This is a genomic window from Enterococcus viikkiensis (assembly GCF_005405345.1).
Classification (GTDB): Bacteria; Bacillota; Bacilli; order Lactobacillales; family Enterococcaceae; genus Enterococcus_A; species Enterococcus_A viikkiensis.
This window is the reverse complement of the sequence record NZ_BJDW01000003.1, coordinates 1-115343: the sequence shown is the minus strand read 5'-3', so window position 1 is coordinate 115343 and position 115343 is coordinate 1. Positions and strand designations below refer to the sequence as shown.

The following is a 115343-nucleotide window of genomic DNA, read 5'->3' as shown; positions in this document are numbered from 1 at the left end:
CTTCACGAAGGGAAAGAGATATGTTTTTATGATTTTTCCTTTCTGATTTATAATAGATACAATCAGGAAGTGAGTGAATCAAATGGAAGAGAAAAAAACGCAAGGGTCGATGGCCGTACTGGCTGCGCTGTTAGCGAATATTTTAGTCGCAGTCAGTAAGTTTGTCGGCTATATGCTTAGCGGCAGTGCTGCGATGATGAATGAAAGCATCCACAGTGTGGTGGATTGTAGCAATCAAATTTTACTATTATTCGGTAATCGCCGGGCGAATCGGGGCCAAAGTGAGCTGCATCAGTTTGGTGAAGGCCGGGCAAAATATTTCTTTAGTACCATTGTAGCAACCATGCTGTTTTTTGGTGGGGGTGCTTTAGGGATTTGGGAAGCCGTGGAAAAATTGTTCCATCCCAGCCATGAAGTAGAAAATCCTTTAATCATCTTAGCAATCCTAGTTTTCGGGATTCTAGTTGAAGGCAGCTCGTTGCGAATTGCAATCAAGGAAATTCATGAGCTGAATACGGAAAAATTGTCGTTATTCCGCTTTTTACATGAAAGTCGTCATAGTGAAATTTTGATTATTTTTACGGAAGATTTTTGTGCGGTGATCGGGTTAGTTTTAGCGATTGTCGGAACTATTTTAACGATGCTGACTGGCAATCCGATGTTTGACGCCTTGAGTGGATTGTTGATCGGGATGATGCTTTTGTTTGCCTCGATCTTTTTAGCGCGAGAATTTTACAGCTTGATTATTGGCGAAAGCGTCTCAAAAGCAGACCTGTTGAAAATTCAAACGGCCTTCAACCGCGAAGAAGTCAAAAAAGTCATCGATATCAAAACGGTGCACTTAGGACCAACTGAAGTGATGATCGCCGCCAAGATCGATATCGCGGATTCTTATGAAGGCGTCAGCTACGATGTCGTCAATCAGATCGAACGAGTGATCCGCCAAGCACTACCAGATAAAAAAGCCTATATCTATATCGAAACCGACGAATTTGATCCCAACTACGATCAAAAACGCCAAACACAATCGGACACATAACCCTTCTGTGCCCGATTATTCTTGTCAGTCCAACTTTTCGCAGTTCTTAAGTTTCAATTTCAATACTAGGATTTGAATGAAAATAATAGTATAAGCTGTTTAGTTGGATGATATGCGTACGAGGATCACCTTTCTTTTTCCGATTTTGGAAAAAGAGATACCTTAAAACGAGCTAGCGGTCAGTGGTGCTTTTATCAGTTATCAAAAGTGTTTTACTTTTAATAAGGAGGAATGCAAGGTGTCTTCACTTCGGTTTTTCTTTACCTATTCACGAGAGTTTTTACGTCATTGGGGTAGCTATATTCTTTTGATTGTTGGTACAAATATTGTCTTAGAGATGCTGGTGATTCCCGTGGTGCAATTTTTAGTGGCCTTTATTTTACAGCGAGGCAATATTCCTTATGTTTCTAATACCAATATTTTAACAATCATCACTAAACATCCAGCCGTCTTGATTGCACTGCTCTTATTGCTTGCTCTCGTTTTGACGTTGGTTTTTTTGCAATTTACGTTTCAATTGTTAGGCATAAAAAGTATTCAAACGAAGGAGAATCGGTCGCTGTGGGGTATCTTTAAGCAATCGATCTATCGCATGCGGCATTTACGTCCAGCGACATTCTTTTTCTTTCTATTCTATTTTCTCTTGATTCTGCCTTTTGCCAATGCAATTTTTCGAACCCCTTTATTAAGCAAAGTCACAATTCCGGTTTTTATTTTGGAATATTTGAGTGAAAATGTAGTTTTTGCCCTTTTACTAGTGGTGGGCTCGCTAGTAGTGTCTTATATCGGAATTCGGTTATTATTTGTTTTGCCGTTAATGATTTTTTCTGACGAAAGACCAAAGGCTGCGATTGAAAAAAGTTTGAAACTGACCCATCATCGGTTCTGGCACTACGGTTGGCGTATTTTTATTTTGACGATGTTTTTGACCTTTATCTCTTATGTTGGTTACGGATTCAGCTATCTTTGTCAAACAATCTTTGATTTATTGCCCGCACCTTTTCCAGCAGTGGGAGCGATGCTAACCTTGACGAGTATTCAATTTTTTAGTCAATTAATGCTGGCTTGGGCGACAGTCCTTTACTTCAGTGTCTTAGTACAAAAATTTTATCCGCTAATGATTAGCGGCGAACGACCTGTGCACTTGAAGCGTCTGAGTCTTTGGAGGCGAATCGCAGCCGGAGCATTGTGTCTCTTTTTTGGCGGCTCGATTCTAATCAGCAATGCCCTTTACCTCGCTGGTTTGACTGATGCGATTCCGCTGACCATTTCTCATCGAGGAGTGGATGATGGAAACGGTGTTCAAAATACGATCCCTGCGATGGCTGAAACAATCAAAGAAAAGCCGGATTATATCGAGATGGATATTCAAGAAACCAAGGATCATCAATTCGTTGTAATGCATGATAAAAATCTGAAAAATTTAACTGGGCAAGATAAAACGACTCATGATCTGACTTTGGTAGAATTACAGGATTTATTTGCAACAGAAAATGGTCACGTGGCACCGGTGGCAAGCTTTGATGATTATCTAGCTTACGCCAATCAGCATCAGCAGAAATTGCTGATTGAAATCAAAACAAGCGCTGCGGATTCGAAAGATATGGTGAAAAATTTTGTTGAAAAATATCAAAAAAATATTTTGACCCACCATCATCGCATACATTCGTTAGACTATGATGTAGTGGTGGAGTTGAAAAAGGAAGCGCCAAAGTTGTTTGTCAGCTACATCCTGCCGTATAATTTAGTATTCCCTCAAACAGCGGCGAATGGCTATACGATGGAGGAAACGACGCTGACGAGTGATTTTGTTCAACGGGCCCATCAAGAGCAGAAGAGTGTTTATGCTTGGACAGTAAACAATGCGGATTCAATGGATCGAATGATCTCGTTAAACGTGAATGGCATCATAACAGACGACTTGGGAACATTGAAGAATCAAATCAAAACGTATGAGGAAAAACCTTCTTATGCGAAGCGGATCGAGATGTATATTAATCGGATTCCAGCACTAGATCAACGGATCAGTGAAAATTAGTAAAGAAGAAAAAAATTCATTAAATTTCCCCAGAGTTTTCGTAAAAGAATGACGAATCCAAAGGCGCACTATGTTAAAATAACTATATGTTTCACAAAGAAAGAGCAGCTTATTTTGACGAGAATTTCTTTGGGTTTTCAGGTGATTTGTAAAATCATCTAAGCAATGATCAAAAAAGCATTTTTGTTTTTAAAAAAGGGAGTCCATTATGACAGTAAGAGGGTTTGAAATTACAACAGCATATCAAGCAAAAGGCATCCATTTACCGATACGAGCAACAAAAAATGCCGCTGGCTATGATTTTGAAGCAGCAGAGGATATCGTCATTCCAGCGATTTGGAAGCAAGTGATCCAACATTTCACGAAAGACGCAGAAGCTTCAGAGAAAATCCTTAAGCCGGTTTTGGTCCCGACTGGAATCAAAGCTTATATGGGTGAAGATGAGTATTTGCAGTTAGCTAATCGCTCCAGCAATCCGTTGAAACGGTTCATTACTTTAAGTAACGGAATCGGCGTGATCGATAGCGATTATTACAACAATTCAGACAACGAGGGACACATCATGTTCCAATTTTCGAATTTTGGTTTAACGGATGTAAAAATTAAAAAAGGTGAACGCATCGGCCAAGGGATTTTCTTACCCTTCCTCAAAGCGGATAATGACCGGGCTGAAACGCTTCGGACTGGTGGCTTTGGTTCATCTGATCAACAATAAAATCTATTTTGAGTGAGGCGAAAGTTTTGGCAAAAAAATCCAAGACACAATTTATCTGTCAAGAATGCGGTTATGTTTCGCCTAAATATCTGGGGCGCTGTCCCAACTGTGGAAATTGGAATACAATGGTGGAAGAAATTGAACAAAACCATCCGGAAGATCGCCGCAATCGGGTCAGTTTAACCGGTGAACGAGCACAGCCCACCAAATTGAAAGATGTGGTCTTCAAAAAGGAAACGCGTGTTCAAACAGAGTTAGCCGAATTGAACCGCGTGCTTGGCGGTGGTGTGGTACCGGGTTCGCTCGTCTTAATCGGTGGTGACCCCGGAATCGGAAAGTCGACCCTGCTTTTACAAGTTTCTCATCAATTAGCGGCAACAGGCGGTACTGTTTTGTATGTGTCAGGGGAGGAAAGCGCGCAGCAAATTAAGTTGCGGGCGGAACGTCTAGGGTCTAGCGACACTGATTTCTATTTGTATGCCGAGACAGACATGGGTGAGATCAGCCGCACAATCGAGAATTTGAAGCCAGATTATGTAATTATCGACTCGATTCAAACCATGACCCAACCAGACATTACCAGTGTGGCGGGTTCGGTCAGTCAAGTACGAGAAACGACCGCAGAATTATTGAAGTTAGCGAAGACCAATGGCATTGCGATCTTTATCGTCGGTCACGTAACTAAAGAAGGAAACATCGCCGGTCCGCGAATGTTGGAACATATGGTGGACACCGTGTTGTACTTTGAAGGCGAGAAGCATCACAGCTTCCGTATCTTACGAGCGGTGAAAAACCGGTTTGGATCGACAAATGAGATTGGGATTTTTGAAATGCGGGAAAGTGGTTTAGTCGAAGTGGCCAACCCTTCACAGGTTTTCTTAGAAGAACGCTTGGAAGGAGCCACCGGTTCGGCGATCGTCGTCGCGATGGAAGGTAGCCGGCCGATTTTAGTCGAAGTCCAGGCCTTAGTCACACCAACGGTTTTCGGCAACGCGAAACGTACGACGACGGGACTGGATTTTAATCGTGTTTCATTGATTATGGCGGTGCTAGAAAAACGGGCAGGCCTTCTGCTGCAAAACCAAGATGCCTATTTGAAAGCCGCTGGCGGCGTCAAGCTGAATGAGCCGGCGATTGACTTGGCGGTAGCGGTAGCGATTGCTTCCAGCTACAAAGAAAACGGGACGGAGGCCACCGAGTGTTTTATCGGTGAAATTGGTTTGACCGGAGAGATTCGCCGCGTCAGCAGTATTGAACAACGCGTCAAAGAAGCAAGTAAATTAGGCTTCAAAAAAATCTATTTACCGAAGAACAATCTGGGTGAATGGACACCGCCAAAAGGCATCGAATTGATTCCAGTGGCGACCTTAGGGGAAACCTTGAGAAAAGTATTTCGTTAAAATGTGACTCACGGGTGTGGAGATTTTTCTCCGCACCGTTGAATAATTTTTTAGGAGGGATGGCATGCAAAAACGTGTGTTGACAGTGATCGTTACCATTGTTGGGATGAGTTTAGGGATTACCCTATTGCCCATAGCATGGTTAGCAATCGGTTATGCAAACAACATGTGGTTGAATAATTCATTTACGAATGGCCTAATCGGTGCAATTATTTTTTATCTTATTTCTTTGGCGATCGTAGAACCAATCACAGTTGGTGTAAAGAAAATCGAAAAACAATTAAATGAACTGAGTTTAACCTATATTTTATTTGGAGTGGTCGGTGCAATCTTAGGATTGACGCTAGGATTGATTGGTACGACGCCGTTGTATCAGATCCCAATTCCATTCATTAATAGCGCGTTACCGATCTTGATTATGCTGCTATTAGGTTATTTAGGGTTTCGGATGGGAACGACCCGAATCGATGAATTGAAAAAATTCTTCGGTGGTCGGAATAAAAAAACTGAGACCAACGATGGAGAAGTGCTAGAACGTAAAGCCGATGATCATTTTCATAAGTACAAGATCTTGGATACTAGCGTGATCATTGATGGTCGCATCTACGATATTGCGAAGACTGGTTTTTTAGAAGGGGTCTTAATGATTCCGAATTTTGTCTTATATGAATTGCAATATATCGCAGACTCTGGTGACAGCTTGAAACGTGTTCGCGGGCGTCGCGGGTTAGATATCTTGAATGCTTTGCAAAAAGAAGAAGGCATCGCTGTTGAAATGTACGATGGTGACTTTGAAGATATCAGCGAAGTTGATAGTAAATTGATTAAATTAGCAAAATTGTTAGACGGTGTGATCGTCACCAACGATTACAACTTGAATAAAGTATCTGAATTTCAAAATGTCGCAGTCTTGAACATTAATGCCTTAGCCAATGCAGTGAAGCCGGTTGTGATTCCGGGGGAAAATATGAATGTCTTAGTCGTTAAAGCCGGAACAGAACGGCAACAAGGCGTCGCTTATTTAGACGATGGTACGATGGTGGTTGTGGAAGATGGTCAACATTATATGAATGAGCATATCGAAGTCGTTGTAACTAGCGCGTTGCAAACAGCCGCTGGACGGATGATTTTTGCGAAACCAGCCCATTCGAGCCGCAATATCAAAGACGATTCACCTGAAAAGAAATTAGATTATACCAATGATAAGACAGCAAAGTAACGCTGTGACTTTACTAAACAATGGATTGATTGTACAATTTGAGCTATGGAGCAAATGTTTTATTTGCTAAAAAAGCGGGAAAGAGGAACCAATTATGTCAAAAATTCGTGTACGTTATGCACCAAGTCCAACTGGACACTTACACATCGGAAATGCTCGAACAGCATTATTCAATTATTTATTCGCTCGTCACAATGATGGAGAATTCATCATTCGGATCGAGGATACTGACTTGAAACGCAACATTGAAGATGGTGAAAAAAGTCAGCTAGAAAACTTGGCATGGTTAGGGATCGACTGGGATGAATCACCAGAAAATCCAGGAGAATACGGGCCTTACCGTCAATCTGAACGCAGAGAGATTTATCAACCATTGATCGACCAATTATTGGCTAGTAATTTGGCTTATAAATGTTATTGCACTCCAGAAGAGTTAGAAGCCGAACGTGAAGCGCAACGTGCTCGTGGAGAGATGCCTCATTATGGTGGCAAATGTGCGAACTTAACACCTGAACAACAAGCTGAAAAAGAAGCACAAGGTTTAGAACCAGTGGTTCGTTTCCGTGTTCCCCGTAATACTAGCTTTGCTTTTGACGATATGGTCAAAGGCGAAATCAGTTTTGAATCGGATAATGTTGGTGGCGATTTTGTTATTCAAAAACGTGATGGCATGCCAACCTATAACTTTGCGGTAGCCGTAGATGATCACTTTATGAAGATCACACATGTATTGCGTGGGGACGACCATATCGCCAACACGCCAAAACAATTAATGATTTACGATGCTTTCGGTTGGACACGTCCAACCTTTGGTCACATGACGTTGATCATTAATAGTGAAACCGGTAAAAAATTAAGTAAACGTGACGAAAGTATTCTACAATTCATCGAACAATACCGGGAATTAGGTTATTTGCCAGAAGCAATGTTTAACTTCATTACTTTACTAGGCTGGTCTCCAGTCGGTGAAGACGAAATCTTTTCTCAAGAAGAGTTGGTTAAATTGTTCGATACAAAACGGTTAAGCAAATCACCAGCGGCCTTTGATCCAAAGAAATTAGAATGGGTGAACAACCATTACATCAAAGCAATGGACTTAGACAAATTAACTGAATTGTGTCTGCCATTCTTGATCAAAGCTGGAAAAGTTGAAGAAAATCCAACGCCTGAACGCAAAGATTGGGTAAAACGAGTAATTAGCTTGTATCAACCACAAATGAGCTACACCGCAGAAATTACGGAAGTCTCAAACTTGTTCTTTGAAGAACATCCAGTTTTGGATGACGCTGCCAAAGCAGTGTTGGCGGAAGAAGATGTACCAACGGTATTGAAGGCTTTTAAAGCCCAATTAGAAGCAATGGAAACGGTAGATGCAGCGAATGTTTTGGCTGCAATCAAAGCTGTTCAAAAAGAAACTGGCGTTAAAGGGAAAAAATTATGGATGCCGATTCGTGTCGCCGTCAGCGGTGTGACCCACGGACCTGAATTACCTGAAACGGTTGAATTATTAGGCAAAGAAAAAGCCTTAGCCCATTTAAATCAAGTTATGTAAACACATAGAAGAGAAGAAGTACCAACGATTGATTTTTCAGAGAGGCTGCGGTCGGTGCAAGCAGTCAAATCATCTGTTGTGAAATGCATCTCGGAGTGGCCTTAGCGATATGTAGCTAAGGACGATTCACAGACGTTACCTGTTTCAAGGCAAGCAATTGCAAACAAAAGTGGGACCACGTCTAAGCGTCTTTTGAGGAAACTCAAAAGACGCTTTTTTTGCCAGCTTCACTTCGCGTCTTTCGCGTGATTAGTGAACTGGTATGCGAAGCAAGAATCAGAATTATTTTTCATAGTGTACTTGGTTCAAAAATAAAAAATGAACGGTTGTTACTCAAGGAAAGGCGCGAACGTTGGAAACGTGGCGCCGCTTAGAAAAGGAGTTGAGGTTAATGGGATGGTGGCAAGAGGCGATTGTAGCAGCAAAACGCAATGATCCAGCGGTTCGCTCAGGTGCTGAGGTAGTCCTTACCTATCCGGGTGTCCATGCATTGTTCTTTCACAAATTTTCGCATTTTCTCTATCGACATAAGCGGTTTTTGTTGGCACGGATCCATTCACAATTTTGGCGTTTTTTGACTGGGATTGAGATCCATCCCGGTGCTAAGATTGCTCCCGGTGTTTTTATTGATCACGGAATGGGGGTCGTGATCGGTGAGACTGCGGAAATTGAACGAGATGTGGTATTATTCCATGGCGTAACTCTGGGTGGAACCGGCAAAGACGCCGGCAAGCGGCACCCTACCATTCGGCAAGGGGCGTTTATTTCTGCCAATGCTCAGATTCTAGGACCAATCGAGATTGGCGCAAGGGTCAAAATTGGTGCTGGGGCCGTTGTATTGAAAAGTATTCCAACAGATGCCACAGCTGTTGGTGTCCCCGCAAAAATAGTCAAAATAAATGGAAAGAAGGTTCCTCATGATTAAAATACACAATACACTAACACGAGAGAAAGAACTTTTTAAACCGATTGAAGAAAATAAAGTTCGTATGTATGTCTGCGGACCAACCGTGTATAACTATATCCACATAGGAAATGCTCGCAGTTCGATCGCTTTTGATGTGATTCGTCGTTATTTTGAATACCGCGGTTATGAGGTGAATTATGTCTCGAATTTTACCGATGTGGATGACAAGATTATCAAAGCAGCAAAAGAATTAGCCGTCACAGCACCGGAGTTGGCCGATCGTTTTATCGCAGCTTTTGAAGAGGATACCGCCGCCTTGAATGTCAAACCGGCGACACTGCATCCTCGAGTGATGGATCATATTCCAGATATCTTAAGCTTCATTGAAGCGTTGATCGAAAAAGGCTATGCCTATGAAGTGGCTGGTGATGTTTATTACCGGACACGCAAATTTGAGCATTATGGTGAGCTAAGCGACCAATCGATTGATGAGCTAGAAGTCGGAGCTAGTCAACGGACGGGCGTGGAGCAAGCAATCAAAGAAGATCCCTTGGATTTTGCTTTGTGGAAGAGTGCGAAACCAGATGAAATTTCGTGGGAATCTCCATGGGGTGCGGGTCGTCCAGGCTGGCATATCGAGTGCTCGGTGATGGCGACGAAGCATTTAGGCGAGACCATCGACATTCATGGTGGCGGGCAAGATTTGGAATTTCCCCACCATGAAAACGAGATTGCTCAAAGTGAAGCGAAGACTGGCAAACGGTTTGCCAATTATTGGATGCACAACGGTTATGTGACGATTGGTGAAGATGACGCTAAGATGAGTAAATCCTTGGGGAACTTTGTAACGGTGCATGATCTAGTGAAAGAGATCGATCCACAGGTTTTACGTTTCTTTATGGCGACGACTCAATATCGCCGTCCGATCCGTTATAGCGAAACGACGATGAAGGATGCACAAGCAAATCTGCAAAAATTGCGTACGGCATTTGAAAACGCGACTTTCCGTCAAGCAACGGCAGAAGATGAATTAGCGGATGATCAAGCAAAATTAGTTGAATTGCGTACCTTGAAAGATCGTTTTATTGAAGAGATGGACGATGATTTCAATGCAGCCAACGGAATCACCGTGGTTTATGAAGTGGCGAAATGGTTGAACCATTACAGTGAGCAAGAACGTGTTTCGGCAGTGGTCTTGACCGCGGCGTTGGAAGAATTTACGAAGCTTTTATCTATTTTTGGAATCGAGTTTCAAACGGCTGGTTTATTAGATGAAGAAGTTGACCAATTAATCGAAGAACGGAATCAAGCGCGAAAAGATAAAAATTTTGCCCGCAGCGATGAAATTCGCGATCAATTGAAAGAACAAGGAATTATTTTAGAAGATACCCCACAAGGTGTCCGTTGGAGAAGAGCCTAATGACTGATTACAAACAATTAAATGCCTTAGCGTTAGCCTACGTAGGCGATGCGATCTATGAAACGTATATTCGGGATCATCTCGTTCGTTCTGGCCAAACGCGTCCGAATAAATTGCACCATTTGGCGACCCATTATGTTTCAGCCAAGGCGCAAGCAATGTTGATTCAAAAAATGTTGGAAGATGATATGCTGACAGAAGAAGAAGTAGGTATTTATCGGCGCGGACGAAATGCGAAAAGCTATACTTCCGCTAAGAATACCGCTATCATGACCTACCGGATGTCTACAGGCTTTGAAGCTTTGATGGGTTATTTACATTTATTGGAACAAACAGAGCGTTTAGAAGCATTAATCGCTTGGTGTATCGAGAAAGCAGGTGAAGCAATTGAAGGATAAAAAACCACGTCGAAACAATGATCGTCGGAATCAACAAAAAAATAACCGGCCAAAAGAGCGACGGATCGAACCAATCGAACCAACAGAATCAGAAGAAAATAATTTTGTCTTTGGCCACCATGCCAGTGTGGAAGCCTTGCAGGCTGGCCGCGGCAATAAATTATTCATGCAAGAAGATGCTCATGGCGATAAAATCGATCAGTTAAAAAGCTTGGCTAAAGAGCAAGCTGTACCGGTGAAATGGGTACCGAAGCAAAAATTAGACACCTTAAGTGACGGCGGTGTCCATCAAGGCATCGTCTTAGGTATCACGCCTTATGAGTATTTAACGTTGGATGAACTATTAGGAAAAACGGCTGCCGAAGAAGCACCTTTTCTGTTGATCCTGGATAGCTTGGAGGACCCGCATAATTTTGGGTCGATCTTGCGAACCGCAGATGCTAGTGGTGTCTCTGGGGTGATTATTCCCAAGCATCGTTCTGTCGGCATTACGCCGGTCGTAACGAAAGCTTCAACGGGAGCGGTGGAATATGTACCAATCGCTCGAGTGACGAATCTCGCTCAAAGTATTAAGCAATTGAAAGATGCCGGTTATTGGATTTTTGGTACCGACATGGAAGGAACGGATTATCGTCAGTGGAAAGTGACGGGACCGATCGCGTTGATCATCGGGAATGAAGGCAAAGGCATGAGTGCCGGCTTGAAAAAAGATGTCGATGAAATGCTGACGATTCCAATGACTGGGCATGTCCAAAGTCTAAATGCCGGTGTGGCAGCGGGGCTTTTGATGTATGAGGTGTTCCGAAAGCGAAGTGAGCTCTAATGAAAGAGCAATTACTGATCGTGGATGGCTACAATATGATTGGTGCTTGGCCGGAACTTGTGAGCTTGAAAAATCAAGATCGTTTGGAAGAAGCTCGGGAAGCCTTGCTATTTCGCTTATCGAATTTTGCGAAATACCAAGGTTTGGAAATCATCATTGTTTTTGATGCACAATTTGTTCCCGGTGTGACTCAAAGCTATAAAAAATATTTTTTGACAGTGGTCTTTACAGAAGAAGGCGAAACTGCAGATAGCTATATCGAACGTGTCGCCAGAGAACTAAATGATCGGTTGACGCAAGTGACTGTGGCGACTAGTGATTTGGCTGAACAGTGGACGGTCTTTTCTCAAGGAGCCCTACGAACTTCTGCCCGAGAGTTGTATAAAACAGTGCAGCAAACCGAAGCGTTGATCGCTGGGGACACAGAAGATACGCATTATCAAAATTTTCGCCGGAACTCTCCTTGGAATAATTCCCAATTGCAAAAATTGTCGCAAAAATTGGACGAACTAAGCCGAAAAAAATAATTTTTCCGAATATGCTCCTCTCTTATTTTAGTTACGTGTATGCTTTTACGTGACGAGAGGGGTGTAAAAATGGAAAATGTTGAGTACCTGGAAACCATCGACAGTATTGTCTTTGAAGAAATGTTTCAACAGTATGTGCCGATCATTTATAAAATGGAGTCCCGTTACCTTATTCGGGATTTTGAACATGATGATTGGTTGCAAGAGGGTCGAATTGCTTTGAACAGTGCGTTGAGGAGTTATCGTGAGGATCGCGGAACCACATTTGGTCTCTACTACAAAATGATTCTAGAAAATCGGATTCGATCACTTTTACGACGTCAGCAAGCGAAGAAGCGTTTTGCCCAGCAGCAGGCTGTGTCGATTGAGAAAGTCGGCAGCGAAACCTTCAGCGAATATTTTCACTACCACCAGCAGTTGGAGGAGAGTCTTTCAATCAGTGAACTCCTGTTAAAGGGTGAAATGACCTTGTCTCAGTTAGAAACATATACGCTTTATTATTATATTAGAGGTGAAGAGCCTGTTGAAATCGCTAAGCGGTTGGGAGAAACGGAAAAAGCAATTCGTAATGCCTTGAATCGAACCAAGAATAAAATCAAAAAAGAACTAGCTTTGAAGCTTTCATAAAATGAAAGCGGATTCTTTTGGAGACAAGTGCAAATGAAGGACAAAAGAAAATCCTCATAATTATCTGCTGATGCATGTGATGGGACCAAACGTTGCTGAAGTCATCAGTTCGGTGGTAGCCGCGGCTGTGCTGTCGACCTTTTTTGGTGGGTAACGTCTCCAAGGGGAGAAAGTCGCCTTAGAATCGTTATTTTGTGCGAAAAATAATTTGCAAATGAATTTATCTTATGATACATTGAAAAGTTTTGGATTTGTGCTATAATGTATGTTGAGGTGAACTGTATGCCAACAACTTTAGCGACTATCAAGAAAAACTTGGAAGATCGTATCGGCGCTCCAATTATGCTTGTAGCTCAAACGGGACGTAAGCGTCAAACGCAACGTAAAGGGATTTTAACTGAAACCTATCCTTCCGTTTTTGTTGTCGATTTGGACCCAGAGGAAAATTCTTTTGAACGTGTTTCATACAGCTATTCCGATGTATTGACTCGCACAGTAGAGATTGAATTTTTAAGTGAAGCAATTTAAAAACCATGGAGCGTTTGCTCCATGGTTTTTATTTGTCTTCCGGTTGGTCGAAGGTTTCTTGCGTGGCTTTTTTCTGTTCGACTAAGAGATCGCGGATGTCCGCTAAGTAATCTTCGGCAGTCGGCATTTTAACTTCAGGAACCACTGCCTCTTCCTCTTTAGTACCCTTTTCTTTGGCTTTATTCGCCGCTTTAACGATTAGAAACAGCACAAAGCCGGTAATCACAAATGTAATCAGCGCGCTGACCACATCCCCAAAAGCAAAGGTAACTCCTTTAACGGGCTTCCAGTCTAAAACAGACATCGCTTCGTTTAAATCTTTTCCTTTGGTAAACAATGAGACAATCAGTCCTACCAATGGTGTGATCAAGCCGTTCACCACGTTGGTAACGATCGCTGTAAAAGCAGTCCCAATAACGACACCAACCGCTAGATCAAGGACATTGCCTCGCATCAAAAATTCCTTAAATTCTTTAATCATCGTGTCACTCCTATCTTAAATAATAGTCTCACCTGTTTCAGCCAGTGCTTTTTTTCGAGTCGGTTTTCTCGTAAAGCGTGGTCATCTGGCTCGGTGTCATTTTCTTTATAATTCAGTATAGCGAAAGAAGAAAAAAATTTGAAATAAAAGCGACTATTTGCTGAAGCTGATTTCGGTCCTTAAAGAGTGCCTGTGCTATAATTGTTCTTAACGATGAGACGAAGGAGCTTTGTGATGATCGAACTAAAAAAAGGCGTACGCTTGCACGTTATCGCCACAAAAAAATATAAAACGATTCAACTTTACGGGCGTTTTACGACTCGTTTAACGAAAGAAATTATGACCAAACGGGCACTTTTGGCCAATTTATTAGAAACCAATTCGCTGCATTATCCCGATCAAACTAAATTAAGCGGGCAATTGGCGGAACTTTATGGTGCCAGCTTTGGTTTAAATGTTGGACGCAAAGGGAATCTACATTGGCTAGATGTCGGTCTTGGGGTCGTGAACGGAAAGTATGTTGAAGATCCGCAGTTATTGCCGGAGGCGCTAGATTTTTTGCAAGAGATTTTATTCAACCCCAATATTCGTGAGGGAACATTCGATGAACAGACCTTCCGTTTAGAAAAAGAAAATCTGCAAAGCTCTATCGAGACCTTGCAGGAAGATAAACAGACACTGGCCTCTTTAAAAATCAAAGAGACCTATTTCACTGACGATGCGCAAAAATTGCCAAGCTTTGGAACGGTGGAAGATTTGGCTAATGAAACTAGTGAAGGCTTAGCAACGTATTATCAAGAGATGATCACGCAGGATCAAGTGGATCTGTTTGTGATTGGGGATGTAGAAGAAGCAGAGATGGTAGAACTGTTTAAGCGTTTGCCCTTTACTGAACGCGAAGAAAGCTTTCCATCCATCTATTATCATCAAGTCCATGACAATGTGATTCGCCAACAGCAAATCCAAGAAGCAGTGACGCAAGGAAAACTGAACTTGGCTTATGCGACAGATGTCTATTACGAAGACCTCGATCGTTTCGCACTGTTAGTCTTTAATGGCTTATTCGGTGGCTTCCCTCATTCAAAATTATTTATGAATGTACGAGAAAAAGCGAGTCTGGCATATTACGCTTCCAGCTCCTTTGATACCTTCCGAGGCTACTTGCAAGTCCAAACCGGGATCAACAGCGACAATCGTGAAAAGGTTCTGCACTTGATCGCGGAGCAATTGCTTGAATTGCAGGCGGGAAAATTCACTGAGTTGGCCTTCCAACAAACCAAAGCGATGCTGAAAAATCATTATTTGTTAGGTCTGGATAGTATGCAAAATACCATCGAGACAACTTATTTGGCGCAATGGCTGCCGCAAAGTAAACTGACAGACGAAGAATGGCTGAAACGGTTAGCGGCTGTGACACCAGAAGATGTCCAACGAGTTGCGAAAAAAATTCGTTTGCAGGCAATCTTCTTCTTAGATGGAGGACAGCAACATGGATAAAGTAGCGTATCAAAAAATCAATGAGACCTTGTATAAAGAAATTCTGCCTAATGGGTTGACGGTCTATCTTTTACCGAAAGCCGGTTACCATAAAACGTATGGGCTATTCAGCACGAATTATGGCTCGATCGACAATGAATTCATTCCCCGTGGTGGCAAAGACTATGTCAAAGTACCAGACGGGATCGCCCATTTTTTAGAACATAAAATGTTTGAAAAAGAAGATGGAGATGTCTTTCAAAAATTCGGTGAGCAAGGAGCCTCTGCCAATGCCTTCACCAGCTTTACCCGGACCAGCTATTTGTTTTCAACGACGGATCAATTGGAATTAAACTTAGGAACGTTGTTAGATTTTGTTCAAGCGCCGTATTTTACGGAAGAATCGGTGCAAAAAGAGCAAGGGATTATCGGTCAAGAAATTCAAATGTATCAAGACGATCCAAATTGGCAACAGTTTTTCGCTATTTTGAAAAATATGTATCCGGAGCATCCGTTACATATCGATATCGCTGGTACGATTGAGTCGATTGCGGAAATCACGGCGGAGGATTTATACACCTGTTACAATACCTTTTATCATCCTAGCAACATGACGCTGTTTGTTGTGGGGAACCTAGAACCCGAGGCGTTGATGGACTTTATCCGGGAAAATCAAGCGGCGAAAACGTTTGAGGCACCAGAAGCGATCCAACGACGTTTCCCGCAAGAGACACCAGAAGAGATTATCACGCTTAGTGAAGAAAACATGCCCATTACGATTCCTAAAGCGATTGTCGGTGTCAAAGGTCTGGCGGAACTACCGGCAGATGACAAAGAACGATTGATTTTCAAAGTTTCACTGGATTTATTGTTCCAACTGCTGCTGGGAACGACCTCGCAAAATTATTTGCAGCTGTATAATGAAGGGCTGCTAGATGACAGCTTTGACTATGAATTCTCGCTAGACCGTAGTTTCTATTTTGCGGATTTTGGTGGCGATAGTGAGGAGCCACAAAAATTAGCAGATCGTTTGACGGAGATTTTACTGCATTTTGCGACGGACCCAGAGCTGAATCAAGCAAATTTAGATTTGCTGAAGAAAAAGATGTTAGGTAAATATTTCCAATCCTTGAATTCCTTAGAATACGTAGCAAACCAATTTACGCAATCGTTGTTTGGTGATTGGACGTTGTTTGATATGCCGGAAATTATTCAGGAAATCGAATTAGCGGATGTGTTAGCAGCTGGAAAATTATTTATTAGAGAAGATGCCTTCACCCGTTTTTATATGAAAAAGGAGGCGTAAGATGCCTTACGCATTAGTCATGGGTGCCAGCGGAGATATTGGCCAAGCAATCTGTGAAAAATTGGCAGGAGAAGGCTGGTCCCTTTACTGCCACTACAATCAACAAAAAACAAAAGTCTTAAGTTTCGTTTCAGACTTACAGAAACGTTATCCTCAGCAAGATTTTTTTATGGTATCCTTAGACATGTTGAGGGAAGCGGAAATCCCTCATTTCTTAGATCAGCTTTTTCAAGTGGATGGGATCGTTTTTGCCTCAGGTTTTACTTTTTACGAGTTATTACCAGAGACCAAGGCCGATCAGATGGAAGCATTATGGCAAGTTCATTTAAAGACTCCGTTACTTTTGTTGCAAGCCTTACAGGAAAAATTGGCTAGAAACAATCAGGGGCGAATCGTCTTTATCGGCTCCGTTTATGGTCATCGCGGCAGTAGCATGGAGACGGTTTATAGTGCTGTCAAAGGGGCGCAGGAGGCTTTTGCTAAGGCGTATGCCAAAGAGGTTGCTACCTTAGGCATTACAGTCAATGTGGTGGCGCCTGGAGCGGTTCAGACAAAGATGAACACGAATTGGACGGAACAGGAATTAATGGAGTTAAGTGCGGAGATTCCTTTGGGACGCTTAGCCGATCCGAAAGAAATCGCAGCAGCCTGTCAGTATTTATTTTCAAAAGAGGCCAGTTATACGACCGGGATTGTTTTGCCGGTGGCTGGTGGTTGGATGGAATAAAGACACTTGTTTAGTGAATGTCCGCAGCTTCTGTGGGAAAATGATCGAAGAATGACAGTGAGAGGAATAAGCTGCCAAATTCGTTTTATGAATGGGCAAGCATAATGAAAATAGGATATAGGAGTCGAGAATCAAGTGGCTAGTATTAATATTGGAGAAACGTTACGCAAAGCCCGCATCGATAAAAAACTCAGTTTAGATGAACTGCAGCAGCGCACAAAAATTCAAAAGCGCTATTTATTAGCGATTGAAGAAAATGACTTTCATGAGTTGCCCAGCGATTACTATTTGCGGACATTTATTCGGCAATATGCCGATGAGGTAAACGTAGATGGCAACCATTTGATCGATGTTTTAGACGGGAAGGATCGGCCGTTGCCAACGTATCCGGAACTTCAAACAGTGGCGGAGTTACGAAAGAATAAACACGCAGAGAATCCTACGCAGGCTCGTTTTAGAGCAACGCTGCCGATGGTTGTTTTAGGCTTGGTGGCTTTGGCAATCATTTCGGTGGTTGGGTATATGACTTGGCTAGATCATCAAGAGACCGCTATTATTCCTGAAAATAGTTCTGTTCAAGTCGAGCGCTCAGGAAATACCGCGTCACAGCCGGAAAAAGTTTCGTCGTCACAGCCAAAACCAACGGTGGCCTCTTCTAAGCCGCCGGAAAAACCAAAAATGGCCTTGGCGATGGAAAATAATACCGTCAATGCTGCAACGATGAAGGTCGATCACGCGGAAAAACCATTAAAGCTTACTTTTACAGGGAAAGAACGCGTATGGATCGGTGTTCAAGTTAACGGTGCGTTGATTTATCAATATACCTTGCAGCCGGGTGAGTCACAGACCACCGAATTACCCGCAGACACTGCCCAAACGCTGATCACTATTGGGATGGCGAAGTACGCAGACATCAAGGTCAATGATCAAGGTCTGGATTTTCAACCGGGCGACTCTTTACTGAAAAAAGACATTACCTTAAATATCGCCTACGCTGCTTAAAAGCCGTAGGAAAGTTACATAGGAGGAATCAATGATGAATTTACCAAATAAATTAACGGTCGTCCGAATTTTTATGATCCCATTATTTATGGTTGTTGTCTTAGCACCATGGGATTGGGGCACGTTACACGTTGGCAATACGACTTTAGCGGTTACACAATTAGTCGGTGCAATCATCTTTGCGATCGCTAGCTACACGGACCATTTAGATGGGAAAATCGCTCGTGCTCGCGGGCTGGTGACCAACTTCGGAAAATTTGCTGATCCTTTAGCGGATAAAATGTTAGTGATGACTGCCTTTATTATTTTAGTTCAACAAGGCAAGACCCCTGCGTGGGTCATTGCAATTATCGTCTGTCGAGAATTAGCGGTAACCGGCTTGCGTCTTCTGATCGTTGAGCAAGGTGGCGGGGTAATGGCAGCAGCGATGCCCGGGAAAATCAAAACGACTACACAAATGGTCGGAATCGTTTTGTTATACTTAAATAATGTGCCTTTCAATTATATCGGAATTCCGATGGATCAAATCATGCTATATATCTGTTTATTCTTTACGATTTATTCAGGGTATGATTATTTCGCTAAAAATACTGGGCTGTTTAAAGGCTCTATGTAAAAAATACTTAGAACGCGCCGTGAGGGTGCGTTCTTTTTTATTTTTGAGCCAATTCTCAAAGCCTTTTTGAAATAAAAATGATATAGTTGAGAAAAATGCGTATCTTAATGTTAGAAGGAAGAGGATTACATGAGAGCAGAGATCATTGCTGTAGGAACGGAACTTTTATTAGGACAAGTAGTCAATACGAACGCGACTTTTTTATCAGAAAAATTGGCGGATATGGGGATTGAAGTTTATTTTCATACCGTTGTTGGCGATAACCCCAAACGTTTGGAGGAATTGTTGCAGCTGGCCGATTCACGCAGCGAGCTGATCCTTTTATGCGGCGGCTTGGGGCCAACCGATGATGATTTGACAAAAAATGTTTTGGCTGAGCACGTCGGCGTGTCGCTCGTGCAAAATGAAGCAGGCTTAGCAGCGTTGAACGCCTTTTTCACACAGCGTCAAAGTACGATGACACCGAATAATCTACGGCAAATTGAGACACTGCAAGACGGGATTCCATTACCGAATCGGACAGGCCTAGCCATTGGCTGTTTGTATAAAGGAACCAAGAATAATTATATTTTGTTACCAGGGCCGCCTAACGAATTGCAACCGATGTTTTTGGAACAAGCGCGCCCGCTATTAGAAAAAGAATTTCCGACAACGGAAAAATTAACCTCACGTGTCCTACGTTTCTTTGGTATCGGCGAATCGAAACTAGTGACAGATCTGGCGGAAATGATCGAACAGCAAACCAATCCGACGATTGCTCCCTACGCCAAACCTAATGAAGTTACGTTGCGTATCACAGCTAAGACAGAGGATGAAGATTCGGCGAATGCCTTATTGGATCAAACAGAAACAGAGATCCTAGCGAAGGTGGGTGAATTTTTCTATGGCTATGGCGAGGAAAATAGTTTGGTTGAAGTAGTCGTTGAGCTATTGAAAAAGGAAAAACGGACGATTACGGCGGCAGAAAGTTTGACAGCGGGTGAGTTCCAAGCAACCTTAGGAACGATTTCAGGCGTTTCAGAGGTCTTTCCCGGTGGTTTTGTGACTTATTCCAAGGCAACGAAAATAAACTTCCTAGGGCTTGATTCTGAGCGTCTAGAACAAACAGGTGTTGTTAGTGAAGATTGCGCGAAAGAAATGGCAGAAGCGGCTCTGCGTTTAGCTGAGACGGACTACGCCTTGTCCTTTACGGGTGTTGCCGGTCCTGACGAACTGGAAGGGCAACCAAAGGGAACTGTTTATATTGGCTTGGCGCAAAAAAATGGACCGACCGTAGTAACAGAAAATCACTTCACCAGAGATCGTTCTTATGTTCGTCACAGCTCTGTGATGAAGGGGTTAGACATGTTGCGGCGGGCAATTCTAAACAAAAACTAAAAATGCGAATGTTTGTTCGTTTTTTGCTTGCTTTTTTGATTTTAAACCGATAAACTAAGACTATTGAAAAAGCAATAATGATGTGCGTGCATGACCCGTTTTATTTCTTACTTTGGCAAGATCAGTGGAAGGGTTATGTGTACACGAATTGTATGTGAGAAAAATTTCCCCATTGTTAGTGAGCGAGTGCGATCATCACAAAGCAAGCTCTTTAACAGAAAATATACGTGTTGAACAGCAACTTCATTTTTCGTTTTTTGAAAAATAATTACATTATAGGAAATAGGAGGATCAGCTATTGGCAAATGATCGCAAGGCGGCCTTAGATGCTGCGATGAAGAAGATTGAAAAGAATTATGGAAAAGGCTCGATCATGAAATTAGGTGAAAAGGTTGATCAACAGATTTCAACGATCCCAAGTGGTTCTTTAGCATTAGATGTAGCGTTAGGTGTCGGTGGGTATCCAAGAGGACGAATTATTGAAGTCTATGGACCAGAAAGTTCTGGTAAAACGACGGTTGCTTTACATGCTATTGCAGAAGTGCAAAAACAAGGTGGCACAGCTGCTTTTATCGATGCTGAGCATGCGTTAGACCCGCAATATGCACAACGTCTAGGTGTTAATATTGACGAACTATTGCTTTCACAGCCAGATACTGGTGAGCAAGGGTTGGAAATCGCGGACGCATTAGTTTCTAGTGGTGCTGTTGATATCATTGTTATCGACTCTGTAGCAGCGTTGGTTCCCCGGGCTGAAATCGATGGTGAGATGGGCGACGCTCACGTTGGCTTACAAGCACGTCTGATGTCACAAGCATTGCGTAAATTATCTGGTTCGATCAATAAGACAAAGACGATTGCGGTCTTCATCAACCAAATTCGGGAAAAAGTCGGCGTAATGTTCGGTAACCCAGAAGTTACTCCTGGTGGACGTGCGTTGAAGTTCTATGCGACTGTACGGTTAGAGGTTCGTCGTGCGGAACAATTGAAAAACGGTACAGATATTGTTGGTAACCGTACGAAGATCAAAGTCGTGAAAAACAAAGTGGCCCCTCCCTTTAAGGTGGCTGAAGTGGATCTGATGTATGGTCGAGGAATTTCGCAAGAAGGCGAACTCTTAGACATGGCTGTAGAGCAAGATATCATCGACAAGAGCGGTGCTTGGTATGGCTATAAAGAAGATCGGATCGGTCAAGGTCGTGAAAATGCGAAGAAATATTTAGCAGACCATCCAGAAATGATGGCTGAAGTCGATACACGTGTGCGGGCGGCTTACGGTATCGGTGAAGCAGGCGAAGTGGCTGATTCAGACGACGCAGGACAAGAAGAACTGCCATTAGACGAATAAAAAACAAATCGACACTAATGACAAAGGCTATTTGCTCGGTCATTAGTGTTTTTTTGTAGATTTTTCAAAACAAATCAAAGCGCTTTAGTAGGAAGTCTGTCAAAAGAGAAATAAAGTTGACACACTATCAGACAAACATTAGAATAAAGTTGTGTGACACCACACATATGCAAGTAGGCATATTGATAATTTGACATTCGTTTATCAAAAAACTACAGATAGGTAAATAAGATAGTACGGAGGTGGATTTAATGTTAGTTCCGATTCTCCTCGCTATCATCGGTTTAATTGTCGGTCTTGGTTTGGGTTTCATGGTAGCAAAATCACGCCATGAAAAAGAAATTGATGGGGCACAAAACACAGCTAGAGGGATCATTACGCATGCTAATAAAGAGGCGGAGACCTTAAAGAAAGAAGCTTTGTTGGAAGCCAAGGAAGAAAACCAGCAGTATCGCGCACAAGTTGAAAGTGAGTTGAAAGAAAGCAGACAAGAATTAAAATCGCAAGAAAATCGCTTGCTTCAAAGAGAACAAACCTTAGATCGTAAGGATGATTCTCTTGAAAAGCGTGAGCACTCACTTGAAGAAAAAGAAACAAAAATCAGTGCTAGACAGCAATTAATTGACGAGCGAGAAAAAGATGTAGAACAACTGATCGATGAACAAAAAACAAAACTTGAACAAGTTGCTTCATTAACCAAAGATGAAGCAAAAGAATTGATTATGAAGACGACGGAAGAGGAACTGAACCATGAATTGAACGTCATGGTCAGAGAATCTGAACAACGGGCCAAAGAAGAAGCGGATCGCAAAGCGAAAAATCTTCTAGCAATGGCTATTCAACGTTGTGGTGCGGATGCCGTTTCTGAGACAACTGTTTCAGTGGTAACTTTACCAAATGATGAGATGAAAGGTCGCATCATTGGACGTGAAGGCCGTAATATCCGGACGTTAGAAACATTGACGGGGATTGATTTGATTATTGATGATACCCCAGAAGCAGTTGTTTTATCAGGCTTTGATCCAATCAGACGGGAAATTGCCCGCATGACTTTGGAAAAATTGATTCAAGATGGTCGAATCCATCCAGCACGAATCGAAGAAATGGTCGAAAAATCGCGTAAAGAAATGGATGAACGCATTCGCGAATATGGGGAACAAGCAGCCTTTGAAGTAGGCGCGCATACCTTACATCCAGATTTGATTAAGATTTTAGGACGTTTACATTTCCGTACCAGCTACGGTCAAAATGTTTTGAACCATTCCATCGAAGTTGCCAAGTTGACGGGGGTTCTTGCCGCAGAATTAGGCGAAGATGTTCAGTTAGCACAACGAGCTGGCTTGCTTCATGATATTGGTAAAGCATTGGATCATGAAATCGAAGGGTCACACGTTGAAATTGGGGCAGAACTTGCCGCTAAATATCGTGAAAACTCAGTAGTCATCAATGCCATCGCTTCTCACCATGGCGATACCGAAGCCACTTCAGTGATTTCCGTATTGGTTGCCGCAGCAGATGCCGTATCAGCTGCACGCCCAGGAGCACGAAGCGAATCGTTAGAAAACTATATTCGACGTTTAGAAAACTTGGAAAATATTTCCAACAGTTTTGCCGGAGTAGAATCAAGTTTCGCAGTTCAAGCGGGACGAGAAGTTCGTGTCATGGTTAAACCAGAAGAAATTTCAGATTTGGATTCTGTTCGCTTAGTCCGCGACATCCGTCGTAAGATCGAAGACGAACTAGATTATCCAGGACACATTAAAGTTGTGGTTATCCGTGAAACACGGGCAACCGATTATGCAAAATAGCCAAAAGCCTCAGAAATGAGGCTTTTTGTTTTGCCAGTTTCACTTACCACTTCAATTAGTGGAAAGGGGATGTGCACGAAAAATAGCGTCATTTGTTTGAGCTAGCTGCCAGGAGCCAGTTAACTTGTACGCAGTGGCTACAACAGTTTTTGTGCGTTTGATTTTTAGAAGTAAACAACTAAAAATAGTAGATTAAAAATAACTAATCCTATTTGATTGGAATCATTCATTTAAAAGAATAGCTTCAAAACAAGAATTCATTTAGAATAGAGTAACAAGAAAAGGAAGAATGGGAGAAGAAGGATGACGACGATTAGTCGCTGGTTCAAACGCTATGCCACATTGCTTAAAATTATTTTTTTCGGGGTTGTCTTATTTTTCGTCGCTAATCAGGTGAAAAATATTGCCCACGGAATGAGCTGGCAAACGGTTTGGCAAACAATCAAACAACAGGATCAAATCGCATTACTAAGTATGCTCGGGATTGGCCTTGGTGGCGTCCTCCCCATGCTTTTATACGATCACGTGGCGATCACGACACTAGAAGCAGCGGGACGTCCACGGATGAATCGCAGAGAATGGCTGGTGTCTGCGTGGACGACGAATACGATCAATAATTTAGCCGGCTTTGGTGGTGTGGTTGGCGTGAGTCTGCGTTCAAGTTTTTACGGCAAAGGGATGGAAAGAAAAAAAGTACTGGCAGTGATTTCTAAGATCGCCCTGTTTATGTTGGCAGGTCTTTCGATTATTGCGTTTTTTACAGCATTGGATTTATTTTTTATTCAAACTCAAAGTCCATTTGTTCGTTATCGTTTTTGGCTGTTAGTAGGAGGTGCGTTTGCGCCGATTCTTTTCGTTTTTGTTTATGGTCGGCGAAGGACAATCTTTAAAGAGTTTCAGCTAAAACAAATTTTAGAATTGTATGCCGCCTCGTTGGGTCAATGGCTGGGGGCTCTAACGGTCTTTTTAGCAGTTGGCTACTTAATGGGAGCGAAGGTGAATGTGGCTGAGGTTTATCCGATGTTTGTGATTGCCACTGGCTTAGGAATGCTAACGATGGTTCCAGGGGGCGCTGGGACCTTTGATGTGATGATGATCTTAGGGTTGGGGCATTTAGGTCTTAGTCAAAGTACGGCCGTGGTTTGGATTTTATTCTATCGAATTTTCTATTACCTTGTGCCATTTGTAACTGGTATCGCAATCTTTTTGACGAATACAAGTGTCAAAATGAACCGCTATTTTGATAATCTGCCACGTCTGCTTTCCCAAAAAATTGCTCATGTAATAATGGTCAGTGCCGTTTATTTTGCCGGGATCATGATGATTTTATTGTCAACCTTAACGAATTTATCCAATATCAGCCGCTTGTTTCAAGTGTTGCTGCCGTTCTCCTTTGATTTTTTGGATCAGACGTTGAATTTATTGGTAGGATTCTTGCTACTAGGTTTTGCTCGTGGTATCTCTCAAAAGGTTAAACGGGCGTTTTGGCCAACGATCGTATTATTAATTTTTGGGATCGTTAATACGGTGGCTCGGACCGCTTCGATTCGTTTAATCGTTGTTTACTTGGTGATTTTGTTAATCGTGTGGATGTCTCGCGGAGAATTTTATCGTCAACGGTTTGTCTACTCTTGGGGTGCCTTGCTTTTTGATGGGGTTTTGTTCGGCTTGCTATTCATTTTCTATGCGGTGGCGGGTTATCACAGCGGACAAATTTGGAGTACGGAACGACTGGCAACGAAATATTTTGCTTTTCCCTCGGAAGAGATTTGGTTCTCTGGATTACTGGGCTTAATTTTATCTATTTTGTGTTTAGCGATCTTATACCAATATTTGACGCAAAGTGAGGAGAAAATTGGGACGGTTTGGGATGAGAAGCGGTTCAACTATCTAACCAATCGTTATGGCGGGACTGCGGCCAGTCATTATTTAAGGGTCGCGGGCTATCGGTATTTCTATTATCAAGAAAATGGCAATGACCAAATCGTTTTTGGTTTCCAAACGAAGGCAAATAAATGTTTTATTGTCGGTGATCCAGTGGGAAATCCTGAAAAATGGCAAAAAGCAACATTGGCATTTATGGAGTATGCCGATCAGCGTGGGTATCAGTTAGCCTTTTATAAAATTTCAGAAGAATATGTTTTACTGTTACATGATCTAGGTTTTCATTTTGACAAAATTGGGGAAACAGGCGTTACGGATTTCACACAACACAAACTCGAAGTCTTTTCGGATCGTTTTGAATTTAAACGGTTAGCAAATGAAGGTTATCAATTCATTTATTTTGAACAACTGCCTGAAGAAGTTTTTGAGGAATTGGAAGAAATTTCGGATGAATGGCTGAATGGCGAGAAGGAAAAATACTTCTCTGTGGGGCGTTTTGATCGCGCGTATATTGAAACTAGTAATGTTGGGATCGCTCGTGATCCGCAAAATCAGATTGTCGGCTTTATTACGGAGCAACCAATCAATAAAGAACTGGCCTCTTTTGATTTACTGCGTTTTCGGAACGATGTACCGGATGAATTGCCGACATTTTTAAAATTGCATTTAATGGATGAATTGAAGAAGCAAGGCTATCAGAAGATTTATCAGGGAATGGCACCGTTAGCCAAAGTGGGCGAGACTTCCTTTGCCTTTTTCGGAGAGCGCATTATGAACTTGATTTATAAATATGGTCATTCAATCTATGCCTTTCAACAAGTTACGGAGGAAAAAACGATCTACGTGGATCAATGGCGGCCAAGGTATTTTGCTTATATGAAAGATAGCAGCTTCCTATTCTCTGCCTTACAACTCTTATTATTGATCGGCCGTGGAAAGAATAAGGGTGCGACTATCTCAGAAGAAATGATTGAAGTATAAAAGGAGCCGGGAAAATTTTCCAGCTCCTTTATTTATTGGGTAGCAGTTAATCAATTGAGATTGCTTTGCCTTTTTTTTCTTCATAATCGGTCTTCGGTAGCTTTAAGGTGAGTACGCCATTTTTAAATGTAGCGCTGATCTTCTCTTCGTTAATACTTTTAACAACAAATTGCCGGTGAAAAGCACTGCTAGAACGTTCTCTGCGCACAAAACGGCCATCATCTTTGACTTCATGTTCACTGGTGTGTTCGGCATCAATCGAAAGAAGGTCATTGTTGTACCGAACAGAAATCTCTGATTTTTCAAAACCGGGCAAGTCTGCTTTGACTTCGTAGTGATCATCGAGATCGCGAATATCAACACTCATTTTCCGATCGTCCCAAAAGCTGCTCATGAGGCGTCCCACTAAATCTTCTCCATCCAACCACTCATTTTTCGGTAGTAGATTCATAAAGCATTCCTCCTTGATTCCTATTTTTAACTTAAACAGTAACCGCATTCATCACGGATACCTTCCTCTATTATAAGGGTAAGACCTGAAAGTGAAATTTTCAACTATTTTGTAAGCCCTATGCTAGAATGAAGTATCTATACATTTTTTATAGGCTATGATAGAATCGTCTAGTGAAAAATTTGAACGGGTGAGAAAATGGAAGTTACGGAAAAAGCCCCAGCAAAAATCAATCTAGGTCTTGATATTTTAGGTAAAAGACCAGATGGGCTGCATGAGTTATCAATGGTGATGGCCAGTATTGACTTGGCTGATCGCTTACACCTGGAAGAAATTCCGGAAGATACGATCATTATTGAGACGAATAAAGCTTTTTTGCCCACGGATAAAAAAAATCATGTCTATGAGGCGTTGGATTTAGTTAAGCAGCGCTTTGGCATAAAAAAGGGCCTACGGGTCAAAATTCATAAAGAAATACCAGTAGCAGCAGGACTTGGTGGAGGCTCAACAGATTCTGCCGCAGCATTGCGGGCGGTTAACCGCTTGTGGAATCTCGGTTTATCGATTGAAGAATTGGCTAGTCTAGGTGCTGAAGTTGGTTCGGATGTTCCTTACTGTGTTTATGGTCAGACATCATTAGTCGAGGGGTTCGGTGAAAAGGTAACGCCGCTTGCTCCGATGCCACAATGCTGGGTAGTCGTTGTAAAACCTCGTATGAGTGTCTCCACCCGCACGATTTTTTCAAAAATTGTGATGGATGAGCTTTATCATCCAAATATCTCTGCCTTAGTGGAGGCGATCGAAGCTGGTGACTATCAAAAGTTGACAGAGAACCTGGGAAACTCGATGGAAGTAGTCACGATCAAAAAGCATCCTGTCATTCAACAATTAAAAGATCGAATGTTGAAATACGGAGCAGATGCAGCGATGATGAGCGGCAGCGGACCGACCGTCTACGCCCTCTGTCACAAATATTCGCGCGCGAAGCATGTTTTTAATGCACTGAAGGGCTTTTGTGATGAAGTCTATCTAGTGCGTACGTTAAAGTAGATCCTGGAGGGTCTATTTTTTTTGATTGCCGGGTATCTAAATGCTTGGGGAAAGGTGACTATCCTTAGCTTAAAATAACAAAACAACCATATGAAAGCAGATGCAGGTAGAAGCTTTCATATGAATCGGAAGTCATCTGTTTTACGGTTTAACAAACTTTATTGAACTTAAATCGTAAATTTTACGCTTTGAGTTGACGGATAGAAAAACATCTGCTAAATTAATCCTTGTCTTAAAAAGAGAAGAAGGTGTATTAATAGATGAAAAAACAAAAAGGACTACTAATAGTGGGAACTGTGCTATTATCGATGCTATTGACTGCTTGCGGTACGCAAGAAAAAAAAGAAGCATCCTCTAATGATAAGATTCAGGTGATGACTACTTTTTATCCCATGTATGAATTTACGAAACAAGTGGTAGGAAATAAAGGGCATGTTGACTTATTGATCCCAGCTGGAACTGAGCCTCATGATTTCGAACCTTCCGCCAAAGATTTGGCGAAGATCTCGGATTCGGATGTGTTTGTTTACAACAGTCCTGAGCTGGAAACGTGGACAGATAATTTGACGGATACAATCGACACGAAAAAGACGGAGATTATTCAAGCGTCGAAAAATATTCCTTTAATGGAAGGTGCCGAGCATGCTCATGAAGAAGCCCACGACCACGATGGAGAAGAACATGAAGAACATGGACATGACCATGAGTTAGATCCCCATGTTTGGCTAGATCCTGTCTTAGCTATTAAAGAAGTGGAGACGATTCGTGATCAGTTAAGCAAGAAGTATCCAGAGGACAAAGCGACTTTTGAAAAAAATGCGGAAAGCTATATCGACGAGTTGAAGGCAGTAGATCAAGAGTATCAAACAGCTTTTAAGGATGCGAAAGAGAAAACATTTGTGACCCAGCACGCAGCGTTTGGTTATTTGGCGAAGCAATATGGCTTGACTCAAGAGGCGATCGCCGGAATTTCACCGGACCAAGAGCCTTCACCCAGCCGTTTGAGCGAGTTGAAGCATTATGTGGAAGACCATCAAGTTAAAGTGATTTATTTTGAAGAGAATGCCTCATCGAAAGTCGCAGAAACGTTATCCAAGGAAACAGGCGTAAAATTAGACGTGTTGAATCCCTTAGAAAGTCTGACAGACAAGCAGATCAAGAACGGGGAAAATTATCTTTCAGTGATGCGTGAGAATTTGACGGCGCTAAAAGAAAGTATTCATTAAAGGAGAGACGAAAATGTCGTATATCGAGGTGGAAGGCCTCTCATTTTATTATGACAATGAACCAGTATTAGAAAGCGTGTCTTACCACGTAGATCCAGGAGAGTTCGTCATTTTGACAGGGGAAAATGGTGCCGCAAAATCGACATTGATCAAAGCGACATTAGGCTTATTAAAACCTAGCAGTGGGAAAATCACGATTGCTAAAAAGAATACCCAAGGAAAAAAACTAAGTATCGGCTATATTCCACAACAAGTGGCGTCATTTAATGCTGGATTTCCCAGTACCGTTTTGGAATTGGTAGAATCGGGACGTTACCCTCAAGGGAAATGGTTTAAAAAATTATCTGACCGCGATCACGAACATGCGAAGCGAGCATTGGAATCGGTAGATATGTGGAATATGCGGCATAAAAAAGTTGGAGAATTATCTGGCGGTCAAAAACAACGGATCAGTTTGGCGCGGTTATTTGCCAAAGATCCAGACTTGTTTATTTTAGATGAACCGACAACGGGCATGGATGAAAAATCCCGGAATGACTTTTATGGCTTATTGCAGCATAGCGCCCATGCTCATGGGAAGAGTATCTTGATGATCACGCATGATCATGATGATACAAAAAAATATATTGACCGTCACATTCGATTGGTGCGAAAGGAGAATTCAAAATGGCGTTGCTTTCATATGAGTTCATGAGACGAGCGTTCTTAGCGGCGATCTTCATTGCTGGAATCGCACCTATGCTAGGCGTCTTTCTTGTTATTCGGCGGCAATCGTTGATGGCGGATACTTTGTCTCATGTGTCACTAGCAGGTGTGGCGCTAGGCTTTTTCTTAAACTTAAATCCAACCGCTACAACGTTATTCGTCGTTGTAATTGCAGCGATCATTATGGAGTATTTACAAAATATGTACAGCTCCTATTCAGAAATTTCGATTGCGATTTTGATGGCGGCTGGATTAGCGGTGGCACTAGTCTTGATGAGTTTAGCACCAGGTAGTTCGGCCGTCAGCATCCAATCGTATTTGTTTGGTTCGATCGTAACGATTACTTGGCAACAGGTTGTTTTTCTAGGGGTTTTATTTGTCCTTGTGGGGGTTTTATTCTTATTGTTTAAACGCCCCATGTATGTCCTAACTTTTGATGAAGATATCGCGGCAGTCGATGGGTTGCCTGTTCGGATGATGTCCATGATCTTTAATGTGGTTACTGGTGTCGCTATTGCGATCATGATCCCGATTGCGGGTGCTTTGCTGATCTCAGCGATTATGGTACTGCCGGCGGCGATCGGCATGCGCGCAGGGAAAAGCTTTAATCTCGTGATCTTGATCAGTGTTTTGGTCGGCTTTATCGGTATGATTGGTGGCCTGACAGGGTCTTATTATTTGGATACGCCGCCAGGAGCGACGATCACTTTAGGCTTTATCATTTTATTTTTACTAGTGAATGGTATTCGACAATTAAGGTTTTTAATTCAGCGTAGGCAGCTGCAAAAATAGAGGAAAGCGAAAGCTTTTCCTCTTTTTTTGTGTAATAATTAATAAATTCCGAACTTTTTTACTTTGAAACGAGAAAATACTCGAATTTTATTCGTTAAACCCTTATAATGAGAAACGATAAATCAGAATAGAGTGCTATTTGCTTATCATAAGTTTTGTGAGCACAACGATAAGATTCGTTGAGAATCAAAATTTTTTTAATGAATAAAATAAATACTTAGGAGTGAATTATGTGAAAGTGCGTCGAAGTGAACGTTTAATCGACATGACACAATATTTATTGGATCATCCACATGACTTGATCCCATTGACTTTTTTTGCGGCCCGCTACGGTTCTGCCAAGTCTTCAATCAGTGAAGATTTAGCCATTGTTAAGAAAACCTTCAAAGAGCGAGGAACCGGCTTTTTAGAAACGATTCCTGGAGCTGCGGGAGGCGTCGTCTTTACACCGAGTATTACCGATGAAGACGCGCGGGAATACATTGAATCCTTAGCTGAACGTTTATCAGAGGAAGATCGCTTGCTGCCAGGCGGCTATGTGTATTTATCCGATATGTTAGGACAACCAGATTTATTAAGAAAAGTCGGCCGGATCATCGCTGCACAATATTTAGATAAAAAAGTGGACGCGGTGATGACGGTAGCGACAAAGGGTGTGCCAATTGCCCAAGCGGTATCCTACTATTTGAATGCGCCGTTTGTCATCGTTCGACGGGATTCAAAAATCACGGAAGGTTCAACGGTCAGTGTCAACTATGTTTCTGGCTCGTCTGAACGAATCGAAAAAATGGAGCTTTCGAAGCGAAGTCTAAAACGTGGTTCAAAAGTTTTGATCGTGGATGACTTCATGAAAGGCGGCGGCACTGTCAATGGGATGAAGAGCTTGATCGAAGAATTTGAAGCGGAGCTTGTGGGGATCACGGTCTTTGCGGAATCGAAATTCAAAGGCGAACGAGCGATCGATGACTATAATTCACTGTTGTTTGTGCAAGATGTTGATACCAGCACTAAGACGATTACAGTTGTACCAGGTAATTGCTTCGATAAATAAATTCAAAGCTAGTTTTTTCGGACTCTCTCTACTTTTTTAATAGGGAGTCTAATGAGCTAGCCTTTTTTTCGTTCAGCTAGTAAAATGGTATACGTGTTAAGAATCGAACTTCTTTTTCTCTTAGAAAAAGAAAGACATTAAAACGAAATAGGGTGTCAGTTCTACTTTGGGTTTTAGCCCATTAGTAGAAGGGGATACGTGTTGAGAAATCAAACTTATTTTTCTTTTAGAAAAATAAATCCATTAAATTGAAATAGGATGCCAGTTCTACTTTGGGCTTTAGCCCATTAGGAGAAGGGTATACGGCATGAAAATCAGAGATGATTTTTGAAAAAAATTATTTCACTAATAGGAACATAAGGATTTCAGTTTTACTTCATGCTTTAGCATGATTAGTAAAATGATATACGTGTTGAGAATCAAATTTATTTTTCTCTTAGAAAAATAAATCCATTAAATCGAAATAGGAGTGACTTCTTTTGGAAAATCGTTACGCGATTATTTTAGCTGCGGGTAAAGGAACTCGCATGAAATCAAAATTATACAAGGTCTTGCATCCTGTTGCAGGCAAACCGATGGTGGAGCATATTATTGAACGAGTGGTTGAGACGCAACCTACAGAGATCGTAACGATTGTCGGCCATGGGGCGGAAATGGTTAAAGAACAATTAGGCGAGCGCAGTGACTATGCGCTACAAGCCGAGCAACTAGGAACGGGACATGCTGTCATGCAAGCGGCTGAATTTTTAAAAGGCAAAAAAGGGACCACGCTAGTCATCAGCGGGGATACTCCCCTACTTACAACCCAAACGTTGAACAATTTATTTGATTATCATCAAGGCAAGAAGGCTAGTGCCACGATCTTGACTGCTCATGCAGAAGATCCAACAGGTTATGGCCGGATTTTACGGGATCATGTTGGCATCGTTGAAAAGATTGTGGAACAAAAAGATGCAACACTAGAAGAAGCTCGGACACAAGAAATCAACACAGGTACTTATTGCTTTGACAATGAAGAATTATTCGCAGCGCTTGAAAAAATCGGCACGAATAATGCCCAAGGGGAATATTATTTAACGGATATCGTAGAAATCTTAAAAAATGATGGTCAAACAGTCGCAGCGTATCAAACAGAAGATTTTGAAGAATCGTTAGGTGTGAATGATCGCATCGCTTTAGCGAACGCGAATGCAATCATGCGTCGCCGCATCAATCGGCAGCATATGGTCAATGGGGTTACCTTCATCGATCCAGCGACAACCTACATTGATGCCGGCATTGAGATTGGTTCAGATACGATCATTGAACCCGGTGTACAGTTGCAAGGCAAGACAGTAATTGGCTCTGACTGTGTGATTGGTGCGCATTCAAAGATCGTAGACAGTATCATTGAAGACAACGTTGAGATCAAATCTTCTGTCTTAGAAGAAGCGATCGTTCGCAAAAATGCGGATGTGGGTCCACATGCCCATCTACGGCCACAAGCGGATATCGGTGAACGTGCGCATATCGGTAACTATGTTGAAATCAAAAAAGCGACTATCGGAGAAAATACGAAGGTCGGACATTTAACCTATGTCGGTGACGCTACACTAGGCAAAGATATCAATGTCGGTTGCGGCGTGGTTTTTGTCAATTATGACGGGAAAAATAAACATCATACAACGGTGGGGGATCATGTCTTCATCGGATCAGGAACAAATATTATTGCCCCAGTCACTATCGCAAACAATAGTGTCACAGCGGCAGGTTCAACCATTACAGAAGATATCAAAGAAGGTGACATGGCCATTGCTCGGGCGCGTCAAGTAAACAAAGCTGGATATGCCAGTCACTTGCCTTTTTAAGGGAAATCTCTTGATTTCTTAAATGGAAATGACTAGTATTTTATTTGAAATGGTATATAATCGGTAGCGTATGCTTAAAAAGAAAGTGGAGGTCCCCATGTCGAAACATTATTTTGATCCAAGATTGAAAATTTTTGCTTTGAACTCAAATCGTCCCTTAGCTGAAAAAATTGCTGAAGAAGTTGGTGTAGAGCTAGGAAAAAGTTCGGTCACTCAATTTAGCGATGGCGAAATTCAAGTAAATATTGAAGAAAGTATTCGTGGCTGTCATGTCTATGTCGTTCAGTCAACAAGTAGTCCGGTAAATGATAATTTAATGGAACTTTTGATTATGATCGATGCCTTGAAACGCGCGAGTGCAAAAACAATCAACGTCGTAATGCCTTATTACGGTTATGCACGCCAAGACCGTAAAGCACGCGCACGGGAACCAATTACTGCAAAACTAGTTGCCAACATGATTGAAAAAGCAGGAGCAACACGTTTATTAACGTTAGATTTACATGCTTCACAAATCCAAGGCTTCTTTGATATCCCAGTTGATCATTTGATGGGTGCGCCATTGATTGCAGATTATTTCTTAGAAAAAGAAATTTGCGGCGATGATGTTGTTGTTGTCTCACCAGACCACGGTGGTGTAACACGCGCGCGTAAATTGGCTGAATTCTTAAAAGCCCCAATTGCAATCATCGACAAACGTCGTCCAAAAGCGAATGTTGCCGAAGTGATGAACATCATTGGGAAAGTAGATGGAAAAACTTGTGTGATCATTGATGATATGATCGATACAGCAGGGACTATCACGTTAGCTGCCAATGCATTAAAAGAAGCTGGTGCGAAAAAAGTCTACGCTTCATGTACTCATCCCGTTTTATCTGGTCCAGCAATGCAACGGATTCAAGATTCAGCGATCGAGCATTTAGTCGTGACGGATTCAATCTACTTATCAGATGAACGCAAAATCGACAAAATCGATGAAATCAGCGTTGGTGAATTAATGGGGGATGCCATCAAACGTATCCATGAAAATAAACCCGTTAGCCCATTGTTTGAAACACATAAAAAATAAGCTTATCGTTAGGCACTCCATGCGAGTGCCTAGTTTTTTGTACTGAACAGCTAGGAATTAAAAATAAAGCCGCGAATCGTCATCCAACGATTCGCGGCTTTTAAAAATTAAAGGGATAAAATTTTTAAGAAAAAAGGAGGAACGATCCGTCTACAATGAATGGAAGACACCGTTTATTCACGTTCAGGGGTTCCTTTTCACAAATAAAAAAAGGAGCTCATCGGTGGGTGGCCGATGAGCAAAGGAGTTAAAAAATGAAAAAGTGTTAGGGTTGTTTGTTGGTATGCTTATATAATAGCAACTAGTTGTGAATAAATTGTGAACGAGGATTGAGAATAAATAAGAGAATAAGTTAAGAAAAAGTAACGACACTTTATCTGAATTAGGTTGTTTTAAAATAGTTGCAAACAAAAAAAGAGCTCATCGGTGGGTGGCCGATGAGCAAAGGAGTTAAAAAATGAAAAAGTGTTAGGGTTGTTTGTTGGTATGCCTATATAGTAGCAACTAGTTATGAAAAAAATGTGATGAAAGACTAGCGAATCCGTTAACTTTAAGAAAAATAAAGTCAATAAGTACTATTAGATTAGTTTTTGATTCATAGAGTTAAAGGTATTTTGAAGCACATCCGTTATTTTATTTTAGAAAAAACCGACCAACAAGAGCAAGTAAAAACGCTTGTCGGTCGGTTCATTTTTTTATTCGTAGACGCGATTTTTCTTGTCGTAGATTCTACGTAATTCGATATATAATGGAACCAATCCATTTTTTGTATAAGGAAAATCAAGTTGATACAATGGAATATGTGGTTTTTCCTTTTTCAATAATGAAGAAGAACTAATGATTAAATCATAATCATCCTTCAGTGAAACATCGTACGGCTCCGCATTGATAAAGCGTAGATCTTCTAAAAAGCGATACAGATCGCAAACAAAGATCGCATTATGCTCCAAAGCAATACCGACACTCAAATTTTTCGCATAAGGGAATTGATTGAAGTACGGCAGCAGCAGTCGTTTGAATCCTCTGGTTAGCATCGGATGAACAGAGCTAATGAAGCTGTAAGAAGGATTGTCTTTGGCCATCTGCATAAAGTTTTGGATATTTTGGAACAGGATGTATTCGCCGCGTGTTTGCTTTTCGTTTGGATCCATCACTAACTCAATGATACTTGGGAAAGGCTGACGGAAAATAAAGTAGCCAAATGTGATGTTCAAAAGGTTTGATACAACGAGCGGATCATCCATTATTTCAGGGCGATCAGGAAATAGTGTTTTTTTAGCGAACAATCGAAACTCCATCACAAAATCATTGACCGGATTTGGCCGTGCATCAAAATCATGGATGGCTTGTTTCATACTTGGATCGTCTCGAATCGTGTAAAATGGGGAATAGTGAGCAAGGAAATAAATGAAACTAGATTCCCCTTTGATTTGACGAGTTGTTAAGGGTTCTTCAATCAGATCTCGTAATGAAGTAAAATCATAATAAGGATTGTCCTTCATTAAGAAGTTATAACGAGGATCGTATTTAACGAACTTTTTATTTTTGATGCGGATCAAATTGATACAACTAAATAATTTAATTTCTTGCGTACCAAAATAAGTCCGAGCGAGTGGGTAATAATCTTTATAAGTATTCATGACCTGCTCAAGTTGTTGTTGATCCACAACGAGCGGACATTCAATTCCCCGCGTTCCCAACCATAAAAGATCAAACAACGCGAGACGAATCAAACGTTCATCACCAGACATGCCAGCTTCTGTATATGTAAAACGGATATTGAAACGCTTCAAATGTTTTTTTAATTTATCGATTTTGCGAGAAACAGTCGAGCGGCTAACAAAATATTTTTCACAAAATTTATCGATTGTTGGATTTTCTTCATTCATGAAGTATAAAATGAATTGGAACGGAACGGCTTGCTTCAATAGATGGTAGCGGTAAATGTCTATTGTCGCAGTGAGATTCTCCAAGTTAACCTTACCTGCACGCATCATGATTGTCTCATGATTCGGACTGATCTCCGCCAATTCTTGATCAATTTCGTTTAGCTCAATCACGCTTTGTTGATAATTTAGTTCTAAATCTTCTGATAATTGACTGATCGATAAGATTTGTTTCGTAGATTGGTTTAAATATTTGAAAATAGTAAAACGTAAGAGGAGCGACGAATCCAACATAAGTTCCTCATATAACATCTGTTTTCCTCCTTTTATTAATTTACTTTATTAATATGAATTTTTTTAACCATAATACTTTTTATAATTGTACTTTATTTACATAGAACTGTCAGTTATTAACAGACAAAAAGTGAGTAATTTTATATAGTTAAAAATAATTTCATGCTATTCTAAGAAAGAAGGTGAAAAAATGACAAAATCCCGTTTAGAAGCATTTACAGATGGTGTGGTAGCGATTGTTTTAACCGTCTTGGTGTTGAATATTCAAATACCAGATGCGCCAATACTGGCTTCTTTGAAAGCTATTACGAATATTTTATTTGCGTATGTTGTTAGTTTTATTTTTGTTGCGGTTATTTGGGTGAACCATCATCGAATGATGCAGATGGCAGAAAAAATCAATTATCGAGTGATTTGGGCAAATATTTTTTGGTTATTTTGGCTAACCTTATGTCCGGCTGTGACAAGTTGGGTTGGTCGCAATCCTGGGGAATTTTGGCCTGAAATGTCCTATGTCATTATTTATACGATGTGGAGTTTTTCTTATAGCATATTGTCTGATCAATTAATCAAGGCGAATGATCCGAATAGTCATGTTGCAAAAGTATTGCGAAGAGATCGTCGCAGCAGAGTATCAATGGTTATTAATTTTGCGGTGATGGCGGGCGTCTTTATTTTTCCGCCAATCGGAATATTTGGCCGCTTTTTAGTTTCAGGTATTTGGGTGAGTTCCTATCGTACGGCGAATAAATACTATGAAAAAATCTTTCATCGAAAGAAAGCATAGTAAAAAGGCTCTGACAGAAGCAGTAATTGCTTTTCTGTCAGAGCCTTTTTTAGGTATTTACGGTTCAGGATGTAAGACACGGTGCAGGAATTCTTTGGTTCGAACTTCTTTTGGATGAACAAAGATATCTTCAGGTGTGCCTTGTTCAGCGATCACGCCTTGATCCATGAAAATCACGCGATCGGATACTTCTTTGGCAAAAGCCATCTCATGAGTGACAATCACCATCGTTAAGCCGCTTTCGGCTAATTTTTTCATGATCTGCAACACATCACCGACCATTTCTGGATCGAGGGCGGAGGTGGGTTCGTCAAATAGCATAACTTCGGGATCCATGGATAACGCCCGGGCGATTGCGACCCGTTGTTTTTGTCCGCCGGAAAGCTGTGCCGGTTTCGCATCAACGAAGCGAGCCATTCCAACTTTTTCCAAGTTCTCCAACGCGACTTTTTTCGCTTCCTCTTCTTTACGTCCCAAGACGGTTACTTGGCCGCTCATACAGTTTTGCAAAACATTCATATTGTTGAACAAATTGAAGGATTGAAACACCATTCCTAAGTGGGTACGGTATTTTGGTAAATTATATCCCGGTGTCAAAACATTCTCACCTTGATACAAAATTTTACCATCGGTTGGCGTTTCTAATAAATTGATGCAGCGGAGAAAAGTTGATTTACCAGAACCAGAGGCGCCGATAATGGTCACAACTTCTCCTTTGTTGACATTCATGCTGATATCTTTTAAGACGAGATTGTCGCCGAAACTTTTTTTCAAATGCTCGATTGCAATGATATTACTCATAATGATCCTCCTTATTCGTAGTAAAGAATTAATTTTTCTTCATGCCGTATAGTAACACCGGCATCCTTCACCCATCTCTGGTTTTCAGAGTTCCTGTTTGTGAAGGTACGGTTCATTTTATTTGTCTTCGCCAATGGCTACATCAACGTCATCTAAACGAACATAAGCGGATGGGCCGTCCATTTTTTTCTCAACTAAGCGTAAGATCCGCGTTGCGGTGAAAGTTAAGACAAAGTAAATCACACAAATAATGAAGTAGGTTTGGAAGAACATATAGTTCGTTCCGGCTGCGGATTTCCCTTGGAAGAACAATTCAGAAACAGAAATGATACTTAATACAGAGGTATCTTTGATATTGATGACTAATTCATTCCCAGTCGCTGGCAAAATATTACGCAAGACTTGAGGCAAGACGACCTTGCGCATTGTTTGCCCATGAGTCATTCCAATTGCATGAGCGGCTTCGAATTGACCTTGGTCAACGGCGAAAATCCCACCACGAACGATTTCAGACATATAAGCTCCGGTATTAATCGAAACAATAAAGAGTGCTGCGGCTGTTCGATTCAAATCAATTCCGAAGGCCATCGCGATCCCATAATAGATTACCGCAGATTGAACGATCATTGGCGTACCGCGGAAAATTTCGATGTAGGCATTTAACAACCAGCCAAACACTTTTTGTAGGCCGCGTTTTGCACCATTGTCTGATTCAGGTAAGGTACGGAAGACTCCGACGAGTAAACCAATCAAAGTTCCCACTGTTGTTCCGACGATAGCTAATAACAAGGTTACACCAGTTCCTCGTAAGAACATTGAACCATTTTGTTTTAAGATGCGAATAAATACATTTTCTTTTTTACCTGAGCTGCTAGTGGTTTCGTCTGACGCGGGTTGGTCCTTAATTGCTTTGTCCATAATTTGTACTCGCTCATCTTGCGAGATACCTGCTAAGGTTTGATTGACTTGTGCCATATCAGGATCACCTTTACGCATTCCCACGGAAACTTGCACATCTTCAGGGTTGGTTTGGAACCCATTGGCTTTGTCGAATTCTATCATTTTTAAATCAGGATTGACGCTTTCAGCAGTAACGCCTTCAGGTCGTTCACTGACGTAGCCGTCGATGGTTCCGGATTCTAAAGCGACTCGCATTGCTGGGAAATTATCCATGGCTTCTTGTTTTTTAACACCAGGGATTTGCGGGATCACGTCGTAGTGGAAAGTACTCAATTGGGCGGTGATCTTTGCACCAGAAAAATCTTTAATAGAGGTTGCTTTAGCATATTTCGTGTCTTTACGAGTAACGATAACAAGCTGTGATTCGTAATAAGGATCGGAGAAGTCGACTTCTTTCCGACGTTCAGCTGTGGGGGACATCCCCGCAATGATGGCATCGATTTTACCGGATTGCAAAGCAGGCAACAATCCGTCCCATTCGGTTTTAACAACGACTAATTTGCGGTTCATTTTATCCGCGATTTTTTTGGCCATCTGAACATCATAACCGCCAGCATAGGCTTGGTCTCCTTGGATTTGCACCGCACCATTGCGGTTGTCTTTTTGGGTCCAGTTGAAAGGGGCATAGCCGGCTTCCATGCCGACCCGTAATTCTCCTTCAGGTGTTTTAGCATCCGCGTGAGTGAGTAGCGGTGCTCCAAAAAATGAAATAAATAATGCGATAAAGGCGATAACTGAAAATTTTCTTCTATTCATAACTTTCTCCCTTTCTTGAAATCACGAGATTGGGCAAGGGTGTCTTTGAAAAACTGCAACAAAAAAAGCCGCCGATTTGTATATAAGGCCGCTTGCAGATAATAAGAAGATGGTGTTCCCTCTCACAAAAACATAGCGCAACTTAGCATCACTGCTAAGACAGTCCGCAAGTTATTTGCTTGCGTCCCAACATACAAAACTTAGAGAATTTTGTACATTTCGGCGAAACTTCCTAGTCCTATTTCATCGTGTCTCTACACTCCATAGGGTTAATAAGGTTCGCGACCTCTACCTCATTGTACTGAGGCATCTCGTATTCAGTTATTATGTTTCACAGTCTAAAGGGTAGAAATGAAAAAGTCAATGGAAATCATTTGAAATGAACAAAAAAACGGGTGTATTTTTTAATGATCACCACTTTTTTGTCGGATTGGACAAAAAGAATTGAATAAAACCATTTTTATCAAGTAAATAAATTAGAAGAGTTTTTTTATTTTACCCCGCTTTTATACTATACTTAGTCTTGAGGTGACAGAAATGGAGATCACGATTGATCAAGGGATACAAATGATTCAAGCAGCGCAAAAGATTACATTTTTGACAGGTGCGGGCGTTTCGACGCCGTCTGGAGTGCCGGATTATCGCTCGTTACAAGGTGTTTATCAAGGACTTGAAGCGCCAGAATATTTATTGAGTAACGATTGTTTGGTGAATGAGCCGCAGAAATTTTACGAATTTGTCAAACATCTGTATCATGAAGAGGCGAAACCAAATGTGATCCATCAGATGATGGTGAAATTGGAAGCGGAAAAGGAAGTCTGGATCGTTTCTCAAAATATTGATGGGCTGCACGCAGCAGCTGGAAGCCAGCACTTAGTGAACTTTCATGGTTCGCTGTATGACTGCTATTGCCGCAATTGCCAACAGCCAGTTGCGTGGCAAGAGTATTTGCAAAGTGATCACCATAAAGAGTGTGGTGGACAAATTCGGCCAAATATCGTTTTGTATGGCGAAGGCTTTGAAGAGTCGGTGATCCAACAAGCAATTTATGGGGTGGAAAAAGCTGAACTTGTAGTCATCGTCGGGACAAGCTTTCAAGTCCACCCGTTTTGTGATTTAATTTATGAAAAAAGTAGTGATGCAAACGTATTGGTGATTAATCAAACACCGATCCAATTAGCGGGTTCTTATGATTTTATCCAGACAAATGGGGTCGCGGTGTTTGAAAAATTGTAGCGGTTCACTTAGATAGAAGAGCAACGCTTCATACAAATGAGGAGGAATGTGCGTGGAGTTAACTGAAAAAGAAAAAATGATCGCGGGAAAATTATATTTTGCTGGCGATCCAGAATTATCGGCAGACCGTAGAGATGCCCGCGTAAAATTACGAACAATCAATCAAGAGGCAGATAAAGACAAGCGGGAGGTCTTTGTCAAAGCAGCCTTTGGAGGAACGAAAAAGCATGTCTACATCGAACCTTCGATTTCCTTTGATTATGGCTACAATATTTTTGTAGGGGAAAATTTTTATTGTAACTTCCACAATGTTTTTCTAGATATTTGTCCTATCACAATTGGGGACAACTGTATGTTTGGACCGAACGTCCAATTATATACAGCCAGTCATCCGATCGAACCGGCCAAACGCAATAGTGGCTTAGAGCTAGGCAAGCCGATTACAATCGGGGACAATGTTTGGATCGGTGGCTCAGCAGTGATTGTCCCAGGTGTGACGCTAGGAAATAATGTCGTCGTTGCCGCCGGAGCGGTGGTGACAAAGTCATTTCCTGATAATGTCGTTGTTGGGGGAAATCCGGCGCAGATCATCAAAACGATCGAAGAAGAATCGGAACAAGACGCACTCTTGCAAGCACGAGAAAAAATTGATCAGATCGATCAAAAGCTCGTGGCTTTGTTGGAAAAACGCATGGCAGCAGTTAGTGAAATTTCTGATTATAAAGCACAAACGAATAAAGTGGTTTTAGATCCGAGCCGGGAAGAAATGGTCTTAGCAAAGATAGCAGATGCGGTGAAGGATGAAACGTACCGCGAAGCGATCGTTGAAACGTTTAAAGACATTATGAAACAATCACGAACGTATCAAGAAGGGCGGTTGAAGACGGATGATTGAAGGCGAGCAACGTAAAGCCCAAATTTTAGCCGCCTTGCAGCAAGCAGATAAACCTATCAGCGCTACTAGCTTTGCTAAAAAATTTGGCGTTAGCCGGCAGATCGTCGTTGGGGACGTCGCTTTGCTACGGGCTTCCGGTGAAAATATCATCGCGACGGCACGAGGTTATTTATTAGAAAGAGAAACAGAAAAATTAATCAGTAAGATCGCGGTCCAACATGAGCGCTCACAGGCGGAAACGGAGCTACGCACGATTATTGATCAAGGCGGAGAAGTGATCGATGTGATCGTAGAACATCCCTTGTACGGTGAACTAATCGGTGGGTTGCATTTGACGACTCAAAAGGATGTCGATCGTTTTTTGAATCAGGCACAAAAAAATCAAGCGGCCTTCCTCTCTGAGTTAACGGATGGCATCCACTTGCATACGATTGCATATGATTCTTTGGAAGATTTAGCCAAAATCAAACAAGCTCTCTCAGAAAAAGGGATCTTATATGAAGAAAACCGTCACGCGTAAGCGTGACGGTTTTAAGCTTTCTAGTTAATCAATGACCAAGACGCCATCTTTTAACTTCAATGGATTTTTTTCATCGATGTGATCGTAGAACATGATGCCATTGATATGATCGATCTCATGTTGAACGACGATAGCATTATAATTCTTCAAGCGAATCTTGTGTTTTTCACCTTCTGCGTCGAAATAAGAAACCGTGATTCGAGCTGCTCGCACGACGTAGCCAGGAACTTCGCGATCCACGGATAAACAGCCTTCACCTTCACCTAGACAAGCTTCTTGAACAGAATGGCTCAAAATTTTTGGATTGTACATCACGGTGCTAATGCCGCTCTCTGGTTTTTCCGGATCGATGCTAGGCACATGGACAGCGATGATCCGTTTTGAAATATCTAATTGGGGCGCCGCTAAACCGACACCACCGCGTAAATGTAGTTCTTCTGCTTTCTCGGGATCTTGACTATTTTTAAGAAACTGCAGCATTTCTTTTCCAAGTTCCACGTCTTCAGCAACTGGAGGAATCGGGACTTCTTTGGCGACAGCCCGCAAGGTCGGATGGCCTTCCCGAATAATATCATCCATTGTGATCATTAAAAAAAACTCCTCTCAAGACATGATTTCATCACGTAAGTTTAACACAAAAAGTAAATCAGGTACAAAAACTGTTTTTTTCAAATTCATTCCTTAAAAAAATTGTAATGATTATAAAAGACTCGCTTAAATTGCTATACAGCTTGATTTTTTAGAGCAAATCAAGTAAAGTGTTAGAGTGTGCACAGCACACCACCTATCACTTGGTTGGGCGATTCACCAACGCTTTACTCAGTCATAGGAAAAAATCAGAAAGAGGTGAAAAACATGGCAATCTCAAAAGAACGTAAAAACGAAATCATCAATGATTTTGCACGCCATGAAGGAGATACTGGTTCTCCAGAAGTACAAATCGCTGTATTAACGGAAGACATCAATCAACTGAATGAGCATGCACGTATCCACAAAAAAGACCACCATTCATACCGTGGCCTTATGAAAAAAATTGGACATCGTCGTAACTTGTTAGCTTACTTACGTAATACTGACATCCAACGTTACCGTGAATTAATCCAACGTCTAGGACTACGTCGTTAATTCGTACAACTATGAAAGTGAGGTTCCTAGGAATCTCACTTTTTTTTGACAGTTGTGCTTTTTCCAGCTTGTCTGGTGAAGAAGAAAAGCAAGAAAGTTAGTATCAACTATTGTTTCGGCAGTATCGTGCAATGTTATGCGTGCGAGAATAAACTCATTTTTCGTGATTTTCGAAAAATGATTGCCACAAAACGAGCAAGCTGCGATTCAGTATCTTCGCCGTTTCAAATTATAAGCGGCTTAATTTAAAGAGTCGCGGTGAAAATGTATGAATTATCTGAGCTTGACTCAGACCAAATAAAACACCTTTGATTGGCGTGTTGTTCACTCTACTAACCAAATGGAAGTAGCTAAATATCCCAGTAAAAATGTTCGCTGTTTCCATTTGTTTAGTAGCGTCGCACTGGTCAAAGGGCAAAGGAGAAGTTATGTCAGAAAAACAAGTTTTCAAAACCACTTGGGGCGGACGCCCTCTGCAAGTTGAAATCGGTCAACTTGCCAAACAAGCCAATGGTGCTGTTTTAGTACGTTACGGCGATACTGTTGTATTAAGTGCGGCAGTTGCTTCAAAAGAAGCGAAAGATTTCGACTTTTTCCCATTAACCATCAACTATGAAGAAAAAATGTACGCAGTCGGTAAAATTCCTGGTGGCTTCATTAAACGTGAAGGTCGTCCAAGTACGGATGCAACGTTGACGGCTCGTTTGATCGACCGTCCAATCCGTCCGATGTTCGCAGACGGCTTCCGTAACGAAGTTCAAGTAACCAACGTTGTAATGAGTGTGGAACAAGATTGCTCGCCATCAATGGCAGCGATGTTTGGTTCTTCATTGGCGTTATCAATCTCTGATATCCCATTCGAAGGCCCAATCGCTGGTGTTGATGTTGGTCGCGTGAATGGGGAATATGTCTTGAACCCAACCGTGGAACAACATGCCCAATCAGATATCGACTTGACAGTTGCCGGAACCAAACAAGCCATCAACATGGTGGAATCTGGTGCGAAAGAAGTTTCTGAAGAAGATATGCTAGGCGCTTTGCTATTCGGCTTTGACGCAATCAAAGAATTAGTTGCTTTCCAAGAAGAAATCGTTGCCGCTCTTGGCAAAGAAAAAATGGAAATCAAATTGTTGCAAGTGAATCCTGAGCTTAAAAAAGAAATTTTTGACGGCTACTATCAAACAATGAAAACAGCCGTAATGACCATGGACAAATTGGCTCGTGAAGACGAGATCCAAAAAGTCAAAGAAACGGTCAAAGAAGTTTACGCAGAAAAATTTGCCAACATCGAGACAGAAGATTTAGTTCAAATTACGAAAGAAGTAAAACAAATCGCGGAAGATCTTGAAAAAGATGTGGTCCGTGAATTGATCACGATCGATAAGATTCGTCCGGATGGCCGTAAGTTGGATGAAATTCGTCCATTAGCCGCTGAAACAGGCTTATTGCCACGAGTTCACGGTTCAGGTTTATTTACGCGGGGACAAACGCAAGCTTTGTCTGCTTGTACGTTAGCTCCTTTAGGTGAACATCAAATCATTGATGGCCTTGGAACCGTTGAAAGCAAACGATTCATCCATCATTATAATTTCCCACAATTCTCTGTGGGTTCAACGGGACGCGCAGGTTCTCCTGGTCGTCGTGAAATTGGACACGGAGCATTAGGTGAACGTGCGTTGGCACAAATTATTCCAAGTGAAGAAGACTTCCCTTACACAATTCGTTTAGTAGCCGAAGTTTTAGAATCTAACGGGTCATCTTCGCAAGCAAGTATCTGTGCCGGAACGTTGGCATTGATGGACGCGGGTGTGCCAATTAAAGCACCTGTTGCAGGGATTGCAATGGGACTTGTCTCTGACGGGGAAAACTACACAATCTTAACGGATATTCAAGGTCTTGAAGACCACCTTGGCGATATGGACTTTAAAGTTGCCGGAACAAAAGACGGAATCACTGCGTTGCAAATGGATATTAAAATCCAAGGAATCACAGAACAAATTCTTTCTGAAGCCCTAACACAAGCAAAACAAGCGCGGATGGAAATCCTTGAAGTCTTAACAGATACAATCGCGGCACCTCGTGAAGAATTAAGCCCATATGCTCCGAAGATTGAAATGATCCAAATCGATCCAGATAAGATCAAAACAGTTATCGGTAAAGGCGGCGATACCATCAATGGTATCATCGAAGAAACTGGCGTGAAAATTGACATCGATCAAGACGGCAATGTCAGCATCGCTTCTTCTGATGCAGAGATGATCAAGAAAGCCATCAAGATCATTGAAGAATTGACCAAAGAAGTTAAAGTCGGCGAAGTTTACTTAGGTAAAGTTGTCCGAATCGAAAAATTTGGCGCATTTGTTAACTTGATTAAAGGAAAAGACGCATTGGTTCACATTTCTCAATTAGCAAACGAACGTGTGAATAAAGTGGAAGACGTGGTTAAATTAGGCGATGAAGTACTTGTAAAAGTGACAGAAATCGACCGTCAAGGCCGGGTCAATGCTTCTCGTAAAGCAATGCTAAAAGAAGAAGAAACCAAAAAAGAAGAAAAATAATTCGCTCAATGACGTTTTTCTTTGACAAATAGCTCTCTAAACCGGATAATACGGTTAAGTTTTAGGAGAGTAGCAACATAGAGTCCGCTCTATGCTTTTAGATCAACATCATTTGCTGTGTACTGGTCTACCGGACAATTTGCAAGACCTAAACAATAGTGAAAACTGTTGTTCAGGTCTTGTTTTTGTCAGTTCTGCTTTTCGTAGCATGCTTGGTTACGACGATAAGTTTATTGGCTAGAAATATGAGATAGACAGTTTGGCAGAATGCTATGTCGACGATACTGAGAATACATGTTGTTAAAAATTGATATTCTCGTTATGTTCAGAGTTCCATCGCAGGGCAAGGATAGGTTTGTTTTTGCTGTTTTTGGGGAAATAAACTCCTTGAAATAGAGGTGCTATCACTCCGACTTTTCGCCGACAACGCTACATTGACCAATAGTAATTCTTTAGCTTTAGCAATTATTCAACAAATTTTTTGAATTTTTTTTGATTATCGATCAGCATAGGAGCGTGTGTAATGGAAAAGAAAAAGAGTCATACAAAGAAATTATCAGCGGCAGGCTTGTTGATCGCGATGGGCGTGGTTTATGGCGACATCGGAACGAGTCCTTTGTATGTAATGAAGGCGATCTTGGAAGAAAACGGCGGAATCAGTACGGTTACCAATGATTTCGTTTTAGGAGCAGTATCGTTAGTTTTTTGGACAGTCATGTTGTTGACGACGGTCAAATATGTATTGATCGCTTTACGGGCGGATAATCATGGTGAAGGCGGGATTTTCTCGTTGTATACTTTAGTCAGAAAAGGCGGCAAGTATTTGATTATTCCAGCTATGATCGGCGGCGCGGCATTACTTGCTGACGGTGTATTGACCCCAGCTGTGACAGTAACCACTGCCATTGAAGGTCTGCGCGGCATTCCTGATTTTTATCAAGAGTTTGGCAATAATCAAAACATTATCGTGGTTATCACATTGGTCATCTTGCTCTTGTTATTTTTGATTCAACGTTTTGGGACCGATTTTGTCGGTAAGGCTTTTGGTCCAATCATGTTCTTGTGGTTCACTTTTTTAGGCTTGATGGGACTATTGAATATTCCCTATGACTTCAGTGTGATCAAAGCGATCAATCCTTATTATGCCGTACACTTATTATTCAACCCCGATAATAAAATGGGAATCTTTATTTTAGGCAGTATTTTCCTAGCGACGACCGGTGCTGAGGCTTTGTATTCTGATCTGGGGCATGTCGGCAAAAAAAATATTCATTTCAGCTGGCCGTATGTCTTAATGTGTTTGATGTTAAATTACGCGGGACAAGCTGCGTGGATCTTACATTCAAAAGGCAATCCGTCGATTGAAGGAATCGAAAATCTGAATCCTTTCTTCCAAATTTTACCCGATGGTTGGATGATCTTTGGCGTGTCGTTTGCGACAGTTGCTGCGGTAATTGCATCACAAGCGTTGATTTCTGGTTCTTTTACCTTAGTTTCTGAAGCAATCAAATTGAAATTATTACCAAGAATGCGGATCATGTATCCGGGAAAAAGTATCGGTCAAATGTATATCCCGGCAATCAATCTGATCCTATGGGGCGCATGTTCATTAATCGTCTTGACGTTCCGCACGTCTAGCCATATGGAGGCGGCGTATGGTCTGTCAATTACAGTGACGATGTTAATGACGACGTTCTTGTTGTATCATTATTTATTACAAACAGGGACTCCGAGAGTTTTAGCAACGGTGATGCTAGTCTTTTTCGGTACGTTAGAAGGCTTCTTCTTTGTCTCAAGTATTACCAAATTTTTCCATGGCGGGTTTGTGGCTGTGGCGATGGCGTTGCTAATTCTTGCGGTGATGTATATTTGGCATCGTAGCAATCGTGTGCAAGAAAACGCTAGTCAAGATGTGCGCTTTAAGGACTATTTACCACAGCTACAGGAGCTTCATGAGGATGATAAGATTCCTTATTATCAAACCAATGTCGTCTTTTTAGTTCCACGTTTGGAAGGAGACGAGATTCCGCAGCAATTTATTTATTCGATTTTGGACAAACGCTTGAAACGAGCGAAGGCGTATTGGTTCGTCAATGTGGAGGTAACCGATGAGCCTTACACCGAAGAATACAGCGTGGATATGATGGGAACTGATTTTATCGTGAAGGTAAAATTGTATCTAGGGTTCCGAATCGCACAAGATGTGAATGTTTATTTGCGGCAAATCATTCATGATCTGATGAAAGAAGGTCGGTTGCCAAAACAGCCGCAACATTATTCATTGACACCAGGACGCCAAGTCGGTGATTTCCGTTTCGTAATGATCCAAGAAGAACTTTCAAATACTACGAAATTGGCAAAATGGGATCGGCAAGTGATGCAGGCACGGTTGGCAATTAAACATCATACTGTTTCTCCGGAACGCTGGTTCGGCATTGAATACAGTGAAGTAACTTATGAGACGGTCCCATTAATTGTCGGTGAAACCCGCAAAACCTGGCTAAAAGAACGAAAGCAACCCTCTATTTGATGGGAACGTGACAACCATGTTTAGCTTCAGAATTTTGGTTTGTTTCTGAAAAGGGAGTTTCTTGACGAGTTATTTATAACTAAGGAGGTATGGCAGCAAAGTGCCATACCTCTATTTTTTTAGCAAAAAACGGATCCAAGCATCCGGATTTTAGAGTAGACATTGTTCGTATGGACAGTCATTTTCTATTTAGCTATTATAGATAGATAATATCTATAATAGCTAGGAGAGTAATGATGAAATTTACTAAAGCTGCCAATATGGGTTTACATGTCATGGTCTATTTTGCCCAAAACGATCAACTTGAAAATAATCTTAGCATTCATGACTTGGCGAATAAATTTGAAGTATCGTCTTCTTACTTGTCTAAAATTTTGACTCAACTAGCCAAAGCAAGTTTGGTCTCTTCAGTGTCAGGAGTAAAAGGTGGTTACTGTCTAAAACGAGATCCTATAGAGATTTCATTTTTGGACATCATCCGTGCGGTTGATGGGTTACCTGATGAAGTCAACTGTTTGGTGAATAATCAACAAAGCTGTCCGATTGGTCGAATTATCAACGAAGGCGAAAATGAAATGTGGTCCTATTTTTCCTCAGTGAAACTCAATCAGCTTTCTGATCTATAAGGGAACAACTTTTTTTGTAAGTAAAGGAGATAACTAGCTTCAATACTAGTTGGGATGAATAAACAAATAATTGAAAAGGAATGATTTTTAATGACAAAGCATCCGCATGGCCACCACCATTTAGAAAATGAGGATAATTTTAACCGAATGGTAGCTAATTTGGATAGTGAAGAGCGCGAAAAACAATTACCTGCTGAGACAATTTTAAGTTATTTGCCTGACTTAACAGGAAAGACAATTTTTGATGGTGGAGCAGGAACAGGATTTTTAACAATGCCACTCGCGAAACAAGCTGAGCGAGTCATTGCCTTTGATCAGTCAGAAAAAATGTTAGAGTTGATCGAAAAAAGAGCAGTGGAGCAACACTTGGAAAACATCACACGCATGAGTGGGGATATTAAAAAAATTGAGCTGCCGGATAACTCTGTGGACGTAGCTATCGTTTCTATGATGATCCATGAAGTAGACCCATTTCAGGAGGCTTTGAAGGAATTAACACGGATTATCAAACCAGATGGACAATTGATAATTTTGGAATTTGAAGAAGAAGTTCACGTAAATGGCGGGCATCGTATCCCCTCCCAAGTAATGAAAAAAAGCCTTGAGAAATTGCAGTTGCCGATCCTAAAACAGGCATTTCCAGCGGAAGGTATCTATTTGTTTAATGTAGGGAAAAATAAATAATTCGTTGTTATTTTTGAATAAGTTCTTTTTGTTGTTGCGAGAAATAACGACGCCTTCTGTCACATGTCCTTCTTTGTAGAAAAGCTTCAAAGATAGTAAATTTTGGAAGTAATGGAACGATGGGGTACACTAGATAAAAAGGCAACTATCTGGATTGTTTGCGAAGCGAGAAGTAACGATCAGCAATTGAATGGAGCTTAGACAAAAAGGAGACGACGAGATGGCGCTAATTATTTATGGGACACAATATGGTACGAGTAAGCAATATGCGGAGCAACTGGCGACGATTACTGGTGATTCTGTGATCGATAGCCGACACTTACCAAAGGAGCTGCCCGAAGCACATGTGATTTTTGTTGGTTCGGTGTATGCCGGACGGATGACCGGACTGAAAAAAGTCTTGCAGGTTTTAGCTCCAGAAAGAAATGAGCTGACAGTCGTGACCGTTGGGATGACGGATGCGCGTAGTGAAGAGTTAGTGGCGGGGATTCATCAGCCGATTGCGGCGAAGGTGGCGGAGAAAAAAATTTCCTTGCGAGGCTGCTATCATTTGCAAGGGAAAGTGAATTACGATGGGTTGGCACTGAAACATAAATTGGTCATCAAACCGATGGTCGCGGCTTTTAAGAAAAAGTCGGCCAATGAATTAGATGAGCAAGCGAAAATGCTGCTACGAGCTTTTGATCAAACAAACGCAAATGAGCCAACAATTGATTTTGCTGCTTTGGCAGAAAGAATGACATAGCTATAAAAAAAGACGAAATTCCCATCTATCGGGAGTTTCGTCTTTTTGATTAGTGCTCTAAACCAATTTCTGAAGTTTCGATTATTTGTTGCTGTTGATCTAATTGTTTTAATTGGCGCATCGCTTTGAAGTAAGAAGCTAATAAGACAGCGACTGAACCAATCCAAGCTAGGGGTGAAGCAAAAGCTGCACCGGCAAAACCAAAGGAATGAGTCAAAATAATCGCTGCAAAGGAACGCATAATCAATTCCATCATGCCAGCAATCGTTGGAATCTTTGCTTGACCTAAGCCTTGCAAAGTATAGCGCAAAATGAAAAGACCGGCCAAGACCCAGTAAAGCGAGCCATTGATATTGAAATACGTTTGCGCCAATTCAAAGACATGCGTCTCACTTGGAGCGACGAACAAAGAAACAAAGGCTCGGCCGCAAGTGATCACGAGTACCCCAGCTAGAATGCTAAAGGCACCACTCATTAGTAAGCCTTGCTTCACCCCTTGGATGATTCGGCCATATTTTTTAGCACCCAGGTTTTGTGCGGTAAAAGTGGCCATAGTAATTCCGAAGGACATCATAGGTAGTACCGCAAATTGATCGATCCGACTGGCAGCTGCTTGGGCAGCAACTACATCCGTTCCTAATGTATTAAGGGCAGATTGTAAAACAACGGCACCAATAGCGATGATTGAAGATTGGAAGCCCATAGGTAATGCCGCTTTTAAATGGATTTGGAAATCTTCTTTATCAAAAGAAAAATGTTTGCGGCTGATTTGCAACAACGGAATTTTCCGACGAATGAACCAAACACATAATAAACTAGCAAAAACTTGAGCAATGACAGTAGCGTAACCAGCACCAGCAACCCCCATATGGAAGTGAATGATAAAAACCAAATCCAAAATAACGTTGACAACAACTGCGGATGCTAAGAAAACTAACGGTGTCCGGCTATCACCTAAAGCGCGTACCATATTAGATAAAAGATTGAAGCTCATGGAAGCGAAGATCCCAGCTAATAGAACAGAGATAAACTCTTGGGCGGGCTTCAACAATTCAGGGGGTGTTTGCATCAAAAGCAACAAGGGACGTAAGAAAATCAAGCTTAAGGTCGTCAGAATAACTGTGACACCCAGACCGATCACAATGGACGTAGCAAAACTTTTCCGAACACCCTGCGCATCTTTTGCGCCAAAGCGTTGAGCCGTAATGATGGACAATCCGGAAGTCAGACCTTGGGCGAACCCGATAATCAAGAAGCTAACGCTCCCAGTAGCACCGACAGCAGCCAAAGCATCTTTACCTAATGTCTGACCAACGACAAGCATATCCACCATACTGTAAAATTGCTGAAAAACATTTCCGACAAATAAGGGCAATGTAAACAATAAGATCAATTTTGCTGGATTTCCGTGAGTCAATTCTTTCATTATTTTCCTGCTTTCTAAATAAATTTTCTGCTTGATATTACCACAAAATTTTCTGAAAGCAAGAGTCTGATTCGAAAAAGTAAAAAAAAGAGACAACCCTTAAGAAAAGGTTGCCTTCTGTATTAGCGTTGACGAATTTCACTTGGTAATAAAATGGTTTGGCGACTGCCATCATCATATGCATAGACTTCTTGTGGAAATTCATTAGAAAAACCAAACGGCAAATCAATCCCCATTTCAACATCATTGTCTTCTTGCGAGAAGTGCATCGTGACCCGACCATTATTGTTGATTAAATCAAAACTTAACATGTTGTCTAATGGGATCAAGCCCTTCAAGTCTAAGTCAATGATATACCAGATACTATCTATCAGCTCGCCGGGCAAGCTGGACACCACACCGACAGAGGCATACCGACTTTTTTTTGAATCAAAAGTTTCAAACATAGATTTTTCCTCCTTTAGTTGGAATCACTTACTTATAGTATAACTTAAAGTAAGCTTGTAGTGACTTATTGTAATTCTTTTTACCAAAAAAGACCACTCATAGTACTTGGAATCTGAAAAACTAAAAAACTTTCTTCATATGAAGAGGGCTGTGGAAAATAAAAAGAGGCGTAGCAAATGATTGCCCGCCTCATTCATTCGTTATTCTGCTGCGTCTTCACCAATTACTTCTGGTTCAGCACCTTCAGCTGCAGGTTCTTCTTCAGGAACTTCTTGCGCTTCTTGGATCGATGCGATTTGTTCTTCAGCATCTGTTACGACTGTGTAGTCCGCGTTTTTAGGAAGATCGCCGATTGAAATAGAGTCGCCGATTTCTAAACCAGAGATATCTACGTCGATTCCTTCTGGTAATTTTTCTGGTGTTGCAGAAATCGTTACGGTGTAAAGTGTTTGTGTTAAGATACCGCCTGCTTTTACCCCAGCAGCGTCACCAACTAAGTTAAGTTCTGTTTCAGCTTCTGTTTCTTCAGAAAGGTTAACAGATAATAACTCGATATGTGTTAAATGACGAGTAAAGGTATCTGTTTGGGCATCACGCAATAAGGCGTTGACTTTCTTGCCACCAAGTTCAAAAGCGAATACAGTGTTTGTTCCGTTTTCCCGAAGTAATTTTGAGAATTCACGTTCGTCGACGGCGATCGGTGTACTTTCGACCTTGTAGCCATTTACGACTGCGGGAACCTTTCCTTCGTGACGCAATTTGTTGCGTAGGGAACGGGGACGTGTTGCTCTTTCTTCTACTTTCAATGATACTGCCATAACCAAATTCCTCCTTAAAATGTGACTGTCTGTGGTTGACCAGACAGGTTTTATTCAAGTGATGGGTTATTCTCAGCACGATGGCTTTACGTAAAAATACGCAAAAGGACAGCTGTTTACGCAGCTGCCCCAAAAAAGTCTAAGTTCAACTTTCTCTACCAGGTCATTACGCTGTGTATGAGAAACCTTTGACACGTAACGTGTCGATTCACTTAATTTTTAATGCAAATCTCTGACTTGCATAATTAAATTCTAGGACTTCTGTCATTAAAAAGCAAGCGAGAGGGGTTCGAAAAAAATGTTTGGCTTCTTTTATATGAGTTAGAGAATAGGATTGCGCCTTGTGGTTAGGGGATTTAACTACGTATCTTTTAGTTAAGAAAGTTTTTTTAAAAAATCGATCCAGCCATGCATTTAAAACAATCAGCTCCCGTGTTACTAATTTTGGAAAAATCGTTCCTTTTAGCTGAGATAGCTGGGAAATTTCTGTATAATAAAGCCGATATGTTTGAAGGAGTTTAGCCATGCGTTTAGATAAATTAATTGAAGAACAATTACACACGAGCCGCAAAGAAATGAAACGACTTTTTTTAAGTAGAAAAGTTTTGATTGATGATCAGCTGGAAATGAATCCTCAGCGGAATGTGGATAGTCAACTGCACAAGATTGAAGTCGCTGGCCAGCAACTTCAAACCAAGCATGTCTATTATTTATTGAATAAACCGGCAGGGGTAGTCACTGCCAAAAAGGACGCGCGGTTTCAGACAGTTACTGAATTAGTCGCGGAACATGAACGGCCAGCGGATTTATATCCGGTAGGCCGACTAGATCGCGATACGACTGGTTTATTATTATTAACAGATAATGGCCAGTTAGGCTATGCTCTTTTGCAGCCGGGGTCAAAGGTTCAAAAGACCTATCTCGCCACTGTGAATGAAAAAGTGACGGCTGAGGATGTAGCCGCCTTTGCACAAGGAATTGTTTTTCATGGGGGGATCGTTTGTCAGCCTGCGAACTTGGAGATTTTGTCTGCAGAGGCGAATGAGTCCCGCGTTCGTTTAACCATTCAAGAGGGCAAGTTCCACCAAGTCAAAAAAATGTTCTTAGCCTGTGGTAAAAAAGTGACGGCGCTATCCCGCGTGGCAATGGGTCCTTTACGTTTGCCACCGGAACTTGCGGCAGGAGAGTATCGTGGGTTAACAGAATCAGAATTACAACGATTAAAAAAATATTTTAGATAGAAGGTTTGTTTATGCGATACGAAACAATTTTATTTGATATTGATGATACCTTATTAGATTTTAAAGCAGCGGAAGAACAAGCATTGAGCTGGCTATTCCAAGACATGGGTGTGGAACCTTCGTTGGCTGTCAAAAATGCGTATAAAGAAATGAACCAAGGCTTTTGGCGGGACCATGAGGCGGGGCTCCTTTCGCGGCAGGATTTGTTAGACAATCGTTTTCGATTATTTTTTGAACAATATGAACGAGCGGTCGATGGTCCGAAAACAGAAGCACGCTATCGCCAGTACTTAAATCAAGGCCACCAGCTGATGGAGAATAGTTTGGAAGTCGTTCAGCGATTAAGCCAAACAGAAGCGCTGTATATTGTGACTAACGGCGTCTCGGTCACACAGCATCAACGGTTGGAAAAATCTGGATTGGCCCCTTATTTTAAAAAGTTCTTTATTTCTGAGGAGATGGGTGTGCATAAACCGATGAAGGAATTTTTCGATCAAGTATTTGCTGAGATCCCTCAAATCAATAAAGATAAGACCGTGATCATTGGTGATTCCTTAACATCAGATATAAAGGGTGGACAAGTGGCGGGAATCGATACGATTTGGATGAATCCTGCGCAAAAAACGGCGACGATCATCGAACCAACGTATCAGATTAGAGAATTAACCGACCTTTATCAGATTTTAGAAGATTTTTGATATTTTGATAGTAATTTGACTGTGTTTCGCTATAATAGGACTAATGAAAAACGAAAGAGGTTTTATTTGCATGAAAAACAAGCCGATCATTATTGGTGTAACGGGCGGATCTGGAAGTGGAAAAACAAGTGTCAGCCGTGCGATTTACAATCGGTTTCCTAATCATTCGATTATGATGTTGGAGCACGATTCTTATTATAAAGACCAAAGCGATATCAGCTTTGAAGAACGTCTATCAACAAATTACGATCATCCTTTTGCTTTTGATACGGATTTACTGATTGACCACTTAAAAGAATTAACTAATTATCAATCGGTAGAAGTGCCGATCTACGATTACGTAGCCCACACTCGCAGTAATGAAGTGTATGTTCAAGAACCCAAAGAAGTGATTATTCTAGAAGGAATTTTGATTTTGGAAGATGAACGCTTGCGGGATATGATGGATATTAAAATTTACGTTGATACGGACGATGACATTCGAATCATTCGTCGGATCAAACGGGATATGAACGAACGAGGACGGACATTAGAGTCAGTCATCGAACAATATTTGACCGTTGTCAAACCGATGTACCACCAGTTTATCGAACCAACCAAACGCTATTCAGATATCATCGTGCCAGAAGGCGGCGAAAATCACGTAGCGATTGACTTGATTGCAACTAAAGTCGCTAGTTTTTTAAATCATGAATAAAAGAGAAGGTTTGACAGCTTTTGTCGGACGTTTCTTTTTACGCAAAAAAGGGTGCCTCGAGAATCATTTCCGAGGCACCTTTTTTCTAGCATTTTTAGAATGCGGCCGAGAAGACTCGAACTTCCACGGTATTGCTACCACTAGCGCCTGAAGCTAGCGCGTCTGCCAATTCCGCCACGACCGCAAATCGTAAATAAAGTACATTTCTATTCTAGCACAAAAAAATAGTCACGCCAGCTTTTGAATACGATCAAATAAAAAAACCGACTCATCTCTGAGCCGGAAAAATTTTATAAGTAGTATTTTTTAGCAACAGTTAAGTCATCGTTCAAGTCATAAACTAATGGTTGACCTGTTGGGATTTCTAAGTCCATGATATCATCATCAGAAATGCCTTCGATGTGTTTCGCTAATGCACGTAATGAGTTACCGTGAGCAGCAACTAAAACTGTTTTGCCATCTTTCAAGGCAGGAGCGATTTCGTCTTGCCAGAAAGGCAATGCGCGTTCCAAAGTAACTTTCAAGTTTTCGCCACCAGGAATGTCGCGAGGGTCTAACATTGAATAACGACGGTCTTGAGCTGCTGAACCTTCGTCAGTTGCTTCCATCAATGGAGGCAATACGTCGTATGAACGGCGCCAGATGTGAACTTGTTCGTCACCGTATTTTTCAGCGGTTTCTTTTTTGTTCAATCCTTGTAATTTACCGTAGTGACGTTCGTTTAAGCGCCAAGATTTGATTGTTGGTACCCAAAGTTGGTTAGAGTATTCTAAAATGTAGTCACACGTTTTGATCGCACGAGTTAAAACAGAGGTATAAGCTACATCAAATTCAATTCCTGCTTCTTTGATTTTACGGCCGCCTTCTTTTGCTTCTTCGACACCTTCTGGAGCCAAATCAACGTCTGCCCAGCCAGTAAATTGGTTCAATTTGTTCCATTCACTTAAGCCGTGACGAGAAAAAACTAATTTTGGCATATTATTCTCTCCTTTTGAAATTTCTGAAATTTTCAATTCCTGAATCATTGTACAATTTTTTTTGCGAGATTTCCATTAAATCGCGTGTCTTTTCGATTAATTAGGGAAGATTTACAAATTATCTGACCAAAAATATGAACCTGGTCGTTGTCATAAAAAACGATTTTTCAGATTATCGAGTAGGGACTTCTAGTGTTTTTGGTCCTTCCGGGGTGCCCACGATCACGCGTGAAATCATGTCAATAAATAAACCGTGCTCAACAACACCGACATAGTTGTCCAGTTCGTCGGCTAATGCACGAGGGTCTTCAATCACCTCTAAATGAAAATCGATAATATGATGGCCGCCGTCAGTTAATAAAATTTCTCCGTCATCTGTTTTGCGCCATGTAGGATGGTAACCTTTTGCTTCAAATAGGCGGAAGAGATTATGACTACCGAAAGGCACGACCTCCACTGGTAATGGGAAAGCCCCCAGCTTATTGACCATTTTACTTTCGTCTACGATCCAGATACATTCTTTAGAATAGGTAGCCACTACTTTTTCAAAGAGTAATGCTGCGCCACCACCTTTAATTCCTTGAAAGTCTTCGCTGATTTCGTCAGCGCCGTCGACGGTTAAGTCTACAGATTCCACTTCATCGATGGCTTTTAATGGAATGCCCAGCTCTTTTGCTTGTTCTTCAGTTCGAGTAGAAGTAACCACCCCTGTGATCTGCAAGTTTTCCTCTTTAACTCTCCGTCCTAATTCTTTTACGAAATAGTATGCTGTCGACCCTGTCCCCAGCCCCACGATCATACCATCTTTGACATACGTTGCTGCTTCAATACCAACCAATTCTTTCAAATTCATTGAAATATCCCACCTTCTAATAAGTTTACGTTTATTGTAATCGCAAAAAAAAGAAAAAGATAGCCTTTTCAGTATAAATAACTAAAAAGATGGAACCTCTTTATTCCGCTGTTTAAACGCATTTTTCTACACAAAGTAAAGGGAATAAAAATTTTCTTATTTTATTAAAAAGAAAAGAGAGGAAGGAAAAAATTTATTTGTGAGAAAAAAGTCTTTAGAGTTTGTTGACAGCTAAAACTAACCGTGGTATGCTATCAAAGGTGCTTTGTGAACAGGTCTCTCAAATGAGACGTGCTGACTGTGTCGAAGTACGCTTGATAGAGAATGCAGGGATGCATTATTTTTTATCGCTGAAAAAGAACCACCAGGATGTGTGGTACTAGACAGTGAATCGAGGAAGGAGGAAACAAGGAATGCCTACAATTAATCAATTAGTACGTAAACCTCGTAAATCAAAGGTGGAAAAATCAAATTCACCAGCATTGAACAAAGGATATAACAGCTTTAAAAAAGCTCAAACAAACGTGAACTCACCACAAAAACGTGGAGTTTGTACACGTGTGGGGACTATGACACCTAAAAAACCTAACTCAGCGTTACGTAAATATGCTCGTGTTCGTTTGTCAAACTTAATCGAAGTAACAGCTTATATCCCAGGGATCGGTCATAACCTACAAGAACATAGTGTTGTTCTTTTACGTGGTGGTCGTGTAAAAGACTTACCAGGGGTACGTTACCATATCGTTCGTGGTGCACTAGATACTGCCGGTGTTAACGATCGTAAACAAAGCCGTTCTAAATACGGTACTAAAAAACCTAAAGCTTAAATCAAACGAATAGATAAAGACATATTTTCGGAAGGAGGAGTTACGTATGACTCGTAAAGGAATGATTGCAAAACGCGACGTTTTGCCAGATCCTATGTATAACTCTAAGCTAGTAACTCGTTTGATCAACCGTGTAATGGTTGACGGAAAACGTGGTACTGCTACAAATATCGTATACAGCGCTTTTAATACAATCAAAGAATCAACAGGAAATGATCCATTGGAAGTTTTCGAACAAGCAATGGAAAACATCATGCCTGTACTAGAAGTTAAAGCTCGCCGTGTTGGGGGTTCGAACTATCAAGTACCAGTTGAAGTACGTCCAGAACGTCGTACTACTTTAGGCTTACGTTGGGTTGTGAACTACGCTCGTTTACGCGGCGAACACACAATGGAAGAACGTTTAGCAAAAGAATTGATGGATGCTGCAAACAACACTGGAGCTTCTGTTAAAAAACGCGAAGATACACACAAAATGGCGGAAGCCAACCGTGCATTTGCTCATTATCGTTGGTAAGATTTTTTTGCCGGCTTTGGCCGGCAAAAAAAGACTCAACTGTACTACATTTAATTTAAGAGAGGAGCAAACTAAGAAATGGCAAGAGAATTTTCTCTAGACAATACACGTAATATCGGGATCATGGCCCATGTCGATGCAGGTAAAACGACAGCGACTGAGCGTATCTTGTACTACACTGGTAAAATCCATAAAATTGGTGAAACCCACGAAGGGGCTTCTCAAATGGACTGGATGGAACAAGAACAAGAACGTGGGATTACGATCACTTCTGCTGCGACAACTGCACAATGGAAGGGTCACCGCGTAAACATCATTGATACCCCAGGACACGTGGACTTCACAATCGAAGTTCAACGTTCATTACGTGTACTTGATGGTGCGGTAACTGTTTTGGACTCACAATCAGGTGTGGAACCACAAACAGAAACTGTTTGGCGTCAAGCAACAGAATACCAAGTTCCACGTATCGTATTCTGTAATAAAATGGATAAAATCGGTGCGGACTTCCTTTATTCAGTAAGCACTTTACATGATCGTCTACAAGCGAATGCTCATCCAATCCAATTACCAATTGGTGCTGAAGATGACTTCACTGGGATTATCGACTTAGTTAAAATGAAAGCTGAAATCTACACAAACGACTTAGGAACTGAAATCCAAGAGACTGAAATTCCTGAAGAGTATAAAGAACAAGCAGAAGAATGGCGCGAAAAATTAGTAGAAGCAGTTGCTGATACTGATGAAGACCTAATGATGAAATTCTTGGAAGGTGAAGAAATCACTGAAGAAGAATTAAAAGCAGGTATCCGTAATGCTACTCTATCTGTAGACTTTTACCCAGTTCTATGTGGATCAGCCTTCAAAAACAAAGGTGTTCAATTGATGTTGGATGCAGTCATCGACTATCTTCCAGCACCAACTGACGTTAAAGCAATCCAAGGTTTCAACCCTAAAACAGACGAAGAAACAGAACGTCCAGCTGATGATTCAGCACCATTCTCATCACTAGCGTTTAAAGTTATGACTGACCCATTCGTAGGTCGTCTAACATTCTTCCGTGTTTATTCAGGTGTCTTGAACTCTGGTTCATACGTGTTAAATGCTTCTAAAGGCAAACGCGAACGTATCGGACGTATCCTACAAATGCACGCGAATACTCGTAAAGAAATCGAAACGGTTTACTCTGGAGATATCGCAGCAGCTGTTGGTTTGAAAGATACAACAACTGGGGATACACTTTGTGATGAAAAAGCGCCAGTTATCTTAGAATCAATCGAATTCCCTGATCCAGTTATCGAAGTTGCTGTTGAACCTAAATCAAAAGCTGACCAAGATAAAATGGGTATTGCTTTACAAAAACTTGCTGAAGAAGATCCTTCATTCCGCGTTGAAACAAACGTTGAAACTGGCGAAACTGTTATCGCTGGTATGGGTGAACTTCACTTAGACGTCTTAGTTGACCGTATGCGTCGTGAATTTAAAGTCGATGCTAACGTCGGCGCGCCGCAAGTATCTTATCGTGAAACATTCCGTGCTGCGACAAATGCAGAAGGTAAGTTTGTACGTCAGTCTGGTGGTAAAGGTCAATACGGTCACGTATGGGTCGAATTTACGCCAAACGAAGAAGGTGCTGGCTTCGAATTCGAAAATGCAATTGTCGGTGGTGTGGTTCCTCGTGAATACATCCCAGCAGTTGAAAAAGGATTAGAAGACGCAATGGCTAATGGTGTCTTAGCTGGCTATCCATTAGTTGATATTAAGGCAAAACTTTATGATGGTTCATACCATGATGTCGATTCAAATGAAACGGCCTTCCGTGTGGCTGCGTCTATGGCGCTACGTGCTGCTGCGAAGAAAGCGAAACCTGCAATCCTTGAACCAATGATGAAAGTGACGATTACTGTTCCAGAAGATTACTTAGGTGATGTTATGGGTCACGTAACTGCTCGTCGTGGACGTGTTGAAGGAATGGAAGCGCATGGTAACTCACAAATCGTTAACGCTATTGTACCGTTAGCTGAAATGTTTGGTTATGCAACAACGCTTCGTTCTTCTACTCAAGGACGCGGAACATTCATGATGGTCTTTGACCACTATGAAGATGTACCGAAATCAGTACAAGAAGAAATTATTAAGAAAAACGGCGGAAAAGCTGAATAATTCTTAAAAGGTAAATGAATTTTGATTGAATTTCTACTAAAGCATCTATATTTTTAGTGGGAATTCATGTAAAATTACTTACTGATGATATAGGGTCGTGTCGCTAATAGCGGCACGGACTTATCAGATAAAAAACTAACTCAATTCAGGAGGAACATTTTAAATGGCTAAAGAAAAATTTGACCGTTCAAAACCCCATGTAAACATTGGTACTATCGGACACGTTGACCATGGTAAAACAACTTTAACTGCTGCAATTACAACTGTACTTGCTAAACAAGGCGGAGCGGAAGCAATGGATTACGCTCAAATCGACGGAGCACCTGAAGAACGCGAACGCGGAATCACTATCAACACTGCTCACGTAGAATACGAAACAGAAAACCGTCACTATGCTCACGTTGACTGCCCAGGACACGCGGACTACGTTAAAAACATGATCACTGGTGCCGCTCAAATGGACGGAGCGATCTTAGTCGTTTCTGCTGCTGATGGCCCTATGCCTCAAACACGTGAACACATCTTGTTATCTCGTAACGTTGGTGTTCCTTACATCGTTGTATTCTTAAACAAAATGGATATGGTTGATGACGAAGAATTACTAGAATTAGTTGAAATGGAAGTTCGTGACTTATTGTCAGAATACGACTTCCCAGGCGACGACACTCCAGTTATCGCTGGTTCAGCTTTGAAAGCCTTAGAAGGCGACCCTTCATACGAAGAAAAAATCTTAGAATTAATGGCTGCTGTTGACGAATATATCCCAACACCAGTTCGTGATACTGACAAACCATTCATGATGCCAGTCGAAGACGTATTCTCAATCACTGGTCGTGGTACTGTTGCAACTGGTCGTGTTGAACGTGGACAAGTTCGCGTCGGCGATGAAGTTGAAATCGTAGGTATTGCTGAAGCAACTGCTAAAACAACTGTTACAGGTGTTGAAATGTTCCGTAAATTGTTAGACTACGCTGAAGCAGGCGATAACATCGGTGCATTATTACGTGGTGTTGCACGTGAAGACATCCAACGTGGACAAGTATTAGCTAAACCAGCTTCAATCACTCCACATACAAAATTCTCTGCAGAAGTTTACGTTTTAACGAAAGAAGAAGGCGGACGTCACACTCCTTTCTTCACTAACTACCGTCCTCAGTTCTACTTCCGTACAACTGACGTAACTGGTGTCGTTGATCTACCAGAAGGTACTGAAATGGTAATGCCTGGTGATAACGTAACTATGGAAGTTGAATTAATCCACCCAATCGCGATCGAAGACGGAACTCGTTTCTCTATTCGTGAAGGCGGACGTACTGTTGGTTCAGGCGTTGTATCTACAATCCAAGCTTAATCAACCTTACAGTTAAATTGTGCTCATACGTAAAGAGTCATCGGCTTGCCGATGACTCTTTTTTTATTAAGTGGTAATTTTTTAAATGGGTTATTGTGAAGAAGATTCGTTTATAGCCTTTGATTAATTTAGTAGGATAGAGGAAAGTTTTTTTAAGGAGAGAAATAAAATGATTCTTATACCATTACCTCGCTATGGCTTTGACCCAACGGAAGCGTCGATACCGTGGAAATATTTGTCTGAACGAGGCGTGAAGATTGTTTTTGCCACGCCAGATGGGAAGCCCGCGGTAACGGATGAACGATTGATTACAGGCAAAGGTTTCGGACCCTTCAAAAAATTCTTGATGGCAGCGCCGGAAGCAATCGCTGCATATCGAGAAATGGTTAGGGGCAGTGCTTTCCAGCAACCGATTCAATACACGGCGATTGCTACGGAAAAGTATACGGCGATTTTATTACCCGGTGGTCACGATAAAGGAATGAAGACGTATTTGGAATCGAGCGTTTTACAAGGGAAGGTCGCAGAATTTTTTGCGTACCAAAAATTAGTTGGTGCAATTTGTCATGGTACTGTTTTGGCAGCGCGGGCAACGGATCAGCAAACGAAACGTTCCGTTCTGTATGAGTATCAAACGACTGGGCTGTTGAAGAATCAGGAAATGGGGGCATATTATTTAACAGCTTTATGGCTGAAGGATTATTACCGAACCTATCCCGTGACGGTGGAAGCGGAAGTGAAATCGGCTCTAAGATCCTCAACGCAATTCCACACGGGAAAGTTTTCATTAGGAAGAGATTCTGAAACAGATGAGTCACCGGCGCTAGTCGTAGAGGATCGGAATTATCTTTCTGCTCGTTGGCCAGGAGATGCGCATACGTTCGCGAAAAAATTTTTTCAACAATTGCAAAAGATGGAATAAGTTGCTTATTTATATAGAAGGAAAATAATTTTGTTTAGCGTTGTTTTCTGAAAACAACAGGAAAAATCAGATTTTGACTAGAAAATCCTTGCAATCGTAGACCTCCTATTATATAATCATAAAGGTGCTGTTTACAGAAGTGTGAAACACACTGGGGGGTTCATAAAAGAATCCGCCGGCTTTGAAACGAGAGGTTGCGACACGCCCGGACGCTTTGCCACGAACGAGCGTGACGGAGATTTTCGTGGAGCTATGTCTACTTTTAAAATAGGCGAAGGAGGGAACAAGATGGCAAAACAAAAAATTCGTATCCGTTTAAAAGCGTATGAACATGGTATTTTAGATCAATCAGCGGATAAAATCGTGGAAACTGCAAAAAGAACTGGAGCTAGTGTATCTGGTCCAATTCCATTACCAACTGAACGCAGTCTTTACACAGTTATTCGTGCGACTCATAAATACAAAGATTCACGCGAACAATTCGAAATGCGGACTCACAAACGTCTAATCGACATTGTGAACCCAACACCGAAGACAGTCGATGCTTTAATGAAGCTTGACTTACCATCAGGTGTGAATATTGAAATCAAACTATAATAAGAAGATGGAGGTGTAATCATGACCAAAGGAATCTTAGGGAAAAAAGTGGGAATGACACAAATCTTCACTGAATCTGGCGAACTTATTCCAGTTACTGTAATCGAAGCTACTCCAAACGTTGTTTTACAAGTGAAAACAATGGAAAACGATGGTTACGAAGCAGTTCAATTAGGTTACCAAGATATGCGTGAAGTTTTGTCTAACAAACCTGCGAAAGGTCATGTTGCAAAAGCAAACACGGCTCCTAAGCGCTTCATTCGAGAATTCAAAGATGTTGAGCTAGGAGACTATGAAGTAGGTAAAGAAGTGAAAGTTGATACTTTCCAAGCTGGAGACATCATTGATGTTACCGGAACGACTAAAGGTAAAGGATTCCAAGGCGTTATCAAACGTCACGGACAAAGCCGCGGCCCAATGGCTCACGGTTCTCGTTACCACCGTCGTCCTGGATCTATGGGTCCTGTTGCACCAAACCGTGTATTTAAAAATAAAAAATTAGCTGGCCGTATGGGTGGCGATCGCGTAACAATTCAAAACCTTGAAGTTGTTCGTGTTGACGCTGAACGTAACGTTATCTTAGTTAAAGGCAACGTACCAGGCGCTAAAAAATCTTTAATCACTATCAAATCAGCTGTAAAGGCTAAATAATTCGTTATAGGAAAGGAGGAACTAAGGAATGCCAACTGTAGCATTATTCAAACAAGATGGAACTCAAAACGGTGACATCACTTTAAATGAAGAAATCTTCGGAATCGAACCTAATGAAAGTGTTGTATACGATGCAATCGTGATGCAACGTGCTTCATTAAGACAAGGAACACACGCTGTGAAAAATCGTAGCGCAGTTCGTGGCGGTGGCCGCAAACCATGGCGTCAAAAAGGAACTGGACGTGCTCGTCAAGGTTCTATCCGTTCACCACAATGGCGTGGAGGTGGTATCGTCTTCGGACCTACACCACGTTCATACAGCTACAAACTTCCTAAAAAAGTTCGTCGCTTAGCAATCAAATCTGTTTTATCAGAAAAAGTTGCGGAAAATAACTTAGTTGCTGTTGAAGCGTTAAGCTTTGAAGCTCCTAAAACAAAAGAATTCAAACAAGTTCTTACTGGCTTGTCAATTGATTCTAAAGTATTGGTTGTATTGGAAACAGAAAACGAAGTTGCAGGCTTAGCTGCTCGTAACTTGTCAAACGTAACTGTAACTACTTCAAACAACGTTACTGTATTAGATGTAGTCGCTAATGATAAAATCTTAGCAACGCAAACTGCTCTTACTCAAATTGAGGAGGTGCTTGCATAATGAACTTACTAGACGTAATCCAACGCCCAGTGATCACTGAAAAATCGATGTTAGACATGGATGAAAAGAAATATACTTTCGAAGTGGACACTCGCGCGAATAAAACTTTAGTTAAACAAGCGGTTGAAGCTGCGTTTGACGTAAAAGTTAAAAACGTAAACATTATGAATGCTAAACCAAAAGCAAAACGTATGGGTAAATACCAAGGCTTCACTAAAAAACGTCGCAAAGCTGTTGTGACTTTAACTGAAGACTCAAAAGAAATCCAGCTTTTCGACGCTGCTGAATAAGCACAAGATTAGCGATTAATACAGGAGGGAAACAGACGTGGCGATTAAGAAGTATAAACCAACCACAAATGGCCGTCGTAATATGACAAGTTCTGATTTCGCTGAAATCACAACTTCAACACCTGAAAAAACGTTGTTAGAGCCATTAAAAAACAATGCCGGTCGTAACAACAACGGTCGCATCACTGTACGTCATCAAGGTGGCGGACATAAACGTCAATACCGTGTTATCGACTTCAAACGTAACAAAGATAACGTGGTTGCTACAGTTAAAACGATCGAATACGATCCAAACCGTTCAGCAAACATTGCATTAGTTCATTATACAGACGGAGTGAAAGCTTATATCTTAGCCCCTAAAGGCTTAGAAGTTGGCATGACAGTCGTATCTGGAACAGATGCAGATATCAAAATCGGAAATACATTACCACTTGAAAACATTCCAGTTGGTACTGTTATCCACAACGTTGAAATGAAACCAGGCAAAGGCGGACAATTAATCCGTTCAGCTGGTACAAGTGCTCAAGTACTTGGTAAAGAAGGAAAATACGTATTAGTACGTTTAAACTCTGGCGAAGTTCGTATGATCTTAGCTACTTGCCGTGCAACTATCGGTTCTGTTGGTAACGAACAACACGAATTGATTAACATCGGTAAAGCGGGTCGTTCTCGTTGGATGCGCAAACGTCCAACTGTACGTGGTAGCGTAATGAACCCTAACGATCACCCACACGGTGGTGGTGAAGGTAAAGCTCCAGTCGGACGTAAAGCTCCGGTATCTCCATGGGGTCAACCTGCATTGGGCTACAAAACACGTAATAAGAAAGCTGCATCAGACAAGCTTATTATTCGTCGTAAGACTAAATAATCAATTTGACTATGTGTCGCATATTTTGAGAGGAGGTACACCATGGGTCGTAGTTTGAAAAAAGGACCTTTCGCTGATGATCATTTGATGAAAAAGGTCGAAGCGCAACAAGGTGTTGAAAAGAAAAAAGTTATTAAAACTTGGTCTCGTCGTTCAACAATTTTCCCTAACTTTGTAGGATTTACAATTGCTGTTTATGACGGACGCAAACATGTACCAGTTTACATCCAAGAAGACATGGTAGGACATAAATTAGGTGAATTTGCACCATCAAGAACATATCGTGGGCATGCTGCTGACGATAAGAAAACAAAACGTTAATACTGAGGGGAGGATATCAACATGGCAGAACAAATTACATCAGCTAAAGCAATTGCGAAGACAGTTCGCACTTCTCCTCGTAAAGCACGTATAGTAATCGATCTTATCAGAGGAAAAAGCGTAGCAGAAGCAATTTCAATTTTGAAATTCACACCAAACAAATCTGCAGGAATCATTGAAAAAGTAATGATGTCAGCAGTTGCTAACGCAGAAAACAACTTTGACTTAGATGTTGAAAACTTGGTAGTTTCTGAAGCATTTGTTAACGAAGGACCGACAATGAAACGTTTCCGTCCACGTGCAAAAGGTTCAGCTTCACCAATCAACAAACGTACAAGTCATATTACCGTTGTGGTATCAGAAAAATAAGGAGGGATAATCAGTGGGACAAAAAGTAAATCCTATTGGAATGCGTGTAGGCATCATCCGTGAGTGGGATGCTAAATGGTATGCCGAAAAAGAGTATGCTGAATTTCTACACGAAGATTTGAGAATCCGTAAGTTCATCGCAACTAGACTTGCTGATGCCGCTGTGTCAACTGTTGAAATCGAACGCGCTGCAAACCGCGTAAACATTTCAGTTCACACTGCTAAACCTGGTATGGTTATCGGTAAGGGCGGTTCTGAAGTCGAAAGCCTAAGAAAAGAATTAAATAAATTAACTGGTAAACGAGTTCACATCAACATCGTTGAAATCAAAAAACCAGATTTAGATGCAAAATTAGTCGGCGAAGGTATTGCACGTCAATTAGAAAACCGTGTTGCTTTCCGTCGTGCGCAAAAACAAGCGATCCAACGCACAATGCGTTCAGGCGCTAAAGGAATCAAAACTCAAGTATCTGGTCGTTTGAATGGTGCGGATATCGCTCGTTCAGAAGGATACTCTGAAGGAACAGTTCCTCTTCATACATTGCGTGCCGACATCGACTACGCTTGGGAAGAAGCAAACACAACATACGGAAAACTAGGAGTTAAAGTGTGGATTTACCGTGGAGAAATTCTTCCTACAAAGAAAAACACTGAGAAAGGAGGGAAATAAGCATGTTAGTACCTAAACGTGTAAAACACCGTCGTGAATTCCGTGGAAAAATGCGCGGAGAAGCTAAAGGCGGTAAAGAGATTGCTTTTGGTGAATTCGGCTTACAAGCTGTAGAATCACATTGGATCACCAACCGTCAAATCGAAGCTTCACGTATCGCTATGACTCGTTACATGAAGCGTGGTGGGAAAGTATGGATCAAAATTTTCCCTCATAAATCATATACATCTAAAGCGATCGGCGTACGTATGGGTAAAGGTAAAGGTGCTCCTGAAGGATGGGTTTCACCAGTTAAACGCGGCAAGATCATGTTTGAAATCGCCGGTGTTCCTGAAGAAGTAGCTCGCGAAGCATTACGTCTTGCTTCTCACAAATTACCTATGAAAACGAAGATCGTAAAACGTGAGGAAATGGGTGGTGAATCGAATGAAGGTTAAAGAAATCAGAGAATTAACCACTGCCGAAATGCTAGATCAAGAAAAACAATTAAAAGAAGAATTGTTCAATCTTAGATTTCAATTAGCAACAGGTCAATTAGAAAACACTGCACGTATTAAAGAAGTACGTAAATCGATTGCACGCATTAAAACTGTGTTGCACGAACAAGCTGACAAATAGTGGAAGGAGGCCATTTCCAGTATGACTGAAGAAAGAAATCAACGTAAAGTTTATCAAGGACGCGTGGTATCTGATAAAATGGAAAAAACGATCACTGTTGTCGTTGAAACCCAAAAGAATCACCCAATCTACGGTAAACGTATGAAGTATTCTAAAAAATACAAAGCTCACGATGAAAACAATGAAGCAAAAATTGGTGATATCGTGAAAATCATGGAAACTCGTCCATTATCAGCTACCAAACGTTTCCGTCTGGTTGAAATCGTTGAAAAAGCAGTGATTATCTAATCACACGAGATTTTCCTATATAGATGTTTTTTAAATCTGAAAGGAGGATACACAAGTGATCCAAGCAGAAAGCCGTTTAAAAATCGCGGACAACTCAGGCGCCCGTGAAATTTTAACTATTAAAGTTCTTGGCGGATCTGGTCGCAAAACTGCCAATATCGGTGATGTGATTGTTGCTACGGTTAAACAAGCAACGCCAGGTGGTGTTGTCAAAAAAGGTGAAGTTGTCAAAGCCGTTATCGTTCGGACTAAATCAGGCGCTCGCCGTACTGATGGTTCTTACATCAAATTTGATGAAAATGCAGCTGTTATCATTCGTGATGACAAGAGCCCAAGAGGAACACGTATCTTCGGACCTGTCGCTCGTGAACTACGCGAAGGCAATTTCATGAAGATCGTTTCATTGGCACCGGAAGTATTATAATCGAAAGATTCAACCAAAGGAGGTGCGCAACAGTAATGTTCGTTAAAAAAGGCGATAAAGTAAAAGTTATCTCTGGTAAAGACAGAAATAAAGAAGGCGTAGTTTTAGAAGCCCTTCCTAAAAAAGATAAAGTCGTTGTTGAAGGCGTTAATGTCGTTAAAAAACATCAAAAAGCCTCTCAAACTGCCCCTCAAGGCGGTATCGTTGAGGTCGAAGCACCAATTCACGCTTCAAATGTTATGGTCATCGACCCTTCAAATGGAGAAGCGACACGCGTTGGCTACAAAGTGGTTGACGGCAAGAAAGTCCGCGTTTCTAAGAAAACCGGCGAAACTCTAGATAAATAATTAAACAAGGAAGGAGGATCTTATAGATGAACCGCCTAAAAGAAAAATTTGTAAGTGAAATTACACCATCTTTGATGGAAAAATTTAACTATGATTCAGTTATGGAAGTTCCTAAAGTTGAGAAAATCGTCATCAACATGGGTGTTGGTGATGCGGTATCAAACGCAAAAAACTTAGACAAAGCTGTTGAAGAATTAGCCTTGATCGCTGGTCAAAAACCAATCATCACAAAAGCTAAAAAATCAATCGCTGGTTTCCGTTTACGTGAAGGAATGCCTATCGGTGCGAAAGTAACACTACGCGGAGAAAGAATGTATGAATTCTTAGACAAATTAGTGACTGTGTCACTTCCACGTGTACGTGACTTCCACGGAGTAAGCAAAAAATCCTTTGATGGCCGCGGTAACTTTACTTTAGGTGTAAAAGAACAATTGATCTTCCCTGAAGTAGATTATGATTTAGTTGATAAAGTCCGTGGTATGGATATCGTTGTTGTTACAACTGCGAAAACCGACGAAGAATCACGTGAATTATTAACACAACTTGGAATGCCATTCCAAAAATAATCAAGGAGGCGAAAAAATTGGCTAAAAAATCAATGATTGCTAAAAATAAACGCCCTGCAAAACATTCAACGCAAGAATACACTCGCTGCGAACGTTGCGGACGTCCACATTCAGTTTATCGTAAATTTCATCTTTGCCGTATTTGCTTCCGCGAACTTGCCTACAAAGGTCAAATTCCCGGCGTGAAGAAAGCAAGCTGGTAAAATAAACTCGCATAAAGGAGGTAAACAGTTCAATGGTCATGACAGATCCAATTGCAGATTTTCTAACTCGTATTCGTAATGCCAACATGGTAAAACACGATACAGTTGAAGTACCTGCTTCAAAAATCAAACGTGACATCGCCGAAATCCTTAAACGTGAAGGTTTCGTACGTGATGTTGAATATATCGAAGATGACAAACAAGGCATGATCCGTGTGTTCCTTAAATACGGTAAAAATGACGAACGTGTTATCACGAACTTAAAACGTATCTCTAAACCAGGCTTACGTGCTTACGTCAAAGCTGACGAAGTACCAAAAGTATTAAACGGTTTAGGTATCGCAATCATCTCTACTTCTGAAGGTTTAGTAACTGATAAAGAAGCAAGAGGCAAAAACGTCGGCGGCGAAGTCTTAGCTTACGTTTGGTAATATCAAACAATCCATGAGGAGGTGTCTTTAAGTGAGCCGTATTGGTAATAAATTAGTCGTTTTACCTGCTGGAGTTGAAGTAACTCAAAACGGAAACGATGTAACTGTTAAAGGACCTAAAGGTGAATTAACGCGTACTTTTTCTTCTGATATCAAAATGAGCATCGAAGGAAACGAAGTAACGTTCACTCGTCCAAACGACAGCAAAGAAATGAAAACAATCCACGGAACAACTCGTGCAAACTTCAATAACATGGTTGTTGGTGTTTCAGAAGGGTTCCAAAAAGCATTAGAATTAATCGGGGTTGGGTACCGTGCGCAATTACAAGGATCAAAACTTGTATTGAACGTTGGTTACTCTCACCCAGTTGAGATCGTAGCACCAGAAGGCGTTACAATCGAAGTTCCTGCGAATACGCAAGTAATCGTTAAAGGATCAAACAAAGAAGTAGTAGGCGAATTAGCTGCGAAAATCCGCGGAACTCGTCCTCCAGAACCTTATAAAGGCAAAGGTATTCGTTATGTTGGCGAATATGTACGTCGTAAAGAAGGTAAAACTGGTAAATAGTAGGTCAAACCTACTTGCGGCCTAGGCCAGCTTAAACAAAGAGGTGACAATTGTGATTTCAAAACCAGATAAAAATAAGACACGCCAAAAACGCCACATGCGCGTTCGCGGTAAGATCTCTGGTACTGCTGAGTGCCCACGCTTGAACGTTTTTCGTTCTAACAAAAACATCTACGCGCAAGTAATTGATGACGTAGCGGGTGTGACGCTTGCAAGTGCCTCTGCCTTGGATAAAGAAATTTCAGGTGGAACAAAAACTGAACAAGCACAAGCTGTTGGGAAACTAGTAGCAGAACGTGCTTCTGAAAAAGGTATTAAGAAAGTAGTCTTTGACCGTGGTGGATACCTTTACCATGGCCGTGTAGCAGCTTTAGCTGAAGCAGCACGCGAAAATGGACTAGAATTTTAGGAGAAGGAGGAACACCATTCATGGTTTATATCGATCCAAATCATTTGGAATTAGAAGACCGCGTAGTAGCGATCAACCGTGTTACTAAAGTTGTTAAAGGTGGACGTCGTCTACGTTTTGCGGCATTAGTTGTTGTCGGTGACAAAAACGGTCACGTAGGCTTTGGTACTGGTAAAGCTCAAGAAGTACCTGAAGCGATTCGTAAAGCAATCGAAGATGCTAAGAAAAACCTAGTCGAAGTACCGATGGTAGGAACAACGCTTCCTCACGAAGTTATTGGTGTATTCGGCGGCGGACGTATCTTGATGAAACCTGCTGTAGAAGGTGCCGGAGTTGCTGCTGGTGGACCAGTTCGTGCCGTCTTGGAATTAGCTGGCGTTGCCGATGTAACTTCTAAATCTTTAGGTTCAAACACACCAATCAACGTTGTTCGCGCAACTGTTGAAGGATTGACTCAATTGAAAAAAGCAGAAGACGTTGCGGCATTACGTGGCATCTCTGTAGAAAACTTAGCTAATTAAGGAGGACGAATGTAATGGCTGAATTAAAAATTACTTTAAAACGCAGTATTATCGGACGTCCTCAAAACCAACGTGACACTGTTAAAGCGTTGGGTCTGAAAAAAATGAACAGCACTGTCGTTAAACCTGCTAATGATGCAATCAAAGGTATGGTTAACACTGTCTCTCATTTAGTGGACGTAGAAGAAGTTTAATCAAATAATGATGATTACAATCTAAGGAGGTGCCCTATATAATGAAACTTCATGAATTACAACCTGCCGAAGGTTCACGTAAAGTTCGCAATCGCGTTGGACGTGGTACTTCATCAGGTAACGGAAAAACATCTGGACGTGGTCAGAAAGGTCAAAAGGCTCGTTCAGGCGGTGGTGTGCGTTTAGGTTTTGAAGGTGGTCAAACGCCTTTATTCCGTCGTTTACCAAAACGTGGATTTACGAATGTAAACCGCAAAGAGTACGCTGTAATCAATTTAGATGTCTTAAATCGTTTTGAAGACGGAACTGAAGTAACTCCTGTTGCTCTAGTTGAAGCTGGAATCGTGAAAAACGAAAAAGCCGGAATCAAAGTTTTAGGAAACGGATCATTAGACAAAAAGCTAACCGTTAAAGCAGCGAAATTCTCGAAACATGCTCAAGAAACAATTGAAGCTGCTGGTGGTTCAATCGAGGTGATTTAATGTTCAAACTTTTAAAGGATTCTTTCAAAGTTCAGAACATCCGATCACGGATTTTGTTCACCGTTTTAATGCTTCTAGTTTTTAGGCTAGGTGCTCAGATTACTGTACCAGGAGTTGACGCACATGGGTTGCAAGGCCTGAGCGAGATGCCCTTTTTCAGAATGTTGAATTTGGTCAGCGGCTCAGCTATGCAAAACTTTTCGATCTTCTCGATGGGGGTTTCCCCTTATATCACTGCTTCAATTGTCATTCAATTGTTGCAGATGGATATTGTTCCTAAGTTCGTTGAATGGTCAAAACAAGGGGAAGTTGGACGTAAGAAGTTGAATCAAGCGACACGCTATTTGACTTTAGTTTTGGCTTTCATTCAGTCTGTTAGTATTACAGCTGGATTTGATTATTTTGCGCAATTTGGTTTTGTGCCAAATCGCAATGTTCAAACCTTCGTTACGATTGGCTTGATTCTAACAGCCGGTACCATGTTTGTTACCTGGCTGGGTGAACAAATCACTGAAAAAGGAATTGGAAATGGTGTTTCGATGATTATCTTTGCAGGGATTATTTCCCGCTTACCGCAAAGTATCAAAGATATCTTCGATGATTATTTCGTAAATATCGATCCTAGTGATATTTGGAAGTCAGTGATTTTCGTGGTGATTTTATTGATTGCTATTATCTTGATTGTCGTTTTTGTAACGTACTTTCAACAAGCAGAAAGAAAAATCCCTATTCAATATACTAAGCAAGTCGCAGGAGCACCAACGAGCAGTTATCTACCATTAAAAGTAAATGCTGCCGGTGTTATCCCAGTTATCTTTGCCAGCTCGTTTATTGCGACGCCCAATGCGGTATTGCAAGCATTAGCTAGCAGATACCAAGCGGAAGGCTGGTACGATGTTTTAACGAAGTTATTTAGTTATAACACAGTCCCAGGCGCTGCGATTTATACTGTTCTGATTGTTGCTTTCACCTTCTTCTATGCGTTTGTTCAGGTCAATCCTGAAAAATTAGCAGAGAACTTACAAAAGCAAGGAAGTTATATTCCTCGTGTAAGACCAGGTAAAGGAACGGAAGAATATGTTTCTGCAATTTTGATGCGTTTAAGTGTGGTAGGTGCTATTTTCTTAGGACTGATCGCCTTGATTCCAATTATCGCGCAAATGGTTTGGAACTTGCCCCAATCAATCGGTTTGGGTGGTACAAGTCTTTTGATCGTAGTCGGTGTTGCATTAGAAACTGCAAAACAACTAGAAGGACTCATGCTGAAACGACGCTATGTCGGCTTCATGGATGGAGAATAGATTCGTGTGTTGAGGGTTTTCCTCAACGCCGGTCTTTACCAATTTTACTACTTGCTCAGGCAAGTGAGTAAAAAGTATGCGTACTAAATGAAAAGATGATTTTTCATCGGGCGTATACAAATATTTAGGAGGGAAAACAATGAACCTGATCTTAATGGGACTGCCTGGAGCAGGCAAAGGAACACAAGCAGAAAGAATCGTTGCAACGTACAATATTCCACACATCAGCACGGGGGATATGTTCCGAGAAGCAATCAAAAACGAGACAACACTCGGATTGAAAGCAAAATCATATATGGATGCAGGGGATTTGGTTCCAGATGAAGTTACGAACGGTATCGTTAAGGAACGTTTAGCTCAACAAGACACTGAAAAAGGTTTCTTGCTGGATGGATTTCCTCGTACTTTAGATCAAGCCAAGGCATTAGCTGAAATGTTAACCGACTTGAACAAAAAGATTGATGCTGTAATTGACATTCAAGTAGCAGAAGACGTGTTAGTTGAACGTTTAGCAGGACGCTTCATGTGCCGTAATTGTGGCGCAACTTATCATAAAATCTTCAACCCTACGAAAGTAGAAGGAACTTGCGACCGCTGTGGTAGTCATGAGTTTTATCAACGTGAAGATGATAAGCCTGAAACAGTTAAAAATCGTTTAGCTGTCAATGTTAAAAACAGCGAACCGATTTTAGCTTATTACAATGAAGAAGGTTTGTTATATCCAGTAAATGGAGATCGTGAAATTGATGCCGTATTTGCGGATGTAGAAAAGATTATCAATAAATAATTTGCCTACCAACTTGAGATGCAGTTTATCTTGCCAAGTTCGATGTTTTATGATAGAATTTGTCAGTCCGACTTCTAGCTATTTTAGGAGTTAGCTTAAGAATTAAGGTGGGAACTGCAGTTTCCGCCATTTTATCGTGTGAAAATGCGAAACAACTACAAGGAGGTACTCTGCGTGGCAAAAGAAGATATGATTGAAATCGAAGGAACAGTCGTCGAAACTTTGCCGAATGCAATGTTTAAAGTCGAATTGGAAAACGGACACGAAGTTCTTGCACACGTATCTGGTAAAATCCGGATGTATTACATTCGAATCTTACCTGGAGATAAGGTTACAGTAGAACTTTCTCCCTATGATTTGAGCCGTGGTCGCATTACCTATCGCTTTAAGTAAGTTGTACTCCGTAAAACTTCAGGAGGTATAATCATGAAAGTAAGACCATCAGTAAAACCAATGTGTGAACATTGTAAAGTTATTCGTCGTAATGGACGAGTTATGGTGATTTGCCCAGCAAACCCAAAACATAAACAACGTCAAGGATAATTGGAGGTGTAATTAAGTATGGCTCGTATTGCAGGAGTAGATATTCCTCGTGATAAACGCGTAGTAATTTCCCTTACTTATATTTTCGGTATTGGTAATACTACAGCGAAACAAATTTTAGCCGATGCAGGTGTTTCTGAAGATGTTCGTGTACGTGACTTAACGAACGAACAAACAGATGCTATCCGTGCTGAAGTTGATAAATTAAAAGTTGAAGGCGATCTTCGTCGTGAAACCAACTTAAACATCAAGCGTTTGATGGAAATCGGTTCTTACCGTGGAATCCGTCATCGTCGTGGCTTGCCAACTCGTGGACAAAACACGAAGAACAACGCTCGTACTCGTAAAGGCCCAGCTCGCGCTATTGCCGGCAAGAAAAAATAATTAGTGAAGGAGGTATAAATCTTCATGGTAGCAAAGAAAGTTAATCGTAAACGTCGTGTGAAGAAGAATATTGAAACAGGTATTGCTCATATTCATTCGACTTTCAATAATACAATCGTCATGATTACTGATGCTAGCGGAAACGCATTGGCATGGTCATCTGCAGGTTCATTAGGCTTCAAAGGTAGTAAAAAATCTACACCTTTCGCTGCTCAAATGGCTGCTGAAACAGCAACAAAAGCTGCAATGGAACATGGATTGAAAAGTGTTGAAGTCACTGTTAAAGGACCTGGTTCTGGTCGTGAAGCAGCGATTCGTTCATTGCAAGCAACTGGTTTAGAAGTAACTGCAATTCGTGACGTGACTCCAGTACCTCATAATGGATGCCGCCCTCCAAAACGCCGTCGTGTTTAATGAGTGCCTCTTTTCTATGAGTTTTACAGGAACGTCATTGAACAAGACACTTTTCGTTTTGAAAGGGGTAAAAGACAAGAATGATTGAATTCGAAAAACCAAGAATCACAAAAATTGATGAAGACAGAGATTATGGCAAGTTCGTTGTTGAACCTTTGGAAAGAGGTTATGGAACTACTTTAGGTAATTCTCTACGTCGTATTCTACTTTCTTCTTTACCAGGCGCAGCCATTACTAATATTCAAATCGATGGGGTGTTACACGAATTCTCAACCATCAAAGGTGTACGTGAAGACGTGGTGCAAATCATCTTGAATATCAAAGGTTTGGCGTTGAAATTATTCGCCGAAGAAGAAAAAACCCTTGAGATCGATATTACTGGACCAGCTACTGTCACTGCCGGCGATATTATCGTTGACAGCGACGTTGAAATCTTGAATAAAGATATGTACATTTGTACGGTTGCTGAAGGTGCGACATTTCATGCTCGCCTAACAGTAAAACCTGGTCGAGGCTATGTTCAAGCAGACGAAAATAAAAAGGAAGATATGCCAATCGGTGTCCTTCCGGTCGATTCTATCTACACACCAGTTCGTAAAGTAAACTACCAAGTTGAAAATACTCGGGTTGGTCGTCGTGATGATTTCGATAAATTAACGATGGAAATTTGGACTGACGGATCGATCATTGCTCAAGAAGCATTGAGTCTTGCAGCGAAAATTTTAACTGAACATTTAGATATTTTTGTTAATCTGACTGATGAAGCGAAAAATGCTGAAATCATGGTAGAAAAAGAAGAGACACAAAAAGAAAAAATGCTAGAAATGACCATCGAAGAACTAGACTTGTCTGTACGTTCGTATAATTGCTTGAAACGTGCCGGAATTAATACGGTTCAAGAATTAACGAATAAGTCTGAACCTGAAATGATCAAAGTACGTAATTTAGGCCGTAAATCACTTGAAGAAGTGAAAGCTAAATTACATGATCTTGGTTTAGGACTACGTAAAGACGATTAATATTGTTGACAAAGGAGGGAAACCTACGTGAGTTACCGTAAATTAGGACGCACATCTAGCCAACGTAAAGCAATGTTGCGTGACTTAACAACTGACTTAATTATCAACGAACGTATCGTTACGACTGAAGCTCGTGCGAAAGAAGTTCGTTCAACTGCTGAAAAGATGATTACCTTAGGAAAACGCGGGGATCTTCATGCACGTCGTCAAGCTGCTAGCTTTGTACGTAATGAAATCGCTGATGTTCGCGAAGAAAACGAAGCAATCGTTGTTGAATCTGCATTACAAAAATTATTCAACGACATCGCTCCTCGTTACGCTGAACGTCAAGGAGGATACACTCGTATCTTAAAAACTGAACCTCGTCGCGGCGACAACGCCCCTATGGTTGTTTTAGAACTTGTATAATAATCACTCTTCACTTTATAGATGATTCTTTTAGAGTGTTATGATGTTGGAGATTTTTCTCCGAGTCTAGCTCAGCGCCGCTTCCCAGATTGTCTGGGAAGCCGGCACTCATCATAAAGTGTTTTTTTATACCCAAAATTGCTGTCATGACAGATCGGTATACAAAAGCATTTTATCGAGCATCAAGGATTGATAAAATGAAGCTTTTTTGCTAGGCTTAGAACAGATTTGCAAAGAAGTGGAAAGGTGTAACCATGGAGCCAATTATTGAAATCAATCAAATAGAATTTAGTTATCAAGAAGAAACGAAGCCTGCGTTAAAAAATGTCAGCTTTTCCATTGAGCGTGGTGAATGGGTGGCCATCGTAGGTCATAACGGTTCAGGAAAATCGACATTAGCTAAAGCAATCAATGGGTTGCATCTGCCGCAAAAGGGCACGGTTCATGTTGGTGGGAAAGAATTGTCTGAAGAAACCGTCTGGGACATTCGCCGTCAAGTAGGAATGGTCTTTCAGAATCCGGACAATCAATTTGTCGGAGCGACGGTAGAAGATGATGTGGCCTTTGGTTTAGAGAACCAAGGAATCGAGCGAAGCGAAATGCAGCACCGCGTGCAAGATGCCTTAGAAAAGGTTAAAATGCAAGACTTTGCGACCCGTGAGCCTGCGCGTCTATCAGGTGGACAAAAGCAACGGGTAGCGATCGCTGGTGTGGTAGCGTTACGTCCAGATATTATCATTCTCGATGAAGCAACCAGCATGCTTGACCCTGAAGGTCGTGATGATGTCATTGCAACGATTCGCAAGATCAAAGAAGAAAGCGAATTGACGGTTATCTCAATTACTCATGATATTGATGAAGCGGCCAGTGCCAACCGCATTTTAGTTATGCGAGACGGAGAACTGTATCAAGAAGGTACGCCGGATGAAATTTTTTCTGAAGGACCAGAGCTGGTAGCATTAGGACTGGATTTGCCATTTCCGGAAAAATTGAAAGCGGCGTTAAATGCACGTGGGGTTACTGTCCCGCAAAATTATTTAGATGAAGAAGGGATGGTGGAGTGGTTATGGACATCCGTTTTGAAAAAGTAAGTTATGTTTATCAACCAAATACGCCCTTTGAACAACGTGCCTTGCATGAAATTGAACTAAATATTAAGGAAGGCTCTTATACCGCCTTAGTCGGCCATACCGGCAGCGGGAAGTCTACCTTATTGCAACATTTAAATGCGCTATTGAAACCAACGGCTGGCGAAGTTACTATTGGAGATCGCGTTATCACGCCTACTACTGATAATAAAAACCTAAAGCCTGTTCGAAAGAAAGTTGGGATTGTTTTTCAATTTCCTGAAGCACAGCTTTTTGAAGAAACGGTTGCAAAGGATATTGCCTTTGGTCCGAAAAATTTTGGGATCAGTGAGGAAGATGCCTACGTCTTAGCGAGAGAAAATTTAAAATTAGTGGGACTTGATGAAGAATATTTAGAACGTTCGCCTTTTGAACTGTCAGGAGGTCAAATGCGGCGCGTTGCGATTGCTGGGGTTCTGGCAATGGAACCAGACGTCTTGGTCTTAGATGAGCCGACAGCGGGCTTAGATCCCCTTGGGCGTAAAGAGATGATGGAAATGTTCTGGCGTTTGCATCAAGAAAAAAATATGACGATTGTTTTAGTGACTCATTTAATGGATGACGTGGCAAATTTTGCTGATTATGTTTACGTACTAGAAAAAGGACAAGTAGTTAAACACGGCGAACCGAATAAAGTTTTTGAAAATGTTGCTTGGTTAAAGGAAAAACAATTAGGTGTTCCTCAAGCGACGGCGTTTGCTGAAAAAATGCAGGAAAGAGGCGCTGAATTTGATCAACTACCTTTAACCGAAGGTGAGTTGGCAGATTGGATCCTTCAACAGGCAGGAGGAAACGCCCATGATGAATAAATTGATTTTTGGTCGTTATATTCCCGGAGATTCATTGATTCATCGTTTAGATCCGAGAGCCAAACTCGTTGCTAGTTTTTATTTCATTGGGATTATTTTCTTAGCAAATAATTGGCAAAGTTATTTATTTTTAGCCGCTTTTACACTGTTTGCGGTCTTTTTATCAAAAATTAGTCTGAGCTTCTTTTTACGAGGCGTTCGGCCGCTGATTTGGTTGATCGTTTTCACGGTCGCTTTACAGATGCTGTTTACACGTGGTGGGACATTGTATTGGTCTTGGGGTGTCTTTAGCCTTTCGTCTTACGGCATTCAAAACGGATTGTTTATTTTCTGCCGGTTTGTTTTGATTATTTTTATGTCTACTTTGTTGACGTTGACGACACCGCCGTTATCGATGTCTGACGCGATCGAGTCTTTGTTAAATCCCTTGAAACGATTCCATTTGCCAGTACATGAAATCGCCTTGATGTTGTCGATTGCTTTACGTTTTGTGCCGACATTAATGGATGAAACCGAAAAAATCATGAACGCACAACGAGCGCGTGGAGTAGATTTCAACGATGGCAATTTGATTCAAAAAGTCAAAGCAATCGTGCCGTTATTAATTCCACTGTTTGTTAGCAGCTTCAATCGAGCAGAGGATTTAGCGACAGCGATGGAAGCCCGCGGCTATCGTGGTGGTGAAGGCCGCAGCAAATACCGTAAATTAAAATGGGCTAATCGTGATACGCTTGTTTTAGTCGTTTTTGCAACGGCGACGATTATTTTAATCTTTTTACGTAGTTAAGCTTGGAGACCCCAAGCTTTTTTTGTTCTGCTCGTTGGTGGAAGTATGAGTTGAGAAAATACTTCGCGCCGTTTACACTAGTAGTAAAAGGGAACGGGTGATTGTATGAAAAAATACTTAGTACTGACACTTGTTTTATTGGCAGCGGCTGGTTGTGGCAGACAAACGTCTACGAACGAAAAAAGAGATCAGTCTTTGGGTGCGGAAAGTTCTGCCGCTCAGTCTAGTTCTAGTAACCCCACGCAGGAGAGTACCAAGACGCTTTGGACAAAGGAACAAGAAAAGCAATTGGCTCTTTTAATGGAACGTTGGGGAGAAACGATGGGGCAAAAGTATCAGCGCTTCAATGAAGGTGAATCCCTCAACTTTCAAAATAGTGAAATAACTAAAGATACTTTAACCAAAGAGGGAATAAATTTGGCGGGCCAGAATAGAGAGGTCGCTGTTTTTCCACCGACTGAGGAAACTGGAAAAGTGAATATCGTGAGTATGTATACAGATAACAGTCGGCTTTATTTATTTATTTTTGATCAAAGAACCCCCAAAGTTTTAGTGACCGAAAGCGGTAAAAATGACCAAGGAAAGCTTAGTTTTATTGAAACACAGAATCAAGCGTTAAAAGACGGTTACCAAGCGGTTGTAAAGGGACAGCCTCTGCCGGAGTTTGAAAAAAATGATGAGGGCTTTAACAAATTGTCTCCTAATTTACAGGCGTTGTTAGCAACTGAAATTTTAGATGATCGAATCAGCTTTGACCCATCATTGCACGGCTTCTTCTTACGCTATTATCAAGAAGGAAAGGATCTTTATGTGCAGCTTCATAGTGGTGTAGGTGTAGGACATCCGATTTATCATATGGTTTATGAGGGAAATCAAGTACGGCCGGTAGAAGGTTTTGTCCGTGTTTCGGCCAATCAATATGAAGCGATTGAAATGCGGTCACCCGTTTCAAACCAGACTTTGTTCGATCATTATCAAAAAAATAAAGCGGCATATGATAGTGGAGAAATGAACGTTCAAGTTGAACCGAAAATGAAACAGTATTTTAATGAAAGTAAACGAATTGTTGAGGAACAAGGAGGAGTTGGCTAGAGTGGTCAGCCACTTTGTATTGAATCGGCCTAGGAAGTGTTTTCTTCGAATGAAAGAGAAAAATGTAATGGATTAAAAAATTGCACTTTTTTTGGTAAAACGATGATTAACTGTAACTAGGCCTTACCGTCCTAAGCGCGAAATCTTAGACAACCCATTTGTGCACATTGGAATTGGCTTGAAAAGCTGTTATAATGACAAGGATTTTTATGGTTGAGGAGCGGGAGAATGGTAAGATATAAAGCAGTCATCGCGTATGATGGTACGCATTTTAATGGTTTTCAGAAGCAGCCGAATGGGCGGACGGTGCAGGAAGAAGTCGAAAAAACCTTACAAAAAATGAACAATGGCGAACCTGTAACGATTTTCGGATCAGGTCGGACGGATGCTGGGGTTCATGCGATAGGGCAGGTCATTCATTTTGATTATCCACAGGAACGTCCGTTGGAGCGGATGCGTTTTGCATTAGATACTCAGACGCCGGAGGATATTGCGGTGTCTTCAGTGGAAATCGCAGCGGATGATTTTCACGCTCGCTATCATGTAGTGGAGAAGACGTATCATTTTAAGGTTCAGATTGAAAAACCCCGGAGTCCGTTTCGGCGTTTTTACGCCGCCTATTTTCCGTATCCTCTTGATTTGAATTTGATCCGACAGGCCTTGCCGGATTTGCTTGGAACCCACGATTTTACGTCTTTTTGTGCGACGGGCGGTGCGATCGAAGATAAGGTTCGAACGATCTATCAGGCGGATCTAGTGGTAAATGAAGCAGGAACAGAACTGACCTTCATTTTTCGCGGCAATGGTTTCTTGTATAAAATGATTCGGATTTTAGTCGGGACCTTATTAAAAATCGGCAATGGTCGGATTCCGGCGGATAGTATTCCGGAAATTCTCGCGGCAAAAGATCGAAATCTCGCTGGCCCAACGGCGCATCCAGAAGGATTGTATTTGGCAGAAGTAAAATATGAATAAAAAATGAGCTGCGAATTGTCGCAGCTCATTTTTTATTTAATGTCGATAGGTCTTACGGGGTTTTAGCATCCATAAGTAAAGTAGGAACAGACCAATCGCGACGATGAAGGAGACAGCTCCTGCGATAAATCCTTTTGGTAAATAGCTAAAGGTGACTTTGTGCTTGCCCTTAGGAATAGGAATGCTGACAAAGGCATTTTGAAAGGCTTTTGTCTGCACTTTTTTGCCGTCGATTTTGGCGGTCCAGCCTTCATCGTAGGGAATCGTAGTGATCAATGTTCGAGCTTCTTTACTGTTAACGGTTCCTTCCGCACTGTGTTTACCAACCGTCATGGCAACACCGTTGTCTTTGATTTTATCGACAGCCAATTTGTAGGCAACCGTATCTAACGCCAAGACTTGCGGATTTTGGAAGCTGATGGACTTAGTACCATAGAAACTGGCGGTAAAAGTAACCATCGTCGCTTTTTGATAATAACCTAAATCATAATACTGGCCACTGATGCCGATTTGTGCTTGGCGTGTTTGACCGTTGGCGGTGACGGTGGCGGTAGAGCTCTCTAATTCGGCAAAGTCATAAGGATAGAGACTTAGATAGGCTTGAGTATTAGCAGGAATCTGTACCCGCCAAGACACCTCTTTGGCGACGTTGCTTTGCTTTTCAGTGATCGTCGTAAGATTGCCAGCATTGGTGACATTGGCATTTTTTGTGCCAACTTGGTTCATGGGTAAGAATTGGAAATAGTGAAACTGTTCTTGTGACAAGCCATTGAATAATTGAGTTTGGGTTCCCAAATTGTCGTTTGGTGAAGCCTGCAGTTTATCAATACTCCGTGGGGCCGTAAAGGCTAAAGGCAACGCGTTGTCGTTTTCGAATAGATTGTATTCGCCGACACTGTCAATTTTATTGAAGCCGTATTTATTTAAATTTTTCGTCTTGGCAATATTGTATTTAATCCCGGTGAAGGCATCCGCCAGTAAGGTATTGTTTTGATAGCGAATATTCAGGCTGGTTCCTCTTGAACGAAAGCCTAGCTGATCCATGTAACCGGAAGAATGGCGATTACGGATGGATGAGAACATGCTGATGCCACTATAACCGTAATTAAAGGTATCGTTGGAAGAAACCGGATCAAGATTTTCCATGCGATAGAAGGTTTGATTGTCCTCTTTTGTTTTATCCACTAGTGCTTTGATGGATGGGTAAGGTTCAGTATACAGGCTACGAGAGGCGTAATTCCAATCCTTCAAGATGCCGCGAGCCATAAAATCACTATTGATAAAGGCTTCAGAACTCATGATCAGCAATAAAATAATGGTCAAGGTTTTCAACGGAATCTTATTGAAATAGTGTCCGGTAAAAAGCAGCGCATAGGCCGCGACAAAACCGACAGATAAATAAAGTGAGATTGGCTTGAGATAATGATAATCTTTGCCCTTCATTCCCCAAAAAATGGCGAATACGGCAATTAAGAGTAGACAAGCCGCGACCAATTGTAACATGTTCTCACGGTCTAATTTTTCCCATCCCCAAGCCGCCAAAGTAATCACTAAGAAGGAGAGCAAGTAAGCATAGCGGAACAAGAACATATTTGGTGCATGCATACCATGCCAAAATAAATTCATTGGTTGGATATAAAAGCTGGCAATCAAAATTGCGGCGATTGTTCCATAAGCCAGTTTGTTTTTCCAAGGAATTTTTTTACAGATAAAGAAAAATAAACAAAGAGCTAAAGGCAACAAACCGATATAAATAAAGGGAATCGAGCCGTATTTGGTCGTGTCGTAAGAGCCAATCAAATTCTTGGCGATAACATCCCACCAAGCAGTCGCTTCGGTCTTAAAGGTCGTGATCTTAGTCAATTCCTCCCCATTCGTCCGCAGATCAAGGATCGACGGCAGAATCATGATCATTGAGGCAAAACCGGCCAATAAGGAAGTGATCCCGTAAGGCAGAATACTTTTTTTATAGACTTTCCAGTTGGTAAGCAGTCGGGCGATGAAATACAGGACGGAAAAAATACCGATCATAAAGCCCATATAAAAACTTGTCAAAAACAACATTAAATAGGAAACAAACAGTACCGTCGGCTTCTTCAAATCCATTACTCGATTAATGCCCCAGATGATCAAAGGCAGATAAACAAAAGCATCCAACCACATGATGATCTCAGAATGTGCGATGGTAAAGGACATCAAGGCGTAACTGACACTTAAAGCGACGCGTGACCAGTTGGGCAATTTGAAACTGCCTTTAGCATAAAACCAAAAGGCTAAACCGGCGGAGCCGATTTTCAACAAGGTCAAAAAATACAAGGCGTCCGGCATCAGCTGATTGGGGAAAAAGATCACCAACGGCGTAAAGAAGCCGCCAAGATAATAAGAGACTAGTGACAAATAGTTCAAGCCTAGCGAGGCATTCCAAGTATAAAAAAAGCCCTGCTTGCCTAAAAGCATATTGCGAAAACTTGCGTGAAAATTCGAAAATTGGGAAAAGGCATCGCTGGCTAAAACACTTCGGCTTGACCCAGGATAGATCCCAATCGTTAAATAAACGATTACCATCAGCAAAACAGGCAGCAAAAAGCTCGCCAGCAAATACCAACGGTTTTCTTTAAGGTAGTTCTTCATATAAAATCACCAAACTTCTTTCAACAGACTATCCAAATTTTACCACAGAAGCGAGGAATTATTGTGAAGGAGCTATGAAACTGAAACAAATTTTTGAATAAGTAAGTTGAAAAAGAACAACAAAAAAAGTGGGCTGGAAGGACCAGCTCACTTTCTATTCGACAATTATGTATATTTTTCTAAAAAATAAAAACCGCTCTATAAGAACGGTTTGATTGGATAGATTAAACTCGTTCAACTTTTCCTGATTTCAAAGCACGAGTTGAAACCCAAACTTTTTTAGGTTTTCCGTCGATTAATACACGAACTTTTTGTAAATTAGGTTTAACAGTACGTTTCGTAGCGTTTAAAGCGTGAGAACGGTTGTTTCCGCTACTTGTTTTACGACCAGTAAAATAGCAAACTTTTGCCATGTGTTGTTTCCTCCTTATACCTTGATTTCGGAGCGCTTCTTTGGCTCATACTAAAGTAATTTAGCACATCTTGTCTAAATTAGCAAGTGAATTTTTTTAGAAAGATTGACAAGCGCAGTGTTTGCGGGTAAATTATACTCTGTTAGCATAAAAAAATTTGTGTTTGAAGTAGTGCTTTAAAAGACAGGGAAAAAACTGACTAGTATCAGCAAATCGCAATGGAACTTTCTTTTATTTGTCATAGGGCTATGATAAACTGTTATAGTAGAAAAAGTGGGCGATTAGGCCTATTTAAGGAGGCTAACAACTATGGCTGTGAAAATTAATACACAGACTGGTATGATCGAAATTTCAAACGACGTCATCGCGACGGTTGTCGGCGGTGCAGTTACTGATGTGTTTGGTATCGTCGGTATGGCTAGTAAAAAACAAATCAAAGATAATATCACAGAAATTTTAAGAAAAGAAAATTATTCACGGGGCGTCGTTGTACGTCAAGAAGAGAACGGAATCGCGGTTGATGTCTATACGATCATCAGCTACGGCACGAAGATCTCAGAAGTGTCACGAAATGTCCAAGAAAAAGTGAAATACAATTTGGAAACGATGCTTGGGGTCAAAGCCAATTCAGTGAATGTTTATGTTCAAGGTGTACGTGTTCTGCCGGACTAAAGGCAGCGTTCTTAAGGAGGACTAAGTAAGTGAAGGTAACAGAAATCAGCGCGAGTCAATTCCAAGAAATGGTAGAGGCTGGCGCTAAACGTCTGCAAGTCAATGCAGAGTATGTCAATTCATTAAATGTTTTTCCCGTACCGGATGGAGATACAGGAACTAACATGAATTTATCAATGACCAGCGGTGCGACAGCCGTTGTGAATTCTGCTTCAGAAAAAGTTGGCGAGTTAGCCAATGTACTAGCAAAAGGGTTGTTGATGGGTGCGCGGGGAAATTCCGGCGTAATTTTATCGCAATTATTCCGCGGCTTTTCGAAGCAAATTTTAGATGTAGATACATTGAATGCCAAAGATTTAGCTGAAGCGCTTGTTCACGGTGTGGAAACTGCGTATAAAGCAGTTATGAAACCCGTTGAAGGCACAATCTTGACAGTAGCGCGTGAATCTGCCAAAGCAGGCGAACGAAAAGCAAATCAAACGGACGATGTAATTGAAGTGATGACATCGGTTGTAAAATACGGAAAAAAAGCATTAGACAAGACACCAGAAATGTTGCCAGTGTTAAAAGAAGTTGGCGTAGTAGATAGCGGAGGTCAAGGACTATTGTTCATTTATGAAGGCTTTTTAAGTGCTCTAAATGGCGAGTTCCAAGCCGATGATACGTATGAACCTAGTCCAGCTGAAATGGATGAAATGGTAAATGCCGAACATCATCGTAGTGTACAAGGCCAATTAGCAACGGAAGATATCAAATTTGGTTACTGTACAGAGATTATGGTACGTCTTGGCGAAGGCCCAACTGTCGACAGCCAATTTGATTATGATAAATTCCGTAATTACTTAGACGGAATCGGGGATTCTTTATTAGTCGTGAACGATGATGAAATCGTCAAAGTCCATGTCCATACGGAACATCCAGGGGAAGTCATGAATTATGGGCAAAAATTTGGTGCTTTAATGAAAGTCAAAGTCGATAATATGCGTCAACAGCATGAAACGATTTTGGAACATGATGAAGAAGTTACTGCCTTTGAAGCGACACCTGCGGAACGCAAGCCATATGGAATCATTGCTATTGCGGCCGGTGAAGGCGTTCAAGAATTATTCAAGAGCTTAGGAGCTGATTTTGTCATCAGCGGTGGTCAAACCATGAACCCAAGTACGGAAGATATTCTGAAAGCTATCGAAGAAGTCAATGCCGATCAAGTGATCGTCTTACCAAATAATAAAAATATCTTCATGGCAGCCGATCAAGCAGCAGAAGTTGCCGGTATCCCGGTAGCCGTTGTTCCAAGCAAAACGGTCTCTCAAGGAATGACAGCAATGTTAGCCTTCAATGGGGATCAGAGTTTGGAAGACAATAAAGTTGCAATGACAGACATGCTTGAATCCGTTGTTAGCGGACAAATCACCAACGCGATTCGTGACACTGCCATCGACGGCGTGGAAATCCACGAAGGTGACTATCTAGGAATGATCGATGGTAAAATCGTTCTTTCTGAAGCGGACAAGTATCAAGTAACTTTAGATACTTTGAACAAAATGATTAGTGAAGATATCGAGATCATCACGATCATTGTCGGTGAAGAAGGAACACAGGCAGAAGCCGAAAAATTAAGTTCAGCCATTGAAGCAAGCTATCCAGACTTAGAGGTTGAGATCCACACAGGAAAACAACCCGTCTACCCATACTTGCTTTCAGCAGAATAAATCAACGTAGTCGGAGGGAGTGAGCCAAGAATATCTGGCTCACTCCCTCAAGTATTTCTCGCGGGAAAAACGTATTTTAGATTATGAAATGCTGCCAGTTTTTCTTCGCACGTTAGTGTGATTAGAAAAATGGTATGCGTACGAAGGTCGACTTATTTTTTCGGATTTTGAAAAAATAATTTCAAACCTATTGAGTTAGCTGCTAGTTTAACTAAGCAAAAAACAATTTTAGCGATAAGTTAAACAGAGGCTTAAGGAACTGGTGGAATGGTATACGGCTCGACAATCAACCAAATTTTTTGCTAGTTGAAAAATTTAGTCAAGAATAGGAGAAAGGAGTGTGGCCTTGATGATTCAAGAGACGGTATCGGTCTTGCCGGGTGTAGGACCCAAGCGAGCCCAAACCTTAGCGGAGCTAGGTATTGTTACGATCGAGGATTTGTTAAGCTATTATCCTTTTCGCTATGAAGATATCCAAGAAAAAAATCTATTAGAAATTAATGATCAGGAAAAGGTGACGTTAAAAGGTGTGATCGTTTCGGCACCAGTCGTGAGTCGCTTTGGCTACAAAAAAAGCCGTCTGCAGTTTCGTATGATGCAGGATCACGCGGTCTTCATGGTCTCCTTTTTTAATCAGCCCTATTTAAAAGACAAAGTAGAAGTCGGAGAAGAATTAGCCGTCTATGGGAAATGGGATGCGAAGCGGAAGTCAATGACAGGTATGAAAATCTTAGGCGGCAAGCAAACGGAAGAATATGCGCCGATTTATCATGTTACGAAAGCGATCCGCCAAAGTACGCTGGTGGATTTGATCAAGGTCGCCTTTGAAAAATTTGGCGAGCAAGTCACAGAAAATCTGCCAGATTATCTGATTGAAAAATATCGTTTGATGCCGCGTAAACAAGCGATGCGGGCGATGCACTTTCCTAAGAGTCCAGCAGAAAGCCAGCAGGCCAAGCGACGCGTTGTTTTTGAAGAATTTTTCTTGTTTCAAATGCGGATGCAAGGGTTGAAGCAAAGCGAACGCAGTGAGAAAAATGGGATCGCGATTCGTTACGACGTGGCGCGGTTAAAGCAATTCACCCAGAAGCTGCCTTTTGAATTAACGGATGCCCAAAAGCGGGTGACGAATGAAATTTGCTATGATCTCCGAAGCAAAAAGCACATGCAGCGTTTACTGCAAGGAGACGTTGGGAGCGGGAAGACAGTCGTTGCGGCGATCGCTTTATACGCAACAATGACCGCAGGGTTTCAAGGTGCACTAATGGTGCCCACCGAAATTTTGGCTCAGCAGCATTTGGAGAGTTTGAATCAATTATTTGATCCGTTAGAAATGACAACGGCGCTATTAACTGGCTCGACGAAAACCAAAGAACGACGAGCGATCTTAGCAGGTCTGCAAAACGGGGAGATCGATGTGGTAATTGGGACCCATGCTCTGATCCAAGACGATGTGCAATTTGCCAAGCTAGGCTTAGTGATCACCGATGAACAGCATCGCTTCGGCGTTAACCAGCGCCGGGTTTTACGAGAAAAAGGCTTGCATCCGGATGTCCTCTTTATGACAGCGACGCCAATCCCCCGGACACTGGCGATTACAGCTTATGGCGAGATGGATGTTTCGATCATTGATCAAATGCCGGCTGGACGGATCCCAGTTAAAACTAGTTGGATCAAGCCGAAGCAATTGGAACATACATTGGATTGGGCAAAGCAGGAATTGCAGCTGGGCCATCAACTTTACGTCATCTGTCCTTTGATTGAAGAATCTGAAGCGTTAGACGTCAAAAATGCGACGGAAATTTATGAGCATTTGAGCGAATATTACGCACCAGATTATCAGGTCAGCCTCTTGCATGGGAAAATGAAAAATGCCGAGAAAGAGACGATCATGGAGGAATTTAAAGACAATCAAAGTCAAATCCTCGTTTCTACGACGGTGATTGAAGTAGGGGTCAATGTGCCCAACGCGACGGTGATGTTTATTATGGATGCTGATCGTTTTGGTTTAGCGCAGCTTCACCAATTGCGAGGCCGAGTTGGTCGGGGGTCTGACGCGTCGTATTGTATCCTAGTCGCCAGTCCGAAAAATGACATGGGGAAAGAGCGCATGATGATCATGACTGAGACGAACAATGGTTTTGTCTTAAGTGAAAAAGACTTAGAACTACGTGGGCCCGGGGAAGTGTTTGGCTTCCGCCAATCAGGCTTGCCACAATTTCTAATTGCTGATTTGGTCAACGATGCCACGGTGCTAGAAGTCGCTCGCGATGAGGCCAATCAAATTTGGCAAGTTGAGAATTGGCGGCAGCAGCCAGCCTTTGCTCCTTTAGCTCAGGTACTAAAACCAACTGAAACCGGGGAAACATACTTTGATTAGTGTGCTATACTGTAAAAAAAATATTATAGGTTAACAATGATATGAAGAAGGAGAACAATTTCATGAAAATTGCTGTAGATGCAATGGGCGGCGACTTTGCACCAAAAGCCATTGTCGAAGGCGTGATGCTTGCCCAAAAAAAACACCCAGAGATCGAGTTCCAATTGTATGGAAAAGAAGACGCGATCCGCGAATATCTGACAAACGAAAAAAATATCACAATCATTCACACGGATGAAAAAATCAATAGTGATGATGAACCGGTGAAGGCAATCCGCCGTAAAAAGACCGCTTCGATGGTTTTAGCGGCACAAGCAGTTAAAGAAGGAAAAGCCGATGCGATCTTTTCTGCCGGGAATACCGGTGCATTGTTAGCGGCGGGCTTGTTTGTGGTAGGACGGATCAAAGGGATTGAACGTCCCGGCTTGATGTCCACCTTGCCCGTTTTGAACGGTGACCAAGGCTTCGATATGCTGGATTTAGGTGCCAATGCGGAAAATAAAGCAGAGCATCTTCATCAATACGCGATCTTAGGTTCTTTTTATGCGAAGCACGTTCGTGGAATCGCAAAACCACGAGTGGGTCTGTTGAATAATGGAACAGAAGAAACGAAGGGCAGCGAATTGACAAAAGAGACCTTCAAGCTGTTGCAAGCTGAAGATAGTATCAATTTTGTCGGCAACGTTGAAGCGCGTGAACTATTAAATGGAGTAGCCGATGTTGTGGTGACAGACGGGTTTACCGGTAATGCGGTGCTAAAAACAATTGAAGGAACTGCGATGGGCTTAATGAGCTTGTTAAAAGGCAGTATCAATGAGGCAGGTGTCAAAGGTAAAATGGGCGCCTTGATGTTGAAAGATACGTTATATGGCTTAAAAGACAAATTGGACTACTCTGCTCATGGCGGTGCAGTGCTCTTTGGTTTGAAAGCACCGGTGATTAAAACGCACGGTTCAACAGGTCCTGAAGCAGTAGCCAATACGATTGACCAGATCCACACGATGCTAGAAACCGATGTTGTAGGGCAATTGGTCCAATTTTTTGAGGCACCAAAAGGCGAATAGTCCCAAGTTTATTTTCCCGAAAAAGGTAGACAAAGTGGGGAAACATCAGTAAAATGAACTGTGACCTTCTGGTAAAACATAAACGCATAATAGTTGATCAAGTGGAGGTGAATGTTGTTGACTCGTGAAGAAGTATTTAGCAAAGTTGCTGAAATAATTTCAAATCATTTTGAAATTGACAAAGATAAAGTGACTCTTGGATTGAGTATCAAAGACGACTTAAATGCAGATTCAATTAGTATCATGGAATTTGTCTTGGAATTAGAAGATGAATTCGGAACTGAGATTTCAGATGAAGACGCTGAAAAAATTGAAACAGTTGGAGCTGCGGTTGATTACATTATGGAAACCAATCAAGCTTAAGCCAATGGACGTGAAATCATTTGATTTCACGTTTTTTTTTTAGGGTGTGCCAGCAGTACTTATTTCCGGATAAGTTACTTCTGGGACACCTCTTTTTCTTTTCGGAATTTTCTGAAACAAAAAGGTTGACAATGTGTCGGAAAGACCTATAATAGAAAAGCTATATGTCGAAAAGACTGATGAAGGGAGTGGCGGAAATGTATGATCTTTTGATTTTAGGCTCGTTGTTGACAGGGGATAAGACGGGCTATAAGTTGCAAAAAATCATGAGTCTTGCGTTATCACCAATGCGAAAAATTTCTAACGGTATTTTGTATCCGGTCTTGGATAAATTAGAGGAACAAGGGCTAGTGACTTCTCAGCTGCATGAGGTTGGGCGTAAATCAAAGTTGTTGCATCTAACGGAGAAGGGGCGCGAGCATTTTTTTACCTTGATGCGCGAGCCAGTACCTCAAGATGCTAAGCGAGAAGATGTCTTGCATTTCAAATTACGGTCCATTGATAGTGTACCAGTGGTGGATCAAATCACGATTTTGATGCAGTACCGTGAGTTTATGCAAAAGGATTTAGCGATTTACCAAGCAGCCCAAAAAGAGATGTCAGAACATGCGGAACGTTTGCCTGATTATGCCCAAAGATTTCAAACGTTAGTGGCCGTTTATGACTTAGACATCAAAGTGGCGGAAACGAAAATTGCATGGGTAGATCAACGCCTTAAGGAGATAGAGAGAAAGTAGGAAGAATCAATGAAAGAGAATAATTATCGCAAGTGGCTGTCACTTGTAGCCATGTCTTTAGGAGTGTTTATGGGGCTGTTGGATGTCACTGTTGTAAATGTGGCTTTACCAACAATGCAAAAAGCGTTCAATGAAAGTTTTAATTCATTACAGTGGGTCTTAAATGCCTACACCTTAGTCTTTGCTGTTACCTTATTAATCGTTTCAAAAATGGGGGATATGTACGGGCGTAAAAAAGTTTTTATCGCAAGTTTGATTTTATTCGTAGTTGCTTCCGTGGTTAACGGAATGGCGAGCTCGTTAGTGATTTTAAATATTGGCCGTGGGGTACAGGCAGTTGGAGGAGCCGGCATGATGTCGTTGTCTATGGCATTAGTCGCTTCGAACTTCGATGGGAAACAACGAGGTGTCGCCTTGGGGATTCTCGGGTCAGTGATCGGTTTATCTTCGGCGTCTGGTCCGTTAGTCGGCGGCTTGTTAGTCGATGCCTTTGGCTGGCCTTCGATCTTTTATGTGAATTTACCTGTGGGGATTATTGCAGTCATTATGACAGCAGTTTTCGTAAACGAAACGCCAAGCTATGGTCGGGACCAAAAGATTGATTTTCTAGGCATGCTTTTTTCTGCTGCAACGTTATTCAGCGCCATTTATGGCCTGATCCAAAAAGAAACAAATCCAAGTTGGGCGTGGACAGATATGCGAGTAGCTGGCTGGTTGATTTTGGCAGTCGGCTTATTGATTGCCTTTATTTTCATCGAAACTAACGTATCCGCACCGATGATGAACTTAAAAATGTTTAAGAATATCAATTTTGTCGGTTCGGTGATCGTGGCGTTTGCATTGGGTTCAGGAATTTACGCCTTCAGCACATATTTGACGGTTTTAATGCAAAACTATATCGGCTGGTCGGCTTTTGATACCGGCGTGCATCAATTAGCGATGTCTGTCTGGTCATTGGTTTTAGGTCCGGTGGTGGGGATCTTAGGCAATCGTTTCTCTAAAAAATGGATGATTGTCACGGGGATGATCTTAGGCGGCATCGGATTTATTTTATTGATTAACAATTTATCCGTTGATATGGGCTTCAAACAATTATGGCTGACCTTAGTTTTTGTCGGGATCGCAAATGGGATCGTGAATCCGGTCTTGAACTCAGCGGGACTTGAAGGCGTCGCCCCTCACGAAATGGGCATGGCTTCGGGCTTATTGAACGTCTTCCGCCAATTCGGCACGTCTTTCGGGGTGGTTATTTTAGGAATGGTGGAAGCCAGTCGCTACAATGCTTACTTCGAGGATCATTTATCTGATATAAAAATGCCGGCACAAGCAGCGGCTGGGCTGCACAAGGCAATTATTGATGCGGGGCCTTTTTCAGGTCACCAAATCGCTTTTAGTGAGCGACTAAGTAAATTGCCGTTTGCTCATGATTTTCAACAAGTCATTATTAAAGCCTTTGACCACGGCATGGTAGGCGTTAGTCTAACCGCAGCGGTGATCGTGTTGCTTGGTGGAGCAGGCGCCATCTTCTTTATGCGTGATACTAAAACGACAGTATAAGGATAAAAAACGTAGCACCCGGTATGGGTGCTACGTTTTTTTATCGCAATTGCAAGAAGCGCTTATTCCAAATTTTTTTCATAACATGTAGCGACAGATGGGTGAGATCAATTCATTCAGGTGAGCAATCAGTTTTTTGTCCCTTTTTTAGTAGTGAAAGCAAAGCTAAAGGTTGAAAATTTCTTACTATCATCACTTCTGATTTAAAATTCTAGTAAAAAACAGTATAATAAAGCGTGATGGAAATCTCAAAAAAAGGAATGAGCCCATGGATACACAGTTGATCAATGAATTGAAAGAAAATTACAGCATCGTCTTTCACGATGTGAACTTATTAGAACAGGCGTTTACCCACTCTTCATACGTGAATGAACACCGTAACATGAATATTTCAGATAATGAACGGTTAGAATTTTTAGGGGACGCTGTCTTAGAAATTCAAGTATCGGACTATTTGTATCACCATTATCCCAACTTGCCGGAAGGTCGGTTGACCCGCTTACGTTCGGCGATTGTACGGGAAGAAAGTTTATCAAAATTTGCGAAGGAATGTCATTTTGATCAGTACATCCTATTAGGCAAGGGCGAGGAAAATTCTGGCGGCCGAAGCCGCGCAGCGCTTTTGTGTGATTTATTCGAATCTTTCTTAGGGGCTTTGTATTTAGATCAAGGGTATGAAGTAGCATTGAACTTTATTAAAACGGTCGTCTTTCCGAAAATTGAAGCAGGTGTCTTTACGCGGGAGATGGACCATAAAACCCGCTTGCAAGAAGTCTTGCAAAAAAGCGGCGACGTAACCATTGAATATCGCTTAGTTGACGAAGAAGGTCCCGCTCATGAACGGATTTTTTCAATTGATGTCTACGCAGACGAGCGCTTGATTGGGTCCGGACAAGGGAAATCAAAAAAATTGGCGGAGCAAGATGCGGCTGAAAAAGCTTTGATTAAGTTGGCTAAAAAGTAGTGGGAATTTCCTAGGGGAATTTTAGGAGGAACATTTTGTATTTAAAACGAATTGAGATTGCGGGCTTCAAATCCTTTGCGGATCGTACGAAGATCGAATTTGAGCAAGGTGTGACTGCGGTGATCGGTCCAAACGGTAGCGGAAAAAGTAATATCACCGAAGCAATCCGCTGGGTGTTGGGGGAGCAGTCTGCCAAAAGTTTGCGAGGCGGCAAGATGCCGGATATTATTTTTGCCGGTTCAGAATCTCGCAAGCAGCTGAATATCGCGGAGGTGACGGTGGTCTTAGACAATGCGGACCATTATTTACCGCTGGAATTTAGCGAAGTCAGTGTGACTCGTCGCTATCGCCGAACGGGCGAGAGCGATTTTTTCATTAATAAAAAGGCTTGCCGATTAAAGGATATCCAGGATTTATTTATGGATTCCGGATTAGGGAAGGAATCGTTTTCGATTATTTCCCAAGGAAAGGTCGAAGCAATCTTTGCTAGTAAGCCGGAAGATCGCCGGGGAATATTTGAAGAAGCGGCTGGTGTACTGAAATATAAGCAGCGAAAACGGAAAGCGGAACAAAAGTTGTTTGAGACGGAGGACAATCTAAGTCGCGTCCAAGATATTATTTACGAATTAGAAGATCAGCTGACTCCTTTGGCTGCTCAAAGCGAAGCAGCGAAGGAGTTTTTGGCGCTAAAAAAAGAATTGACGACAACGGATGTCAGTTTAACAGTCACTAAGATCAAACAAACTCGGGCAGCTTGGGAAGCAGCTAAAGTCGATTATGAATCGTTGTCGCAGACTGTGACAGACAAAGGTCATTTTATTCAAGCAACGGAAGAACAGCTAGGCGAACTGCGGGAAAAACGCAGTACCCTTGATGAACAAATTGAAAATGGTCAACAGCAGTTGCTGCATTTATCAGAAGCGTTGAAACAAGCGGAGGGTCAAAAGGAATTACTTAGTGAGCGTTCTAAGAATACCCAAAAAACCAGCGCCGAGTACCAAGGGACATTGATGGAGCAGCGAGAAAAAAAGGTCAGCTGCGAACAAGAGCTGCAAGCTGTCAAAGTGCAGTTGGCCAGCAAGCAAGCCGAAAAACTCGAGTTGGATGAAAAAATCCAACGATTAACTGAAGAAAGTGTCAAATACCAAAAATCGCCGAAAGAATTGTTGGAGGATTTGCGGGGAAATTACGTTGAATTGATGCAGGAGTCGGCCAATGTCAGCAATGAGCTGAAGTATTTGGAACGGCAATACAATCAAGAAACAGCTAAGAATCAGCAAAGTGTTACTCGCTTTGAAGCCTTGCGGGAACAGTTGCAAACATTGACAGCAGAACAAGCTGACGCGCAGCAGGCTGTGATCGAGTTGGAATCCCGCTTACAAACAGAGCAAGGGGCCTATCGTCAACTAGTCGAAGAAAAAAATGCGACGCAACAACAACTGCAAAAAGAACAACAGCTGATGTACGATTTAATGAGTCAAGTCCAACAAGCACGTGCACGACAAAAAAGCCTGCAAGAGATCCAAGAAAATTACAGCGGCTTTTACCAAGGTGTCCGCAGCGTGTTGCAGCACAAAGAGCAACTAAGTGGAATCGTCGGCGCCGTTGCTGAATTGATCCAAGTACCCGAGGAATACACTTTAGCGATTGAGACGGCTTTAGGGGCAGCGGCTCAGCATATCATTGTCGAAACTGAAAAGGATGCTCGTCAAGGCATTACCTTCTTAAAGCAGCAACGCAGTGGTCGAGGGACTTTTCTACCGTTAACCACCATTAAGCCGCGGAGTTTGGCTGCCCATCATTTGCAAGCAATCCAAGAGACGGAGGGCTTTTTAGGGGTAGCTAGTGAGCTGGTTGCTTTTCCAGAGAGTGTCGCCCCTGTGATGCAGAATTTACTAGGCGGGATTGTGATCGCTCGCGATTTGAATAGCGCCAACCAATTGGCTCGCCAAGTCCGGTATCAAGTGCGGGTCGTGTCGCTAGACGGAGATGTGATGAACGCTGGTGGTTCCATGACCGGTGGTGCGACGAAGCAAGGCAATCGCGGAAATTTATTTAATCAAAGTCATGAATTGGCGGAATGGACTAAGCGCTCCGCGGAGATTGATCAGGCACTGCAGGCCAAAGAAAAATTTGTTCGTCAGCTGCAGACCAAAGTGACTGAACAAAATGAAGAGCTAGAAACCATTCGGACACAAGGTGAACAGACCCGCTTAGCATATCAAGAAGCGCAAAGCGGTGAAAAACGAGTGGGCTCGGAACTAGCACGATTGGAGAAAGAACAAGCGCTGTTTTCTTATGAAGCCAAAGAGCTGGAAAGCTTCTTGACGGATTATCAAAAACAAAAAGCGGACTTAGAAAGACAGCAAGCGACCTTGCAACAGCAGCAGGCAGACGTCAACCTTGAAATTCAGCAGTTGAATCAAGAAAGCGATCAGTTGGAAGAAAAACGTCAGAAAATCACCTTTGAGCTGAGTCGTTTACAAGCAGACTATGCTGTCTTAGAAGAACGTTTGATGTATTTAGAACGCCAAACCTTGAATCTTGAAAGTCAGTTGCAGGAGCTGGATAGTCGGATCCGTAGTTTGGAGAATCAATTATTGGCCTTATCTAGCGATTCTTCGGATCATGAAGAGACAGAAGAGAGCTTAAACCAGCGTTTAGTTGAACTACGCGCGGCGCGCAAACAATTACAAGAAGAATTAGTTGACTGGAAGCAAGCGCGTCAAATCTTACAACAAAAAGTGGACCAAGCCGATAATGCATTGACTGCAGCCAATCGGGAACAGAAAAATTTATTGGCCCGTCAATCCCAAGCCGATGTTCAGAAAAATCGCTATGAGTTGAAACTGGACAATGCGCTGGCTTACTTGCAAGAGGAATACAGCTTGACCATTGAAGGGGCCCAAGCCCAAGCCGATGAGGAAATTGATCAACAAGCTGCTCAGCAAGAGGTGGCTCGCTTAAAACAAGCGATCGAAAAATTAGGGCCGGTGAACTTGAATGCCATCGAGCAATACACGCAAGTTGAAGAACGCTACGATTTTTTAACAACACAGCGCGATGATTTGCTGTCAGCGAAGGAACAATTATTTGAAACGATGGATGAGATGGATGACGAGGTTAAAAGTCGTTTTTACGAGACGTTCCAAGCGATTCGCGAGAAATTCAAAGTCGTCTTTCCGAATATGTTTGGCGGCGGCCGTGCGGAGTTAGTTTTGACGAATCCTGAAGATTTGTTAAATACCGGGATTGAGATTGAAGCCCAACCACCGGGTAAAAAGTTGCAAAGCTTGTCCTTACTTTCTGGTGGTGAACGAGCCTTGACGGCAATCGCATTGCTATTTTCAATCATCCAAGTCCGCCCTGTTCCTTTTTGTGTATTGGATGAAGTGGAAGCGGCGTTGGATGAAGCCAATGTGGCCCGCTTTGGTCGCTATCTGAGTGCCTTTCAAGAGGATACACAATTTATTGTGGTGACTCATCGAAAAGGAACGATGGAAGCGGCGGATGTATTGTATGGGGTCACAATGCAAGAATCGGGCGTTTCAAAAATTATTTCGGTACGACTGGAAGAAGTCAAAGCTGACGGGGAATTTCCAGTTAAGGAAGGAGAACTTCGATCATGATAAAATTAATTGCCATTGATTTAGATGGCACACTATTGACGGATGCAAAAACAATTTCTGATACGAATAAAGCTGCCTTGGCTCAAGCAAAGGCACAAGGGGTCAAGATCGTGATCTGTACGGGCCGTCCGCTGATCGCTATCAAAGAGTACTTAGCGGAATTGAATCTGCTGGATGCGGATGACTATTCTATCACTTTCAATGGTGGCTTGATTCAAACCAATACGGGTGAAATTTTAGGCAAGACCGCGATGGATTTGGCCGATGTCAAACACATCTATCAATTATTTGTGGAACTGAATTTGCCGACAGATGTGTTGTCGGATGCCTTTAGTTTCCAACTTGCGTCCTCAATGGAGCATCCTTCGCTTTATCCGACGATGAATAAAGCACTGACCTATGTTGAAAAAACAGTCGAAATCTTAGAAGAAAATGCCCTATATAATAAAGTTGTTTCGGCAACCGAGCTAGACTATTTAGATCAGCAGATTGCTTTGATACCGGAAGAGGAATACGAACGGTTTGAAATCTTTAAAACGCGCCCTAATTTATTAGAATTTATGCCTAAGGGTGTGACGAAAGCATTTGGTCTTTCTGTTTTAGGTGAACATTTAGGAATTGCGGCCAATGAAATGATGGCCTTAGGGGATGAGGCCAACGACCTTTCAATGATCACCTATGCGGGTGTTGGTGTGGCGATGGAAAATGCGACCGATGGTGTCAAATCAGCTGCTAACTTTGTGACTGGCACGAACCAAGCAAATGGCGTTGCACAAGCAATCCAAAAATTTGTATTTGATGAAGGAGGGTTTTAGATGGGATTATTCGACCGTATAAAGAAAGCTTTTACCGGAGAAACGACGGAAGAACCTGAAAAGAAAACGGATGAGCTAGACGATCAAGCCAGCCTTACTTCTGATGAGGTGCCAGAGTCTAGTTCGGTTGAAGCAACTGAAGAAAAGACGGCTGTCAAAGAGGAAATTTCAGAAAAAAGTGCTGAAGCCATCGAGGAAGCGCTGGAAGAAGCCAGCCAAACGATCGATGTGCCGACACAAGAAATGCCATCACCGGAAGTAACGGAACCAGAGAAATCAGAATCAGTGGAATCACCAGTTACTGAGGAAGCGCCGAAGGAAGGCATCGAAGTACCGACGGAAATACCTGGAGTAGAACCAGAACAGATTAAAGCGGAAGAACCAGCAGAAACGAGCCTTCCGACCGAAACAGTCGAACCTGCCGAATCAACAGAGCCAGTTGCAGCAGAGACGATTGAAACGGAATTGCCTGAAGCAGAACCAGTTCAAGCAGAACCAGTTCAAGAAGAAACAGTTCAAGAAGAAACAGTTCAAGAGAAATATGACAAAGGTTTGGAAAAAACCCGTAAGTCTTTTGGCGAGCGAATGAATGAATTGTTTGCCCGTTTTCGTCGAGTAGATGAAGATTTTTTTGAAGAGTTGGAAGAGACCTTGATTGGTGCCGATGTCGGTTTTGATACAGCTATCCAATTGACGGATTCTCTACGACAAGAAGTGAAATTGAAGAATGCGAAAAAACCTGCGCAGATTCAAAATGTCATTATTGAAAAATTAGTAGGCATTTATGAAGCAGAAGGGATCAATGAAAACAATCAAATTAATCTCCAATCTGATGGCTTGAGTGTGATTTTATTTGTTGGCGTCAATGGTACCGGTAAAACTACTAGTATTGGGAAATTGGCGAACCAATATAAAAATGAAGGAAAGAAAGTCCTATTGGCAGCAGCCGATACTTTCCGAGCAGGGGCAATCGATCAGTTAGTCGTTTGGGGCCAGCGCTCAGGTGTGGAAGTCGTTCGTGGTAATGCTGGCGGTGATCCGGCGGCAGTGGTGTTTGATGCAGTGGATAAAGCGAAAAATGAAAACTACGATATCTTATTGATTGATACTGCCGGTCGTTTGCAAAACAAAGTCAATTTGATGAACGAGTTGGAAAAAATCAAACGGATCATTCAGCGGGAATTTCCCACGGCCCCACATGAAGTCTTATTGGTAGTGGATGCCACTACCGGTCAAAACGCTTTGGTCCAAGCTCGTCAGTTTAAAGAAACGACAGACGTAACTGGGTTAGTGCTGACTAAGTTGGACGGCACAGCCAAAGGCGGGATCGTCTTAGCGATCCGCAATGAATTGCACTTGCCAGTGAAACTCGTCGGTCTAGGCGAAGGAATCAATGATCTGGAAGCCTTTAATCCAAATGATTTCGCAGAAGGGCTATTCAAAGGCTTACTGAAAGCAGAATAAAAAAACTGTTGAGCAGTCTAGCGCCCCCAAAGGTTCGAATCTTTGGAAAAGGCGCGACGAAGGCTCAACAGTTTTTATTTATTTTTGAAGCCGAGAGGGGCAGATCAGCTGACAGACGTGTGGCGATCAGGGATGCCTATTTTCTCGATCATTCAACGAATCTTTTTGTTTCCCTTAATTAATTTTCATTCTATAAATAAAGCGAATTTTTTTTCTAAGCATTTCCGTTCTGTTTCCGTATTTTTTTCTATATAATGTAGCGTGGGAGGCTTCAGACAAATGAATATTAAAAAAATGATGGCACAAGAAAAGGTACAGCCTTTCTTGCTGCAAGCACGTTATGGGATTGAAAAAGAAAGTCAGCGAGTTACTTTGGCTGGCGATTTAGTACATACCGACCACCCGCAAAATGTTGGGGATCGCAGCTTTCATCCTTATATCCAAACAGATTTTGCGGAGACGCAGTTAGAATTGATCACTCCAGTGACGGAATCCGTGGCTGAAGTGTTGGCCTACTTGGAAGCCGTTCATGATGTGGCTCAGCGCAGTATGAACGAAAATGAAATGATGTGGCCATTCTCGATGCCGCCAGCTTTACCAGAAAAGGAAGAAGACATTCAAATTGCTAAGCTCGAACGTCATGCGGATGTGTTGTATCGTCGTTATTTAGCTCGTGAATACGGCAAGCGGAAGCAAATGGTCAGCGGGATTCATTTCAATTTTGAGTACGGCTTGGATTTGGTCCATCAATTATTTTTGGCTCAAACAGAAGAAGCGTCGTTAGAAACCTTCAAAACCCGCTTATATATGAAAATCGCACGGAACTTTTTACGTTACCGTTGGCTGCTGACGTATTTATTTGGCGCTAGCCCATTGAGTGAAGCGCGTTACTTTGATGAGGAAGATCGTCCGAAAGAACCGGTCCGTAGTATTCGGACAAGTCACTATGGCTATGTCAATAAGCCAGATGTGCAGGTTTCTTATGAATCCTTGACCCGCTACAGTGAGGATTTAGCGGAAAACGTCGCCCAAGGACGTTTGTCAGAGGAAAAAGAATTTTACGCGCCGATTCGAATGCGTGGCGGGAAAAAAGTCGCGGATCTATTTCATACCGGCATTCGGTATGTTGAGCTACGAAACATTGACTTGAATCCCTTTGATCGTGTCGGAATCAATGCCGAAGAGATCGAATTTATTCATCTATTCATGTTGTACTTACTTTGGACGGAAGAAAAATTATCCGCTGATGAGTGGGTAGCGGAAGGCAATCGGATCAGCGATGCCGTTTCCTTAGAACATCCAGCAGAACCGACTGCTTATCTAGCAGAAGGTCAAGCAATTTTTGCTGAGATGCTGGAAATGATCGATGAGCTGGATCTAACCGGAAAAGAGTTAGTGAAATCATATCAGACTTGGTTAGAACATCCGGAAGAAACGTTAGCTGCTAAAATTTTAGCGCTGGATGAAGCAGAGGGCCAAGCAGCGGTAGCAACGAAATTGGGTCGTAAATTTTACAATCAAGCCCACGCGCATCCGTACCAGTTGGCGGGTTTCCAAGAAATGGAACTATCGACTCAAAACTTATTGTTCGATGCGATTCAAAAAGGGATCGAGACAGAAGTGTTGGATCGTCAAGATCAATTCGTCAAGTTGCAGCATGGTACCCACCAAGAATTAGTTAAAAACGGCAACATGACCAGTAAAGATACGTACATTGCGCCGTTATTAATGGCGAATAAAACCGTTACAAAGACGGTCCTTGCTCGAGCTGGCTTCCGCGTACCTGAGGGGGAGACCTTTGGTTCAATCGAGCTGGCCAAAAAAGCCTATCCCCGTTTTGCGCAGAAGGCTTTCGTGATCAAACCAAAATCAACTAATTTCGGTTTAGGGATCACGATTTTTAAAGGTGCGACCTCGATCAATGATTTTAATGCGGGCTTGACACTGGCTTTTAGCGAGGACAGCGAAGTGATCATTGAAGAATTTATGCCGGGAACGGAATATCGCTTCTTTGTGATCAATCAAAAAGTCCAAGCCGTGTTACTGCGGATTCCCGCTAATGTAATTGGGGATGGAGAACGAACGATTGCAGATTTAGTTGCTGAAAAAAATGCCGATCCGTTGCGAGGAAATAATCATCGCTCGCCATTGGAAAAAATCCAATTAGGTGAGATCGAGAAATTGATGCTGAAAGGCCAAGGCTTGCAAGTCGATAGTGTCCCTGAAGAAGGCCAACAAGTTTTCTTACGGGAAAATTCTAATGTATCGACTGGGGGCGACTCGATTGATGTGACCGACGAGACCCACGAAAGCTACAAGCAATTAGCAATTGATGCGGTAGCGGCTTTAGGGGCTGCAATCAGTGGGATCGATTTGATTATTCCAGACATCCATAAGCCGTATGAAACGAAAGCAGATTATGGCATTATTGAGGCTAACTTCAATCCGATGATGCATATGCATATTTACCCTTATGCCGGAAAGAGTCGGCGTTTGACTTTAGACGTACTGCGCTTTTTATATCCAGAGATGACCATCTAAGCGTGAAAAAGGACCTGTGACGAATTGCGTCACAGGTCCTTTTTTTATAAAATGATTTGTCACTATTCCGCTTCACTTGGCGTAATACTGTTGAATAAATAGTTCAATCTCTGTTAAGGAAGGGCTGAATAAGACTAATTGCCGATCGGCTTCAGAAAGAAATTTTTGAGTGACCATCTGATCAAAAAAAGCACGCAGTAGTTGATAATAGTCGTTAGCGTCAAAGAAAATACACGGCCGATTATTTTGCCCAACACGGGCCCAGGAATAAGCTTCAATGATTTCTTCTAATGTGCCTATTCCACCTGGCAAAGCAATACAAACATCCGCGTTTTCCATGATTCTTTTCTTTCGTTCATCCAAATCTTTTACCGAGATCAGTCTGGTCAAGTCGGTGTGGACTCGTTCAGGCTGGGCCAAAAATTCTGGCATGACACCCGTAACTGACCCGCCGGAGGCTAACACTCGGTTTGCCACGACACCCATCAATCCCAGTTTTCCGCCGCCATAAATTAAGTCATGATCTTGCTCAACGATCCATCGTCCAAGTTTCTCGGCAGCTTCTTCATAGGCGGGATCGATTCCTAAGTGTGCACCGCAATAAACCGCGATTCGCATAGGCTTGCCTCCTGATTCGTTTATTCGTATGAAGCCGCAGGTTAAAAATCTCTCACTTGTTCAATCGTCTGTTTGGTTTCTTCGACTACGAGCCCCGTTTTGTCTTCCCACCAAACTTTCATTTCTGCTTCGTACGTTTCTGGGAAGGCATTTACTTTTTCTAAAAGCGGTTCGCCTTGCCAGCGGGCGTAAGGGAAATTCATCGCTAAATTGAATTTCAATTCAGTCAATAAACTATAATATTGGAACATCATATAATACATTTCTTCGTCATCATTGCTGGCTAAAACTAAAGGTGCTCGATCCAGCATGAAACCTAAACTGCGCATCATAAAAAGAAAGGCCGGCAGCTGTTCCGTTTCGATATCCTCGACCTCCTTTAAAACATCAATGTGTAAATCAAGCGCTTGCAATAAATCGGTTTGAAGATTCTGATAAGTGACCATGTGCATGACCTCCCGCTTCTTTTCTTTCATTATATCACGTGTAGCTTTTGATTCGCATTATTACAGTGAGTTGCGTAAAATAGATGAGAAGGAGACGGTCAGATGGGGAAATTAGCAGTCATCACGGATTTACATGCCGATATTAATCACTTAGGAGCTGCGGAATTGGCAAAGCTGTTCGACTTATTGCGGGAGCAAGCGGTGACTCGTTTGCATTTTGCAGGAGACAGCGCCAATAAAATTCAGCAGACGTTAGCAGTTAACCACTATTTTAGGGATCAAGGTCTGCCGACCACCTTTAATCTTGGCAATCATGAAATGGGGAATATCAAAGGGGAAGCGATGATCGAGCATTTTCCAGATAGCCATTTTTTGAATCTCCGCTATCTGCCTTTAAACGAGCAGACCGTTTTGTTAGGCTTTAACGGCTGGTATGATTATGGGTTTTCTGAATTAAAGGACCCACAAAAGATTCGTTCCATGAAAAATATCTATTGGTTTGATCGGATCATTGAACGATTTGCCGATGATCAAACGGTGGATCAATTTGTGCTGGGAGAATTAAAAATGATTCTAGACGACTTAGCACAGAAACAATATCAAGTCATCTTAGTGACCCATTTTGTTCCTAAAGCTGAATTTATCGTCCAGCTAAGTGGAAAATATCAAATATGGAATAAGTTAAATGCTTTTCTCGGTTCACAGGCATTAGGCGAATTATTGGATCAATACAGCAATGTTAAACAGGTCGTTTTTGGTCATACCCATCGCCGCTTTGATGATCTAGAAATCAATGGGACGCGGTATAGTTGCCGACCACTGGGGTATTATTATGAATGGCAGATCACTAGGGATTTTGTATTGGATAATCATTTGGCTGACGCTTTTATTCCCATGAAGATGCGCAGTTTATTAAATAAACACCAAGCGGAATTCGCACAATATAAAGAAGAACATTTAATAGAGGAATTTCAACAAGCTATCACGTTGATTCCTTATTAGTGGAAGGGATTTTTATGGAAGCAATTAAGCAGTTTTTTCGTCAATTTACCCGCACTACGCCGTTTGTGTTAGCCAACATTATGATTGTGGTGCCTTATTTATTATTTATCCATTTACTGGATTTTAGTAGCAGTATCTCAGCCCTGCCCTTTGTTTTATTTTATACTTTTCGGATGACCGGAATTTTTTTGATTCGCGGACTTCATCGTGCGATTGATCAATACACGCTGTTGATGGTGGCACTATTGCTCGGTGGAGTGGGTTCTTTTTTAACTTTAGCTGGGGCATTCCACGCCAATTTCTATTTGTTAGGCAGTTCTTTTTTAGGGCTCAGTGCCTCTTGGCTGGCACCAGCCAATACGAGTGTCACCTATTTGGAAAGAGAAAAAGGCTATCAAACGATGACGATATCGTTGTATTTGGTCGCGCTAATTGTTTTATTGCCGCTCTTTTTAGCATTGACCTTAGCATTACCCGTGCAAACGATTCTTGTACCGATCATTTTAGGCTTTTATTATATTTGTGCGTATCACACGGTCAAGCATTACCCTCACTATGAACTAGATTTTAAAGAACTGACGAAAAATGTTTTTTCAGTACCAGAGCTGATGTGGTTTCTATTATATTTTGTGGCGCTCTTTTTATTGCGCAGCAGCCGTGCATTCGTGGATGAAACATTACTAGGTACGGGAATTTTCTTGTTCGTCGGGATTTTTATTTTGGCATTGCTAGTGATCCATCGCCAGAAGGATCGTTTGAAGGTACCGCTGTGGCAAAATGCACTGACTTTTTTAAACGGTATGTTTGGCAATTTTATTTTTTTATTTGGTACTTTTTATGTGACTGTCTTTAAAGGGATTCCCGCTCAAGCGACTTTATTATTTTTACCCTATTTGTTGGGGGTCATTGCCTCGCTTTTATTTGCGAATAAGCTACGAAAAAAATTTAGCAATCCTTTCATTGTTCAATTAGTTGGCTTGGCAGCTGGGCTCGTGCTATTAAGTTTGCCGCAGCTATTCCCCATTGCGATTTTTGTTTTGACTTTTTTCCAAAATGGGACTAGTAGCTGGTTAAGCCGCATGTATTATCAAACGGCAGGGATCGAGAAAAAGCAACGAATTACCGCAAAGTTTTCGATGTCAAATAAGGGTAGTATTACCCATCAATTTTTATTAATGATTTTTATGCTAATCGCCTTACAGTGGCGGGGAATGCCTGCAAAGGATGTATTATTGCTGAATACATTACATAATTCCGCCGTTTTTGCTATGATGAATGAAGTGAAATTCACCTCGATAGTCCTATTGTTGCTGGGACTGTTAGTGGTGGGAAGGATGGGGAAAAATGCGTTTGGTGATTGATGGCGATGGTTCGCCAGTGAAAGATACGACGATCGAGATCGCGCAGAAATATTCCTTACCAGTAGTGATTGTGACCAGTATCGATCACTACTCAAAAAAAGAATATCCGGCGTTTGTCGAATTTGTGTATGTCGATCGCGGCGCTGATTCCGCCGATTTTAAAATTGTTTCATTGATCCAGCCACAGGATTTTTTGATTACGCAGGATTATGGCTTGGCTTCATTAGTTTTACCAAAAGCGGAGCATGTGCTGCATCAAACGGGGATGGAATATACGCAGATGAATATCGACAGCTTGCTGACTCAACGATTTATCGGGAGTAAAATGCGACAAGCAAAGCAGCGAACGAAAGGGCCAAAACCCTATACGAATGAGGATCGACAGCATTTTATCACCACGCTGGAAGGCTTGATCCAGCAGTCACAACTGTCATCAAAATGATAAGCTTCGTAATACTTGTAAAATTTCTTTTTGGGGATTATGATTTTTGTGCTAAAATATGAGGGATCAGAAAGTAATGGAGGATACTCAGTTGAAAATTATTTTACTTTATGGTGGGAAAAGTCCAGAACACGATGTAGCGATTTTATCGGCTTTTTCAGTTATTTCTGCGGTTTATTTTGATTATTATCAAGTGCAACTTGTTTATATTGATAAAACCGGTCAATGGGTCAAAGGCCCTTTGTTAACGGAAGCACCAGAAACAGATGAAGTGTTGCGCCTGACTTGGGATACAACTGGAAATGTTGTTGAAGGATTTAGCGGCAAAGTTATTGCTGCAGGAGATATTAAAGAAGATAATGCGATCGTTTTTCCGGTTTTACATGGCCCTAATGGTGAAGATGGAACGATTCAGGGCTTTTTAGAAACGTTAGACATGCCTTATATCGGGGCTGGTGTAATGACGAGTGCTTGCGCGATGGACAAGATTATGACGAAATATATCTTGCAAGCTGCCGGTATCCCGCAAGTTCCTTTTGTGCCGGTCTTGAAAAACCAATGGAAAGAAAATCCAAAACAAATTTTTGATAAATGTGAAGGCACGTTGTTGTATCCAATGTTTATCAAACCAGCAAACATGGGATCAAGTGTCGGCATTACGCGCGCTGAAAACCGTGAAGAATTACAAAATGCCTTACAAGAAGCCTATCGGTATGACTCTCGTGCCTTAGTTGAGCAGGGTATCGACGCCCGTGAGATTGAGGTTGCTGTACTAGGAAATGACGACGTGCGGACGACCTTGCCAGGTGAAGTCGTGAAAGAAGTCGCCTTTTATGATTACAATGCGAAATATATCGATAATACGATTCAAATGGCCATTCCCGCTGATGTCCCAGAAGACGTGATGCAAAAAGCTCGGGAGTATGCTAAATTAGCCTATACGATGTTAGGTGGCACTGGCCTTAGCCGTTGTGATTTCTTCTTGACCAACAAGAATGAATTGTTCTTGAATGAATTAAACACGATGCCAGGCTTTACTGAATTTAGTATGTATCCTTTATTATGGGAAAATATGGGCTTGAAATACGGCGACTTGATTGAAGAGTTGATTCAATTAGGGATGAAGCGCTATGAACAGCAAGCTGCTTTTGAATAATACACAAATAATTAAGCACCAATGATGTTAAATCAGAACTTGAGACCTGATTCTCTAGGAATTAGTCTCAAGTTCCTTTTAACCATGTCCGGCTTTCCAACACAATAGAGCTTTTTGAGAATCAGCAAAAATAATTGCAAAATAAAGCAGGTTGGCAAAGTCTTTCTTAATAGTCTGAAACAAAAATTTGGGAGGAACACCATGAATTTTACAACGACAATCATCAAGAAGGCCGTTCAAGGTGAAACATTGACGGAAAATGAGGTGACCGTTACTGGTGTCGAATTTGATTCACGAAAAATTTCTGCTGGCGATTTATTTGTTCCGTTGAAAGGGACAAATGATGGTCACGAGTTTGTGTCAAAAGCGATTGAAAATGGCGCAACTGCTACTTTATGGAGCAATGATCCAGCGACAGCACCGGAAGGAATCGCAGTGATTTTAGTGAAAGACACGCTACAGGCATTCCAAGCTTTAGCTAGTTATTATTTACTGGAAGAAAATCCAGATGTGATTGCTATCACCGGTTCAAACGGAAAAACCACTACCAAAGACATGACCGAATCCGTTCTTAGCCAAAAGTTTCGGACGTATAAAACGCAAGGGAACTATAATAACGATATTGGCTTGCCTTATACTATTTTACATATGCCAGAAGGAACAGAAAAACTGATCCTTGAGATGGGCATGGATCACGCAGGTGAAATCAGTGTTTTATCTGAGTTGGCAGAACCAGATGTAGCGGCAATCACGATTATTGGGGAAGCCCACATTGAAAATCTAGGTTCAAGAGAAAAAATTGCGGATGCGAAAATGGAAATCACCACCGGCTTAGCTTCGGATGGACTGTTGATTATTCCAGCGGATGAACCGTTGCTGATGGAACGCGCACAGTCTCTTTCGCAAACAATTGAAACATTTGGCATTCAAACCGGTGAATTATCAGCGTCGATTTTAAACGAGGCTAAAGGTGCGACTGTCTTTTCTGTCGATGACAACGGCTATCAAATTCCGCTGCCCGGCAGCTACAACGTGCAAAACGCCTTGATTGCGATGGCGATCGGACGTTGGTTTGGACTAGGAACGGATGAAATTTTCCAAGGACTGGCGTATGTCCAAGTGACACAAAATCGGACGCAATGGTTGAAAGCTAGAAACGGCGCAGATATTTTAAGCGATGTGTATAACGCGAATCCTACAGCGATGGGTCTCGTATTAGATACCTTTGCAAAATTACCGACGGAAGGCCGCCGCTTGGCTGTTTTAGCGGATATGCTTGAATTAGGCGAAGAGTCGTATGCACTCCACGCGAGTATGGTGGAACATATCAACGACCAAGACTTTCAAGAAATCTATTTATACGGTGAAGAGATCAAAGGCTTGAAGGTCGCTTTAGCTGATCGTTACCCAACGTTAGCGGTTCACCACTTCAATCAAGAAGCAAAACAGCTACTGATTGCGACTATCAAAGCGAGTTTACAAGCAGAGGATAGCATTGTTCTGAAGGGCAGTAATGGAATGGGCTTGATTGAAGTTGTGGAAGCTTTACAAAAATAGTGAAAACTTGCAGAAAACGTAAGGATATGTTAGAATGAGCCATTGCCGAGAAATGAAGTAATGATTGAATGAGTCATCCAATAAATTAAAGATTCGCCAGTAGCAGGTAAAACTGGCTTACCAGTTATTTTGAGAAGGGTTGGAGCATTTTTCAGATGAAGGATGTTTCAGCCACTTTTTGTGAGAGGTGATCCTTCCGCGTGACTTCGCGGAGCGGTTTTTCGGTAGTATCGCCAGGAACATCAGCTTGTATTTACAGCTGCAGACTGCGAATGGATACCAAAACATACGCTCTAAATGATAAGGTCAACAGACATTAGGAGGATATCATTTGAAATTCAAAGAACTAAAATTAGCACCAGAACTATTAGTAGCGATCGAACGCTCAGGTTTTGAAGAAGCGACACCGATCCAAGAGCAAACTATTCCTTTAGCATTAGCCGGAAAAGACGTGATTGGACAAGCACAAACGGGAACAGGGAAAACAGCCGCTTTTGGTTTGCCGATGTTAGATAAGATCGACACAACTAAAAATGTTTTACAAGGTCTTGTCATCTCACCAACTCGTGAACTTGCTATCCAAACGCAAGAAGAATTGTTCCGTTTAGGCCGCGACAAAAAAATTCGTGTCCAAGCCGTTTATGGTGGCGCAGATATCGGCCGTCAAATTCGCGGATTGAAAGATCGTCCACATATCGTTGTTGGTACACCAGGACGGATGTTGGATCATATCAACCGCCACACCTTGAAATTAGAAACCGTTGAAACATTAGTCTTGGATGAAGCAGACGAAATGTTGAACATGGGCTTCTTAGAAGATATCGAAAAAATCATCAGCAAAGTCCCTGCTGAACGTCAAACATTATTGTTCTCAGCAACAATGCCTGACGCAATTAAGAAAATCGGCGTGAAATTCATGAAAGAACCTGAACACGTGAAAATCAAAGCGAAAGAAATGACAGCTGATTTGATCGATCAATATTATGTTCGGGCAAAAGATTACGAAAAATTCGACGTAATGACGCGCTTGTTTGATGTTCAAACACCAGACTTGGCGATCGTTTTCGGCCGTACAAAACGCCGTGTTGATGAATTAGCTCGTGGTTTAGAAGCGCGCGGCTACAAAGCTGAAGGAATCCATGGGGATCTTTCACAACAAAAACGGATGAGCGTGTTACGTTCATTCAAAAAAGGCGATCTTGATATTTTAGTAGCGACCGACGTGGCTGCACGTGGACTAGATATCTCAGGTGTCACACACGTTTACAACTACGATATTCCACAAGATCCAGAAAGCTATGTTCACCGTATCGGCCGGACTGGTCGTGCTGGTAAAGGTGGTATGTCCGTAACTTTCGTGACACCAAACGAAATGGGTTACTTGCATGTCATTGAAAACTTAACGAAAAAACGCATGAACCCAATGCGTCCGCCAACCGAAAAAGAAGCCTTCAAAGGTCAACTTGGTGCGGCGATGGAAGAAATCCAACGTCAAATCGGCGAAAATTCTGATACGTTGGAAAAATACAATGAATCCGCTCAAGAATTATTAGCCGCTTATTCTCCAGAAGAACTAGCAGCATTATTATTGAAGACGATCGCCAAAGATCCTTCAGATGCGGTTCCTGTAAAAATCACACCAGAACGCCCATTGCCTTCAAATAAAAAAGGTGGCTTCAATCGTGGCGGTGGCGGTAAACGCAATAATAATAACCGTGGCGGCGGACGTGGTAAAGACAACTACCGTAAAGATCGCGACCGTAACAGCTCTAGCCAAAAAAATAAAAACTACGGCGGCAACAAATCACGTAGCAATAGTAACAACAAAAACACGAACCGCAGCAACGACAAAAAACGCGGCTTTGTGATTCGGACGAGTTCGAACGATTAATAATCAAACCATCAATCTTTTTGATTGATGGTTTTTTTATTCGTTATCAAAGTTTTTATAGAGATTCTTTGAAAAAAACATAGCATTTAAAACAGTCTTTGGTAAAATAAAGATGTTACGCGAGAGGGTTGAGAGTATGATCAAAGGAATCGGGATTGATGCGACAGAGTTAGATCGAGTGGCAAAAATCATAGAGCGGCGGCCACATTTTGTGGAACGGATCTTAACGCCTGCTGAACTGGCCCTTTTTGCTAGTCATTCTTCGCATCGTCAGGTAGAATTTTTAGCAGGACGGTATGCATGCAAGGAAGCTTTTTCCAAGGCTTGGGGAACTGGGATTGGAAAAGTAAGTTTTCAAGAGTTAGAGATTTTACGAGATGATAACGGTGCACCCGCCTTTACAAAATCACCTCACCAAGGGAAAGTGTTTGTTAGCTTGACCCACACTGAGGAACTAGCGATCGCCCAAGTATTGCTAGAAGAATAGAAAGAGGGAAATTCAGTTTATGGTTGTAACGTATCATCGGCCTACTAGAGCTATTATACATAGAAGTGCAATGAGAGAAAATATAGAGCATGAGATTGCGCGCCTGCCAAAAGGGAATGAACTTTTTGCCGTTGTTAAAGCGGATGGTTACGGCCATGGGGCGATTGCTACGGCACAAACCGCCTTGGCTGCCGGAGCAACGGGTTTTTGTGTCGCCACACTGGACGAAGCAATCGAGCTGCGTGAAGTGGGGATTACAGAGCCAATTTTAGTGTTAAGTGTGGTTTTTCCAAGTTATTTATCGTTGGTCGCTGATTATGATTTGTCTATTACCGTAGCGACACAGGAATGGTTGGAAGAAGCGCAAGAAGTATTGAATGATTTATCAGAAACCACTGCACCAATCAAAATTCATATCAAAGCGGATACTGGTATGGGCCGGTTGGGTTTTCTGTCACCACAGGAAGTTAAAACAGCTGCGGCTTTTATCGAAGCTTCACCCAATATGATTTGGGAAGGGCTCTTTACACATTTCGCTACGGCAGATGAAAAGGATGAAAGCTACTGGCATAAACAGGTGACACGATTTAAAGCTGTTACGGACGCATTGGATCATTTACCTCGTTATGTCCACTCAAGTAATAGTGCAACGGCTTTATGGCATGATCACGAGATGCCTGGTAATATGATTCGTTATGGGGTTGCGATGTATGGCTTGAATCCATCCGGGCATGAATTGGTAGAACCTTACGTTTTGAATCCTGCGATGGAACTCGTTTCAGAACTGATCCAAGTCAAACAATTAACTGCCGGTGAAGGGGTTGGCTATGGCAAAACCTATGACACTCCTGAAGCTGAATGGATCGGTACTGTTCCTATCGGGTATGCGGACGGCTGGTTGCGAAAAATGCAAGGTTTTTCATTGTTAGTTGAAGGTGAATTTTGTGAGATCGTTGGTCGTGTTTGTATGGATCAGCTGATGATTCGTTTGCCGCGAGCGTATACAGTTGGGACAAAGGTGACCTTGATCGGTAAGAATCACGGACAAGAGATTCCGATGCAAGCAGTAGCGGATCATTTAGGAACCATTCACTATGAAGTTTGCTGTACGCTGTCAGAACGGGTACCAAGGATTTATCAAGATTAGAATAAAAGCAATTATTTTAGGTTTTGGGAGGTAAAATATGGTTAAACGTGGTGATATCTATTTTGCAGATTTATCGCCAGTTATTGGTTCTGAACAAGGAGGGATTCGCCCGGTGCTTGTGATCCAAAATAATTTAGGCAATCATTTCAGTCCAACGATTATTATAGCGGCGATCACAGCCAAAATGGCGAAGCCTAAATTACCTACACATATTGGAATCAAATCGAATGGCACTGGAATTGAACGGGATTCAGTGATTTTATTGGAACAAATACGAACGATTGATAAATCAAGATTGAAGGAAAAAGTCTGCCATTTGGATCATTGCTCAATGGCGGAAGTCGATAGAGCACTACGGATCAGCGTTGGGATTGACACAATGTCAGCAGTTACTCCGAATTTTACATAAGATCAATCGGGATGCATGTATGCTATGAATGTTTTGCCTTTTAGTGGTTAAGGTGAGAGGTCCATGGCATATTTTTTTGTTCAAAAGTTTGTAAAATAATAGACTAAGATAATTAGATTACGAGTAGCGCTCTGAGACAAATTTATAAGGTGAGGCGCTGTTCACCGCCACTAGGAGAGGTGATTGGATCTTAGTAAGCTGATCTTGAGTGAATATCTCTACCGGTAGTGAGATTTCCTTGCCGACTTCTTTGTCCCACATTTTGATAGGGCAGCGGGTGTCCGTGGAAGGAAAGGCGATTCGGCTGTTTTTTTTGCGGTGGGGTAGTTGTTTCTTTTGGCTCTCGTCCCTATGTTATGATTTTGTGAATGACGGTTTTGTTATATAAAGTTTTGTTATATAAAGCTTTATTATGTAAGGTCTCTTTTGGAGCTGTTTTGTTTACTTTTGATGAAGTTTCTTCCGTGTTTTCCGAATGCACTTTTTATTGGAAGATTTTTATTTTTTGAACAGCGATGAAGACGATTCGATCGTCGTAGTCTTTCCCATCTTTCGTAGGTAAAATAAGAACGTGTCTACCGATTTTACACGTACTAGTAGTGATCTTGGTGCAATTTAATTTAAGCAGTTGGGATGAGAAGAGTTACAGGGACTGGTGGTAAGCCTATCTATGCCATCATTTTTAACGAACTGTTCTTCTAGCTCATTTTGCTAAGCGCCGGAAATAGAGAAGAAACGTTTTGGGACAATTGTTAAGAGCAGGCATGCACGAACAACCAAAATAATTAATTGCTCTTTTTCGCTATCTTCAAAAAGATATCTTTTTGAAGATTTGTCTAGATAAAGGATAGATGAATCATCGAAAATACAAATAACAAAATTATTATTTGAATTTGTTATTTACGAATTTAGATTAGATGAATATCAAGATTCCACCGTTTTTAAAAGGTTATTTTATGATATCGCCGATTGTAAAATTAAGCTAGACAACTAAAAAAGCCATTTGTGCTACACTCAAAATAGTTCTGACCAAAGAATTA

117 protein-coding genes, 1 tRNA gene, 1 pseudogene, 1 riboswitch and 1 other annotated feature are annotated in these 115343 nt (G+C 41.7%); of the genes and pseudogenes, 103 read left to right on the top strand and 16 right to left on the bottom strand.

The features are described 5' to 3' along the window. The first annotated feature begins 82 nt into the window (after nucleotides 1-82). From FFM67_RS03000 to FFM67_RS02935, 14 genes and pseudogenes are all read left to right on the top strand, one after another. Nucleotides 83-1039 (top strand): cation diffusion facilitator family transporter, encoded by a 957-nt coding sequence (locus FFM67_RS03000; RefSeq protein WP_137613152.1) that lies wholly within the window; start codon nucleotides 83-85, stop codon nucleotides 1037-1039. Nucleotides 1040-1277: 238 nt separating this feature from the next. Then, nucleotides 1278-3077: a glycerophosphoryl diester phosphodiesterase membrane domain-containing protein gene (locus tag FFM67_RS02995; protein WP_137613151.1), complete on the top strand. Its 1800-nt coding sequence runs from the start codon at nucleotides 1278-1280 to the stop codon at nucleotides 3075-3077. Between the two features lie 208 nt (nucleotides 3078-3285). Beyond that, nucleotides 3286-3792, top strand: coding sequence for a dCTP deaminase/dUTPase family protein (locus FFM67_RS02990; protein WP_137613150.1), 507 nt, complete (start codon nucleotides 3286-3288; stop codon nucleotides 3790-3792). A gap of 26 nt (nucleotides 3793-3818) precedes the next feature. Next, nucleotides 3819-5192 carry a DNA repair protein RadA gene (radA, locus tag FFM67_RS02985; protein ID WP_137613149.1) on the top strand — a complete coding sequence of 458 codons (1374 nt, stop codon included), beginning with the start codon at nucleotides 3819-3821 and terminating at the stop codon, nucleotides 5190-5192. Between the two features lie 64 nt (nucleotides 5193-5256). Next, nucleotides 5257-6411, top strand: a complete 1155-nt coding sequence (locus FFM67_RS02980) for a PIN/TRAM domain-containing protein (protein ID WP_137613148.1) — start codon at nucleotides 5257-5259, stop codon at nucleotides 6409-6411. A gap of 94 nt (nucleotides 6412-6505) precedes the next feature. Continuing rightward, on the top strand, nucleotides 6506-7963 hold the full coding sequence (gene gltX, locus FFM67_RS02975; RefSeq protein ID WP_137613147.1) for a glutamate--tRNA ligase: 1458 nt from the start codon (nucleotides 6506-6508) through the stop codon (nucleotides 7961-7963). After that, nucleotides 7960-8159, top strand: a binding site (T-box leader). Its footprint overlaps the gene before it by 4 nt. 195 nt (nucleotides 8160-8354) lie before the next feature. Next, entirely contained in the window at nucleotides 8355-8888 is a 534-nt protein-coding gene (gene epsC, locus FFM67_RS02970; RefSeq protein ID WP_137613146.1) for a serine O-acetyltransferase EpsC, read from the top strand. Beyond that, nucleotides 8881-10290 carry a cysteine--tRNA ligase gene (cysS, locus tag FFM67_RS02965; protein ID WP_137613145.1) on the top strand — a complete coding sequence of 470 codons (1410 nt, stop codon included), beginning with the start codon at nucleotides 8881-8883 and terminating at the stop codon, nucleotides 10288-10290. The genes epsC and cysS overlap by 8 nt, the downstream gene beginning before the upstream one ends. Next, the gene (locus FFM67_RS02960; RefSeq protein ID WP_137613144.1) at nucleotides 10290-10688 is read left to right on the top strand and encodes a Mini-ribonuclease 3; all 399 of its coding nucleotides are present in this window, start codon (nucleotides 10290-10292) and stop codon (nucleotides 10686-10688) included. The genes cysS and FFM67_RS02960 overlap by 1 nt, the downstream gene beginning before the upstream one ends. Then, complete coding sequence (rlmB, locus tag FFM67_RS02955; RefSeq protein ID WP_137613143.1) at nucleotides 10678-11511, top strand: 23S rRNA (guanosine(2251)-2'-O)-methyltransferase RlmB; 834 nt, start codon at nucleotides 10678-10680, stop codon at nucleotides 11509-11511. The genes FFM67_RS02960 and rlmB overlap by 11 nt, the downstream gene beginning before the upstream one ends. Continuing rightward, on the top strand, nucleotides 11511-12038 hold the full coding sequence (locus FFM67_RS02950; protein ID WP_137613142.1) for an NYN domain-containing protein: 528 nt from the start codon (nucleotides 11511-11513) through the stop codon (nucleotides 12036-12038). Before rlmB ends, FFM67_RS02950 begins: the two co-directional genes overlap by 1 nt. A gap of 69 nt (nucleotides 12039-12107) precedes the next feature. Next, a complete protein-coding gene (locus FFM67_RS02945) occupies nucleotides 12108-12665 on the top strand; it encodes a sigma-70 family RNA polymerase sigma factor (protein ID WP_137613141.1) in 558 nt (185 codons plus the stop codon). A 52-nt stretch (nucleotides 12666-12717) separates the two neighbouring features. Further along, nucleotides 12718-12819: pseudogene (locus FFM67_RS02940) on the top strand (sodium ion-translocating decarboxylase subunit beta); the annotation flags it as partial. A gap of 128 nt (nucleotides 12820-12947) precedes the next feature. Next, the gene (locus FFM67_RS02935; protein WP_071861771.1) at nucleotides 12948-13193 is read left to right on the top strand and encodes a Veg family protein; all 246 of its coding nucleotides are present in this window, start codon (nucleotides 12948-12950) and stop codon (nucleotides 13191-13193) included. A gap of 28 nt (nucleotides 13194-13221) precedes the next feature. Here FFM67_RS02935 and mscL read toward each other — a convergent pair whose 3' ends face one another. Then, nucleotides 13222-13674, bottom strand: a complete 453-nt coding sequence (gene mscL, locus FFM67_RS02930) for a large conductance mechanosensitive channel protein MscL (RefSeq protein WP_137613140.1) — start codon at nucleotides 13672-13674, stop codon at nucleotides 13222-13224. 234 nt (nucleotides 13675-13908) lie between these two features. On the opposite strand from mscL, the gene yfmF reads away from it, so the two are divergent. The 9 genes from yfmF to mprF all read left to right on the top strand — a co-directional run bounded on the left by yfmF (nucleotide 13909) and on the right by mprF (nucleotide 26199). After that, on the top strand, nucleotides 13909-15171 hold the full coding sequence (gene yfmF, locus FFM67_RS02925; protein ID WP_137613139.1) for an EF-P 5-aminopentanol modification-associated protein YfmF: 1263 nt from the start codon (nucleotides 13909-13911) through the stop codon (nucleotides 15169-15171). Beyond that, nucleotides 15164-16456 (top strand): EF-P 5-aminopentanol modification-associated protein YfmH, encoded by a 1293-nt coding sequence (gene yfmH / locus FFM67_RS02920; protein ID WP_137613138.1) that lies wholly within the window; start codon nucleotides 15164-15166, stop codon nucleotides 16454-16456. The genes yfmF and yfmH overlap by 8 nt, the downstream gene beginning before the upstream one ends. Nucleotide 16457: 1 nt before the next feature. Continuing rightward, complete coding sequence (gene ymfI, locus FFM67_RS02915; RefSeq protein WP_137613137.1) at nucleotides 16458-17183, top strand: elongation factor P 5-aminopentanone reductase; 726 nt, start codon at nucleotides 16458-16460, stop codon at nucleotides 17181-17183. A gap of 135 nt (nucleotides 17184-17318) precedes the next feature. After that, complete coding sequence (locus tag FFM67_RS02910) at nucleotides 17319-18185, top strand: RodZ domain-containing protein (protein WP_137613136.1); 867 nt, start codon at nucleotides 17319-17321, stop codon at nucleotides 18183-18185. A 34-nt stretch (nucleotides 18186-18219) separates the two neighbouring features. Next, complete coding sequence (pgsA, locus tag FFM67_RS02905) at nucleotides 18220-18801, top strand: CDP-diacylglycerol--glycerol-3-phosphate 3-phosphatidyltransferase (protein ID WP_137613235.1); 582 nt, start codon at nucleotides 18220-18222, stop codon at nucleotides 18799-18801. A gap of 129 nt (nucleotides 18802-18930) precedes the next feature. Then, nucleotides 18931-20178: a competence/damage-inducible protein A gene (locus FFM67_RS02900; RefSeq protein WP_137613135.1), complete on the top strand. Its 1248-nt coding sequence runs from the start codon at nucleotides 18931-18933 to the stop codon at nucleotides 20176-20178. A gap of 298 nt (nucleotides 20179-20476) precedes the next feature. Continuing rightward, nucleotides 20477-21526, top strand: a complete 1050-nt coding sequence (gene recA, locus FFM67_RS02895; protein ID WP_137613134.1) for a recombinase RecA — start codon at nucleotides 20477-20479, stop codon at nucleotides 21524-21526. Nucleotides 21527-21777: 251 nt separating this feature from the next. Beyond that, the gene (rny, locus tag FFM67_RS02890) at nucleotides 21778-23334 is read left to right on the top strand and encodes a ribonuclease Y (RefSeq protein ID WP_137613133.1); all 1557 of its coding nucleotides are present in this window, start codon (nucleotides 21778-21780) and stop codon (nucleotides 23332-23334) included. A 303-nt stretch (nucleotides 23335-23637) separates the two neighbouring features. Then, nucleotides 23638-26199, top strand: a complete 2562-nt coding sequence (mprF, locus tag FFM67_RS02885; protein ID WP_137613132.1) for a bifunctional lysylphosphatidylglycerol flippase/synthetase MprF — start codon at nucleotides 23638-23640, stop codon at nucleotides 26197-26199. Nucleotides 26200-26245: 46 nt separating this feature from the next. On the opposite strand, the gene FFM67_RS02880 is transcribed toward mprF, so the two are convergent. Then, a complete protein-coding gene (locus FFM67_RS02880) occupies nucleotides 26246-26650 on the bottom strand; it encodes an Hsp20/alpha crystallin family protein (protein ID WP_137613131.1) in 405 nt (134 codons plus the stop codon). A 198-nt stretch (nucleotides 26651-26848) separates the two neighbouring features. On the opposite strand from FFM67_RS02880, the gene ispE reads away from it, so the two are divergent. From ispE to FFM67_RS02845, 7 genes are all read left to right on the top strand, one after another. Then, nucleotides 26849-27700: a 4-(cytidine 5'-diphospho)-2-C-methyl-D-erythritol kinase gene (gene ispE, locus FFM67_RS02875; protein ID WP_137613130.1), complete on the top strand. Its 852-nt coding sequence runs from the start codon at nucleotides 26849-26851 to the stop codon at nucleotides 27698-27700. 260 nt (nucleotides 27701-27960) lie between these two features. Further along, entirely contained in the window at nucleotides 27961-28926 is a 966-nt protein-coding gene (locus FFM67_RS02870) for a metal ABC transporter substrate-binding protein (protein WP_137613129.1), read from the top strand. 13 nt (nucleotides 28927-28939) lie between these two features. Then, the gene (locus tag FFM67_RS02865; protein WP_137613128.1) at nucleotides 28940-29620 is read left to right on the top strand and encodes a metal ABC transporter ATP-binding protein; all 681 of its coding nucleotides are present in this window, start codon (nucleotides 28940-28942) and stop codon (nucleotides 29618-29620) included. Further along, nucleotides 29593-30423, top strand: a complete 831-nt coding sequence (locus FFM67_RS02860) for a metal ABC transporter permease (RefSeq protein ID WP_137613127.1) — start codon at nucleotides 29593-29595, stop codon at nucleotides 30421-30423. The genes FFM67_RS02865 and FFM67_RS02860 overlap by 28 nt, the downstream gene beginning before the upstream one ends. A gap of 232 nt (nucleotides 30424-30655) precedes the next feature. Continuing rightward, nucleotides 30656-31474, top strand: a complete 819-nt coding sequence (gene purR, locus FFM67_RS02855; RefSeq protein ID WP_071861755.1) for a pur operon repressor — start codon at nucleotides 30656-30658, stop codon at nucleotides 31472-31474. A 479-nt stretch (nucleotides 31475-31953) separates the two neighbouring features. Then, a complete protein-coding gene (glmU, locus tag FFM67_RS02850) occupies nucleotides 31954-33321 on the top strand; it encodes a bifunctional UDP-N-acetylglucosamine diphosphorylase/glucosamine-1-phosphate N-acetyltransferase GlmU (protein WP_137613126.1) in 1368 nt (455 codons plus the stop codon). 97 nt (nucleotides 33322-33418) lie between these two features. Next, entirely contained in the window at nucleotides 33419-34390 is a 972-nt protein-coding gene (locus tag FFM67_RS02845) for a ribose-phosphate diphosphokinase (RefSeq protein WP_071858651.1), read from the top strand. A gap of 695 nt (nucleotides 34391-35085) precedes the next feature. Here FFM67_RS02845 and FFM67_RS02840 read toward each other — a convergent pair. Beyond that, complete coding sequence (locus FFM67_RS02840; RefSeq protein ID WP_137613125.1) at nucleotides 35086-36588, bottom strand: helix-turn-helix domain-containing protein; 1503 nt, start codon at nucleotides 36586-36588, stop codon at nucleotides 35086-35088. Nucleotides 36589-36760: 172 nt separating this feature from the next. Here FFM67_RS02840 and FFM67_RS02835 point away from each other — a divergent pair, with 172 nt between their 5' ends. Further along, nucleotides 36761-37357 (top strand): TMEM175 family protein, encoded by a 597-nt coding sequence (locus tag FFM67_RS02835; protein ID WP_137613124.1) that lies wholly within the window; start codon nucleotides 36761-36763, stop codon nucleotides 37355-37357. A 57-nt stretch (nucleotides 37358-37414) separates the two neighbouring features. On the opposite strand, the gene FFM67_RS02830 is transcribed toward FFM67_RS02835, so the two are convergent. Together FFM67_RS02830 and FFM67_RS02825 are read right to left on the bottom strand one after the other, a co-directional pair. Beyond that, nucleotides 37415-38158 (bottom strand): amino acid ABC transporter ATP-binding protein, encoded by a 744-nt coding sequence (locus tag FFM67_RS02830; RefSeq protein WP_137613123.1) that lies wholly within the window; start codon nucleotides 38156-38158, stop codon nucleotides 37415-37417. Between the two features lie 117 nt (nucleotides 38159-38275). After that, nucleotides 38276-39874, bottom strand: coding sequence for an ABC transporter permease subunit (locus tag FFM67_RS02825; protein ID WP_137613122.1), 1599 nt, complete (start codon nucleotides 39872-39874; stop codon nucleotides 38276-38278). A 125-nt stretch (nucleotides 39875-39999) separates the two neighbouring features. After that, nucleotides 40000-40173, bottom strand: a riboswitch (Lysine riboswitch). A gap of 238 nt (nucleotides 40174-40411) precedes the next feature. On the opposite strand from FFM67_RS02825, the gene FFM67_RS02820 reads away from it, so the two are divergent. Genes FFM67_RS02820 through FFM67_RS02810 form a run of 3 tightly spaced genes read left to right on the top strand, consistent with a single transcriptional unit; the run spans nucleotide 40412 to nucleotide 42525 of the window. Beyond that, nucleotides 40412-41110, top strand: coding sequence for an NAD-dependent protein deacylase (locus FFM67_RS02820; protein ID WP_137613121.1), 699 nt, complete (start codon nucleotides 40412-40414; stop codon nucleotides 41108-41110). 52 nt (nucleotides 41111-41162) lie between these two features. Beyond that, nucleotides 41163-42005 (top strand): chorismate mutase, encoded by an 843-nt coding sequence (locus FFM67_RS02815; protein ID WP_137613120.1) that lies wholly within the window; start codon nucleotides 41163-41165, stop codon nucleotides 42003-42005. After that, nucleotides 41998-42525: a transcription repressor NadR gene (locus FFM67_RS02810; RefSeq protein ID WP_137613119.1), complete on the top strand. Its 528-nt coding sequence runs from the start codon at nucleotides 41998-42000 to the stop codon at nucleotides 42523-42525. Before FFM67_RS02815 ends, FFM67_RS02810 begins: the two co-directional genes overlap by 8 nt. A 24-nt stretch (nucleotides 42526-42549) precedes the next feature. Here FFM67_RS02810 and def read toward each other — a convergent pair whose 3' ends face one another. Continuing rightward, nucleotides 42550-43113, bottom strand: a complete 564-nt coding sequence (def, locus tag FFM67_RS02805) for a peptide deformylase (RefSeq protein ID WP_071861746.1) — start codon at nucleotides 43111-43113, stop codon at nucleotides 42550-42552. A 267-nt stretch (nucleotides 43114-43380) separates the two neighbouring features. Between def and rpsO the strand changes: the two genes are divergently transcribed. The 6 genes from rpsO to FFM67_RS02775 all read left to right on the top strand — a co-directional run bounded on the left by rpsO (nucleotide 43381) and on the right by FFM67_RS02775 (nucleotide 50793). Continuing rightward, a complete protein-coding gene (gene rpsO / locus FFM67_RS02800) occupies nucleotides 43381-43650 on the top strand; it encodes a 30S ribosomal protein S15 (RefSeq protein ID WP_071861745.1) in 270 nt (89 codons plus the stop codon). Nucleotides 43651-44078: 428 nt separating this feature from the next. Further along, a complete protein-coding gene (pnp, locus tag FFM67_RS02795; RefSeq protein ID WP_137613118.1) occupies nucleotides 44079-46208 on the top strand; it encodes a polyribonucleotide nucleotidyltransferase in 2130 nt (709 codons plus the stop codon). 523 nt (nucleotides 46209-46731) lie between these two features. Beyond that, nucleotides 46732-48738: a KUP/HAK/KT family potassium transporter gene (locus FFM67_RS02790; protein ID WP_137613117.1), complete on the top strand. Its 2007-nt coding sequence runs from the start codon at nucleotides 46732-46734 to the stop codon at nucleotides 48736-48738. Nucleotides 48739-48974: 236 nt separating this feature from the next. Beyond that, nucleotides 48975-49364 carry an RrF2 family transcriptional regulator gene (locus tag FFM67_RS02785; RefSeq protein WP_137613116.1) on the top strand — a complete coding sequence of 130 codons (390 nt, stop codon included), beginning with the start codon at nucleotides 48975-48977 and terminating at the stop codon, nucleotides 49362-49364. A 90-nt stretch (nucleotides 49365-49454) separates the two neighbouring features. Further along, the gene (locus FFM67_RS02780) at nucleotides 49455-50048 is read left to right on the top strand and encodes a class I SAM-dependent methyltransferase (protein ID WP_137613115.1); all 594 of its coding nucleotides are present in this window, start codon (nucleotides 49455-49457) and stop codon (nucleotides 50046-50048) included. 220 nt (nucleotides 50049-50268) lie between these two features. Further along, on the top strand, nucleotides 50269-50793 hold the full coding sequence (locus FFM67_RS02775) for a flavodoxin domain-containing protein (RefSeq protein WP_170177979.1): 525 nt from the start codon (nucleotides 50269-50271) through the stop codon (nucleotides 50791-50793). 49 nt (nucleotides 50794-50842) lie between these two features. On the opposite strand, the gene FFM67_RS02770 is transcribed toward FFM67_RS02775, so the two are convergent. The 3 genes from FFM67_RS02770 to FFM67_RS02760 form a co-directional block, all read right to left on the bottom strand. Further along, a complete protein-coding gene (locus FFM67_RS02770) occupies nucleotides 50843-52219 on the bottom strand; it encodes an MATE family efflux transporter (protein ID WP_137613113.1) in 1377 nt (458 codons plus the stop codon). Between the two features lie 122 nt (nucleotides 52220-52341). Then, the gene (locus FFM67_RS02765; RefSeq protein WP_137613112.1) at nucleotides 52342-52665 is read right to left on the bottom strand and encodes a DUF960 domain-containing protein; all 324 of its coding nucleotides are present in this window, start codon (nucleotides 52663-52665) and stop codon (nucleotides 52342-52344) included. Between the two features lie 201 nt (nucleotides 52666-52866). Then, on the bottom strand, nucleotides 52867-53484 hold the full coding sequence (locus FFM67_RS02760) for a 50S ribosomal protein L25/general stress protein Ctc (protein ID WP_137613111.1): 618 nt from the start codon (nucleotides 53482-53484) through the stop codon (nucleotides 52867-52869). Nucleotides 53485-54008: 524 nt separating this feature from the next. Between FFM67_RS02760 and FFM67_RS02755 the strand changes: the two genes are divergently transcribed. From FFM67_RS02755 to udk, 3 genes are all read left to right on the top strand, one after another. Next, complete coding sequence (locus tag FFM67_RS02755; RefSeq protein ID WP_137613110.1) at nucleotides 54009-54725, top strand: 16S rRNA pseudouridine(516) synthase; 717 nt, start codon at nucleotides 54009-54011, stop codon at nucleotides 54723-54725. 11 nt (nucleotides 54726-54736) lie between these two features. Beyond that, entirely contained in the window at nucleotides 54737-55423 is a 687-nt protein-coding gene (locus tag FFM67_RS02750; protein ID WP_137613109.1) for a YjjG family noncanonical pyrimidine nucleotidase, read from the top strand. 70 nt (nucleotides 55424-55493) lie between these two features. After that, entirely contained in the window at nucleotides 55494-56120 is a 627-nt protein-coding gene (udk, locus tag FFM67_RS02745) for a uridine kinase (RefSeq protein WP_137613108.1), read from the top strand. 100 nt (nucleotides 56121-56220) lie between these two features. On the opposite strand, the gene FFM67_RS02740 is transcribed toward udk, so the two are convergent. The 3 genes from FFM67_RS02740 to rpiA all read right to left on the bottom strand — a co-directional run bounded on the left by FFM67_RS02740 (nucleotide 56221) and on the right by rpiA (nucleotide 57950). Next, nucleotides 56221-56304, bottom strand: a tRNA-Leu gene (locus FFM67_RS02740). A 106-nt stretch (nucleotides 56305-56410) separates the two neighbouring features. Further along, nucleotides 56411-57097 carry a 2,3-diphosphoglycerate-dependent phosphoglycerate mutase gene (gene gpmA, locus FFM67_RS02735; protein ID WP_137613107.1) on the bottom strand — a complete coding sequence of 229 codons (687 nt, stop codon included), beginning with the start codon at nucleotides 57095-57097 and terminating at the stop codon, nucleotides 56411-56413. A gap of 172 nt (nucleotides 57098-57269) precedes the next feature. After that, entirely contained in the window at nucleotides 57270-57950 is a 681-nt protein-coding gene (gene rpiA / locus FFM67_RS02730; RefSeq protein ID WP_137613106.1) for a ribose-5-phosphate isomerase RpiA, read from the bottom strand. A gap of 413 nt (nucleotides 57951-58363) precedes the next feature. Between rpiA and rpsL the strand changes: the two genes are divergently transcribed. The 39 genes from rpsL to truA all read left to right on the top strand — a co-directional run bounded on the left by rpsL (nucleotide 58364) and on the right by truA (nucleotide 82845). Beyond that, nucleotides 58364-58777, top strand: a complete 414-nt coding sequence (gene rpsL / locus FFM67_RS02725) for a 30S ribosomal protein S12 (protein ID WP_010742744.1) — start codon at nucleotides 58364-58366, stop codon at nucleotides 58775-58777. 46 nt (nucleotides 58778-58823) lie between these two features. Continuing rightward, complete coding sequence (gene rpsG / locus FFM67_RS02720) at nucleotides 58824-59294, top strand: 30S ribosomal protein S7 (protein WP_071861733.1); 471 nt, start codon at nucleotides 58824-58826, stop codon at nucleotides 59292-59294. Nucleotides 59295-59372: 78 nt separating this feature from the next. Beyond that, nucleotides 59373-61457, top strand: a complete 2085-nt coding sequence (fusA, locus tag FFM67_RS02715; RefSeq protein ID WP_137613105.1) for an elongation factor G — start codon at nucleotides 59373-59375, stop codon at nucleotides 61455-61457. 163 nt (nucleotides 61458-61620) lie between these two features. After that, nucleotides 61621-62808: an elongation factor Tu gene (gene tuf / locus FFM67_RS02710; protein WP_137613104.1), complete on the top strand. Its 1188-nt coding sequence runs from the start codon at nucleotides 61621-61623 to the stop codon at nucleotides 62806-62808. Between the two features lie 169 nt (nucleotides 62809-62977). Next, nucleotides 62978-63730 (top strand): type 1 glutamine amidotransferase domain-containing protein, encoded by a 753-nt coding sequence (locus tag FFM67_RS02705; protein ID WP_137613103.1) that lies wholly within the window; start codon nucleotides 62978-62980, stop codon nucleotides 63728-63730. Nucleotides 63731-64018: 288 nt separating this feature from the next. After that, nucleotides 64019-64327, top strand: coding sequence for a 30S ribosomal protein S10 (gene rpsJ, locus FFM67_RS02700; RefSeq protein WP_010756438.1), 309 nt, complete (start codon nucleotides 64019-64021; stop codon nucleotides 64325-64327). 21 nt (nucleotides 64328-64348) lie between these two features. Next, the gene (rplC, locus tag FFM67_RS02695; protein ID WP_071861729.1) at nucleotides 64349-64978 is read left to right on the top strand and encodes a 50S ribosomal protein L3; all 630 of its coding nucleotides are present in this window, start codon (nucleotides 64349-64351) and stop codon (nucleotides 64976-64978) included. 28 nt (nucleotides 64979-65006) lie between these two features. Beyond that, on the top strand, nucleotides 65007-65630 hold the full coding sequence (gene rplD / locus FFM67_RS02690; RefSeq protein ID WP_137613102.1) for a 50S ribosomal protein L4: 624 nt from the start codon (nucleotides 65007-65009) through the stop codon (nucleotides 65628-65630). After that, nucleotides 65630-65920 (top strand): 50S ribosomal protein L23, encoded by a 291-nt coding sequence (locus tag FFM67_RS02685; RefSeq protein ID WP_071861727.1) that lies wholly within the window; start codon nucleotides 65630-65632, stop codon nucleotides 65918-65920. The genes rplD and FFM67_RS02685 overlap by 1 nt, the downstream gene beginning before the upstream one ends. A 37-nt stretch (nucleotides 65921-65957) precedes the next feature. Next, a complete protein-coding gene (gene rplB / locus FFM67_RS02680) occupies nucleotides 65958-66788 on the top strand; it encodes a 50S ribosomal protein L2 (RefSeq protein WP_071861726.1) in 831 nt (276 codons plus the stop codon). Nucleotides 66789-66830: 42 nt separating this feature from the next. Then, the gene (gene rpsS, locus FFM67_RS02675) at nucleotides 66831-67109 is read left to right on the top strand and encodes a 30S ribosomal protein S19 (RefSeq protein ID WP_137613101.1); all 279 of its coding nucleotides are present in this window, start codon (nucleotides 66831-66833) and stop codon (nucleotides 67107-67109) included. Nucleotides 67110-67130: 21 nt separating this feature from the next. Beyond that, nucleotides 67131-67478, top strand: coding sequence for a 50S ribosomal protein L22 (gene rplV / locus FFM67_RS02670; protein ID WP_137613100.1), 348 nt, complete (start codon nucleotides 67131-67133; stop codon nucleotides 67476-67478). Between the two features lie 13 nt (nucleotides 67479-67491). Continuing rightward, on the top strand, nucleotides 67492-68148 hold the full coding sequence (rpsC, locus tag FFM67_RS02665) for a 30S ribosomal protein S3 (protein ID WP_071861724.1): 657 nt from the start codon (nucleotides 67492-67494) through the stop codon (nucleotides 68146-68148). Nucleotides 68149-68150: 2 nt separating this feature from the next. Then, nucleotides 68151-68585 (top strand): 50S ribosomal protein L16, encoded by a 435-nt coding sequence (rplP, locus tag FFM67_RS02660; RefSeq protein ID WP_010742757.1) that lies wholly within the window; start codon nucleotides 68151-68153, stop codon nucleotides 68583-68585. Next, nucleotides 68575-68766 carry a 50S ribosomal protein L29 gene (gene rpmC, locus FFM67_RS02655; RefSeq protein ID WP_071857881.1) on the top strand — a complete coding sequence of 64 codons (192 nt, stop codon included), beginning with the start codon at nucleotides 68575-68577 and terminating at the stop codon, nucleotides 68764-68766. The genes rplP and rpmC overlap by 11 nt, the downstream gene beginning before the upstream one ends. Before the next feature lie 21 nt (nucleotides 68767-68787). Next, entirely contained in the window at nucleotides 68788-69054 is a 267-nt protein-coding gene (rpsQ, locus tag FFM67_RS02650) for a 30S ribosomal protein S17 (protein ID WP_137613099.1), read from the top strand. Nucleotides 69055-69109: 55 nt separating this feature from the next. Further along, entirely contained in the window at nucleotides 69110-69478 is a 369-nt protein-coding gene (gene rplN / locus FFM67_RS02645; RefSeq protein ID WP_010782054.1) for a 50S ribosomal protein L14, read from the top strand. A gap of 35 nt (nucleotides 69479-69513) precedes the next feature. Continuing rightward, a complete protein-coding gene (gene rplX / locus FFM67_RS02640; RefSeq protein ID WP_071861723.1) occupies nucleotides 69514-69825 on the top strand; it encodes a 50S ribosomal protein L24 in 312 nt (103 codons plus the stop codon). 26 nt (nucleotides 69826-69851) lie between these two features. After that, nucleotides 69852-70391, top strand: coding sequence for a 50S ribosomal protein L5 (rplE, locus tag FFM67_RS02635; protein ID WP_071861722.1), 540 nt, complete (start codon nucleotides 69852-69854; stop codon nucleotides 70389-70391). A gap of 17 nt (nucleotides 70392-70408) precedes the next feature. After that, the gene (locus FFM67_RS02630; protein ID WP_028020384.1) at nucleotides 70409-70594 is read left to right on the top strand and encodes a type Z 30S ribosomal protein S14; all 186 of its coding nucleotides are present in this window, start codon (nucleotides 70409-70411) and stop codon (nucleotides 70592-70594) included. Between the two features lie 32 nt (nucleotides 70595-70626). Then, nucleotides 70627-71025: a 30S ribosomal protein S8 gene (rpsH, locus tag FFM67_RS02625; RefSeq protein ID WP_016179477.1), complete on the top strand. Its 399-nt coding sequence runs from the start codon at nucleotides 70627-70629 to the stop codon at nucleotides 71023-71025. A gap of 31 nt (nucleotides 71026-71056) precedes the next feature. Then, nucleotides 71057-71593, top strand: a complete 537-nt coding sequence (gene rplF, locus FFM67_RS02620; protein WP_071861721.1) for a 50S ribosomal protein L6 — start codon at nucleotides 71057-71059, stop codon at nucleotides 71591-71593. 52 nt (nucleotides 71594-71645) lie between these two features. Next, entirely contained in the window at nucleotides 71646-72002 is a 357-nt protein-coding gene (rplR, locus tag FFM67_RS02615; RefSeq protein WP_083507461.1) for a 50S ribosomal protein L18, read from the top strand. Nucleotides 72003-72022: 20 nt separating this feature from the next. After that, on the top strand, nucleotides 72023-72523 hold the full coding sequence (gene rpsE, locus FFM67_RS02610) for a 30S ribosomal protein S5 (protein ID WP_071861720.1): 501 nt from the start codon (nucleotides 72023-72025) through the stop codon (nucleotides 72521-72523). A 14-nt stretch (nucleotides 72524-72537) separates the two neighbouring features. Further along, entirely contained in the window at nucleotides 72538-72717 is a 180-nt protein-coding gene (gene rpmD, locus FFM67_RS02605) for a 50S ribosomal protein L30 (protein WP_010747202.1), read from the top strand. Between the two features lie 41 nt (nucleotides 72718-72758). Beyond that, nucleotides 72759-73199, top strand: coding sequence for a 50S ribosomal protein L15 (gene rplO / locus FFM67_RS02600; RefSeq protein WP_010742768.1), 441 nt, complete (start codon nucleotides 72759-72761; stop codon nucleotides 73197-73199). Beyond that, nucleotides 73199-74500: a preprotein translocase subunit SecY gene (gene secY, locus FFM67_RS02595; RefSeq protein WP_071861719.1), complete on the top strand. Its 1302-nt coding sequence runs from the start codon at nucleotides 73199-73201 to the stop codon at nucleotides 74498-74500. Before rplO ends, secY begins: the two co-directional genes overlap by 1 nt. A 139-nt stretch (nucleotides 74501-74639) precedes the next feature. Further along, nucleotides 74640-75287 carry an adenylate kinase gene (locus tag FFM67_RS02590; protein ID WP_137613098.1) on the top strand — a complete coding sequence of 216 codons (648 nt, stop codon included), beginning with the start codon at nucleotides 74640-74642 and terminating at the stop codon, nucleotides 75285-75287. Nucleotides 75288-75461: 174 nt separating this feature from the next. Then, nucleotides 75462-75680 carry a translation initiation factor IF-1 gene (gene infA, locus FFM67_RS02585; protein WP_010742771.1) on the top strand — a complete coding sequence of 73 codons (219 nt, stop codon included), beginning with the start codon at nucleotides 75462-75464 and terminating at the stop codon, nucleotides 75678-75680. Nucleotides 75681-75713: 33 nt separating this feature from the next. Next, a complete protein-coding gene (gene rpmJ, locus FFM67_RS02580) occupies nucleotides 75714-75830 on the top strand; it encodes a 50S ribosomal protein L36 (RefSeq protein WP_010742772.1) in 117 nt (38 codons plus the stop codon). Between the two features lie 18 nt (nucleotides 75831-75848). After that, nucleotides 75849-76214 (top strand): 30S ribosomal protein S13, encoded by a 366-nt coding sequence (rpsM, locus tag FFM67_RS02575; RefSeq protein ID WP_084133244.1) that lies wholly within the window; start codon nucleotides 75849-75851, stop codon nucleotides 76212-76214. A gap of 24 nt (nucleotides 76215-76238) precedes the next feature. Next, nucleotides 76239-76628, top strand: coding sequence for a 30S ribosomal protein S11 (rpsK, locus tag FFM67_RS02570; RefSeq protein ID WP_071861716.1), 390 nt, complete (start codon nucleotides 76239-76241; stop codon nucleotides 76626-76628). An 80-nt stretch (nucleotides 76629-76708) separates the two neighbouring features. After that, nucleotides 76709-77647: a DNA-directed RNA polymerase subunit alpha gene (locus FFM67_RS02565; protein ID WP_010747196.1), complete on the top strand. Its 939-nt coding sequence runs from the start codon at nucleotides 76709-76711 to the stop codon at nucleotides 77645-77647. 27 nt (nucleotides 77648-77674) lie between these two features. After that, on the top strand, nucleotides 77675-78055 hold the full coding sequence (rplQ, locus tag FFM67_RS02560; RefSeq protein WP_137613097.1) for a 50S ribosomal protein L17: 381 nt from the start codon (nucleotides 77675-77677) through the stop codon (nucleotides 78053-78055). 254 nt (nucleotides 78056-78309) lie between these two features. Then, nucleotides 78310-79146 carry an energy-coupling factor ABC transporter ATP-binding protein gene (locus FFM67_RS02555; RefSeq protein ID WP_137613096.1) on the top strand — a complete coding sequence of 279 codons (837 nt, stop codon included), beginning with the start codon at nucleotides 78310-78312 and terminating at the stop codon, nucleotides 79144-79146. Then, nucleotides 79122-79991, top strand: coding sequence for an energy-coupling factor ABC transporter ATP-binding protein (locus tag FFM67_RS02550; RefSeq protein WP_137613095.1), 870 nt, complete (start codon nucleotides 79122-79124; stop codon nucleotides 79989-79991). Before FFM67_RS02555 ends, FFM67_RS02550 begins: the two co-directional genes overlap by 25 nt. Further along, complete coding sequence (locus FFM67_RS02545) at nucleotides 79981-80778, top strand: energy-coupling factor transporter transmembrane component T family protein (RefSeq protein ID WP_137613094.1); 798 nt, start codon at nucleotides 79981-79983, stop codon at nucleotides 80776-80778. The genes FFM67_RS02550 and FFM67_RS02545 overlap by 11 nt, the downstream gene beginning before the upstream one ends. Before the next feature lie 105 nt (nucleotides 80779-80883). Beyond that, nucleotides 80884-81870 carry a DUF4767 domain-containing protein gene (locus tag FFM67_RS02540; protein WP_137613093.1) on the top strand — a complete coding sequence of 329 codons (987 nt, stop codon included), beginning with the start codon at nucleotides 80884-80886 and terminating at the stop codon, nucleotides 81868-81870. 228 nt (nucleotides 81871-82098) lie between these two features. After that, on the top strand, nucleotides 82099-82845 hold the full coding sequence (gene truA, locus FFM67_RS02535; protein ID WP_137613092.1) for a tRNA pseudouridine(38-40) synthase TruA: 747 nt from the start codon (nucleotides 82099-82101) through the stop codon (nucleotides 82843-82845). A gap of 36 nt (nucleotides 82846-82881) precedes the next feature. On the opposite strand, the gene FFM67_RS02530 is transcribed toward truA, so the two are convergent. Beyond that, a complete protein-coding gene (locus FFM67_RS02530; protein WP_137613091.1) occupies nucleotides 82882-85476 on the bottom strand; it encodes a YfhO family protein in 2595 nt (864 codons plus the stop codon). Nucleotides 85477-85700: 224 nt separating this feature from the next. After that, nucleotides 85701-85889, bottom strand: a complete 189-nt coding sequence (rpmB, locus tag FFM67_RS02525; protein WP_071861708.1) for a 50S ribosomal protein L28 — start codon at nucleotides 85887-85889, stop codon at nucleotides 85701-85703. Nucleotides 85890-86198: 309 nt separating this feature from the next. Between rpmB and FFM67_RS02520 the strand changes: the two genes are divergently transcribed. The 12 genes from FFM67_RS02520 (at nucleotide 86199) to gshAB (ending at nucleotide 103787) form a co-directional block, all read left to right on the top strand. Then, entirely contained in the window at nucleotides 86199-86561 is a 363-nt protein-coding gene (locus FFM67_RS02520; RefSeq protein ID WP_071861707.1) for an Asp23/Gls24 family envelope stress response protein, read from the top strand. Between the two features lie 29 nt (nucleotides 86562-86590). After that, nucleotides 86591-88273: a DAK2 domain-containing protein gene (locus tag FFM67_RS02515; protein ID WP_137613090.1), complete on the top strand. Its 1683-nt coding sequence runs from the start codon at nucleotides 86591-86593 to the stop codon at nucleotides 88271-88273. A gap of 349 nt (nucleotides 88274-88622) precedes the next feature. After that, nucleotides 88623-90653, top strand: coding sequence for an ATP-dependent DNA helicase RecG (recG, locus tag FFM67_RS02510; protein WP_170177981.1), 2031 nt, complete (start codon nucleotides 88623-88625; stop codon nucleotides 90651-90653). A 62-nt stretch (nucleotides 90654-90715) separates the two neighbouring features. Then, a complete protein-coding gene (gene plsX / locus FFM67_RS02505) occupies nucleotides 90716-91717 on the top strand; it encodes a phosphate acyltransferase PlsX (RefSeq protein ID WP_137613089.1) in 1002 nt (333 codons plus the stop codon). A gap of 117 nt (nucleotides 91718-91834) precedes the next feature. Beyond that, a complete protein-coding gene (gene acpP / locus FFM67_RS02500) occupies nucleotides 91835-92080 on the top strand; it encodes an acyl carrier protein (RefSeq protein WP_071861816.1) in 246 nt (81 codons plus the stop codon). A gap of 197 nt (nucleotides 92081-92277) precedes the next feature. After that, on the top strand, nucleotides 92278-92817 hold the full coding sequence (locus FFM67_RS02495) for a PadR family transcriptional regulator (RefSeq protein WP_137613088.1): 540 nt from the start codon (nucleotides 92278-92280) through the stop codon (nucleotides 92815-92817). 9 nt (nucleotides 92818-92826) lie between these two features. Beyond that, complete coding sequence (locus tag FFM67_RS02490) at nucleotides 92827-94374, top strand: MFS transporter (protein ID WP_137613087.1); 1548 nt, start codon at nucleotides 92827-92829, stop codon at nucleotides 94372-94374. A gap of 268 nt (nucleotides 94375-94642) precedes the next feature. Further along, a complete protein-coding gene (rnc, locus tag FFM67_RS02485) occupies nucleotides 94643-95338 on the top strand; it encodes a ribonuclease III (protein ID WP_137613086.1) in 696 nt (231 codons plus the stop codon). A gap of 35 nt (nucleotides 95339-95373) precedes the next feature. Further along, nucleotides 95374-98967, top strand: coding sequence for a chromosome segregation protein SMC (gene smc, locus FFM67_RS02480; protein ID WP_137613085.1), 3594 nt, complete (start codon nucleotides 95374-95376; stop codon nucleotides 98965-98967). Continuing rightward, nucleotides 98964-99782, top strand: coding sequence for a Cof-type HAD-IIB family hydrolase (locus tag FFM67_RS02475; protein WP_137613084.1), 819 nt, complete (start codon nucleotides 98964-98966; stop codon nucleotides 99780-99782). The genes smc and FFM67_RS02475 overlap by 4 nt, the downstream gene beginning before the upstream one ends. Next, the gene (gene ftsY / locus FFM67_RS02470; protein WP_137613083.1) at nucleotides 99783-101246 is read left to right on the top strand and encodes a signal recognition particle-docking protein FtsY; all 1464 of its coding nucleotides are present in this window, start codon (nucleotides 99783-99785) and stop codon (nucleotides 101244-101246) included. Between the two features lie 279 nt (nucleotides 101247-101525). Next, on the top strand, nucleotides 101526-103787 hold the full coding sequence (gene gshAB, locus FFM67_RS02465) for a bifunctional glutamate--cysteine ligase GshA/glutathione synthetase GshB (RefSeq protein ID WP_137613082.1): 2262 nt from the start codon (nucleotides 101526-101528) through the stop codon (nucleotides 103785-103787). A gap of 72 nt (nucleotides 103788-103859) precedes the next feature. Here gshAB and FFM67_RS02460 read toward each other — a convergent pair whose 3' ends face one another. Together FFM67_RS02460 and FFM67_RS02455 are read right to left on the bottom strand one after the other, a co-directional pair. After that, nucleotides 103860-104405, bottom strand: a complete 546-nt coding sequence (locus FFM67_RS02460) for an LOG family protein (RefSeq protein ID WP_137613081.1) — start codon at nucleotides 104403-104405, stop codon at nucleotides 103860-103862. Nucleotides 104406-104446: 41 nt separating this feature from the next. Then, a complete protein-coding gene (locus FFM67_RS02455; protein ID WP_137613080.1) occupies nucleotides 104447-104851 on the bottom strand; it encodes a hypothetical protein in 405 nt (134 codons plus the stop codon). 102 nt (nucleotides 104852-104953) lie between these two features. Between FFM67_RS02455 and FFM67_RS02450 the strand changes: the two genes are divergently transcribed. The 9 genes from FFM67_RS02450 (at nucleotide 104954) to FFM67_RS02410 (ending at nucleotide 114303) form a co-directional block, all read left to right on the top strand. Further along, nucleotides 104954-105853, top strand: coding sequence for a metallophosphoesterase (locus FFM67_RS02450; RefSeq protein ID WP_137613079.1), 900 nt, complete (start codon nucleotides 104954-104956; stop codon nucleotides 105851-105853). A gap of 14 nt (nucleotides 105854-105867) precedes the next feature. Next, nucleotides 105868-107214, top strand: a complete 1347-nt coding sequence (locus FFM67_RS02445) for a hypothetical protein (RefSeq protein WP_137613078.1) — start codon at nucleotides 105868-105870, stop codon at nucleotides 107212-107214. Beyond that, nucleotides 107198-107656 carry a YaiI/YqxD family protein gene (locus tag FFM67_RS02440; RefSeq protein WP_137613077.1) on the top strand — a complete coding sequence of 153 codons (459 nt, stop codon included), beginning with the start codon at nucleotides 107198-107200 and terminating at the stop codon, nucleotides 107654-107656. Before FFM67_RS02445 ends, FFM67_RS02440 begins: the two co-directional genes overlap by 17 nt. 91 nt (nucleotides 107657-107747) lie before the next feature. Further along, nucleotides 107748-108812, top strand: a complete 1065-nt coding sequence (locus FFM67_RS02435; RefSeq protein WP_137613076.1) for a D-alanine--D-alanine ligase — start codon at nucleotides 107748-107750, stop codon at nucleotides 108810-108812. A gap of 201 nt (nucleotides 108813-109013) precedes the next feature. Beyond that, on the top strand, nucleotides 109014-110369 hold the full coding sequence (locus tag FFM67_RS02430) for a UDP-N-acetylmuramoyl-tripeptide--D-alanyl-D-alanine ligase (protein WP_137613075.1): 1356 nt from the start codon (nucleotides 109014-109016) through the stop codon (nucleotides 110367-110369). A gap of 331 nt (nucleotides 110370-110700) precedes the next feature. Next, on the top strand, nucleotides 110701-112260 hold the full coding sequence (gene cshA / locus FFM67_RS02425; protein ID WP_137613074.1) for a degradosome RNA helicase CshA: 1560 nt from the start codon (nucleotides 110701-110703) through the stop codon (nucleotides 112258-112260). A gap of 136 nt (nucleotides 112261-112396) precedes the next feature. Continuing rightward, nucleotides 112397-112747, top strand: coding sequence for a holo-ACP synthase (acpS, locus tag FFM67_RS02420; RefSeq protein WP_137613073.1), 351 nt, complete (start codon nucleotides 112397-112399; stop codon nucleotides 112745-112747). A gap of 19 nt (nucleotides 112748-112766) precedes the next feature. Further along, nucleotides 112767-113894, top strand: coding sequence for an alanine racemase (gene alr, locus FFM67_RS02415; protein WP_137613072.1), 1128 nt, complete (start codon nucleotides 112767-112769; stop codon nucleotides 113892-113894). 37 nt (nucleotides 113895-113931) lie between these two features. Next, nucleotides 113932-114303, top strand: a complete 372-nt coding sequence (locus tag FFM67_RS02410) for a type II toxin-antitoxin system PemK/MazF family toxin (RefSeq protein WP_137613071.1) — start codon at nucleotides 113932-113934, stop codon at nucleotides 114301-114303. The last annotated feature ends 1040 nt before the right edge of the window (nucleotides 114304-115343 follow it).

Coding starts and splice junctions, on each gene's coding strand:
- FFM67_RS03000 (WP_137613152.1), top strand. CDS start 83: ATGGAAGAGAAAAAAACGCAAGGGTCGATGGCCGTACTGGCTGCGCTG.
- FFM67_RS02990 (WP_137613150.1), top strand. CDS start 3,286: ATGACAGTAAGAGGGTTTGAAATTACAACAGCATATCAAGCAAAAGGC.
- FFM67_RS02980 (WP_137613148.1), top strand. CDS start 5,257: ATGCAAAAACGTGTGTTGACAGTGATCGTTACCATTGTTGGGATGAGT.
- gltX (WP_137613147.1), top strand. CDS start 6,506: ATGTCAAAAATTCGTGTACGTTATGCACCAAGTCCAACTGGACACTTA.
- epsC (WP_137613146.1), top strand. CDS start 8,355: ATGGGATGGTGGCAAGAGGCGATTGTAGCAGCAAAACGCAATGATCCA.
- cysS (WP_137613145.1), top strand. CDS start 8,881: ATGATTAAAATACACAATACACTAACACGAGAGAAAGAACTTTTTAAA.
- FFM67_RS02960 (WP_137613144.1), top strand. CDS start 10,290: ATGACTGATTACAAACAATTAAATGCCTTAGCGTTAGCCTACGTAGGC.
- FFM67_RS02950 (WP_137613142.1), top strand. CDS start 11,511: ATGAAAGAGCAATTACTGATCGTGGATGGCTACAATATGATTGGTGCT.
- FFM67_RS02945 (WP_137613141.1), top strand. CDS start 12,108: ATGGAAAATGTTGAGTACCTGGAAACCATCGACAGTATTGTCTTTGAA.
- FFM67_RS02935 (WP_071861771.1), top strand. CDS start 12,948: ATGCCAACAACTTTAGCGACTATCAAGAAAAACTTGGAAGATCGTATC.
- mscL (WP_137613140.1), bottom strand. CDS start 13,674: ATGATTAAAGAATTTAAGGAATTTTTGATGCGAGGCAATGTCCTTGAT.
- yfmF (WP_137613139.1), top strand. CDS start 13,909: ATGATCGAACTAAAAAAAGGCGTACGCTTGCACGTTATCGCCACAAAA.
- yfmH (WP_137613138.1), top strand. CDS start 15,164: ATGGATAAAGTAGCGTATCAAAAAATCAATGAGACCTTGTATAAAGAA.
- ymfI (WP_137613137.1), top strand. CDS start 16,458: ATGCCTTACGCATTAGTCATGGGTGCCAGCGGAGATATTGGCCAAGCA.
- pgsA (WP_137613235.1), top strand. CDS start 18,220: ATGAATTTACCAAATAAATTAACGGTCGTCCGAATTTTTATGATCCCA.
- FFM67_RS02900 (WP_137613135.1), top strand. CDS start 18,931: ATGAGAGCAGAGATCATTGCTGTAGGAACGGAACTTTTATTAGGACAA.
- rny (WP_137613133.1), top strand. CDS start 21,778: ATGTTAGTTCCGATTCTCCTCGCTATCATCGGTTTAATTGTCGGTCTT.
- mprF (WP_137613132.1), top strand. CDS start 23,638: ATGACGACGATTAGTCGCTGGTTCAAACGCTATGCCACATTGCTTAAA.
- FFM67_RS02880 (WP_137613131.1), bottom strand. CDS start 26,650: ATGAATCTACTACCGAAAAATGAGTGGTTGGATGGAGAAGATTTAGTG.
- ispE (WP_137613130.1), top strand. CDS start 26,849: ATGGAAGTTACGGAAAAAGCCCCAGCAAAAATCAATCTAGGTCTTGAT.
- FFM67_RS02870 (WP_137613129.1), top strand. CDS start 27,961: ATGAAAAAACAAAAAGGACTACTAATAGTGGGAACTGTGCTATTATCG.
- FFM67_RS02865 (WP_137613128.1), top strand. CDS start 28,940: ATGTCGTATATCGAGGTGGAAGGCCTCTCATTTTATTATGACAATGAA.
- FFM67_RS02860 (WP_137613127.1), top strand. CDS start 29,593: ATGGCGTTGCTTTCATATGAGTTCATGAGACGAGCGTTCTTAGCGGCG.
- FFM67_RS02845 (WP_071858651.1), top strand. CDS start 33,419: ATGTCGAAACATTATTTTGATCCAAGATTGAAAATTTTTGCTTTGAAC.
- FFM67_RS02840 (WP_137613125.1), bottom strand. CDS start 36,588: ATGTTATATGAGGAACTTATGTTGGATTCGTCGCTCCTCTTACGTTTT.
- FFM67_RS02835 (WP_137613124.1), top strand. CDS start 36,761: ATGACAAAATCCCGTTTAGAAGCATTTACAGATGGTGTGGTAGCGATT.
- FFM67_RS02830 (WP_137613123.1), bottom strand. CDS start 38,158: ATGAGTAATATCATTGCAATCGAGCATTTGAAAAAAAGTTTCGGCGAC.
- FFM67_RS02825 (WP_137613122.1), bottom strand. CDS start 39,874: ATGAATAGAAGAAAATTTTCAGTTATCGCCTTTATCGCATTATTTATT.
- FFM67_RS02820 (WP_137613121.1), top strand. CDS start 40,412: ATGGAGATCACGATTGATCAAGGGATACAAATGATTCAAGCAGCGCAA.
- FFM67_RS02810 (WP_137613119.1), top strand. CDS start 41,998: ATGATTGAAGGCGAGCAACGTAAAGCCCAAATTTTAGCCGCCTTGCAG.
- def (WP_071861746.1), bottom strand. CDS start 43,113: ATGATCACAATGGATGATATTATTCGGGAAGGCCATCCGACCTTGCGG.
- rpsO (WP_071861745.1), top strand. CDS start 43,381: ATGGCAATCTCAAAAGAACGTAAAAACGAAATCATCAATGATTTTGCA.
- pnp (WP_137613118.1), top strand. CDS start 44,079: ATGTCAGAAAAACAAGTTTTCAAAACCACTTGGGGCGGACGCCCTCTG.
- FFM67_RS02790 (WP_137613117.1), top strand. CDS start 46,732: ATGGAAAAGAAAAAGAGTCATACAAAGAAATTATCAGCGGCAGGCTTG.
- FFM67_RS02785 (WP_137613116.1), top strand. CDS start 48,975: ATGAAATTTACTAAAGCTGCCAATATGGGTTTACATGTCATGGTCTAT.
- FFM67_RS02780 (WP_137613115.1), top strand. CDS start 49,455: ATGACAAAGCATCCGCATGGCCACCACCATTTAGAAAATGAGGATAAT.
- FFM67_RS02775 (WP_170177979.1), top strand. CDS start 50,269: ATGGCGCTAATTATTTATGGGACACAATATGGTACGAGTAAGCAATAT.
- FFM67_RS02770 (WP_137613113.1), bottom strand. CDS start 52,219: ATGAAAGAATTGACTCACGGAAATCCAGCAAAATTGATCTTATTGTTT.
- FFM67_RS02765 (WP_137613112.1), bottom strand. CDS start 52,665: ATGTTTGAAACTTTTGATTCAAAAAAAAGTCGGTATGCCTCTGTCGGT.
- FFM67_RS02760 (WP_137613111.1), bottom strand. CDS start 53,484: ATGGCAGTATCATTGAAAGTAGAAGAAAGAGCAACACGTCCCCGTTCC.
- FFM67_RS02755 (WP_137613110.1), top strand. CDS start 54,009: ATGCGTTTAGATAAATTAATTGAAGAACAATTACACACGAGCCGCAAA.
- FFM67_RS02750 (WP_137613109.1), top strand. CDS start 54,737: ATGCGATACGAAACAATTTTATTTGATATTGATGATACCTTATTAGAT.
- udk (WP_137613108.1), top strand. CDS start 55,494: ATGAAAAACAAGCCGATCATTATTGGTGTAACGGGCGGATCTGGAAGT.
- gpmA (WP_137613107.1), bottom strand. CDS start 57,097: ATGCCAAAATTAGTTTTTTCTCGTCACGGCTTAAGTGAATGGAACAAA.
- rpiA (WP_137613106.1), bottom strand. CDS start 57,950: ATGAATTTGAAAGAATTGGTTGGTATTGAAGCAGCAACGTATGTCAAA.
- rpsL (WP_010742744.1), top strand. CDS start 58,364: ATGCCTACAATTAATCAATTAGTACGTAAACCTCGTAAATCAAAGGTG.
- rpsG (WP_071861733.1), top strand. CDS start 58,824: ATGACTCGTAAAGGAATGATTGCAAAACGCGACGTTTTGCCAGATCCT.
- fusA (WP_137613105.1), top strand. CDS start 59,373: ATGGCAAGAGAATTTTCTCTAGACAATACACGTAATATCGGGATCATG.
- tuf (WP_137613104.1), top strand. CDS start 61,621: ATGGCTAAAGAAAAATTTGACCGTTCAAAACCCCATGTAAACATTGGT.
- FFM67_RS02705 (WP_137613103.1), top strand. CDS start 62,978: ATGATTCTTATACCATTACCTCGCTATGGCTTTGACCCAACGGAAGCG.
- rpsJ (WP_010756438.1), top strand. CDS start 64,019: ATGGCAAAACAAAAAATTCGTATCCGTTTAAAAGCGTATGAACATGGT.
- rplC (WP_071861729.1), top strand. CDS start 64,349: ATGACCAAAGGAATCTTAGGGAAAAAAGTGGGAATGACACAAATCTTC.
- rplD (WP_137613102.1), top strand. CDS start 65,007: ATGCCAACTGTAGCATTATTCAAACAAGATGGAACTCAAAACGGTGAC.
- FFM67_RS02685 (WP_071861727.1), top strand. CDS start 65,630: ATGAACTTACTAGACGTAATCCAACGCCCAGTGATCACTGAAAAATCG.
- rpsS (WP_137613101.1), top strand. CDS start 66,831: ATGGGTCGTAGTTTGAAAAAAGGACCTTTCGCTGATGATCATTTGATG.
- rplV (WP_137613100.1), top strand. CDS start 67,131: ATGGCAGAACAAATTACATCAGCTAAAGCAATTGCGAAGACAGTTCGC.
- rplP (WP_010742757.1), top strand. CDS start 68,151: ATGTTAGTACCTAAACGTGTAAAACACCGTCGTGAATTCCGTGGAAAA.
- rpmC (WP_071857881.1), top strand. CDS start 68,575: ATGAAGGTTAAAGAAATCAGAGAATTAACCACTGCCGAAATGCTAGAT.
- rpsQ (WP_137613099.1), top strand. CDS start 68,788: ATGACTGAAGAAAGAAATCAACGTAAAGTTTATCAAGGACGCGTGGTA.
- rplX (WP_071861723.1), top strand. CDS start 69,514: ATGTTCGTTAAAAAAGGCGATAAAGTAAAAGTTATCTCTGGTAAAGAC.
- rplE (WP_071861722.1), top strand. CDS start 69,852: ATGAACCGCCTAAAAGAAAAATTTGTAAGTGAAATTACACCATCTTTG.
- rpsH (WP_016179477.1), top strand. CDS start 70,627: ATGGTCATGACAGATCCAATTGCAGATTTTCTAACTCGTATTCGTAAT.
- rpsE (WP_071861720.1), top strand. CDS start 72,023: ATGGTTTATATCGATCCAAATCATTTGGAATTAGAAGACCGCGTAGTA.
- rpmD (WP_010747202.1), top strand. CDS start 72,538: ATGGCTGAATTAAAAATTACTTTAAAACGCAGTATTATCGGACGTCCT.
- rplO (WP_010742768.1), top strand. CDS start 72,759: ATGAAACTTCATGAATTACAACCTGCCGAAGGTTCACGTAAAGTTCGC.
- secY (WP_071861719.1), top strand. CDS start 73,199: ATGTTCAAACTTTTAAAGGATTCTTTCAAAGTTCAGAACATCCGATCA.
- FFM67_RS02590 (WP_137613098.1), top strand. CDS start 74,640: ATGAACCTGATCTTAATGGGACTGCCTGGAGCAGGCAAAGGAACACAA.
- rpmJ (WP_010742772.1), top strand. CDS start 75,714: ATGAAAGTAAGACCATCAGTAAAACCAATGTGTGAACATTGTAAAGTT.
- rpsM (WP_084133244.1), top strand. CDS start 75,849: ATGGCTCGTATTGCAGGAGTAGATATTCCTCGTGATAAACGCGTAGTA.
- rpsK (WP_071861716.1), top strand. CDS start 76,239: ATGGTAGCAAAGAAAGTTAATCGTAAACGTCGTGTGAAGAAGAATATT.
- FFM67_RS02565 (WP_010747196.1), top strand. CDS start 76,709: ATGATTGAATTCGAAAAACCAAGAATCACAAAAATTGATGAAGACAGA.
- FFM67_RS02555 (WP_137613096.1), top strand. CDS start 78,310: ATGGAGCCAATTATTGAAATCAATCAAATAGAATTTAGTTATCAAGAA.
- FFM67_RS02550 (WP_137613095.1), top strand. CDS start 79,122: ATGGACATCCGTTTTGAAAAAGTAAGTTATGTTTATCAACCAAATACG.
- FFM67_RS02545 (WP_137613094.1), top strand. CDS start 79,981: ATGATGAATAAATTGATTTTTGGTCGTTATATTCCCGGAGATTCATTG.
- FFM67_RS02540 (WP_137613093.1), top strand. CDS start 80,884: ATGAAAAAATACTTAGTACTGACACTTGTTTTATTGGCAGCGGCTGGT.
- truA (WP_137613092.1), top strand. CDS start 82,099: ATGGTAAGATATAAAGCAGTCATCGCGTATGATGGTACGCATTTTAAT.
- FFM67_RS02530 (WP_137613091.1), bottom strand. CDS start 85,476: ATGAAGAACTACCTTAAAGAAAACCGTTGGTATTTGCTGGCGAGCTTT.
- rpmB (WP_071861708.1), bottom strand. CDS start 85,889: ATGGCAAAAGTTTGCTATTTTACTGGTCGTAAAACAAGTAGCGGAAAC.
- FFM67_RS02520 (WP_071861707.1), top strand. CDS start 86,199: ATGGCTGTGAAAATTAATACACAGACTGGTATGATCGAAATTTCAAAC.
- recG (WP_170177981.1), top strand. CDS start 88,623: ATGATTCAAGAGACGGTATCGGTCTTGCCGGGTGTAGGACCCAAGCGA.
- plsX (WP_137613089.1), top strand. CDS start 90,716: ATGAAAATTGCTGTAGATGCAATGGGCGGCGACTTTGCACCAAAAGCC.
- FFM67_RS02495 (WP_137613088.1), top strand. CDS start 92,278: ATGTATGATCTTTTGATTTTAGGCTCGTTGTTGACAGGGGATAAGACG.
- FFM67_RS02490 (WP_137613087.1), top strand. CDS start 92,827: ATGAAAGAGAATAATTATCGCAAGTGGCTGTCACTTGTAGCCATGTCT.
- rnc (WP_137613086.1), top strand. CDS start 94,643: ATGGATACACAGTTGATCAATGAATTGAAAGAAAATTACAGCATCGTC.
- FFM67_RS02475 (WP_137613084.1), top strand. CDS start 98,964: ATGATAAAATTAATTGCCATTGATTTAGATGGCACACTATTGACGGAT.
- ftsY (WP_137613083.1), top strand. CDS start 99,783: ATGGGATTATTCGACCGTATAAAGAAAGCTTTTACCGGAGAAACGACG.
- gshAB (WP_137613082.1), top strand. CDS start 101,526: ATGAATATTAAAAAAATGATGGCACAAGAAAAGGTACAGCCTTTCTTG.
- FFM67_RS02460 (WP_137613081.1), bottom strand. CDS start 104,405: ATGCGAATCGCGGTTTATTGCGGTGCACACTTAGGAATCGATCCCGCC.
- FFM67_RS02455 (WP_137613080.1), bottom strand. CDS start 104,851: ATGGTCACTTATCAGAATCTTCAAACCGATTTATTGCAAGCGCTTGAT.
- FFM67_RS02450 (WP_137613079.1), top strand. CDS start 104,954: ATGGGGAAATTAGCAGTCATCACGGATTTACATGCCGATATTAATCAC.
- FFM67_RS02445 (WP_137613078.1), top strand. CDS start 105,868: ATGGAAGCAATTAAGCAGTTTTTTCGTCAATTTACCCGCACTACGCCG.
- FFM67_RS02440 (WP_137613077.1), top strand. CDS start 107,198: ATGCGTTTGGTGATTGATGGCGATGGTTCGCCAGTGAAAGATACGACG.
- FFM67_RS02430 (WP_137613075.1), top strand. CDS start 109,014: ATGAATTTTACAACGACAATCATCAAGAAGGCCGTTCAAGGTGAAACA.
- acpS (WP_137613073.1), top strand. CDS start 112,397: ATGATCAAAGGAATCGGGATTGATGCGACAGAGTTAGATCGAGTGGCA.
- alr (WP_137613072.1), top strand. CDS start 112,767: ATGGTTGTAACGTATCATCGGCCTACTAGAGCTATTATACATAGAAGT.
- FFM67_RS02410 (WP_137613071.1), top strand. CDS start 113,932: ATGGTTAAACGTGGTGATATCTATTTTGCAGATTTATCGCCAGTTATT.